The 100,317-nt window shown below is 53.1% G+C and carries 101 protein-coding genes, 2 tRNA genes, 5 pseudogenes and 1 riboswitch; of the genes and pseudogenes, 63 read left to right on the forward strand and 45 right to left on the reverse strand.

What is annotated here, in order from left to right; genetic code table 11:
* Positions 1-595: 595 nt before the first annotated feature.
* On the forward strand, positions 596-3,388 hold the full coding sequence (locus QZ280_RS14955; RefSeq protein ID WP_293445670.1) for a bifunctional aconitate hydratase 2/2-methylisocitrate dehydratase: 2,793 nt from the start codon (positions 596-598) through the stop codon (positions 3,386-3,388).
* A 2-nt stretch (positions 3,389-3,390) separates the two neighbouring features.
* Here the strand turns inward: QZ280_RS14955 and QZ280_RS14960 are convergent, their stop codons facing one another.
* Together QZ280_RS14960 and QZ280_RS14965 are read right to left on the reverse strand one after the other, a co-directional pair.
* On the reverse strand, positions 3,391-4,788 hold the full coding sequence (locus QZ280_RS14960) for an FAD-binding oxidoreductase (RefSeq protein WP_293445673.1): 1,398 nt from the start codon (positions 4,786-4,788) through the stop codon (positions 3,391-3,393).
* A gap of 63 nt (positions 4,789-4,851) precedes the next feature.
* Positions 4,852-5,112, reverse strand: coding sequence for a hypothetical protein (locus QZ280_RS14965; protein WP_293445676.1), 261 nt, complete (start codon positions 5,110-5,112; stop codon positions 4,852-4,854).
* A gap of 118 nt (positions 5,113-5,230) precedes the next feature.
* Here QZ280_RS14965 and QZ280_RS14970 point away from each other — a divergent pair, with 118 nt between their 5' ends.
* The 14 genes and pseudogenes from QZ280_RS14970 to QZ280_RS15035 all read left to right on the forward strand — a co-directional run bounded on the left by QZ280_RS14970 (position 5,231) and on the right by QZ280_RS15035 (position 16,794).
* The gene (locus tag QZ280_RS14970) at positions 5,231-5,902 is read left to right on the forward strand and encodes a TetR/AcrR family transcriptional regulator (protein ID WP_293445679.1); all 672 of its coding nucleotides are present in this window, start codon (positions 5,231-5,233) and stop codon (positions 5,900-5,902) included.
* On the forward strand, positions 5,892-7,433 hold the full coding sequence (locus QZ280_RS14975; RefSeq protein WP_293445682.1) for a trimethylamine methyltransferase family protein: 1,542 nt from the start codon (positions 5,892-5,894) through the stop codon (positions 7,431-7,433). The genes QZ280_RS14970 and QZ280_RS14975 overlap by 11 nt, the downstream gene beginning before the upstream one ends.
* 258 nt (positions 7,434-7,691) lie before the next feature.
* Positions 7,692-7,919: pseudogene (locus tag QZ280_RS14980) on the forward strand (IS1595 family transposase); the annotation flags it as partial.
* Between the two features lie 745 nt (positions 7,920-8,664).
* Positions 8,665-9,564 carry an L-threonate dehydrogenase gene (gene ltnD / locus QZ280_RS14985; RefSeq protein WP_293445685.1) on the forward strand — a complete coding sequence of 300 codons (900 nt, stop codon included), beginning with the start codon at positions 8,665-8,667 and terminating at the stop codon, positions 9,562-9,564.
* A complete protein-coding gene (gene otnK / locus QZ280_RS14990) occupies positions 9,565-10,836 on the forward strand; it encodes a 3-oxo-tetronate kinase (protein WP_293445688.1) in 1,272 nt (423 codons plus the stop codon).
* Positions 10,833-11,483 (forward strand): aldolase, encoded by a 651-nt coding sequence (locus QZ280_RS14995; RefSeq protein ID WP_293445691.1) that lies wholly within the window; start codon positions 10,833-10,835, stop codon positions 11,481-11,483. The genes otnK and QZ280_RS14995 overlap by 4 nt, the downstream gene beginning before the upstream one ends.
* Positions 11,480-12,232, forward strand: coding sequence for a TIM barrel protein (locus tag QZ280_RS15000; protein ID WP_293445694.1), 753 nt, complete (start codon positions 11,480-11,482; stop codon positions 12,230-12,232). The genes QZ280_RS14995 and QZ280_RS15000 overlap by 4 nt, the downstream gene beginning before the upstream one ends.
* Positions 12,233-12,396: 164 nt before the next feature.
* Positions 12,397-12,846: pseudogene (locus QZ280_RS15005) on the forward strand (MauE/DoxX family redox-associated membrane protein); the annotation flags it as partial.
* Positions 12,847-12,919: 73 nt separating this feature from the next.
* Positions 12,920-13,354, forward strand: coding sequence for a cytochrome c (locus tag QZ280_RS15010; RefSeq protein WP_293445934.1), 435 nt, complete (start codon positions 12,920-12,922; stop codon positions 13,352-13,354).
* Between the two features lie 27 nt (positions 13,355-13,381).
* Positions 13,382-13,723 carry a copper resistance CopC family protein gene (locus tag QZ280_RS15015; RefSeq protein WP_293445696.1) on the forward strand — a complete coding sequence of 114 codons (342 nt, stop codon included), beginning with the start codon at positions 13,382-13,384 and terminating at the stop codon, positions 13,721-13,723.
* Between the two features lie 2 nt (positions 13,724-13,725).
* A complete protein-coding gene (locus QZ280_RS15020) occupies positions 13,726-14,574 on the forward strand; it encodes a CopD family protein (protein WP_293445697.1) in 849 nt (282 codons plus the stop codon).
* 8 nt (positions 14,575-14,582) lie between these two features.
* Positions 14,583-15,881, forward strand: coding sequence for a multicopper oxidase family protein (locus QZ280_RS15025; RefSeq protein ID WP_293445698.1), 1,299 nt, complete (start codon positions 14,583-14,585; stop codon positions 15,879-15,881).
* Positions 15,878-16,303, forward strand: a pseudogene (locus QZ280_RS15030) (cytochrome c). The gene QZ280_RS15025 and the pseudogene QZ280_RS15030 overlap by 4 nt, the downstream one beginning before the upstream one ends.
* On the forward strand, positions 16,303-16,794 hold the full coding sequence (locus tag QZ280_RS15035; protein WP_293445699.1) for a hypothetical protein: 492 nt from the start codon (positions 16,303-16,305) through the stop codon (positions 16,792-16,794). The pseudogene QZ280_RS15030 and the gene QZ280_RS15035 overlap by 1 nt, the downstream one beginning before the upstream one ends.
* Positions 16,795-16,909: 115 nt before the next feature.
* Here the strand turns inward: QZ280_RS15035 and QZ280_RS15040 are convergent.
* A tRNA-Tyr gene (locus QZ280_RS15040) sits at positions 16,910-16,993 on the reverse strand.
* Between the two features lie 133 nt (positions 16,994-17,126).
* Here QZ280_RS15040 and rlmB point away from each other — a divergent pair.
* Entirely contained in the window at positions 17,127-17,906 is a 780-nt protein-coding gene (gene rlmB, locus QZ280_RS15045; protein WP_293445700.1) for a 23S rRNA (guanosine(2251)-2'-O)-methyltransferase RlmB, read from the forward strand.
* On the opposite strand, the gene QZ280_RS15050 is transcribed toward rlmB, so the two are convergent.
* Positions 17,903-18,721 carry a hypothetical protein gene (locus tag QZ280_RS15050; protein WP_293445701.1) on the reverse strand — a complete coding sequence of 273 codons (819 nt, stop codon included), beginning with the start codon at positions 18,719-18,721 and terminating at the stop codon, positions 17,903-17,905. The two genes, rlmB and QZ280_RS15050, sit on opposite strands and share 4 nt — an antisense overlap.
* A 499-nt stretch (positions 18,722-19,220) precedes the next feature.
* On the opposite strand from QZ280_RS15050, the gene ribB reads away from it, so the two are divergent.
* From ribB to QZ280_RS15070, 4 genes are all read left to right on the forward strand, one after another.
* A complete protein-coding gene (ribB, locus tag QZ280_RS15055) occupies positions 19,221-20,345 on the forward strand; it encodes a 3,4-dihydroxy-2-butanone-4-phosphate synthase (protein ID WP_293445702.1) in 1,125 nt (374 codons plus the stop codon).
* Positions 20,346-20,897: a 6,7-dimethyl-8-ribityllumazine synthase gene (locus QZ280_RS15060; RefSeq protein ID WP_293445704.1), complete on the forward strand. Its 552-nt coding sequence runs from the start codon at positions 20,346-20,348 to the stop codon at positions 20,895-20,897.
* Positions 20,894-21,376, forward strand: a complete 483-nt coding sequence (gene nusB / locus QZ280_RS15065; protein WP_293445707.1) for a transcription antitermination factor NusB — start codon at positions 20,894-20,896, stop codon at positions 21,374-21,376. Before QZ280_RS15060 ends, nusB begins: the two co-directional genes overlap by 4 nt.
* A 635-nt stretch (positions 21,377-22,011) precedes the next feature.
* Positions 22,012-22,476: an MmcB family DNA repair protein gene (locus tag QZ280_RS15070; protein ID WP_293445710.1), complete on the forward strand. Its 465-nt coding sequence runs from the start codon at positions 22,012-22,014 to the stop codon at positions 22,474-22,476.
* Between the two features lie 207 nt (positions 22,477-22,683).
* On the opposite strand, the gene QZ280_RS15075 is transcribed toward QZ280_RS15070, so the two are convergent.
* Positions 22,684-22,875, reverse strand: a complete 192-nt coding sequence (locus QZ280_RS15075; RefSeq protein WP_293445712.1) for a DUF6324 family protein — start codon at positions 22,873-22,875, stop codon at positions 22,684-22,686.
* A 208-nt stretch (positions 22,876-23,083) separates the two neighbouring features.
* Between QZ280_RS15075 and QZ280_RS15080 the strand changes: the two genes are divergently transcribed.
* From QZ280_RS15080 to QZ280_RS15090, 3 genes are all read left to right on the forward strand, one after another.
* Entirely contained in the window at positions 23,084-23,443 is a 360-nt protein-coding gene (locus QZ280_RS15080) for a GNAT family N-acetyltransferase (RefSeq protein WP_365734843.1), read from the forward strand.
* Between the two features lie 54 nt (positions 23,444-23,497).
* Positions 23,498-23,574 (forward strand) — tRNA-His (locus QZ280_RS15085).
* 81 nt (positions 23,575-23,655) lie between these two features.
* On the forward strand, positions 23,656-24,690 hold the full coding sequence (locus QZ280_RS15090) for a LacI family DNA-binding transcriptional regulator (RefSeq protein ID WP_293445714.1): 1,035 nt from the start codon (positions 23,656-23,658) through the stop codon (positions 24,688-24,690).
* Between the two features lie 9 nt (positions 24,691-24,699).
* Here the strand turns inward: QZ280_RS15090 and QZ280_RS15095 are convergent, their stop codons facing one another.
* Both QZ280_RS15095 and QZ280_RS15100 read right to left on the reverse strand, forming a co-directional pair.
* Complete coding sequence (locus tag QZ280_RS15095) at positions 24,700-24,963, reverse strand: hypothetical protein (RefSeq protein WP_293445716.1); 264 nt, start codon at positions 24,961-24,963, stop codon at positions 24,700-24,702.
* Positions 24,964-25,122: 159 nt separating this feature from the next.
* Positions 25,123-25,428 carry a DUF6476 family protein gene (locus tag QZ280_RS15100; RefSeq protein WP_293445718.1) on the reverse strand — a complete coding sequence of 102 codons (306 nt, stop codon included), beginning with the start codon at positions 25,426-25,428 and terminating at the stop codon, positions 25,123-25,125.
* On the opposite strand from QZ280_RS15100, the gene QZ280_RS15105 reads away from it, so the two are divergent.
* From QZ280_RS15105 to QZ280_RS15115, 3 genes are all read left to right on the forward strand, one after another.
* Complete coding sequence (locus tag QZ280_RS15105; RefSeq protein WP_293445720.1) at positions 25,427-26,452, forward strand: RluA family pseudouridine synthase; 1,026 nt, start codon at positions 25,427-25,429, stop codon at positions 26,450-26,452. The genes QZ280_RS15100 and QZ280_RS15105 overlap by 2 nt on opposite strands.
* A 161-nt stretch (positions 26,453-26,613) precedes the next feature.
* On the forward strand, positions 26,614-27,510 hold the full coding sequence (rpoH, locus tag QZ280_RS15110) for an RNA polymerase sigma factor RpoH (protein ID WP_293445722.1): 897 nt from the start codon (positions 26,614-26,616) through the stop codon (positions 27,508-27,510).
* A 58-nt stretch (positions 27,511-27,568) separates the two neighbouring features.
* Positions 27,569-28,525, forward strand: a complete 957-nt coding sequence (locus QZ280_RS15115) for a Gfo/Idh/MocA family oxidoreductase (RefSeq protein ID WP_293445726.1) — start codon at positions 27,569-27,571, stop codon at positions 28,523-28,525.
* A 57-nt stretch (positions 28,526-28,582) separates the two neighbouring features.
* Here QZ280_RS15115 and phaZ read toward each other — a convergent pair whose 3' ends face one another.
* Complete coding sequence (gene phaZ, locus QZ280_RS15120; RefSeq protein ID WP_293445729.1) at positions 28,583-29,866, reverse strand: polyhydroxyalkanoate depolymerase; 1,284 nt, start codon at positions 29,864-29,866, stop codon at positions 28,583-28,585.
* A gap of 129 nt (positions 29,867-29,995) precedes the next feature.
* Here phaZ and phaC point away from each other — a divergent pair, with 129 nt between their 5' ends.
* From phaC to phaR, 3 genes are all read left to right on the forward strand, one after another.
* Complete coding sequence (gene phaC, locus QZ280_RS15125; protein ID WP_293445732.1) at positions 29,996-31,789, forward strand: class I poly(R)-hydroxyalkanoic acid synthase; 1,794 nt, start codon at positions 29,996-29,998, stop codon at positions 31,787-31,789.
* Between the two features lie 128 nt (positions 31,790-31,917).
* Complete coding sequence (locus QZ280_RS15130; protein ID WP_293445735.1) at positions 31,918-32,361, forward strand: phasin, PhaP; 444 nt, start codon at positions 31,918-31,920, stop codon at positions 32,359-32,361.
* Positions 32,362-32,522: 161 nt separating this feature from the next.
* The gene (phaR, locus tag QZ280_RS15135; RefSeq protein WP_293445738.1) at positions 32,523-33,086 is read left to right on the forward strand and encodes a polyhydroxyalkanoate synthesis repressor PhaR; all 564 of its coding nucleotides are present in this window, start codon (positions 32,523-32,525) and stop codon (positions 33,084-33,086) included.
* On the opposite strand, the gene QZ280_RS15140 is transcribed toward phaR, so the two are convergent.
* From QZ280_RS15140 to QZ280_RS15200, 13 genes and pseudogenes are all read right to left on the reverse strand, one after another.
* Positions 33,087-34,391 (reverse strand): FAD-binding oxidoreductase, encoded by a 1,305-nt coding sequence (locus QZ280_RS15140; RefSeq protein ID WP_293445741.1) that lies wholly within the window; start codon positions 34,389-34,391, stop codon positions 33,087-33,089.
* Positions 34,388-35,746, reverse strand: coding sequence for a glutamine synthetase family protein (locus QZ280_RS15145; protein WP_293445744.1), 1,359 nt, complete (start codon positions 35,744-35,746; stop codon positions 34,388-34,390). The genes QZ280_RS15140 and QZ280_RS15145 overlap by 4 nt, the downstream gene beginning before the upstream one ends.
* A complete protein-coding gene (locus QZ280_RS15150; protein ID WP_293445747.1) occupies positions 35,743-36,423 on the reverse strand; it encodes a type 1 glutamine amidotransferase in 681 nt (226 codons plus the stop codon). Before QZ280_RS15150 ends, QZ280_RS15145 begins: the two co-directional genes overlap by 4 nt.
* 28 nt (positions 36,424-36,451) lie before the next feature.
* The gene (locus QZ280_RS15155; RefSeq protein ID WP_293445750.1) at positions 36,452-37,753 is read right to left on the reverse strand and encodes a glutamine synthetase family protein; all 1,302 of its coding nucleotides are present in this window, start codon (positions 37,751-37,753) and stop codon (positions 36,452-36,454) included.
* Positions 37,754-37,762: 9 nt separating this feature from the next.
* Positions 37,763-38,065: pseudogene (locus QZ280_RS15160) on the reverse strand (amino acid ABC transporter permease); the annotation flags it as partial.
* 213 nt (positions 38,066-38,278) lie between these two features.
* Positions 38,279-38,722 carry a TerB family tellurite resistance protein gene (locus QZ280_RS15165; RefSeq protein ID WP_293445754.1) on the reverse strand — a complete coding sequence of 148 codons (444 nt, stop codon included), beginning with the start codon at positions 38,720-38,722 and terminating at the stop codon, positions 38,279-38,281.
* 24 nt (positions 38,723-38,746) lie between these two features.
* Positions 38,747-39,115 (reverse strand): annotated as a pseudogene (locus tag QZ280_RS15170) (TerB family tellurite resistance protein); the annotation flags it as partial.
* A 97-nt stretch (positions 39,116-39,212) separates the two neighbouring features.
* Positions 39,213-39,509 carry a DUF1330 domain-containing protein gene (locus QZ280_RS15175; protein ID WP_293445757.1) on the reverse strand — a complete coding sequence of 99 codons (297 nt, stop codon included), beginning with the start codon at positions 39,507-39,509 and terminating at the stop codon, positions 39,213-39,215.
* Between the two features lie 130 nt (positions 39,510-39,639).
* A complete protein-coding gene (locus QZ280_RS15180; protein WP_293445760.1) occupies positions 39,640-40,062 on the reverse strand; it encodes a hypothetical protein in 423 nt (140 codons plus the stop codon).
* Positions 40,063-40,280: 218 nt separating this feature from the next.
* Positions 40,281-41,927 carry a CTP synthase gene (locus QZ280_RS15185; RefSeq protein WP_293445763.1) on the reverse strand — a complete coding sequence of 549 codons (1,647 nt, stop codon included), beginning with the start codon at positions 41,925-41,927 and terminating at the stop codon, positions 40,281-40,283.
* A gap of 198 nt (positions 41,928-42,125) precedes the next feature.
* Positions 42,126-42,497, reverse strand: coding sequence for a preprotein translocase subunit SecG (gene secG / locus QZ280_RS15190; RefSeq protein WP_293445766.1), 372 nt, complete (start codon positions 42,495-42,497; stop codon positions 42,126-42,128).
* A 72-nt stretch (positions 42,498-42,569) separates the two neighbouring features.
* Positions 42,570-43,043, reverse strand: coding sequence for an OsmC family protein (locus tag QZ280_RS15195; RefSeq protein ID WP_293445769.1), 474 nt, complete (start codon positions 43,041-43,043; stop codon positions 42,570-42,572).
* Positions 43,036-43,434: a DUF6524 family protein gene (locus tag QZ280_RS15200; protein ID WP_293445772.1), complete on the reverse strand. Its 399-nt coding sequence runs from the start codon at positions 43,432-43,434 to the stop codon at positions 43,036-43,038. Before QZ280_RS15200 ends, QZ280_RS15195 begins: the two co-directional genes overlap by 8 nt.
* A 210-nt stretch (positions 43,435-43,644) precedes the next feature.
* Between QZ280_RS15200 and QZ280_RS15205 the strand changes: the two genes are divergently transcribed.
* Together QZ280_RS15205 and QZ280_RS15210 are read left to right on the forward strand one after the other, a co-directional pair.
* On the forward strand, positions 43,645-44,940 hold the full coding sequence (locus QZ280_RS15205; RefSeq protein WP_293445775.1) for an adenylosuccinate synthase: 1,296 nt from the start codon (positions 43,645-43,647) through the stop codon (positions 44,938-44,940).
* A complete protein-coding gene (locus tag QZ280_RS15210) occupies positions 44,940-45,185 on the forward strand; it encodes a DUF2842 domain-containing protein (protein WP_293445778.1) in 246 nt (81 codons plus the stop codon). The genes QZ280_RS15205 and QZ280_RS15210 overlap by 1 nt, the downstream gene beginning before the upstream one ends.
* A gap of 60 nt (positions 45,186-45,245) precedes the next feature.
* On the opposite strand, the gene QZ280_RS15215 is transcribed toward QZ280_RS15210, so the two are convergent.
* The 3 genes from QZ280_RS15215 to QZ280_RS16520 are packed head-to-tail and all read right to left on the reverse strand — an operon-like array spanning position 45,246 to position 46,168.
* Positions 45,246-45,455 carry a hypothetical protein gene (locus QZ280_RS15215; RefSeq protein WP_293445781.1) on the reverse strand — a complete coding sequence of 70 codons (210 nt, stop codon included), beginning with the start codon at positions 45,453-45,455 and terminating at the stop codon, positions 45,246-45,248.
* Positions 45,452-45,808 carry a hypothetical protein gene (locus QZ280_RS15220; RefSeq protein WP_293445784.1) on the reverse strand — a complete coding sequence of 119 codons (357 nt, stop codon included), beginning with the start codon at positions 45,806-45,808 and terminating at the stop codon, positions 45,452-45,454. The genes QZ280_RS15215 and QZ280_RS15220 overlap by 4 nt, the downstream gene beginning before the upstream one ends.
* Positions 45,809-45,817: 9 nt before the next feature.
* Complete coding sequence (locus tag QZ280_RS16520) at positions 45,818-46,168, reverse strand: hypothetical protein (RefSeq protein WP_365734850.1); 351 nt, start codon at positions 46,166-46,168, stop codon at positions 45,818-45,820.
* Positions 46,169-46,304: 136 nt separating this feature from the next.
* Here QZ280_RS16520 and QZ280_RS15230 point away from each other — a divergent pair, with 136 nt between their 5' ends.
* On the forward strand, positions 46,305-46,973 hold the full coding sequence (locus QZ280_RS15230; RefSeq protein WP_293445787.1) for a thiamine diphosphokinase: 669 nt from the start codon (positions 46,305-46,307) through the stop codon (positions 46,971-46,973).
* Here the strand turns inward: QZ280_RS15230 and QZ280_RS15235 are convergent.
* The 3 genes from QZ280_RS15235 to QZ280_RS15245 form a co-directional block, all read right to left on the reverse strand.
* Positions 46,954-47,820 carry a DMT family transporter gene (locus QZ280_RS15235; RefSeq protein WP_293445790.1) on the reverse strand — a complete coding sequence of 289 codons (867 nt, stop codon included), beginning with the start codon at positions 47,818-47,820 and terminating at the stop codon, positions 46,954-46,956. The two genes, QZ280_RS15230 and QZ280_RS15235, sit on opposite strands and share 20 nt — an antisense overlap.
* A 97-nt stretch (positions 47,821-47,917) precedes the next feature.
* Positions 47,918-49,291: an L-serine ammonia-lyase gene (locus tag QZ280_RS15240; RefSeq protein ID WP_293445792.1), complete on the reverse strand. Its 1,374-nt coding sequence runs from the start codon at positions 49,289-49,291 to the stop codon at positions 47,918-47,920.
* Between the two features lie 41 nt (positions 49,292-49,332).
* Positions 49,333-49,992, reverse strand: coding sequence for a glutathione S-transferase family protein (locus QZ280_RS15245; protein WP_293445794.1), 660 nt, complete (start codon positions 49,990-49,992; stop codon positions 49,333-49,335).
* A 115-nt stretch (positions 49,993-50,107) separates the two neighbouring features.
* On the opposite strand from QZ280_RS15245, the gene rpiA reads away from it, so the two are divergent.
* The 6 genes from rpiA to QZ280_RS15275 all read left to right on the forward strand — a co-directional run bounded on the left by rpiA (position 50,108) and on the right by QZ280_RS15275 (position 56,235).
* Complete coding sequence (rpiA, locus tag QZ280_RS15250; protein WP_293445796.1) at positions 50,108-50,896, forward strand: ribose-5-phosphate isomerase RpiA; 789 nt, start codon at positions 50,108-50,110, stop codon at positions 50,894-50,896.
* A 31-nt stretch (positions 50,897-50,927) separates the two neighbouring features.
* On the forward strand, positions 50,928-52,286 hold the full coding sequence (gene gor, locus QZ280_RS15255; RefSeq protein ID WP_293445798.1) for a glutathione-disulfide reductase: 1,359 nt from the start codon (positions 50,928-50,930) through the stop codon (positions 52,284-52,286).
* A gap of 73 nt (positions 52,287-52,359) precedes the next feature.
* Positions 52,360-53,511 (forward strand): FtsH protease activity modulator HflK, encoded by a 1,152-nt coding sequence (hflK, locus tag QZ280_RS15260; protein WP_293445800.1) that lies wholly within the window; start codon positions 52,360-52,362, stop codon positions 53,509-53,511.
* Positions 53,511-54,383, forward strand: coding sequence for a protease modulator HflC (locus QZ280_RS15265; protein ID WP_293445802.1), 873 nt, complete (start codon positions 53,511-53,513; stop codon positions 54,381-54,383). The genes hflK and QZ280_RS15265 overlap by 1 nt, the downstream gene beginning before the upstream one ends.
* A 4-nt stretch (positions 54,384-54,387) precedes the next feature.
* Positions 54,388-54,588: a DUF2065 domain-containing protein gene (locus QZ280_RS15270; protein ID WP_293445804.1), complete on the forward strand. Its 201-nt coding sequence runs from the start codon at positions 54,388-54,390 to the stop codon at positions 54,586-54,588.
* Positions 54,589-54,831: 243 nt separating this feature from the next.
* Positions 54,832-56,235 (forward strand): Do family serine endopeptidase, encoded by a 1,404-nt coding sequence (locus QZ280_RS15275; RefSeq protein WP_293445936.1) that lies wholly within the window; start codon positions 54,832-54,834, stop codon positions 56,233-56,235.
* 51 nt (positions 56,236-56,286) lie between these two features.
* On the opposite strand, the gene QZ280_RS15280 is transcribed toward QZ280_RS15275, so the two are convergent.
* Positions 56,287-56,805 carry a peptidoglycan-binding domain-containing protein gene (locus QZ280_RS15280; protein WP_293445938.1) on the reverse strand — a complete coding sequence of 173 codons (519 nt, stop codon included), beginning with the start codon at positions 56,803-56,805 and terminating at the stop codon, positions 56,287-56,289.
* A gap of 253 nt (positions 56,806-57,058) precedes the next feature.
* Here QZ280_RS15280 and QZ280_RS15285 point away from each other — a divergent pair, with 253 nt between their 5' ends.
* Entirely contained in the window at positions 57,059-57,382 is a 324-nt protein-coding gene (locus QZ280_RS15285) for a 2Fe-2S iron-sulfur cluster-binding protein (protein WP_293445806.1), read from the forward strand.
* A gap of 702 nt (positions 57,383-58,084) precedes the next feature.
* Here QZ280_RS15285 and purD read toward each other — a convergent pair.
* Positions 58,085-59,347, reverse strand: coding sequence for a phosphoribosylamine--glycine ligase (purD, locus tag QZ280_RS15290; protein WP_293445809.1), 1,263 nt, complete (start codon positions 59,345-59,347; stop codon positions 58,085-58,087).
* 81 nt (positions 59,348-59,428) lie between these two features.
* Here purD and xseA point away from each other — a divergent pair, with 81 nt between their 5' ends.
* Positions 59,429-60,991 (forward strand): exodeoxyribonuclease VII large subunit, encoded by a 1,563-nt coding sequence (xseA, locus tag QZ280_RS15295; protein ID WP_293445812.1) that lies wholly within the window; start codon positions 59,429-59,431, stop codon positions 60,989-60,991.
* Here xseA and QZ280_RS15300 read toward each other — a convergent pair.
* A complete protein-coding gene (locus tag QZ280_RS15300; RefSeq protein WP_293445815.1) occupies positions 60,988-61,383 on the reverse strand; it encodes a hypothetical protein in 396 nt (131 codons plus the stop codon). The two genes, xseA and QZ280_RS15300, sit on opposite strands and share 4 nt — an antisense overlap.
* A gap of 118 nt (positions 61,384-61,501) precedes the next feature.
* On the opposite strand from QZ280_RS15300, the gene ftsY reads away from it, so the two are divergent.
* From ftsY to metZ, 4 genes are all read left to right on the forward strand, one after another.
* The gene (gene ftsY, locus QZ280_RS15305; RefSeq protein WP_293445817.1) at positions 61,502-62,620 is read left to right on the forward strand and encodes a signal recognition particle-docking protein FtsY; all 1,119 of its coding nucleotides are present in this window, start codon (positions 61,502-61,504) and stop codon (positions 62,618-62,620) included.
* A 61-nt stretch (positions 62,621-62,681) separates the two neighbouring features.
* Positions 62,682-63,602 (forward strand): EamA family transporter, encoded by a 921-nt coding sequence (locus QZ280_RS15310; RefSeq protein WP_293445819.1) that lies wholly within the window; start codon positions 62,682-62,684, stop codon positions 63,600-63,602.
* 20 nt (positions 63,603-63,622) lie between these two features.
* Complete coding sequence (locus QZ280_RS15315; protein WP_293445821.1) at positions 63,623-64,222, forward strand: inner membrane-spanning protein YciB; 600 nt, start codon at positions 63,623-63,625, stop codon at positions 64,220-64,222.
* A gap of 31 nt (positions 64,223-64,253) precedes the next feature.
* Positions 64,254-64,330, forward strand: a riboswitch (SAM riboswitch).
* 62 nt (positions 64,331-64,392) lie between these two features.
* Entirely contained in the window at positions 64,393-65,574 is a 1,182-nt protein-coding gene (gene metZ, locus QZ280_RS15320) for an O-succinylhomoserine sulfhydrylase (RefSeq protein WP_293445823.1), read from the forward strand.
* Between the two features lie 13 nt (positions 65,575-65,587).
* Here the strand turns inward: metZ and QZ280_RS15325 are convergent, their stop codons facing one another.
* Positions 65,588-66,376: a 2OG-Fe(II) oxygenase gene (locus QZ280_RS15325; RefSeq protein WP_293445826.1), complete on the reverse strand. Its 789-nt coding sequence runs from the start codon at positions 66,374-66,376 to the stop codon at positions 65,588-65,590.
* Between the two features lie 188 nt (positions 66,377-66,564).
* On the opposite strand from QZ280_RS15325, the gene folE2 reads away from it, so the two are divergent.
* From folE2 to QZ280_RS15345, 4 genes are all read left to right on the forward strand, one after another.
* Complete coding sequence (gene folE2, locus QZ280_RS15330) at positions 66,565-67,659, forward strand: GTP cyclohydrolase FolE2 (RefSeq protein ID WP_293445829.1); 1,095 nt, start codon at positions 66,565-66,567, stop codon at positions 67,657-67,659.
* A gap of 115 nt (positions 67,660-67,774) precedes the next feature.
* Positions 67,775-68,002 (forward strand): DUF1127 domain-containing protein, encoded by a 228-nt coding sequence (locus QZ280_RS15335; protein ID WP_293445832.1) that lies wholly within the window; start codon positions 67,775-67,777, stop codon positions 68,000-68,002.
* Between the two features lie 85 nt (positions 68,003-68,087).
* Positions 68,088-69,536, forward strand: a complete 1,449-nt coding sequence (locus QZ280_RS15340; protein ID WP_293445835.1) for a TrkH family potassium uptake protein — start codon at positions 68,088-68,090, stop codon at positions 69,534-69,536.
* Between the two features lies 1 nt (position 69,537).
* Positions 69,538-71,133: a thiamine pyrophosphate-binding protein gene (locus QZ280_RS15345; protein WP_293445837.1), complete on the forward strand. Its 1,596-nt coding sequence runs from the start codon at positions 69,538-69,540 to the stop codon at positions 71,131-71,133.
* Positions 71,134-71,135: 2 nt separating this feature from the next.
* On the opposite strand, the gene QZ280_RS15350 is transcribed toward QZ280_RS15345, so the two are convergent.
* Positions 71,136-72,890 carry a serine protease gene (locus QZ280_RS15350; RefSeq protein ID WP_293445839.1) on the reverse strand — a complete coding sequence of 585 codons (1,755 nt, stop codon included), beginning with the start codon at positions 72,888-72,890 and terminating at the stop codon, positions 71,136-71,138.
* A gap of 235 nt (positions 72,891-73,125) precedes the next feature.
* Between QZ280_RS15350 and QZ280_RS15355 the strand changes: the two genes are divergently transcribed.
* The 8 genes from QZ280_RS15355 (at position 73,126) to glmM (ending at position 83,424) form a co-directional block, all read left to right on the forward strand.
* A complete protein-coding gene (locus tag QZ280_RS15355) occupies positions 73,126-74,049 on the forward strand; it encodes a glycine--tRNA ligase subunit alpha (protein WP_293445841.1) in 924 nt (307 codons plus the stop codon).
* Positions 74,046-74,582 (forward strand): DUF6446 family protein, encoded by a 537-nt coding sequence (locus QZ280_RS15360; protein ID WP_293445844.1) that lies wholly within the window; start codon positions 74,046-74,048, stop codon positions 74,580-74,582. Before QZ280_RS15355 ends, QZ280_RS15360 begins: the two co-directional genes overlap by 4 nt.
* Entirely contained in the window at positions 74,582-76,639 is a 2,058-nt protein-coding gene (gene glyS, locus QZ280_RS15365) for a glycine--tRNA ligase subunit beta (protein ID WP_293445846.1), read from the forward strand. The genes QZ280_RS15360 and glyS overlap by 1 nt, the downstream gene beginning before the upstream one ends.
* 64 nt (positions 76,640-76,703) lie before the next feature.
* Positions 76,704-79,241, forward strand: a complete 2,538-nt coding sequence (locus QZ280_RS15370; protein WP_293445849.1) for a putative PEP-binding protein — start codon at positions 76,704-76,706, stop codon at positions 79,239-79,241.
* 149 nt (positions 79,242-79,390) lie between these two features.
* A complete protein-coding gene (locus QZ280_RS15375) occupies positions 79,391-80,023 on the forward strand; it encodes a cell wall hydrolase (RefSeq protein WP_293445940.1) in 633 nt (210 codons plus the stop codon).
* Between the two features lie 84 nt (positions 80,024-80,107).
* A complete protein-coding gene (locus QZ280_RS15380) occupies positions 80,108-81,037 on the forward strand; it encodes a dihydroneopterin aldolase (protein WP_293445885.1) in 930 nt (309 codons plus the stop codon).
* Between the two features lie 30 nt (positions 81,038-81,067).
* Positions 81,068-82,081 carry a dihydropteroate synthase gene (gene folP, locus QZ280_RS15385; RefSeq protein ID WP_293445888.1) on the forward strand — a complete coding sequence of 338 codons (1,014 nt, stop codon included), beginning with the start codon at positions 81,068-81,070 and terminating at the stop codon, positions 82,079-82,081.
* Complete coding sequence (gene glmM, locus QZ280_RS15390) at positions 82,078-83,424, forward strand: phosphoglucosamine mutase (RefSeq protein WP_293445891.1); 1,347 nt, start codon at positions 82,078-82,080, stop codon at positions 83,422-83,424. The genes folP and glmM overlap by 4 nt, the downstream gene beginning before the upstream one ends.
* Here the strand turns inward: glmM and QZ280_RS15395 are convergent.
* A complete protein-coding gene (locus QZ280_RS15395; protein WP_293445894.1) occupies positions 83,421-84,353 on the reverse strand; it encodes a DMT family transporter in 933 nt (310 codons plus the stop codon). The genes glmM and QZ280_RS15395 overlap by 4 nt on opposite strands.
* Before the next feature lie 66 nt (positions 84,354-84,419).
* On the reverse strand, positions 84,420-85,442 hold the full coding sequence (gene ilvC, locus QZ280_RS15400) for a ketol-acid reductoisomerase (RefSeq protein ID WP_293445897.1): 1,023 nt from the start codon (positions 85,440-85,442) through the stop codon (positions 84,420-84,422).
* A 137-nt stretch (positions 85,443-85,579) separates the two neighbouring features.
* Between ilvC and QZ280_RS15405 the strand changes: the two genes are divergently transcribed.
* From QZ280_RS15405 to QZ280_RS15415, 4 genes are all read left to right on the forward strand, one after another.
* On the forward strand, positions 85,580-86,035 hold the full coding sequence (locus QZ280_RS15405) for an Lrp/AsnC family transcriptional regulator (RefSeq protein ID WP_293445900.1): 456 nt from the start codon (positions 85,580-85,582) through the stop codon (positions 86,033-86,035).
* Positions 86,032-86,490 (forward strand): Lrp/AsnC family transcriptional regulator, encoded by a 459-nt coding sequence (locus QZ280_RS15410; protein ID WP_293445902.1) that lies wholly within the window; start codon positions 86,032-86,034, stop codon positions 86,488-86,490. The genes QZ280_RS15405 and QZ280_RS15410 overlap by 4 nt, the downstream gene beginning before the upstream one ends.
* 404 nt (positions 86,491-86,894) lie before the next feature.
* Positions 86,895-86,999: a diguanylate cyclase gene (locus tag QZ280_RS16525; protein WP_365734864.1), complete on the forward strand. Its 105-nt coding sequence runs from the start codon at positions 86,895-86,897 to the stop codon at positions 86,997-86,999.
* 62 nt (positions 87,000-87,061) lie between these two features.
* Positions 87,062-88,186: an aminotransferase class V-fold PLP-dependent enzyme gene (locus QZ280_RS15415; protein ID WP_293445905.1), complete on the forward strand. Its 1,125-nt coding sequence runs from the start codon at positions 87,062-87,064 to the stop codon at positions 88,184-88,186.
* 42 nt (positions 88,187-88,228) lie between these two features.
* On the opposite strand, the gene QZ280_RS15420 is transcribed toward QZ280_RS15415, so the two are convergent.
* The gene (locus QZ280_RS15420; protein ID WP_293445907.1) at positions 88,229-89,422 is read right to left on the reverse strand and encodes a UbiH/UbiF family hydroxylase; all 1,194 of its coding nucleotides are present in this window, start codon (positions 89,420-89,422) and stop codon (positions 88,229-88,231) included.
* Positions 89,423-89,491: 69 nt separating this feature from the next.
* Positions 89,492-90,136: a pyrimidine 5'-nucleotidase gene (locus QZ280_RS15425; RefSeq protein ID WP_293445909.1), complete on the reverse strand. Its 645-nt coding sequence runs from the start codon at positions 90,134-90,136 to the stop codon at positions 89,492-89,494.
* A gap of 96 nt (positions 90,137-90,232) precedes the next feature.
* On the opposite strand from QZ280_RS15425, the gene QZ280_RS15430 reads away from it, so the two are divergent.
* Entirely contained in the window at positions 90,233-90,883 is a 651-nt protein-coding gene (locus QZ280_RS15430; RefSeq protein ID WP_293445911.1) for a GntR family transcriptional regulator, read from the forward strand.
* A 111-nt stretch (positions 90,884-90,994) separates the two neighbouring features.
* Here QZ280_RS15430 and QZ280_RS15435 read toward each other — a convergent pair whose 3' ends face one another.
* The 3 genes from QZ280_RS15435 to carA all read right to left on the reverse strand — a co-directional run bounded on the left by QZ280_RS15435 (position 90,995) and on the right by carA (position 93,993).
* Positions 90,995-91,480, reverse strand: coding sequence for a glycosyltransferase (locus tag QZ280_RS15435; protein WP_293445913.1), 486 nt, complete (start codon positions 91,478-91,480; stop codon positions 90,995-90,997).
* Positions 91,481-92,164: 684 nt separating this feature from the next.
* Positions 92,165-92,605, reverse strand: coding sequence for a hypothetical protein (locus QZ280_RS15440; RefSeq protein ID WP_293445915.1), 441 nt, complete (start codon positions 92,603-92,605; stop codon positions 92,165-92,167).
* Between the two features lie 200 nt (positions 92,606-92,805).
* Entirely contained in the window at positions 92,806-93,993 is a 1,188-nt protein-coding gene (gene carA / locus QZ280_RS15445; RefSeq protein ID WP_293445918.1) for a glutamine-hydrolyzing carbamoyl-phosphate synthase small subunit, read from the reverse strand.
* Positions 93,994-94,202: 209 nt separating this feature from the next.
* Here carA and QZ280_RS15450 point away from each other — a divergent pair, with 209 nt between their 5' ends.
* On the forward strand, positions 94,203-94,661 hold the full coding sequence (locus QZ280_RS15450; RefSeq protein WP_293445920.1) for a GatB/YqeY domain-containing protein: 459 nt from the start codon (positions 94,203-94,205) through the stop codon (positions 94,659-94,661).
* An 8-nt stretch (positions 94,662-94,669) separates the two neighbouring features.
* Here QZ280_RS15450 and QZ280_RS15455 read toward each other — a convergent pair whose 3' ends face one another.
* The 6 genes from QZ280_RS15455 to QZ280_RS15475 all read right to left on the reverse strand — a co-directional run bounded on the left by QZ280_RS15455 (position 94,670) and on the right by QZ280_RS15475 (position 99,602).
* Entirely contained in the window at positions 94,670-95,581 is a 912-nt protein-coding gene (locus QZ280_RS15455; RefSeq protein WP_293445922.1) for a hypothetical protein, read from the reverse strand.
* Positions 95,582-95,602: 21 nt separating this feature from the next.
* Entirely contained in the window at positions 95,603-96,097 is a 495-nt protein-coding gene (locus tag QZ280_RS15460; protein ID WP_293445924.1) for a DUF2244 domain-containing protein, read from the reverse strand.
* Between the two features lie 110 nt (positions 96,098-96,207).
* Complete coding sequence (gene ctaD, locus QZ280_RS15465) at positions 96,208-97,881, reverse strand: cytochrome c oxidase subunit I (RefSeq protein ID WP_293445926.1); 1,674 nt, start codon at positions 97,879-97,881, stop codon at positions 96,208-96,210.
* Between the two features lie 245 nt (positions 97,882-98,126).
* Positions 98,127-98,777, reverse strand: coding sequence for a lipoyl(octanoyl) transferase LipB (lipB, locus tag QZ280_RS15470; protein WP_293445928.1), 651 nt, complete (start codon positions 98,775-98,777; stop codon positions 98,127-98,129).
* Between the two features lie 55 nt (positions 98,778-98,832).
* Entirely contained in the window at positions 98,833-99,006 is a 174-nt protein-coding gene (locus QZ280_RS16530; RefSeq protein WP_365734865.1) for a LytTR family transcriptional regulator DNA-binding domain-containing protein, read from the reverse strand.
* A 362-nt stretch (positions 99,007-99,368) separates the two neighbouring features.
* A complete protein-coding gene (locus tag QZ280_RS15475) occupies positions 99,369-99,602 on the reverse strand; it encodes a hypothetical protein (protein ID WP_293445930.1) in 234 nt (77 codons plus the stop codon).
* 318 nt (positions 99,603-99,920) lie between these two features.
* Here QZ280_RS15475 and QZ280_RS15480 point away from each other — a divergent pair, with 318 nt between their 5' ends.
* Positions 99,921-100,187, forward strand: coding sequence for a hypothetical protein (locus tag QZ280_RS15480; RefSeq protein WP_293445932.1), 267 nt, complete (start codon positions 99,921-99,923; stop codon positions 100,185-100,187).
* Positions 100,188-100,317: the final 130 nt, after the last annotated feature.

The raw sequence follows: 100,317 nt of genomic DNA on the forward strand, positions 1-100,317 counted from the left end.
CCCCATCAGAACTTCAACCTGCCGTAACTTCACGACAATCTCTTCAAGCTTGGGTCCTTAATCGCCATCTCTGATCCTCCGCTTTCCTAGCTATAGGGGCAGACCAACCCAAAGGGGGAGGCTCAGATACATTGTGAATGCCTTTATGTTAATAAATCAATTTTTTATATGGCGATGAGCGACCCTGGAATCATAATGACGAGCAAAAAGGGTTTCAGTATTTAGCATTTTTCATCAGTAATTTAAGCAGTTAGATTTTTTGAGCCTTGCCGCCTTGCTATCGAAGCATGCGCCAAAAATACCGAAGATAGTTATCGTGAGTAAAGGCCAAGGGAAACTAGGCGGTAAAGCGAATCTTAATCAAGTCGACGTTGCGTTAAGGTTCCTGAGGGAGCTTGAGTTATATCCAAATAGTTGGACAGAATCAGGCTTGGAGTTAATACAATTTTGGGCGGTGACGTTGGTATGTCGCTTGTAGCAACCTTGCAGCTTTCATTCTTTTGGTATACCGCGGCATACAAACGGACGCGGCAGCCTTACTCGATTCGAAAATTGGACGTCTTGAGCCACATCAACACTTAGTAGTGAGATTATTATGAGCCAGTATATAGCTTACCTTGAAGAGATTGAAGCACGCAAGGCGCAAGATTTGCACCCAAAGCCGATTGATGGCGCGGAGCTGACGCAAGCACTTATCAATCAAATCAAGGACAGCGGCAACGAGCACCGCGCGCAATCGCTGGACTTCCTGATCTACAACACGCTGCCCGGCACAACGGACGCAGCTGGCGTAAAGGCTGAATTCCTCAAGGAGATCATCCTTGGCGAGCCAGTTGTTGAAGAAATCTCTACGGAATTCGCATTCGAGCTACTCTCGCATATGAAAGGTGGCCCATCTGTCAAAGTGCTTCTTGATCTTGCACTGGGCGATGATGCCGCGCTCTCGGAGCAGGCGGCATCTGTTTTGAAGACGCAGGTCTTCTTGTATGAGGCGGACACGGATCGTCTGAAAGACGCGCACGGCTCAGGTAACAAGGTCGCGACTGACATTCTTGAAAGCTATGCAGAGGCGGAGTTCTTCACCAAGCTCCCTGACATCGACGAAGAGATAAAAGTCGTCACCTATATCGCTGCTGAGGGTGACATTTCCACTGATCTGCTGTCTCCAGGTAATCAGGCGCATTCGCGCTCTGACCGTGAGTTGCACGGTAAATGCATGATCTCACCAGAAGCGCAGAGCGAAGTCCAAGAGCTGCAAAAGAAGAACCCTGATGCGCGCGTGATGCTGATTGCTGAGAAGGGTACCATGGGTGTTGGTTCGTCGCGTATGTCCGGAGTAAACAACGTTGCGCTTTGGACAGGTAAGCAGGCGAGCCCTTATGTTCCATTTGTAAACTTCGCGCCTGTTGTCGCGGGTACAAACGGCATCTCCCCAATCTTTCTGACGACTGTTGGTGTGACGGGCGGCGTTGGTGTTGATTTGAAAAACTGGGTCAAGAAAATGGACAGCGACGGTCAGCCGATCCTGAACAATGATGGCAATCCAGTGCTTGAGCAGAAATACTCTGTTGAGACAGGCACGGTTCTGACGATTAACACCAAAGAGCAGAAACTCTTTGACGAAGCCGGTGACAAAGAGCTGGTGGACTTGTCGTCCTCCTTCACGCCGCAAAAAGTTGAATTCATGAAGGCGGGTGGTTCGTACGCGATTGTCTTCGGCAAGAAGCTTCAAAGCATCGCCTGTGACATTCTCGGTGTTGAGCTGAAATCAGCCTTTGCACCCTCCAAAGAGATCACAAGTGAGGGTCAAGGCCTTACAGCGGTTGAGAAGATCTTCAACGCGAACTCGCTCGGCGTTGCGCCAGGCACGGTTTTGCTGGCTGGCTCTGACGCGCGCGTTGCGGTGAACATCGTTGGCTCGCAAGACACAACAGGCCTGATGACCTCGCAAGAGCTTGAGTCTATGGCGGCGACAGTTCTGTCCCCAACCGTTGAAGGTGCCTATCAGTCAGGTTGTCACACAGCCTCTGTTTGGGATCTTAAAGCGCAAGCAAACACGCCAAAGCTGATGGCCTTCATGCAGAAATTCGGCTTGGTGACAGCGCGTGATCCTAAAGGCGTTTATCACTCCATGACGGACGTTATTCATAAGGTTTTGAATGATATTACTGTCGATGATCGCGCGATCATCATTGGTGGTGACAGCCACACGCGTATGTCTAAGGGCGTTGCCTTTGGTGCGGACTCTGGGACCGTAGCACTGGCTCTTGCGACGGGTGAGGCGACGATGCCGATCCCCGAGTCAGTCAAAGTGACCTTCAAGGGTAAAATGGCTGATCACATGGACTTTCGCGATGTCGTCCACGCAACCCAAACTCAGATGCTTCAGCAATTTGGGGACAACGTTTTCCAGGGCCGTATCATCGAAGTTCACATCGGTACGCTGCTCGCTGACCAAGCGTTCACATTCACTGACTGGACTGCCGAAATGAAGGCAAAAGCATCCATTTGTATTTCAGAAGATGAGACGCTGATCAAATCGCTCGAAATTGCGAAGTCGCGTATTCAGATCATGATCGATAAGGGTATGGACAATGACGCGCAAATGCTGGCGGGTTTGATAACTATCGCTGAAAAGCGCATCGAGGAAGTTAGGTCTGGTGCAAAACCTGCGCTCGCACCTGACGAAAATGCTAAGTACTTCGCCGAAGTCGTTGTCGATCTCGACGCAATCGTAGAGCCAATGATCGCTGATCCTGATGTTCAAAACGCAGATGTGTCCAAGCGTTATACCCACGATACGATTCGCCCGATTTCCTACTATGGTGCAAAAAAGAAGGTCGATCTCGGCTTTGTTGGTTCTTGCATGGTGCACAAAGGTGATGTGAAGATCGTGGCTCAGATGCTGCGTAACCTAGAAAAAGCCTTTGGGGAAGTGGCATTCAAAGCGCCGCTCGTTGTTGCAGCACCAACCTACAACATCATCGATGAGCTGAAGGAAGAGGGCGATTGGGCCGTCTTGCAAAAGTACTCTGGTTTTGAGTTTGATGACGCTGCACCCAAGCGAACTGCTCGTACCGAATATGAGAATATTCTCTATCTTGAACGTCCGGGCTGTAACCTTTGCATGGGTAACCAAGAAAAAGCTGCTAAGGGCGACACGGTTCTTGCGACATCTACACGCTTGTTCAAAGGCCGCGTTGTTGAGGATGCCGATAGCAAGGCAGGTGAATCCCTGCTCGCGTCAACGCCAGTTGTTGTTCTTTCTGCGATCCTTGGGCGCACGCCCACTTTGGAAGAATACAAAACAGCCGTCAAAGGCATCGACCTGACCAAGTTTGCGCCGCCGCTTGCAAAGCCAGCGGCAACAGCATCGGCTCACTTCTAAAATTATTGCTCGCCTCCCTCCCGTGCTGCTGGGTGGGGGGCGATGCTTACTAATGCACGCTCTGAAGCAAGAGTGACAGAATGCACTACTGCGCGATTTTTCCAAACTTCCCATCCGATTGTGGCTCTTGCGCCGACCTCGACCAACGGACGCGGTGGTAACGGAGTGGGCGTACCAAGAGCCTCCATGTCTTTGATCAGCGGGTTCAAGACACCACAGGCTTTGTCGGCAATAAGCATACCGCTGATTGTGCCCTTTGTTACGCCTATCCCGTTTTGGCACGTCGCCATCCAAATATTGGGGCTTACTTCGCCAAACGTTGATGCGCAGTTACGTGACATACAGACGTATCCAACCCATGAACTCTCAAAAGAAACAGCTCTTAATTTGGGGAAGCGAGCATCCATCAGGGCTTTGTGGCTGCGCCCGATGGTATCCGTTTTTTGCGACTTGAAATCCTGTCCCATCGCAACCTTGATGTCTTGTCTAATCAGTATGCGACGGTCATTTGTATAGCGCATTGTAATGCCGCCAAACCCGTTTGCAGGCGTCAAACCCCATGGCTTATCAACACCAAAATTTGCTTGTTCGTCAGGTGTTAAAGGGCGAGTTAGGCTAGCACAAAGTGCCAGGTGGACAAAGGTATTCTTACCATGGCCGAATTGTTCGCTAAACCCGTTCGCCGCCAATATCATACGCGGGGCGGTGATTGATCCACCTTGTGTGGTTGCGCACATTCCGTTCGCATAATTCATCGCCATCACGGGAGAATTCTCGTAGATCGAAATATTTTCGGGCAACGTACCCGCCAACCCACGTGTCAATGCTGCGGGGTTCATCAACACACAACCAGGCGTGCAGAGCGCACGATGAAAATGTCTTGTCCCCAACTTGGCTGTAAGGGTGTCTTTTTCCACCCACTCAAAAGGTTCATTTAAAGCCGTTAACTCTGTCGCATAGGGGTCAAGCATGGCTTGCGATCCAGCCGGTGTTACAGCTGCATGGTACTTTCCGTCCCGTGACCAATCGCACTGAATACCAAAGTCGCTGACATTCTTTTCCAGAGCTACGGTTGCGGCTCGCGCAAGGCGCAAGTAGCGATGTGACCCTTCTAGCTGATCAAGACTTGAAGACGTCGTGTGTGGTAAGTCGATGATGAAACCCGAATTGCGCCCTGAGGCGTTTTCTCCACATACACCTGCTTCGACCAACGCAATGCTATCATCAGGACGGTTGAGCGCTAACTGGCGAGCAGCCGCCAAGCCGGCGTAGCCCCCACCGATTACCAGCCAATCGGCCTTGATGTCTTTGGCCAAAGCCGTATGCGGCGTGCGCTTTGGCAGTATTGTGCTCCAGGCGTTTGTCTGGTCATTGCGCGGCAGCCGCGAGATAATCGACATGGTCTGGTTATCTTTCTGCTCTGTCTAGTTGCGCCCAATCAGCAGGTTGGATCGCATAAAAAATCAGGGCATTTTCTGCCTGAAGGTGACACGCTTGCCAGCAGGAAGCCAGATTGTGTCCTTTGGACCAGCCTTCAAGGTTTCCGCTTGTGTGATTGCGGTGACTTCCCCTTCGAGAACAAGAATGATCTCGTCATACTGCACCGTCCATTCGAACGATGCATTGGTCAGGCGGCCAAATCCTGCACCCAGTTTGCTGCCATCATCGGTGCCGCATAGAGGGGCGGCTTGGGCCTGATCTCCATGTTCAAAGCGGGGTTGCAATGATGAATTGGTCTATTCAATGACCCTTGGCTGTGACGTTTCATAGTAGCTCTCCTCAAATGAACAAGGCTAACTATACAATATTGATTATTACCAAACAACATTGTATGGTAATGAAATGCATGCCTTAAAAATCCACACCGAAGCTGCCCCAAAACCGCGATTAGGCCGTGTCGACTGGCTGCGTGCCGCTGTGCTTTGTTTGATGGAAGACGGCATAGATGCAGTTCAAATCACGCGGCTGGCCACATCTATCGGCGTAAGTCGCGGCAGCTTTTACTGGCATTTCAAGTCACGGAAAGAATTGCTGGATGGTTTGCTGGACGAATGGTTTGCTGTGAACGGAACGCGTCTCAAGCAGGTTTTGGACAAAGCAGACAGCTTAGATCGCGGCGTGCTGTCGTTCTTTGCTGTCTGGACAAATCTGGACACTTTCAACGCACCGCTCGAACAGTCCGTGCGGGACTGGGCGCGCCTAGATAGGCACGTGCTAAAGGTGGTGAGGGGCGAGGATGCTAGCCGTATCGCTGTCATTGCTGCCCTGTTCGAGCGATACGGTTTCTTGCCGCGAGAGGCCGAGGTGCGCGCGCGTGTGCTCTATTTTGCACAAGTGGGATATCTAGCGATGAACCCAGAAGAAGCCATCGAAGAACGCATGTCGATGTTGGACGATTACTACTTTGCCTTCACGGGCAAAACCCTTGGCGCAGAGGTTGGATCATCGTTTCGCCGTGACTGGGTCGGCTTCGGTAAAATCAGCCCATCCAAGGGAGGAACAGATGTCTCGTGAAATCAAACCACGCCGATCAGGTGGCCGTCGTCGTGCGCAATCAGATGCGGCAAAGCCCGTGCGCGCCACGAATTATGTGAACCTACATCATCCGTTTCAGCCTCAAACCATGTTCTCTGACGATGAAATCGCAAACATCCACCACACCGCCCTGCGGGTGACTGAAGAATTGGGAATCAAAATTCTGTTGCCCGAGGCACGTCGTATCTTTCGGCAGGCAGGCGCACGGGTTGAAGATGACATGGTGTTCATAGGACGCGACATCGTTACCGCAGCTTTGCAAACAGCGCCTGCGTCCATTCGTTTGCGCGCCGCTAATCCCAAGCGCGAACTGACATATGAGAACGGTGCCATGTTATTCATGGCGGGTGCAGGTTGCCCCAATGCGACCGACCTCAAACGGGGTCGCAGACCGGGTGATCTGGAGGCCTTTGTCGAGACATTGAAGCTGGCTCAAACCTATGATGTGATCCACATGCTTGGCCCCTGTGTTGAACCGCAAGACGTCCCAATACAGTTTCGCCATTACGAGATGATGCGTGCGCAACTTACCCATTGTGACAAACCAATGTTTGTCTACTCTCGAGGATCGGAACAGGTAAACGATAGTTTCGAGATGATCCGCTTGGCGCTAAACTTGTCAGACGATGAGTTTACAGATGGGGTTTGGGGCACGACCGTTATCAACTCCAACTCGCCGCGCATGCTAGACATTCCAATGGCCCAAGGGTTGATTGACTTTGCCCGAGCCGGCCAGATGACCATTATCACACCGTTTTGCTTGGCGGGCGCAATGGCCCCGATCACCGTGGCCGGAGCACTGACCTTGCAGCACGCCGAAGCGCTTGCAGGCATCACATTGGCCCAACTGACCTGTGCAGGCGCCCCGATCAGCTACGGCGGGTTCAGCTCGAACGTGGATATGAAATCTGGTTCTCCAGCGTTTGGAACACCCGAACATGTGAAAATGCAAATTGGTGCCGGCCAATTGGCACGCCACATCGGCTTGCCTTGGCGTTCTGCGACGGGGGCGGCTTCCAACACACCTGACATGCAGGCCGCAAACGAGACGAACATGGCGATTTGGGGCGGGGCGATGGCCAATGCCACGCTAACGGTTCACGCAGCGGGCTGGCTGGAGGGAGGATTGAGTTTCGGTTACGAGAAATTTATCAACGATGTCGAGGCCTTGCAAACAATGGCTGAACTGTGTGTGAAACCCGTGGGCAATGATGCTGAGATTGGGTTTGACGCCTTGGCCGCAGTTGATCCCGGGGGGCATTTCTTTGCCACGCAGCACACGATGGATCGGTATCAATCGGCGTTTTACGCGCCTCTTGTCTCTGACCTGACTAATTTTGGCGCGTGGACGGAAGCCGGTGCCAAAACGTCGACGCAACGAGCAACCGATATTTGGACTCGGAACCTCACCGATTTCAAAGACCCTGAACATGGTGCTTTGGCTGCCAGCAACATCGTGACGTTCGTTGAAGCCCGTAAACAACAAGGCGGAGCCTTCCCGCAGGAATAATGAGATGTGACTGCCGCTTGTTAATAACCGATCGATGATCCTTTTTTCACCACTCAGACTGCAGCAACCCAACTTTATGTCGTGAAAATGGAAAGCGCAGCGGTCTTGAAAACACGGTAGGTTACGATCCAGATGATGATCTTCAAGGGAGTGTGGTATTGTGCATAGCGCGGTTGGTTTTTCGCGACGCCAAACCAACTTTTTCATGAAGCAAGTCCCTCATCGACAGGGTGGCATTCCTGACGTTTCGATTGCCAGTCTATGGTGCAGCTTTCCCGCGATCTGGACTGCCAGTACAAGACGGCCTTCGTTCTTGCGCACAAGCTGTTCGAAGCAATAGCGCAAGAAATCCACACTGGCGAAGTTCTTGAGGGTCACATTGGAATCGACGGCGCATGCTTTAGCGGTCACATTCGCCCAGAGAATGCCAAGAAAGAACGCAAGCATCGTCGCTTGTCTATTCACCAGACAGGTATGGGCAGGCTTCGACCTATTGGCTGTCGTCATCGGCGTTTTTGCCTTATCCGAGGTGTTGGTCTGCGCGAGCGCCCCAATCAGAAAAGTGTCAGAGCTTATCGACTTTTGCGGCGTGAAATTGCCGAGTTTCGCGATGTGGAAAGGGCGAATTCGCAACCTAAGAAAATCGGTCCTCGTCGGAATTGTTTTTGCGAAAGCTTTGGTGGTATGACTGCGCTGCATGTGGCACTATTGGCACCAAATCGCGTGCGTAGCCTTACCGTGTCATCAGTTACGGCTGGTGGTAAAAAAACGCTTCACATGACATCTCGCAGTTCTTGAAACTGCTACGTTATGAAGCGGCAAAACAGGCAATGACCTTGCAAGATACGCGCAATGCAACGTTGCAGGAGGCCGGTCCTCAGGCGGTTAATGCAGCATTGAAGTAGCGCCAAGCGTTCGCGCGCAAGTTTGCAGACCCATCCATTTCCAGCGGCGGCTATGCGCGATTGCTGTCAATGCGAGCAGCACATGATTACGTTGCAAACCTTGATCGAATTGACGTCTCTGTTACGGTTATTTTTGGGCAGTACGATCTGCAAGCTCGGCCATAGTTTTAGCAGGCGCTGGTTGACGCCCTACCTATTGCGCGTATTGAGATGTTCGAGGTAGGGCACGGCGTTTTGTTTGCGCAACTGGAAGCGACCGACTGTGCCGTAGGCTCAGCGCTTGCGGCAGAAGAAATGTTTGGACGAATTGACGAGAAGGTCATCTGATGGGAAATATTGCGGTTTTTGGCTTAGGGGCGATGGGATACGGCGTCGCGAGTTCTGTGTTAAGAGCGGGTCACACGACCTATGGCTTTGACGTTGTGCCTGCGCAGATGGAGCGGTTTCGAGCGGATGGCGGGGCAAATGGTGCGATTGATGATGTTGCGAGTACGTTAGAGGCCGTTATTGTTGTCGTCCTGAATGCGGCCCAAACTGAAAGCGTTTTGTTTGGTGAAGCGGGTATTGTGCCAAAGCTACGAAAAGGGGCGGTTGTTATGGCTTGCGCAACTGTTCCACCAGAGTTTGCGCGCGCGGTGGGAGCGCGTTGCGCCGAACATGGCGTGCTCTATCTAGACGCGCCGATTTCTGGCGGCGCTGGTAAAGCGGCATCGGGTCAACTCTCGGTCATGGCATCCGGCACGCCCGAAGCGTTCACCGCTGCGAAATCTGCATTGGACGCTGCCGCTGAGACCGTGTTCACTCTTGGTGACAGCGCAGGAGCAGGGTCTGCGATGAAGGCCGTCAATCAGCTGCTGGCTGGCGTTCACATTGCAACGATGGCAGAAGCTCTGACCTTTGGCATGACCCAAGGTGTTGCGCCTGATAAGTTCGTCGAAGTCATCTCGAAATGCGCAGGCACCAGTTGGATGCTGGAAAACCGTGCGCCGCATATCGTTGACGGGGATTACACCCCGCTCAGTTCTGTGAACATCTGGCCAAAAGACCTTGGCATCGTGCTCGACATCGCCAAAGCTGCGCAGTTCAGTGCACCAATTACAGCCGCTGCTTTGCAGCAGTTCATCGCCGCGGCAGGTATGGGCCTTGGTGGCGAAGACGATGCAGCCGTTGCCAAAGTATACGCGCGCAACGCGCAATTAACGCTACCAAGCAAGAAAGAGGCGTAGATGACGACCTTACTGGGCTGCATTGCTGATGATTTCACAGGCGCGACGGACCTCGCGGGATTGCTTGCGCGAAGCGGTGTGAAAGTGTCATTGCGCATCGGTGTTCCGGACACACCGCCTTTGGATACTGCCGCGTTTGAGGTCATTGCACTAAAATGCAGAACCGCTCCTGTGGCAGAGGCGGTCGCTGAGACACGCGCGGCACTCGATTGGCTTAAGGCAGCAGGAGCGCGTCGGTTTTTCTGGAAATATTGCTCCACGTTTGACAGTACTGCACAGGGTAACATCGGTGCTGTCGCTGAAGGCCTGATGGCGGCACTTGGCACAGCGCAGACGATCTATTGCCCAGCTTTCCCCGAAAATGGGCGCTCTATCTTTATGGGAAACCTGTTTGTTGGCGAACAGCCGCTTGCGGAAAGCCCGATGAAGGATCATCCACTGACGCCGATGCGTGATAGCAACCTTATGCGTCTGCTCGCGCCCCAAGTGAGCAAACAGGTTGGATTGATCAATCGCTTATGCGTTGCGCGGGGTGTAGATGCGGTAAAGTCCGAATTGGCGGCTCTCACAGCTAAGGATATCGCCCATGTGGTTGTCGATGCGGTTGCCAATAGTGATCTTAGCACGATTGCTCATGCGTGCCGCGATATGCCTTTGCTGACTGGGGGATCTGCCCTCGCGATGCCTTTGCCGCAGCTCTACAGCGATGATGGGTTGCTTGATTTGAAAGCAGAGCAAGCTCACCATGTTGCCCCTGATGCGAAGACATTAGTCCTGTCTGGTAGTTGCTCAGCGATGACCAACAAGCAAGTCGCTTCGTATCTTGAAATGGGTGTTCCGTCTTATCAATTAGACCCACTCACCTTGGCGAAAAATGGCGTCAATCCCGTTCTGGAATGGCTGGCTGAACAGGACCTCACACACGCGCCTTTGATTTACGCTACTACAGATCCGAGCAACGTGAAGGCCGCGCAAGTTCGCCTTGGCGTGGCGCAAGCGGGCGAAATCGTGGAAGCTGCGCTGGCAGCATGCGCTGTTGCAGCACGAAATTCTGGTGCGCGCCGATTTGTGGTCGCTGGAGGTGAAAGCTCGGGCGCTGTTACGCAAGGTTTGAGCGTTGACGCGCTAGAGATTGGTCCCGAAATCGCGCCCGGTGTGCCTTGGACGTTCTGTGAAAGCGATGGAAAGCGCCTTGCGCTCACCTTGAAGTCAGGCAATTTTGGAGCAGAAAGTTTCTTCACAGATGCTTCAACAGTTTTGGATTCCTTATGAGCCTTGAGAACGCACTACGTGAACAGATCTGCATGTTGGCGAAATCCATGTTTGATAGGGGATTAACTGGTGGCAGCACTGGGAACATTTCTGCGCGAACCGAGGATGGTGGGTTATTGGTCAGCCCGACTGGAACCAGCTTTGGCCGCCTTGATCCTGCGCGTCTTAGTCGTTTTGATGCAACGGGAACGCTTATCAGCGGCGACCAACCAACCAAAGAAATGCCACTACACAGCGCCTTTTACGACACCCGATCTACGGCTGGCGCGGTTGTTCATTTGCACAGTTGCCACTCAGTCGCTCTGTCGATGATGCCTGACGTCGATCAGGATAATTTCCTGCCACCGCTGACGCCATATGGATTGATGAAGCTTGGCCGGGTCAAGTTGCTTCCGTTCTTTATGCCGGGCGATCCTGAAATGGGCATCGCTGTGCGCGGGCTGGCAGGAAAACGCGCGGCAGTGATGCTTGCCAACCATGGCCCCGTTGTTGCAGGTAAGGATATCGAAGCCGCGTGCAACGCTGTTGAAGAACTGGAAGACACCGCACGATTAGCGATGATGACTCGCGGCCTCGGTGCGCGCGCACTGTCGGATAATCAAGTGCAAAGCCTCGTTGCGAAATTTGATATTGAGTGGGACGGATGACAACATTTTCCGCAAACCTTGGTTTCCTATGGGCAGATCGCCCGTTACCCGATGCCATTCGCGCAGCAAAAGCAGCAGGCTTTGTCGCAGTGGAATGCCATTGGCCCTATGCAACGCCTGCGCAAGACATTAAAGCGGCGCTGGATGAGACGGGTCTGCCAATGCTCGGCCTCAACACTGATCGTGGCGATGTCAGTGCAGGCGACAACGGCTTGTCGGCCATTGTAGGTCGCGAAATAGAAGCACGCAAAGTAATCGAGCAAGCCATTACCTATGCGCGCGCTATTGATGCTGGGGCCATCCATGTGATGGCTGGCTTTGCACATGGGTCTGAGGCGGAAGCCTGCTTTGTCGCCAATCTCATCTACGCCTGCGAGCAAGCGCCCGAATTGACGATACTCATTGAGCCTTTGAATCGTCACGACGCACCCGGATACTTTTTGGAAACGACAGAGCATGCGCGAGTGATTATCAAAAAGGTGGGCGCACCGAACCTGAAATTGATGTTTGACTGCTATCATGTCGCGCGCACCGAGGGCGACTTACTCACGCGGCTAAAGGACTTGGGCGACCTTGTCGGGCACATTCAATTCGCTTCGGTTCCTGATCGGGGCGCGCCGGATCATGGCGAGATCAACTACCCTTGGCTGTTTGAACAAATTGACAAGTTGGAATGGCAGACGCCACTTGGCGCTGAATACAAACCTGGTGCTCGGGCGACGAAGGATACCTTAGATTGGCTCTCGTGAGAAGTTTTTCCGGAGGTTTGTACGACGACATGCTCCTTCCAATGCAGCGTTTGGCTGTAGCATAGTTATATTCTGGCAGTGTATATTTGATACTTCTAATCCGGTATCGAGCTCCGTTTCAGCTTGTTCTCAAGTTTAGCCATCGGTTTCAACTCGGCTTCAAGTTCGCGGTTGCTTTGTTGATGGCCATCGCTGTGACTTGGGTGGCGTTGGGTACCGTATTCACGGGGCGGACAGTGGAATGGTTCATCTCGATATCGATGGTGCTGTTGGGTCTGCAAAAACTGCAATACGTTGAACGGTTCGCCACTATGTTCTTGAATTATGACCTGCTGGCTCAGCGCTGGGTTCGATATGGATATATCTATCCGTTTGTTGAGACAGGTGCGGGGCTGCTCATGATGGCGGGTGTTCTCACATGGATTTCAGCACCAGCAGCATTGTTCGTGGCAAGCATTGGCGCGATCAGTGTGTTCAAGGCGGTCTACATCGACAAACGCGAACTCAAGTGCGCTTGCGTTGGCGGAGACAGCAAAGTTCCACTGGGGTTCGTGTCGCTTACCGAGAACCTGATGATGATCGGCATGGCGATCTGGATGCTCTCGAAGCTGTGATCATTTAACATTTGACCCTCCACCTACTGGAAGGCTTAGCTGTAGCAAAAAGACATGGGGATCAATGTCTTCAATGAAATCGATTATCGCAATTGCTGCTATTGTTGTTGCAGGTGGCGTGGGCTACGCGATGTGGCCCAGACTATCAAAGACAACCATGACTGAAACTGCTATCAATGCGGAGAACGCGGTCCTCGCCAATGTGCTGTTGCCTGAAACACTGTCGCAGAATGCGCAAATCGGACAACTTGGATTTGAAGCCAAGTGTGCGGTTTGCCATGGGCTGAACGCAGCGGGCCAAGATGGTGTCGCACCGCCACTGGTCCACATCATCTATGAACCGGGCCATCATAGCGACGAAGCGTTCCAACGGGCTGCTGCTTTGGGCGTTCGGGCGCATCATTGGCGGTTTGGTGATATGCCTCCCGTTGAGGGGGTAACACGGGGCGATTTGACGATGATCATCGCTTACATTCGAGAACTGCAACGTGCCAACGGGATCAATTGATCTCCAACAACAAGACTGGAAAAAACGATGAAAGCTATACTACTTGCGGGCATGATCGGGATTTGGGCCACTGGAGCGATGGCGCACTCGCCTCTTGATGCAACAACACCAGCTAACGAGGCCACTGTCACGGAGATGCCGACCGAAGTCTTGATGGGCTTCAAAGGTGACATACGCCTGACGCGGGTAGTGATCACACATGCCGACACACACAGCATGGACATGGACCTTGGCGAACAAACGGCTTTCACGCAGGAGTTTGCCTTACCAATGCACGATATGGGAGCGGGAACCTATGTGATCGAATGGCGTGGGCTTGGTTTGGATGGCCATGCTCTGAACGGTAGCTTTAGCTTCAGTGTAGAATAACGATGCCTGATACGCTCGGACTGGCGGCCATCGTCACGAAATTTGCCCTTTACCTTGGCGTGATGACTGCGGCTGGCACTGTCATGGCGACGCTGATGTTTCGGCTGGACCGCACACGTGTTCTGGCCGCAGCATTCGCCGTTCTTGGGTTGACGGCAACCATCCTCGCTTTCTCACTACGTGGAGCCAGCCTGACGGGTGATGTCAGCGGTATGATTGATCCAGAGATGTTGGGTCTACTTTGGACCACATCTGTTGGCACTGCTTTGCTGTTGCGTTTGGTAGGTCTTAGTCTGTTGATCGCTGGCCTGTTCATGGGCCGTTTTGGGACTTGGGTCTCTGTGTTAGGTGGTGTGATTGCGCTCTGGTCATTCGATCACGTCGGACACGTCTCCAGCCGTGGCACAACGCTGCTCGACATTGCTCTGACGTTGCACTTGCTGGCTGTTGCCCTGTGGATCGGTGTTCTCACACCATTGAAACGTCTGTCATCGTCACCCGACACTTATAATTTGGCTGCGGATGTGGGGCATCGATTTGGCGTTGTTGCGACCGTCTCGGTCCCCGCGCTGATCATCGTTGGTGGTTACATGGGCTACCAGCTTGTCGGGACCTTCACTGCTCTTGTCGGAACTGGATACGGGCAGGCATTGATCATCAAGGTTCTTCTCGTAGGCGGTCTGCTGGGGTTGGCTGCGGCCAATAAGCTTCGGTTCATTCCCGCGCTCCGAGCAGGTGATCCAGCCGCTGCGAGCCATCTTTCCAAATCTATATCGGTTGAATGGATTGTCATCCTTACTGTGCTTGGCACGACCGCTCTTTTGACAACATACCTGACTCTGCCAACATGAGGCACCACATGAATAGACGACACTTCTTGGCCTCCGTTTCGGCCACCGCGATTTTACCTATGCCCACATTTGCAGCCGAAGATACGTTGCGATTGAAGGCAGAAGCGGTGACGCAACAAATCCTACCAGATGGAAATGGCGTGACATCTATGCTCGGCTTCAATGGATCAATGCCAGGTCCAGAACTACGGGTGCGTCGGGGGGAGCGTGTGAACATCGATGTCGAGAATGGCCTTGATGAAGGCACAGCGGTGCATTGGCACGGCATCAGGTTGAAAAACCAAATGGATGGTGTCCCGATGTTGACGCAGGACCTGATCAATCCTTCTGACACTAAAACCTACAGCTTTGTCCCACCTGACGAAGGTACCTATTGGTATCATTCGCATTACATTTCTCATGAACAAGTCGCACGCGGCATGATGGGCGCGTTGATTGTTGAGGATGAAACACCCCCAGATATCGATCACGACATCGCTGTGTTGATGGCAGATTGGCAGATTCAGGCAGATGGTAACCTGTCCGAAGAGTTCACTGACATGCACAGTGTCGCCCATGGCGGTCACATGGGTAACTTCGCCCGTGCATTCCTGTCCCAAGATCAAGTGAGGATGGGGGATCGGGTTAGGTTTAGGCTGATCAATGCAGCGACGAACCGCATTTTTCCTGTAGCGGTAAGCGGCGTCAGAGGATCGGTCGTAGCTTTGGATGGTATGGCCCTACCTGAACCACGTCCGATGACAGAACTCACTCTCGCACCTGCACAACGGGCAGACCTGATCGTAGATATCAGTGGCCCTGTTGGATTTGACATGTTGACCCGTCAGGGACCATATCGATTGGCTGACCTGGCTGTGAGTGGCACAAATACGGATAGGAAGGCTGGAACGATCCTAGCACTGTTACCACCTGACCTACCAACACCGGCTGAACCTTCGCAACATCTGACGTTGATGATGATGGGTGGTGCAATGGGCGGTCGCCATGATGGTGATAACATCTGGGCCTTCAACAACGTCTCGGACCTGCAAGCCGACCCATTCGGATCATTCCAGAATGGCGAAACGGTGCGGATCACATTCGTAAACGACACATCGTTCCCGCATGGCATCCATCTGCACGGTCACCACTTCTATGAAGTCGATGAGAACGGAGCCTTGGGTGATCTGCGGGACACCACTCTGGTGAACGCTGGTGAAAGCCGTGATGTCATATGTGTCTTCGACAACCCTGGTCGCTGGCTGCTGCACTGCCACATGCTCAGCCATGCTGTTGGCGGAATGCGCACGTGGGTGAACGTCGCATGAGGTGGGTGATCCCAATCTTGCTGTCGCTGGCCTCCACAGCCAGTGCTGATCACAACGGGGATCACCGCGACATTGTTGCAGGGCAAAGTCTGTATGCGGACAACTGTGCGTCGTGCCACGGTGCCAACCTTGAGGGACAGCCGAACTGGCAATCCCTGAACGCCGATGGTGTGCTTCCAGCCCCGCCGCATGACGGGACAGGTCACACGTAGCACCATGATGATGAACTGCTGTTCGAATACACCAAGCTCGGTGGCGCTGCTGCATTGGAGATCAGGGGTGTAACTGGGTTCAATAGCGGGATGCCAGGTTCTGGCGAAACACTCACCGATGACGAGATATGGGATATCCTCGCCTACATCAGGTCAACTTGGTCTAAGCGGGAACGCGAAGTCCAAGCCAGCAGGAACCCACCGCACTGATGGCACAACATGCGCACATGTCGGGGTCACCTAATGAAACGGGTCAGTCACAGTTCGCAGCGATTGCGGAGATCGTCACCCTGCTGCGTGATGATCCAAACACGGATTGGGCGCAGGTAGATATCAAAGCTCTGCGTGATCACCTTGTGGATATGGACAATGTGACGACCAAGGCGTCGGTTGAACGAACGGTCGATGGAACGAGTGTGATGTTCATAGTCACGGGAGATGATGTGGTGGCATCGTCCATCAGACGCATGATGTTAGCACACAGTCTGATGTTGCAGGGGGCATCGGATTGGGCCGTCATCGCTGGGGAAGTTGAAGGTGGTGCTTCAATGCTAGTTCAGGTCGGATCAGATGAAGAGCTAAACCAAGTGCTGGGACTGGGATTCTTTGGATTGATGACAATCGGCGCGCATCACCAACAACACCATCTCATGATCGCGACGGGGCGGTCGCCGCATTATCGTTGGATCGGTGTGTTTTAGTTGTGATTCCGCCATCTGCCATATGACTGTTAACGGCGTGAAAATTCATCTAGCTTTGGGACGTTTCGATATATTGGGAATATATTTTATATAAATAAATCAATTTCTTATATAATGGTGGGCGACCCTGGAATCGAACCAGGCGTGCGTCTCCGCGAGGGAGTTACAGTCCCCTGCCACACCTTGCGGCCTGTCGCCCACTGCTGCGAGAAAACTCGAAGCGTGAGCGGGTGATTACTAGCGGCCCTTATGTGCGTCAAGCCGAAAAACTCTTGCGATGTCAGGTCTTTTCGATAGAGCAGGGGTGAAGCCGCGCCAAAAGGATGAAGACGATGAAAAAACCAAAGTGGGTCGTTAAAAAAGAACAAGATAAAAAGGCGGCTGATGCGGAGACGGTTTGGCTCTTCGGGTTGCACGCGGTGCGCGATGCTTTGATGAATCCGGAGCGCACTAAGCTGAAACTTGTTGTCACGCGAAACGCTATGGATAAGCTGAGCGAAGCGATTGCATTTTCGGGTATGGAGCCGGAGATGTGCGAGCCGCGCAAGTTCAACGCGCCCCTAGATCCGCAATCCGTGCATCAGGGGGCTGCATTGGAAGTGAAGCCGCTGACTTGGGGACGTCTTGAGGACGTTTGCATTGGCGGTACTGCGGCCGTTCCGCGCGCGGTGCTTTTGGATCGTGTCACAGACCCGCATAATGTAGGCGCAATCCTGCGGTCCGCGGAGGTGTTCGGCGCGTCCGCTGTGATCGGAACGCATCGCGGCTCTGCGCCAGAAACGGGTGCGTTGGCTAAAACCGCAAGTGGTGCGCTGGAGCGTCAACCTTATCTGCGCATTCGCAATTTGGCCGAAAGCATCGAAAGCTTGCAGAAAATGGGCTACCTCGTGATCGGCCTTGACGGCGAGGCAGAGCAAACGATTGACTCATATCTTGAGGGCAAACGCGATCGCCCCATTGCGCTGGTCATGGGCGCAGAGGGACCTGGCTTGCGCGAGAAGACCAAAGACACCGTAGATGCGCTCGTGAAGGTCGAATTCGCGGGGGCCTTTGGGTCTCTCAATGTGTCAAACGCCGCCGCTGTGGCCCTGTACGCCAGCCTGCCACGTTAGTCGTTTAAAGACGTAAAATATCGCCCTTTGATAAGCCACGCAAAGCCGAAGGCTAGCAATGCGAAGGCCTCAAGTGCGAATGTTGCGTTGTAATGATCCCATGTCCCTAGTGAGATCACGAGGCCAAAGACACCAATGATAAGGCCAACGGTGGAAAGCGCGATGACAATGCCGAAAAAACGATAGTAGCGATTGCGCTTTAGTTTTTGCGGGGTGAGTTCATCGGCTTTCAGTCTCGACGCATCCATCTGGACGCGCGTGAAGACGCAGTAGGTGAAATAAGCGAGGATCGCGAACATCACACCAGCGAAAATTTTTTGCCAATAGAGATCCAGTAGCCAATGTAGGTTTTGAAAATCGAACGCAGGCGTGGCTGCTGCGATCGATCCACCGACCTCATCAGGATACTTAGTGAGCTGGGAAAAGACGCGAATTAACTCTGATTTTGAATAGCTGTCGCTTGGGCCACCCGTGGGAAACAACGCGATCATGATCGAAGAGACACCGGCAAAACGCATCATCAGGCTCTCGCGGCTGCTTAAGTTTTGCCAGCCCGGAACGGGGACGCCATTCGTGTGGAACGTGAACAATAGCAAAATGCCGTTGAAAATCAGACATCCCACGAAGAAGTCGCCCAAAAACGGGATGTAGTAAAAGTGGAAGATCGAGTTTTGCAAATCGTTGGGAGGGATGACGCGGATTACGCCTGCGATCACACAGACCAAAGGCAAGACGATGGCAACAAACCCGATGGTGCGTGAGACCTTTTCAAACGTATGCGCGCGCATGTCGGGTGACGCGTCAGAAACGGGCAAGTGGAGATATCATTTTGTATCCTCTTAAAGTTCTTAATCAATGCTCTACCTCAAGAGCGAAAGAGACTGAGACCCTAAGCAACGGTGAGCGCACCTCGCGTGTTTCACGCTTTAATCACGAAAGAGCATCCTGTGAGCTATCCAGCGAAGATCACGACCTGTTGTTATTGTGGCACGCGGGCGGCCTTAGTGCTGCGCGGCAAGGTAAGTCATTAACTCAGCTGCGGGTCTTGTGGTGCGCCTATTCACGTGATGAAGCGGTTGCTGTTAGAGCCAAAGCCACAACGGCAGCCGCAAAAGGAACGAAAGCCTGCAATCTCTCATAAGGCTGCGTCCAAAAGCTTCAAAAAACCGAAAAAGAAGAAGCGCCGCAACGTTGAAGTGGTTGTTTGAAGAAGCCAAGGACGTGGTTGAGGATATCTTCGGTTGACGCTTTGTTATACTGGCCTTGCAGCGGTGCATCGGCTATTTGCGAAGGGATAGAATGAAAGGCACGCCCATGAGCTTTGAAAAACCTGGACCCGTTGAAGAAAACTGGCGCGACGCGATCTCTGCGGCGCAAGAGATTATCGAGGATGCGCGCAACGGTCGTATGTTTATCCTTGTTGATCACGAGGATCGCGAGAATGAAGGCGATTTGGTGATCCCTGCACAAATGGCCACGCCCGAAGCGATCAATTTCATGGCCACGCATGGTCGCGGCTTGATCTGCCTCGCGCTGCCCGCTGAACGGATTGAAGCGCTTGGGCTTGAGTTGATGAGCACGAACAATTCCTCGCGCCATGAAACTGCCTTCACGATTTCTATCGAAGCGCGTGAAGGCGTCACCACAGGCATTTCTGCCCATGACCGCGCGCGCACGGTCGCGGTTGCAATTGATGCGGGCAAGGGGGCTGCAGATATCGCAACGCCGGGCCACGTATTTCCTTTGAAAGCCCGCAATGGTGGTGTTCTGGTCCGCGCGGGCCACACCGAAGCGGCTGTTGATGTATCCCGTCTTGCCGGCTTGAACGCATCTGGCGTGATCTGCGAAATCATGAGTGAAGACGGCACCATGTCTCGTCTGCCCGAACTGGTGATTTTTGCGCAGAAGCATAGTCTCAAAATCGGCACGATTAGCGATCTCATCGCATACCGAAGACGGCACGACAATCTTGTGAAAGTCCGCGCTGAAGAGACGATCACGTCAGAATTTGGTGGCGAATGGCAAATGCGCATTTACGCGGATGAAACCCAAGGAGCAGAGCATATCGTGATAATCAAGGGTGACATTTCCGGTGATGCACCCGTGCTGACCCGCATGCACGCAATGGATCCGATGCAGGACGTGATCGGCACTGGCCCACAGGGTCGTGCCGCTGAGTTTGGTCACGCGATGGAGGCAGTTGCTGCCGAAGGGCGCGGTGTTGTTGTCTTGCTACGCGACACGGCTATGAAACTTGATGCGGATCACGATGCGTCGCCGCAAACCCTGCGTCAGTACGGACTTGGCGCGCAAATCTTAAGCTCTTTGGGGTTGAGCAAGCTTGAATTGCTAACCAACTCCCCAACGCCAAAGGTTGTGGGTCTTGAGGCGTATGGGTTGGAAATCACTGGAACCCGTAAAATTTCGGAGCTTGGATAAATGGCTGGACACGAACAACACTACATCCTGCCACGCGCGGAGTTTGACAAACCCGTCAAGCTGCTGATCGTTGTCTCGCCCTATTACAAGGACATCGCGGACCATATGCTCGCGGGCGCTGTCACTGAAATTGAGGCGGCTAGCGGCACATATGAGGTGATTGAAGTGCCAGGTGCGTTGGAAATTCCAACCGCCGTTGGCATCGCGGAACGATTGAGTAACTATGATGGCTATGTCGCACTGGGCTGCGTTATTCGCGGTGAAACCACTCATTACGACACGGTCTGCAACGACAGTTCTCGCGCTTTACAGTTGCTCGGCCTGCAAGGCCTGTGCATCGGCAATGGCATCCTGACTGTTGAGAGCCGCACCCAAGCAGAGGTGCGTGCCGACCCTGCGGATCAAAACAAAGGGGGCGGCGCGGCGGCTGCGGCCTTGCATCTGATTGCGCTCGCTCGTAAGTGGGGCGGTCAGCGTAAGGGCGTCGGGTTCAAACCTGCCGCAGATGAGCATCAGATCGCTGGGTTTGGCAAAGGAAACGACCTCGCATGAGCACTGAAACATCTGGCCTCTCTGGCAACGCCAAACGCAAAATGAAGTCCGCCGCGCGTTTTTACGCGGTGCAGGCGCTCTATCAAATGGAAGTGTCTGGTCAGACAACGGACAACATTATCCACGAATTTCTCGATCACCGCTTTGGCGCGATCTATGAGGATATGGAATTTGTCGATGGCGATGTGGATGTGTTCAGCGCGCTGGTGAACGATGCCGTGAACCATCAAGCGCAGATTGACCAAATGACAGACCGTGCCTTGGTCGCCAAATGGCCCATTGCGCGTATCGATCCGACTTTGCGCGGTTTGTTCCGTGCGGCTGGTGCAGAGTTAGTGGCCAGTGACACACCGCCAAAAGTTGTGATCAAAGAATTCGTTGATATCGCGGCGGCCTTTTTCCCTGAAGGTAAAGAAAGCCGCTTTGTGAACGCGGTTCTGGATCACGTGGCACGTGAGGCGAAACCAGAGGCGTTTTAGCCCGCTTTTCTTCGGGCTATTTGGAAACGAACGTCAAAATTTTCCATTGTTTTTAATGGACTAGTATTTTCGCGCCTTCGTTTTTGCGATCCTGAAGCACACCGTGCACATACTTGGGGCAAGCGATAAAAAAGCTTCCATTGTCAGCTGGCTCACAAATTGCATCATTCTCGCGAATGACTTGGCAAACGTAGTCAAGGTTTGGATAGGGACGGACCGCTGAAAGCCCCGCCAGGCTGGTTTCAGTGTAGTTTGCAGTCGTGGGTGTCGACGCTTAGTCCGTTCTTGGCTCAACGTAGCCAGCCAAACCGATTGCAGCGAGCGAACAAAATAACCCGACCTGTTTAATCTAACGCCCGATTTTTAGTTTTAGCGCAAATGTGGCGGAACCGCACGCAACCGTTCTGGTTTTGATTCCCGAGGACCTGTATGTACAGGTGGGCGCCAGGTAAGTGGACCAGGGTCCAAACAGAGCCAGCTCCCTAGGAAATGCTTAAGGCCACTGGAATGCTACCGTAAAACAAGAAGGGCAGAAACCGCCACTGTCCAGCTTAGGGGCTTGCGACGGCTTCGGCAAGGGCGCGCGAGAAAACAGATGGCTTGCGTTTGTTCTTACTTTGTTCGATGTTTGCGGAATGGATGACGTCACTGATAATCAAATGATCGACCTGACGCCCGGCCAGCTTCTGGCGCGTGGCGTGTGTCGTCATATGTCCAGCATGGGATTTGTGTGCCTTGAGGAATTCGTGCCCGCCAAAGGTTTGCGGGTGGATGTTCTGGCCCTTGGCCCAAAGGGGGAGTTGTGGGTCATCGAATGCAAGTCCTCCAAAGCGGATTTCCAAACAGACAAGAAATGGGAAGGCTATCTTGCTTGGTGTGACCGCTATTTCTGGGCGGTGGATATGGATTTCCCGACGGACCTATTGCCGGAGGACACGGGGTTACTGGTCGGGGACAGTTATGATGCGGAGATCATTCGCATAGGACCCGAGGAAAAGCTCGGGCCTGCACGCCGGAAGGTGATCATTCAGAAATTTGCAATGAGCGCGGCGCGCCGCTTGCAAAGCTTGCGCGATCCGATGGGGCGCGTTTGGGGATAGGGAGAGACGACAATGATGGTGAAATTTTAATATCCGGACGCCGACTGGTGCTACCGTGCGATCCAAACGGTGCATGCAATTTTTCACAATTCCGAAGGCAAACTTATTGCGTGGGCCGAAAAAGGGGATCGCAATGGATATTATGAATTCGAAATTACCGATTTCGAAATGATCGGCCCGGGTGAGCGTCACAAATAGCGATCACACTTAGGAATTGCCCGTATTGCGCGCGCGTGACGCAGCCGCGCGAATTTCTTCAGCAATTTCTTCGGCTTCCTCAGGATCAAAATCCATCGGGATCTCAATGCCGTCGCCTTCAATGAAGATACGGACCATGCCTGCGTCGGTCGGGCCGATCTGCATGTTCGCTTCAATATCGCGCTCGGTATTAATGCCCATGATGTGTATCCTTTGAAGTTACCCTGTCTCCGCTACTGAAAAACCCCTTGCTCTGCAAGGTGATCTACCTTTGACTTGCTGCATGAACGAGATTGAACTGACCCATTACACACCTGCGGATCACACTTGGTTGGTTGAACGCCATTAGACGCTTTACCGTCGCAACGACGGATTTGACGATAGTTTTGGCCCTCTCGTTAACGACATCTTGAAGGATTTCGAAGCGAACAGTGATCCGAGCTGCGAAATGGGATGGATCGCACGCGAAAAAGATGGGCTGCGATTGGGTAGCATTTTTTGCGTTAAGCTTGATGATCAAACGGCAAAACTACGCCTGTTTCTGTGCATGCCAGAGGTACGTGGCTTTGGACTTGGTAAACGTTTACTCGCGCATTGCATGGCATTTGCGAAAGCCCGAAGATTTCAACGCATGTCGCTGTGGACCCATGAAAGCCACGAATCAGCTTGCGCGCTATACACCCGAACCGGTTGGGCTTGCTTGTCCTCCAAGCCCGTTCACTCCTTCGGTGTTCCCCTGATCGAGCAACAATGGGAAATCACGCTCTAGACCTCGAAAAGGGTCTTGCAATCGAACAATGCTAAAGCTACATCGCGGATGTGTGCCGCCTTAGCTCAGTTGGTTAGAGCGCTGGTTTGTGGAACCAGAGGTCCCCCGTTCAAGCCGGGGAGGCGGTACCAAACTCTCCTTCCTTTTCACTTCGCTTTCTTTGGCATACCTTTGCCGCAAAACTAATGTGCAATGCGTAGGCTCAACGACTGATGAACAGCGAACACTCAACGCCGACACTTGAAGACGTGGCCAAGGTGGCGGGCGTGTCTACCGCCACGGTTTCGCGGTGTTTGAATAGTCCTGATCTTGTGATTGAGCGCACGCGTCGCCGCGTCATGGATGCAGTTGACGCCTTGGGATACACGCCCAACTTTGGTGCCCGTGTTATGGCCGCGAAGCGCACGTTTACGATTGGTGCGATCATTCCGACAATGGAAAATGCAATCTTTGCCAGAGGGTTACAAGCCTTTCAAGAAGAGCTGCACGCACGTGGATATACTCTTTTAGTTTCAAGCTCTGCATATAAGCCCGAGGTCGAAGAGGAGCAGATCAAAGCGCTGGTTGCGCGCGGCGCAGATGGGTTGTTGTTGATCGGTTATGACCGCGACCCGTCGGTATATGAATATTTGAAACGTCAGAATGTGCCGGCTTTGACGGCTTGGGCCTATTCGCCGGATTATGAGCATCCCGCAATCGGTTTTGATAACCGTGCTGCGATGAAACTGTTGACCCAAGAGGTGCTAGCGCGAGGACACCGTAAGATAGGTGTGATTTCTGCGATTACCAAAGGCAATGACCGCGCGGGCGAGCGATTGCATGGCATCAAAGAGGCTGTCGCAGAAGCAGGGATTGATCCTCTTTCGCTCGAAGTAATTGAAACGCCCTATGAAATTGAAAATGGCGGTGATGCTTTGGAAGCCTTGCTTCAGCGCAGGCCAGAGATGACGGCGGTGATGTGCAGCAATGATGTGCTTGGCGTTGGTGCACTAATGCGCGCCAAGCGGATTGGTATCGAGGTACCGCGCGATCTGTCGATCACAGGTTTCGACGATATCGAACTCGCGCGCATTGTCTCGCCTGAACTGACCACGGTTCATGTGCCGCACCGCAAAATGGGCCAACACGCTGCGATTGAATTGGCGGCGATGGTTGAAAAAACCAGTACTGGAAAATCTGAAAAGCTGGACAGCCATTTGCAGATAAGAGAGTCTCTTGGCCGTGCAAAGGATCCCAAGCACGGCTAAACGGCGCTTTCAAAAGCGGACTGTGCAAGCACACCCAACGCTCGTTGCAATTGCATCATAAGCTTCAACCGCGCCGCCGAATTTGCTATCATAGACCTCTTTCGCGATCCCAGTGGTCAGGGCGGCGGCGCACCCACTGATGGGGCTTTGGGTCTGATGGGTCACGTATTTCGACGCGGCCGCACCTGCCACGAAATGCAAGGTTTTGTCGTTTGCGCAAGCTGACAATGCAGCCATACAAAGCAAAGGTAAAATAAAAAGGGGAACTCTCACGCATGTCTCCAAGACTGAAATAGAAGATTTGGAAGGCGGTGAGAGGAAGCGACTTCTGCCGCAAGCCTTAAAGGATGGGTTAATTTATTCGCGCAAATGCAATCAGTTCAATGATTTATTAAATGATTGGTTAACGCGAAAACTCTAGACCACGCGCAGTTAGTCTTTGATATCAATCAGCACACGCTGGTGAAGTTTGCCGCTGAGGCGTTCGAATATTAGAATTTCGTCGCCTTGCGTGACGATCGCATACCATGTCTCGCCTATAGTCACGGCTTTTGCTTTGACGCCAGCTGGTAAGACAACGGTTTCCGGAAAAATCGTAGGTTTATCATTCAAGCGGATGACAAGCAATGCTATTATCAATACAACGCCGCCAATCATCACCGCCGTCAGCACAGTCACCAGACGGCGCAGGAAACGCAATTGCGCGGGTTCCTCAATTTCTTGCTCAGGGGGCAACATGGGCGTGTCCATTATATCTTTTGCGGTTCAAGACGATCCGCCTGCGCGCCTTGATAAAGCGCTTTCGCGTGATGTGCCAGAGAGCGCGTCGCTGTCCCGCACCCGTATCGCCAAGCTACTAGAGGCAGGATCGATTACAATCAATGGTGCTGTGCAGACTGACCCAAAGGCGAAGATCAAAGCAGGCGCGCGGGTCGACATAACTGTTGAAGAGGCGGTTGATAGCCATATTGAGCCTGAGGATATTCCTCTCGAAATTATATATGAAGATGACGATCTGATTGTGGTTAATAAACCTGCGGGCATGGTAGTGCATCCGGCACCCGGCACGCCGTCTGGCACGCTCGTCAACGCACTTTTGCATCACTTTGCAGGTAAACTCTCGGGAGTTGGCGGCTCCAAGCGTCCGGGCGTGGTGCACCGGATAGATAAGGAAACCACAGGCCTTTTGGTTGTGGCTAAATCTGACGCTGCCCATCATGGTCTTGCTGCTCAGTTCGCAGCCCACACGGCAGAACGGGCGTACTTGGCGGTGACGCAAGGCGCGCCAGAGGCTTCTGATCCACGTATTCGCGGCGTGCGCGGGGTTAGCTTTGAAACAGGTGGTGTGTTGAAAGTCACCACGCAACTCGCGCGTCATAAACATGACCGCCAACGCCAAGCGGTTCTGTTCGAGAATGGTCGGCACGCCGTCACACGCGCACGCACGATTGAACGTTTTGGCAATCCGCATTGTCTCGCACTCGTGGAATGTCGCCTTGAGACCGGTCGCACTCATCAGATCCGTGTGCATATGGCGCATGTGGGGCACGGCTTGCTTGGGGATCCGACCTATGGGGGACGCCGAAAACTGCCTGCTAAAGCGCTTAGCGAAGTGAGCTTAGAGGCCGCGAAAACCTTCAATCGTCAAGCTTTGCATGCGGCGGTTCTTGGGTTTGAGCATCCGATCAGTGGTGAAATGTTGCGCTTTGAAGCGGATTTGCCCGATGATATCGCAGGTTTGTTACAGAAATTGCGTACATAACACTTCGCAAAGCACATGCGCGTGAACGCGCGGACAAAAAACTGGAAACTCCGTCGCACAAAGCCCACTTCCATTTCAACACCGCAAAACTGCGGAGGTCTTGAAACATCGCAGTGCACTGAATAACTCATTTTAACGCACTAAACATAAGGGGCAGGGACATGGCCAATTACGCAAATCTACCCGCACCAACGCCTGAAGGTGGCTTAAACCGTTACATGCAGGAAATCCGCAAGTTTCCGATGTTGGAGCCGGAAGAAGAATACATGCTCGCCAAAAGCTGGGTCGAAAAGCAGGACACGGCTGCGGCGCATAAGATGGTAACGTCTCACCTACGTCTCGCCGCGAAAATCGCGATGGGTTATCGTGGCTATGGCCTGCCACAGGCTGAAGTCGTTTCCGAGGCGAATGTTGGTCTGATGCAGGCGGTGAAACGCTTTGATCCCGAAAAGGGCTTCCGTCTCAGCACATATGCGATGTGGTGGATCCGCGCGGCTATTCAAGAATACATACTGCGCAGTTGGTCTCTGGTGAAACTTGGCACGACGTCGGCCCAAAAAAAGCTATTCTTCAACCTGCGCAAAGCGAAAAATCGCATTGGTGCGTTGGAAGAAGGCGATATGCATCCCGAAAACGTGGCACGTATTGCGCATGATCTTGGGGTGACGGAGACCGAAGTTATCTCCATGAACCGCCGTATGTCGGGTGGCGATGCATCTTTGAATGCGCAAGTTGGCTCTGACGGCGAAGGCACCATGCAGTGGCAAGATTGGCTCGAGGACGAAGATGCCGATCAGGCGGGTGATTATGAAGCACGCGACGAATTGGAAGCGCGTCGTGAAATGCTTGCTGATGCGATAGACGTGCTCAATGATCGTGAGAAAGATATCCTTGTGCAGCGTCGTTTGTCCGACAAACCTGTGACGCTTGAAGATCTCAGTGGTCAGTACGACGTTAGCCGCGAACGCATTCGCCAAATTGAGGTGCGCGCGTTTGAGAAGCTGCAAGAGCGCATGCGCAGCTTGGCGGAAGAAAAAGGCATGCTTGTTAGCGCGTAAACGTTGATAAATGCTATGTAAATGATAGCCTCCTCTCAAGTCTGAGAGGGGGCTTTTCATGAGCACGACACGTTGGGGGATTTTAGGTGCTGCGAAGTTTGCGCGAGAACATATGGGGCCTGCGATTACGGCCGCGGCGGGTGCAGAACTAGCGGCGCTGGCGACAAGTGCTCCTGAAAAAGAATTTATTTTTCAGAATTTTGCGCCGAATTTAAAGATTTATGACAATTATGACGCGCTGCTTGCAGATCCAACGATTGATGCAATCTACATCCCTTTGCCAAATGACATGCATCAGCCTTGGGCACTGAAATGCCTTGCCGCTGGCAAAGCGGTTCTCGTTGAAAAACCTGTCGGAATGAACGTGGCTGAAATCGATGAGTTGATCGCAGCACGCGATGCGACCGGTTTGCTTGCGGCAGAGGCTTATATGATCGTGCATCATCCCCAATGGCAAAAAATGCGGGACTTGGTGCAAAGCGGTGCGCTTGGCGATTTGCGTCGCGTGTCGAGCACCTTCAGCTACGACAATCGCGCTGATGTTGACAATATTCGGCAACAAGCGGCGCGCGGGGGCGGAGGTTTGCGCGACATCGGCGTATATACGTTTGGCAGCGTGCGCTTTGTGACGGGGCAGGAGCCCGCGCGCATTATTTCCAAGCAACTGACGTTGGAAAATGGTGTCGATGTGCATGCACAAGTGACGGCAGAGTTTGGTGGCTTCACTTATGACACCACGACGTCTATGCGCATGACCCCGTGGCAATGCGTTGAATTTCATGGAGAAACTTCAATTGCGCGTCTCACGGCCCCGTTTAATCCGCTGGTCTTTGGTGAAGCGCGTCTTGAGCTTGTTCAAAGTGATGGCTCAAGCGAAGTGTTTCGCTGGCCCCGCGAAAATCACTATGTCTTGCAGGTCGAAGCGTTTCAGCGTGCAATGCAAGGTGAGGCTTATGCCTGCCCGTTAGAATTTTCGCGTGGGACGCAAGCGATGATAGATGAGGTTTTGGGATAGAAAAAGGCGGGCATCGAACACGACACCCGCCTATTTAAAACTTGGAACGATCACGCGCTATTTTGCGGCGGCCTTTTTCTTTGTTGCCTTATTCGCTTTTGGTTTAGCAGCGGCGCTATTGGCGTCGATAAATTCTAAAACTAAGGGGCGAATATTGTCACGCCAGCTGCGGCCCGCGAAAATACCGTAGTGACCAGCACCCGCTTCAATATGGCTGGCCTTCTTCGCATCAGACAGGCCTGTGCATAGATCCAATGCCGCAACACATTGACCGGGCGCGGAAATATCGTCTTTCTCTCCTTCGACAGTCTTCACGGCAACTGTTGTGATGTTGCCAATATCGATCTTGTGTCCGTCAACCACGAATTCATTATTAGCGATTTCGCCGTTCTTAAAGATGCGCTCAACCGTAGAGAGATAAAATTCTGCAGGCATGTCCATGACCGCGAGATATTCATCATAAAATTTGTTGTGCTTGTCGTTCTCTGACGCTTCACCCTGCGCAGCGCGCATGATTTGGTCCGTAAAGGCTTTGGAGTGGGTTTCGCTGTTCATCGACATGAACGAAGCCAATTGTAGAAGGCCGGGGTAGACTTTGCGTCCCACGCCTTTGTGCTTGAAGCCAACACGTTGGATCGCGGTTTCCTGCAATTGCCCCATCGTTACGCGGTGGCCGAAGTCGGTCACATCTGTTGCATTCGCATTGGGGTCAATTGGACCACCGATAAGCGTCAGCGATTTTGGCTGCGCGTTAGGGTCTTGTTCCGCCAGATAGGCAGTCGCGGCTAGCGTCAAAGGCGCTGGCTGGCACACCGCAATGACATGCGTGTCAGGGCCGAGTTCACGCATGAAATCAACAAGATACAATGTGTAGTCTTCCACATCGAACTTACCCTCAGACACTGGAATGTCGCGGGCATTGTGCCAATCGGTGACGTAAACTTCCGCATCGCGGATCAAAGATTTCACGGTTGATCGTAAAAGGGTCGCGTAGTGGCCTGACATTGGCGCAACCAGAAGTATCTTGCGCGGCTGCGTCTCGCGACCTGTGACGTCGAAGTGAATCAAATCGCCAAAAGGACGTTTTAAGACAGTGTTTATATCGATCAAATGATCGCGGCCATCGGCGCATGTGAAGCTATCGAGGCCCCAGTCGGGCTTTGCAATCATACGCTCGAAAGAGCGTTCTGTGACGTCTCCCCACGCCCCGAGCCACTGTAAAGCAGGGTTCGGTACCAAGGAAAACATCGGGTAAGCCGCCATTGATTTCGCTGTCGCACCAAGCCATTGGTTGGTGTTTCTCATCGTCTCCATCATGTCGTAAGTAGCCATGTATTTCATTGTTTTTCCTTACTGACACCAGCCTGTTTGGGGGGCGGTTCAATTCGTCGCTTTGCCCCTCGGTAAGTTCGACGCTACAATCGTCAAAAATATGCTGCGCTGCAGCTAAGGTAGTCGGGATTTATTAAGATGACAACAAATGACGATGTTGCAGGGCAAAATTCCCCTCAAATGACGGCGAACTTGGAGAAAATCGAAGCTTTGTCCGAGCGTTTGGTGAAAGCTGTGTCCAGCAAAGCCAAGTCAAATCCCGCACTGAGTGGCCCGAATCAAGAGCTGTTTTCGAATGCGATGACCTCCTACATGCAAGGAATGATGGAGAATCCAGCGAAAGTGTTCGAACATCATGCGGCCTATTGGGGTAAGTCGATGAAGCACTATGTTGAGGCTCAGCGGGTTTTGGCAAAGGGCAAATTAGAAGCGCCGACGGATTCGTATCAAAATGATCGCCGCTTTTCTAACCCTCTTTGGAACACACATCCGTATTTTAACTTTGTTAAACAGCAATATCTGATCAATTCGAACGCGGTGAAGCAAGCGGTGGAAGATGCCGTAGATCTTGATCCTAAGGAAAAGCAGCGGCTTACTTATTTCTCGCAACAGATCATCGACATGATGGCTCCGACGAACTTCTTGGGCACTAACCCCGATGCGCTTGAAAAAGCGGTCGCGACCGAGGGTCAAAGCCTTTTGGATGGTCTGGAGAACCTTGTTTTGGACCTGGAGGCGAATGAAGGCGAGTTGGTCGTCAAACTCGCCGATGAGAAAGCGTTTGAGCTTGGTCAAAACATCGCCACGACCCCGGGCAAGGTCATTTATCGCAACAAGATGATCGAGCTTATTCAATATATACCCGTGACGGAAACTGTGCATGAGACGCCGATCATTATGTTTCCGCCATGGATCAACAAATTCTACATACTTGATCTCAAAAAACAGAATAGCCTGATAAAATGGATCACTGAGCAGGGCTATAGTTTGTTTGTTGTGTCCTGGATTAATCCTGACAACAGCTATGCGGATGTTGGCTTGGAAGACTATATTGACGATGGTTTTCTGACTGCAATCCGAGAAGTGAAGGCGATCACAGGCCAGAAACAGGTCAACTGCATCGGCTATTGCATCGCGGGGACGACCTTGTGTTTGACCCTGAGTTTGCTGAAAAAGCGCGGTGACAATAGCATTAAGTCAGCGACATTGTTTACCGCTTTGACGGATTTCTCTGACCAAGGAGAATTCACGCCTTTCCTGCAAAACGATTTCATTGATGGGATCGAAGAAGAAGTGAACGACAAAGGCATGTTGCCATCACATATCATGGGGCGCACGTTCAGCTTTTTGCGCTCTAACGATCTGGTCTACACTCCCGCTATCAAGAGCTACATGATGGGGGAGGCACCGCCTGCCTTTGATCTTCTCTATTGGAATGGGGATGGCGCAAACCTGCCCGGTAAAATGGCAGTCCAGTATTTGCGTGGACTGTGCCAATCAAACGATTTTGCAGAGGGCGGATTTGAGTTGATGGGCGAAACGCTCAGCTTAAAGGATGTTGATATCCCGTTGTGCTCCATAGCGTGTGAGACGGACCATATCGCAGCTTGGAAGGATTGCTATCGTGGCGTGCAGCAAATGGGGAGTAAATCGAAAACCTTTATCGTTTCGCAGTCTGGGCATATCGCGGGCATCGTGAACCCACCGAGCAAAGATAAATACGGTCACTACACAAACGCCGATATGTTGCTTGCCCCCAACGCGTGGTTCGAAGGTGCGGAATTCACTAGAGGATCTTGGTGGCCACGGTGGGAATCATGGATCAAAGAACGATCTGGCAAGCAAATTGCTGCGCTGCAGCCAGGTAATTCTGAGCATCCAGTGTTGGGCGATGCGCCCGGAACCTACGTTATGCTTAATGCAAAGCGCTGATTTACCTTTGGGAAAATGATTTTGCTGCAACGCAGCAATAAAGCTTGCAATGCTGCGTTGCAGCGCGTATACCGATTTTGTCGAACACCGCGGGGTGGGCCCGCGAGATAGGCAAAAGGATTTATATCATGGCTAAGACACAAGATTACTCCGCGATCATGAAAGACATGATGGGCGCATTCCCAGTAGATACAAAAGCAATGGACGAAGCTTTCAAAACAACAGCGGCATTGAACGAGAAGTTTTCTGCAGTTTCCGTTGATGCGGCTGAAAAGTCTGCTGAGCTGTCCGCCGTTTGGGCGAAAGACACATTGGCGAAGATCGCTGACTTTGCAAAAGTTAAGGCAGAGCCTGCTGATTATGCAAAAGCGATGACAGACATGGTGTCTTCTTCCGCTGAAGCAGCTGCTGAGCACGTTGCATCTTTCGCAGAAATCGCGAAAAAAGTTCAACTCGAGACAGTTGAATTGATGATGGCTGCAGGCAAGAACGCTTCCGAAGAAGCATCTGCTGTAGTTAAAAAAGCGACAACTGAAGCAACTGCTGCTGTTAAGAAAGCTGCTGCAAAGTAAGCTTGGCTTTTAAGTCGAAGAATTTTTGCGTTAGTGTCCTCCCGCACGGGCGTTAAATAAAGGCGCTGATCGAAAGATTGGCCCTTTTCTTTTTTTGTTCCCTTTCTTGCTGCGCTCGCATAGGCTTTTCTGCACTGCTGCATTTTGGGAGGGAGCCTGAAGTGACCGACGCCACGAATCCACTTTTGATCAAACGCTATGCGAGCCGTCGTCTCTATAATACTGAGACCAGCGACTATGTTACCCTAGAAGATATCTCTGGCTTTATCAGCGAGGGCCGCGATGTCAAAATCGTTGATCTCAAATCTGGTGATGATCTGACGCGACAATATTTGTTGCAAATAGTAGCAGAGCGCGAAAGCAAGGGCGAAAGCGTCTTGCCTGTCGCTGTTCTAACCGATCTTGTGCGCAGCTATACCAGCCAAGCGAGTAGCGTCGTGCCGCAGTTCCTATCGATGTCATTCGACATGCTGCGCGACAGCCAAAGCAAGGTCGTGGATAATATTGCCAAAGCCAACCCGATGACGCAAATGCCGGGAATGGAAGCGTTTCGCGCGCAGCAAGAAGCGTTCTTTAAGGCGGTGACAGGCGGGCAATGGACACCACCTACAGGTGAAAAGCCTGAAAATTCTGTTGTTGAAGCCTCTGAATCTAAAGAAGATTTAGATGCGATCAAAACGCAATTGGCAGATCTTCAGCAGAAGCTTTCCAAGCTTAGCAAGTAATCAAACGCCAAGGCGATCACGCAGCGCGTACCAACTCATCGCGAGCGTCAAAAGCGGTGTGCGTAACGCGCCCGCGCCGGGGAAACTTGGCGTTGGGATCGTGGCTAGTGTGTTAAAGCCTGTGTCCTGTCCGTGGATCGCATCGGCCATTAACTTGCCCGCTTGAACCGCGTTGCCCACACCGTGCCCCGAATAGCCCGATGCGCTTAGAATGTTCGGCGCAACGCGAGCAAGGTAGGGCATGCGTTTCATTGTGATGCCCAACGTTCCGCCCCAAGCATAGTCGATTTTTACATCTCGTAAATGCGGGAAGATCTCAGTCATCGGTTTGCGCACTTTTGCCGCGATATCGCTTGGAAAGCGATAGCCATAGCTTTCACCACCGCCAAAAAGCAGGCGTTTATCGTGACTTAGGCGAAAATAATTTACCACGAATTTGGTATCCGCAACGGCAATATCTTGTGCAAGAACTTGTGCGGTAGCGTCACCCAAAGGCTCTGTCGCAGCGATGAAATTATTGATTGGCATGACGCGCGCGGCGACTTTGCGATTGAGATTCCCGAGATAGCCGTTGCCCGCAAGAATCACATGATCTGCTTTGACACGGCCCTGATCGGTTTGCACGATGTCCGTTGCGCCTTCATTTATGTGATGCACATGGCTCATCTCAAAGATCTGCACGCCGGCGTTTGAGGCAGCTTTCGCAAGGCCCAAAGCAAACGAAAGCGGTTGGAGATGAGCGGCACCGTGATCCATCAAGCCGCCTTTATAGGCTGGTGAGGGGCAGAGTACATGTGCTTGTTCAGCGCTCAAAGGCTCGATGTCAGAATAGCCGTAGTTATCTTGGAGCTTGCGCGCATGGTCTTGCAATTCGGTGACGTCTTTCTTGCCAAATCCGAAATCTGCAATGCCTGGCTTCAGATGACACTCGATGCCGTGTTTTTCAATCAGACCTTTGACGAGCACCTTGGCATCTTGCGCCAAATCCCAAAGCTGATGCGCCACGTCTTGCCCCATCAGATCTTCCAGCCCGTCCTGATCCATGCGTTGCCCAGATCCAAGCTGACCCCCATTGCGGCCAGATGCGCCGAAACCGACGCGATGTGCTTCGAGCAAGGCGACATCATAGCCCATCTCGCGCAGATGCAACGCTGCTGAAAGTCCTGTGTATCCACCGCCCACAATGCAAACATCCGCGCGTGTTTCTCCACGAAGAGGTGCAAAAGAGGGCAGAGCCGTGGCATCAGCTGCATACCAACTCTCAGGATAAATACCACGTTTATCGTTTGAAAACAGAAGGTTCATACGTTTAGCAACAGGTGTTCACGCTCCCATGGAGAAATGACCTGAAGAAATTCTTCATACTCGGCACGTTTCACGATGCTATAGACTCGTGCAAATTCGGGATGCAAAATATCGTGTAAATCTGTGGCTTCGTCGAAGATGTTCAACGCCTCGCCCAGCGTGCGCGGGATGTCTTCTTCGCCGTCATAGGCATCGCCCTTGAACTGCTTGTCGGGGCGTTCTTCTTCGATAAGGCCTAACAATCCGCAAGCGAGCGACGCCGCAATCCCGAGGTAGGGGTTACAATCCATCCCTGCGAGGCGGTTTTCGACGCGACGGGCTTCAGGATCGGAAAGAGGTATCCGAATACCCGTTGTGCGATTGTCGCGCGCCCATTCCAGATTAATGGGTGCGGCGTGATCCTTAACGTAGCGACGATAACTGTTCACATAGGGCGCAAGCACTGCGATGGTTGACGGTAAGTGGTTCTGAAGGCCAGCGATGTAGTGAAAAAAGGCATCAGTCTCGCCGCCTTGAGGGCCGGAAAAGATGTTCGCGCCTGTCTCTATATCAAGAATGGAGTGATGGATGTGCATCGCGCTGCCGGGCTCATGTTCGATCGGTTTTGCCATGAAGGTGGCGAAACAATCGTGGCGCAAGGCAGCTTCGCGGATGAGACGCTTAAAGAAGAAGACCTCGTCTGCAAGTTTAACCGGATCGCCGTGTTGCAGGTTGATTTCCAACTGACCTGCGCCGCCCTCTTGGGTGATGCCGTCAATTTCAAACCCTTGCGCTTCGGCAAAATCGTAGATGTCGTCGATCACTGGGCCGAACTCATCCACAGCGGTCATCGAATAGGCCTGACGTGCCGCTGCGGGACGGCCCGAGCGGCCCATCATCGGCTCAATCGCTTTGGCAGGATCAACATTGCGGGCAACGAGGAAAAATTCCATCTCGGGCGCGACTACAGGAATTAACCCGCGATCACGATACTGCTGCACAACATGTTTCAAAACATTGCGCGGCGAGAACATGACGGGCTGCTCTTTGCGATCATAGGCGTCGTGAATGACCTGCAACGTCCAATCTCCCGTCCATGGTGCGGCGGTGGCGGTGTCCATGTCTGGCTTGAGGATCATATCCTTCTCAATGAATCCTTCATTCCCGGCGGCTTCACCCCAACCTCCTGTAATTGTTTGGTAAAAAATTGAATCAGGTAGAAAGAATTGATTCTGCTTGGCAAATTTGCTTGCAGGCACGGCCTTGCCACGGGCGATGCCAGGCAGGTCGGAAATGATGCATTCCACTTCATCGAGCTTGCGTCCTTCAATATAGGTTGCAGCAGTTTCGGGCAGGTTGTCTTTCCAATCATTCATGTGAAGCTCTTTGTTTTGAAGAAATACGCTAGGCGATCTCCCATTTTCTGATTGTCATCCGGCTCTTGCAATGCATCGCGTGCGTGGGTTTGCAGGTCTTGTGGCACCGTGTCTGCACGCGTTTCAAGCAGGCCAGCAACCGCGCGCGCATCAAATTCGGGATGTGGCTGGATGGTCAGCGCTTTGCCCTCATAATAGAGCATCGCGTTTTCACAAAACGCACTGGTCCCGACCCGCGTTGCACTTTCGGGGAGGCGCGTCACCTGATCCTGGTGCCATGCATTGAGCTGATATTCATCACCGTCAATCTTATAGGTTTGACGTCCAACCGCCCATCCCGCATTGAATTTTTCAACTTTTCCACCAAAGGCTTGTGCAATGATTTGATGGCCAAAACACACCCCTACCAAGGGCAAACCTTGATCGGCAATCGTGCGGATCAAATCTTCCAATAGGGGGATGAACGCGTGATCTTCATATGCGCCGTGTTTGGAACCTGAGATCAACCAACCATCCGCATTTGACGCGCCATTTGGGAATTCCATGTCCACGACGCTATAGGTTTGAAAGGTGAAGTCATGGGCTGAAAACATGCTGGAATACATAAAATGGTAATCGCCCACCGCCTCTTGGACCGCAGGGGCGGCGTGGCCGCATTGTAGAATGCCGATTTTCATAGATTACCTGTTGGGGTTTTATCGGACGCTAGAGGAACTGAAGGTAGAGCGCAATCCGCTCTTCTTCTGAGAGGACGGCGAGCGTCTTCATCTCTTGGCGTTTGGTTAAACACATATTTTCAATGAGCGTTTTAGGGAAAATCTGCGTCAAAGCTGTATCCGTTTCAAAGCGATCAAGCGCATCTTCCCAGGTCTTGGGAAGCGCAGCGACATCGAGCGCATAGGCGTTGCCGCGTACCGGGGGTGGCGGCGTCATATCTTGTTCTATCCCATCGAGAGCTGCACCAAGAACGGCACTCAGTAGGAGGTAGGGGTTCACGTCCCCACCTGCGACGCGATGCTCGATTCTACGTGCTTTGTGAGAGCCGCCGGGGACCCGGATCGCAACGGTGCGGTTTTCGTAGGCCCAGCAAATCTTCGTCGGCGCATGGGCACCTGGAACAAGGCGGTTGTAGCTATTTGCGTGCGGCGCTAGCACCAGCATTGAGGCAGGCATCGCGTTAAGACAACCGGCGATCGCGCTCAAGAGCCGCTCCGATCCTGCTGAACCACCATCGTCAAAAATGTTGTCGCCCTGCGCATCAAGTACCGAGAAATGCACGTGCATCCCGTTGCCCGACTGATCCGCGTGGGGCTTTGCCATAAAGCTCGCTGTGACCCCGTGCTTTTGTGCAACACCACGCACCAGTAGCTTGAACAGCCAAGCATCATCCGCCGCTTTCAACATATCATCGACGTGCATCAGATTGATCTCAAACTGTCCTGCACCTGCTTCAGAGATGGCGGCATCCGCGGGGATATCCATTGCGTCGCATGCATCATAGAGATCGTTAAAGAAGCCATCAAACGCATCGAGGGAGCGTAGGCCAAGCGTGTCTACACCTGTGTTTAGCGTTGGGTTTTTGGGGTCGATCAGGTAAAATTCAAGTTCGGTCGCGACAACGGCGGTAAAGCCCATCTTGGTGTAGCGCTCTTTAATGCGTGCAAGTGCGTGGCGTGGATCGCCTTGAAAGGGGCGATCATCCTCGTAAAACATCCATACAGGCAGCAACGCTGATCCGCTCCCAAGCCATGGCATCGGTAAAAATCCACGCTCTGTCGGGCGCACAACAGCATCCGCGTCACCGGTTTCGAACACCAGAGGGCTATGAGCGATGTCTTCGCCGTAAATATCGAGATTGAGCACGGAAAATGGAAAGCGCGCACCGTCTTTTGTCAATTTTCCTGCGAACTTGCTCGGGATGCGTTTGCCACGGGCTTGACCGTTGAGATCACTGGCCGCAATGCGGACGGAACGGATGTCGGGGTTCTCAGAAAGCCAGCTCTCCATATGCAGCCCTTAACGTATTATGTTTGCGCGCAGCTTGAGCTTGCTCCGGCGCTTTTGTGGAAGATGGCGGTTGAGGCTGCGATTAACAAATCCAAAACTTGATATGACGATCAGTGTGATAATGATAAAAAAGGCCGCTAACATCGGATAGGGCACTAAAGGGTTGAACGTCTTATCCGCGAAGTAATTCGCGTAATAAAGCGCATCACCACGTTGTTGCCATGCGGGAAAACCAGTGAAGAAAACCAGCGTTGTGGCGTGAAAGAGAAAGATCGCCTCATTCGCGTAGGCGGGCCATGCAAGCGAGACGACATCACTGCGCTTGGCAGAAATGGACATACCTTTGATCACCTCAAGATTGCCGTAGGCTTTGTGGAGATCGCGTAGCTCAATAACTGTATCGGTGTCGCTCAAGTTTTGTCTCGCTCCACTATCCAAGGCGCACTTGGCAGAAAAAAGGCGGGTTTTGCAATTGCAAAAGATTGAAGTGTGCGCCGAATGCAGCTCGCCTTACGAAGCGTAAGCTTAGGCTTTCGCAGCCGCCACACGCTGACGCGCCTGCGCGCTGTCCATGTCGTTCACGCCCAATAGCCTCGCGATTAAACGCAACAATGCGTCTTCTTCCTGCTCGCGAACGCCATCTGCAAGAACGACTGACCATAGCGCTTCGATCACGCCAAGGCGTTCCTCGTACGGCACTGCATCTTTGATCGCACGGGTGAAGCGCACTGTGTCAGGCGCTTCCTGTTCTAGCGTTTCGGCGTCCTTCAGTAAATCATGAACGCTTTTCTTATCAAGCGCATAGCGCGTGGTAGCAACACTTTCGATTTGATGCCGTTCAGAGGCTGCATAGTCCCCGTCAGAGCGCGCAACGCGCACCAACAAAGCGGTCAGAGCAAGACGGGCATCGCCATCGTCAAATGGATCGGGCTCAGGCTGGGTCAGCCTCTTGAGGAAATCAGCAAACATGGGAGTGATATAGGGCTCTTGTTGTTAAGTGGAAAGGTGTGCGGCCTCTTGCGCACGGGTTTGTGCAGCGGCCCAATCCTCTGGGCGTATGCCAAGGTGGTTTTGCGTGACGTCCATAACATGGGCCTCAACGTCCTTCAAAGTGCCGTCCGCATAGACGACATCCCAAAGCGCGTGCACCATGTTCAAGCGATTCTCATAGCTGACACTTTTGCATAAAAGATATGCGAATTCAGGGGTTTTGGGCGTGAAGGCTTCAAGGCGATCGCTTTCTGCGCGCAATTGGGCTGCTTTAATCGGCCCGATACCCTGAAATTTTGCGAGAATGCGGTCAATCTGGCTTATCTCTTGGATTGCGTACTTTCTATCTGATAGGATAACACCCACCAAAAGTGCGCCAAGCGCGTGGGTACATCAGCAGGTGGCAAAGGCTTTGGCGCAGTCTCCGTACGCGGCGCTTTGAAGAGAGCTGTGACGCGATCGATGACGCTCATGACGGATCATAACCTTCTACGATGGCTATGTCGCCTGCGCTGACCGCGTCGCGAATGGCCTTGGCCTTTTGATAGGCGTCGCTTTCGTAACAGGCGTAAGCGGCTTCAATCGTTGGGAACTCCAGTACGACACTTCGGCCGCGCATGTCGCCTTCGCGCACCTGTTGTGGCCCGCCACGCACTAAGAATTTTGCGCCAAACTCTTTAAAAGGTGCGGCATTTGCTTGTTGGTAGAGTTTGTATGTCTCCATGTCGTCAATCGTGACATGGCCGATCCAATAGCCTTTTGGCATGAGCGTGCTCCCCTTGATCAGGGGTAGGTTAGCCCAACAGATCGCAGCCTTCAAAGCGCAAATTATCGACAGAGATTCCTTGCGGATCAGTATTGAGGAGGATGAAGCCTGCGATATCGGGCTGCATGCCTTAGCGCACGAAGGCGTAGCTGGTTTCATCAAGGGGGCCGTAGGTGACGGAGTCGATTTGTTCGCCTTGACCATTGATGAATTGGATCGTGGTATAGCCTTGCTCGCCGCCCGCGATATCAAACGCCAGTGTGGGTTGGTCGCTTTCAAAAAGAACCGCGATTGCGCCTTCACCGACTGCTTCTACCTCGGGATAAACGTGGGTCTCTTGGCCATGCAACACGATCGACCCGCGCACATGTAGAGCGCCTAAAGTTTGACCTTCGCCGCCATCAATCACGGTGAGTGGTCGAAAAGGGTGCCCGGTTATCAAATCGAAATCACCATTGGCTTGGTCCGTTTGACCTGCGAAGTGTTCACCGAACGTGGTGCCGTCGCGTACAAGGACCTCATCAAGGCGCGAGCCAAGGCCGAGTGCTGCCATCACGTCATCAAAATCGATTAGTTTTGAGAATGCGAGAGATTGGGGTTTTCAAGACAGACCGGACGATCACGGGCGGTGTGTGCAGCGAGAGGGGCCGTCAAAAGCACCGCAAGGCTGGCGAATAAATTGCGCATGTGTGCACGCTAGCATAGAAACCACATTCGCCAAAAAGTTGTGTGACGCGCAAGACGCGGCGCTTCAGTTGAACCTATAGCAGGTTAAACGAGGCGCGAGTTTTCTTTGGCGGCGCGCACGAAATCTTTGAACAAAGGATGCGGATCAAACGGCTTTGACTTCAATTCAGGATGGAACTGCACACCGATGAACCATGGGTGATCTTCCCATTCTACGATCTCTGGCAGTTTGCCGTCAGGTGACATGCCTGAAAAGATCAGGCCGAGCTTTTCAAGTTTCCCTTTATAGGCCGTGTCGACTTCATAACGATGGCGATGGCGCTCTTCGATGGCGGCGTTGCCGTAGATTTCTGCAACTTTTGAGCCTTTGGTCAACGTTGCGTCGTAAGCTCCCAATCGCATTGTGCCGCCTTTGTCGTCATCGGCTTTGCGGTTCACTTTGGCGTTGCCCTGCACCCATTCTTTAAGGTGATACACGACAGGCTCGAAGCGTTTCTTGCCAGAGGATTCATGATCGAATTCTTCAGAGCCGGCTGAGGCGACACCAGCCACATTGCGCGCGGCTTCGATCACGGCCATTTGCATTCCGAGACAGATGCCAAAATAGGGGATTTTGTTCTCACGCGCATATTGCGCCGCGCGAATTTTGCCTTCCGTGCCGCGTTCGCCAAAACCGCCGGGCACGAGGATAGCGTGATAGCCTTCCAAATAGGGCGCTGCGTCCTCGCTATCGAAGACTTCAGCATCGACCCAAGACACATTAACTCTGACGCGATTGGCCATGCCGCCATGCGTCAGCGCCTCTTTGAACGACTTATAGGCGTCCTCAAGTTGAGTGTATTTTCCAACGATCGCGACGTTAACTTCGCCGTCGGTGTTGTGAATGCGATCTGCCACATCTTCCCAAACGCGCAGGTCGGGTTTCGGGGCAGGGTTGATGTTGAAAGCGTCCAGAACCGCCTGATCGAGACCCTGCGCGTGATAGGCGAGCGGGGCTTCGTAGATCGATTTCAAATCATAGGCCGCCACGACGCTCTCTTTTCGCACATTACAGAACAGCGCAATCTTCTCACGTTCTTTTTCAGGGATAGGATGCTCTGAGCGGCAGACAAGGATGTCCGGCGCAAGGCCAATGCTTTGCATTTCCTTAACGGAGTGTTGGGTTGGTTTCGTCTTCAACTCACCCGATGCCGCGAGGTAGGGCAGCAGTGTGAGGTGCATGTAGATACACTGACCGCGTGGGCGATCATGGCTGAACTGACGGATTGCTTCAAAGAAGGGCAGACCTTCGATATCGCCCACAGTGCCGCCAATTTCGCAGAGCATGAAATCAACTTCGTCTTCACCAATTGCGATAAAGTCTTTGATCTCATTGGTGACATGAGGAATGACTTGGATGGTTTTGCCTAAGTAATCGCCACGTCGCTCTTTTTCCAAAACGTTGGTGTAAATGCGTCCCGATGAAATGGAATCAGTTTTACGCGCAGGCACGCCTGTAAAGCGCTCGTAATGACCAAGGTCGAGATCGGTTTCAGCGCCATCGTCGGTGACGAACACTTCGCCATGTTCAAACGGGCTCATCGTGCCGGGATCGACGTTCAGATATGGATCAAGCTTGCGTAGGCGCACCGAAAAGCCGCGGGCTTGCAAAAGGGAACCAAGTGCCGCTGACGCAAGACCTTTGCCGAGGGAGGACACAACACCGCCCGTAATAAAGATAAATCTCGCCATGCTCTGCGTGCTCCCGTGAGGACCAAAATGCGCTATTAAGTGGAGCGTAGTGGTCAAATTCCAAGTGATTTGCATCGAAAAAATACCGATACTCACGGGATTAGAGCGATACAGCAGTCTCGTGAGATTCGCAAGCCAACCGCTACATGATGTTGCGATTAGGCACGTATGCTCAAAAGATGGTGGTCGAAGAGGTGTTTAGTCTGCGCGTGGTACCAAAGGTGCGTTGTCATCCGCACTCGGTGGAAGCAGATCACTGCCTTCGCCCAAACCTGCTGGTGCTGCTTCTTCAGCTGCTGCTGGTGCGTCGCCCAAACGATCTAGAACCGAGCTGCCCGCAGATTTCTGCGCCGCAATAATCGTTAGTGTGATGGATGTAATGATGAACGCAATCGCAAGAATCCATGTGACTTTGCCGAGTGCTGTCGCAGCCGCGCGGCCCGACATTGCGCCGCCACCACCGCCACCGCCGCCCATGCCAAGGCCGCCCCCTTCGGAGCGTTGCATCAAAACGACGCCAATCAAAGCCAAAGCCAAGAGAAGGTGAATGATCAAAACGACGTTTTCCATAGGTGCCTGCGCGTTAGTTGTACAGCGAGCTATCTAGGCAATCATGCGCGCCCGTGCAACCCGTCAAAGCGGCTAAGTCACGTCAAAGTATGTGACGTTGATCGAGATCGGGAAATTGACAGAGCGCGCGATGAAGCAATGGTTGTGAATGCGACTATGGACTTCGTCAGCAAGTGCGGTGTCGCTGTTTGGCGCAAGGCCTATGTTTGGGCGCAGTTCCGCAGATATGAAACGACCTGTGCCGTCAGGCAGGCTTTCGCCCCTGCCGATTGGGGTATCTTCGTAAGAATGCACCACGATGCCCGCATCTGAAGCAAGGTGCAGGAACCAAAGCATATGGCATGAACTTAAGGCAGCGATAAGCATATCCTCAGGGTTATAAAGGCCTGCGTTGCCGCCTAGGAGGGGGTCGTTGGAGCACGCAATCGCTGGTTTTCCTTCGCTTTGCAGTGTCCAATCACGTGTGTAGGCGCGATAACTTGAAGTGCCCGTACCTTGGTTTCCAGTCCATTTCAGTGTGGCGGTGAGGTCATGTTCTTTACTCATCGACGTCATCCATATCTGCTTGACCAGCAGTTGCGCGGCGTATGTGTGACCAGCTGAGACTGATGCTGAGCACGAGACTAAGTGCCACGATGCCCAACCATAGATTGGCCGCTAGGTTTTCTAAGGAAAGCCAGCCGAAATCATAGAGGACCCAGAGCAGGGCTGCGACCAAAGCAAGCACCAGTGCCATGCTAAACGTTCCGATCGAGCGAAGGGTGGTGCGCATGAAAATAATATAAACGATCAGCAGGATGAGGCCGGATAACACGATCAAGGGCAATTGTTTTGAGAGGTTTGTCAGCGACCAACGAACCCAATTATATTGTGTAGGGTTATATGTGGCGGCAATCAAAACGAAGGGGATGAGCCAGCGAATGGCGATGCGGATCATGAATGGCTCCTATCAGTTGGTACTAGTTTTTGTTGATGTCAGCGCGCATGTCTAGGGGAGGCGCTGTTTGTGGGTGTGGATGAGTTTAGAGGCAGGATGAAGCGGGGCGGTTGTGCATTTCGCGTTGGCTGCGGCGAAATAGGTGTTTCGCTTAGGATAAGTGCGCACTATACGGGCGCGGGTTTGACGTAATGAAAAAGGTCTATTGGCATGGCGAATGTAGTTGTTGTTGGCGCTCAGTGGGGCGACGAAGGTAAAGGCAAGATTGTCGATTGGCTGAGCGAGCGCGCCGATATCGTTGCGCGGTTCCAAGGTGGGCATAATGCAGGCCACACGTTGGTTGTTGATGGCGAAGTCTATAAATTACACGCGCTTCCGTCTGGTGTTGTGCGCGGCGGCAAGCTCTCGGTGATCGGCAATGGCGTCGTTCTAGATCCTTGGCATTTGATGAAAGAGATTGAAACGATTGGTGCGCAGGGTGTTTCGATTACACCAGAGACTTTGATGATCGCAGAGAACACACCACTGATTCTGCCAATCCACGGCGAATTAGATCGCGCGCGCGAAGAAGCGTCTTCTAAGGGGACCAAGATTGGCACGACGGGGCGCGGCATCGGGCCCGCCTATGAGGATAAAGTCGGTCGTCGCTCCGTGCGTGTCGCTGATTTGGCGGATGAGGCAACGCTTGAAGCGCGTGTTGATCGTGCATTGCAGCACCATGATCCATTGCGCAAAGGGCTTGGTATTGAGGCGGTTGATCGCGATGGTTTGATTGCGATGCTAAAAGAGATTGCACCCAAGGTTTTGGAATATGCAGCCCCGGTTTGGAAAGAGCTCAATGAACGCAAGAAAAAGGGTCAGCGCATTTTGTTTGAAGGTGCGCAGGGCGCGCTTTTGGACATCGACTTTGGCACATATCCGTTTGTGACCTCGTCCAATGTGATTGCAGGGCAGGCGGCGACGGGTGTCGGCGTTGGTCCCGGCTCCATTGATTATGTGCTGGGCATTGTGAAAGCCTACACAACACGTGTCGGCGAAGGGCCGTTCCCGGCAGAACTTGAAGACGCGGATGGTCAACGTCTTGGTGAGCGCGGGCATGAGTTTGGAACGACAACAGGGCGTAAGCGTCGCTGTGGTTGGTTTGATGCGGCTTTGGTGCGTCAAACCTGTGCGACGTCGGGTGTGACAGGGATATCCTTGACGAAATTGGACGTCTTGGATGGGTTTGAGACGCTCAAAATTTGCACGGGCTATATGCTCGATGGTGAGCGGATCGATTATTTGCCGACAGCAGCAGATCATCAAGCGCGCTGCACGCCAATCTATGAGGAAATACCTGGCTGGTCCGAGAGCACGGAAGGCGCACGGTCTTGGGCGGATCTGCCTGCAAATGCGATCAAATATGTGCGTCGCATTGAAGAGTTGATTGATTGCCCCGCTGCCCTAGTCTCTACATCACCGGAACGCGAAGACACGATCCTTATCACTGACCCGTTTGAGGACTGATGGCACTTTCATATAAAGCACGCAGGCGCTGGGCGCTGATCATTTTGTTGATTGGCATGCCGCTATACATCATCTTTGCGATCGCGGGCGTAGCTTTGTTGTTCAGCTACACGGGACGTCCGTCGATTGTGATTGAATTCGCTATCTATGTAATTTTAGGCGTTTCTTGGGTGGTTCCATTCAAGAAAGTTTTCATGGGTGTCGGTCAGGCTGACCCGGATGCAGCTCCAAGCAATCCCAAATAAAAGAGCGGCGGCTCCGAGCGGAAAGCCGCCGCTTGTTCACACACTTCTGGCTTGGGAAGCTTAGCCGACAGCGTGTGTATCCAGTTTAAAACTGATACGATCAGACACGGTTAAGCGTCCACCGCTGATCTTTTCGATCTTGCCCTGACGCAAAAGCTGGCCGAAAGAACGCAATTCATCCTCACGAGAGAAATTGTCTTCCTGCACAATGCGTACTTTGGTCATGAGTTGCGGGCGCGAGAATTGTTCCTTGCCCTCAATAAATGTCAAATAAGCAGTAGCTTCGAGAAGGTCTGGAAGCTCTGTCGCGCCCATTTTTCTGCGAATTCGTTGAAGTTGTCCCCCTCAGGCGCGAGATCTGCGTTTTTGGGAGCCGCGCCTGCCGGTGTCATGTTTGTTCTGATTCTGTGCGGGCGCACGGACGTTAGAGTAGGTGCATCAGGTGCCGTAGTCACAGGGGCTTCTGCTGTACTATCCACACGTTGCTCTGCGACAAGTTTCAAAGGTGGGCGTGCAGTGCTTGCCGCGGCTTTAGCTTTAGCTGCGGCTTCTGAATGACGTTGTGCCTCGGCTTCAGCTTTTGCCGCCGCCTCTGCTTGCTTGGCATCTTCTTCAGCGCGCAAACGCTCAGCCTATGCTATCTCTGCCAAGCGTGCTTGTTCAAGCACTTCAGTCTCAGCATCCGCATCATCAAGATTCGTGTTGGCAACAAGAACATCCGCAGCCGGGAGGGCAGTGCGCAGCATGATATTACCACCGTTTTGATGCGCCTCTACACGGCGGGACAACTCACGTTCTGCGATACGTGCCAACATATCTGCGTCGGGGGGTAGGGGTTCGGCACCAAAATATCGGTCATCCGCCGCCAGATCTCTGAAATACTCGGCGATGGCTTTCATCGTGTAGAACGAATCGTCAAAACCCTCCAATGTGCAGTAGAATGTTCCGTAGGACACCGTGAGGACTTTGCTCGAATTAACCATGATCTACTCGCTTTACTTAAACTCTTCGTCTTTACTAACTACCCTGTGTCGACCAAAGCGGCCCGAATCCGTGATTAAGAGCGTATCATTTCGTTGTCCAAGTGTGATCTGTTTCGCTGAAAGGTGTTAATCCATCGTGATTTCTAAGATTGTTCATAAATCAGAGCCAATCACTTTGGTTGGGGGAGGGGATGTTGATACAGCCCTTCTCAAACGGGTTATATATTATGCGCCAACGTTGGTCGCTGCGGATGGTGGTGCGGTTCATATACGCGATGCAGGCCTGATGCCCGAGGCTGTTATTGGAGATATGGATTCACTTTCTGGCAATTTAAAGGCAGAGTTGCCAAAAACTATTCTGTATCCGATAGCCGAACAGGACAGCACGGATTTCGAGAAATGCCTGATGCGGATTGAAGCACCTGCCATCGTTGGGCTTGGCTTTTTGGGTGGGCGTTTGGATCATCAACTGGCCGCGTTTCACGGCTTGGTTCGGTTTCCTAAGCAAAGATGCATTTTGCTTGGACCTGACGAGTTAGTGTTTTTATGCCCGCCAGCACTAGACATACCGCTTAACGTTGGCACGCCAGTGTCGTTGTTTCCCTTGGGGGCTGTGACCGGGCGTTTGCAAGGTCTCATTTGGTCCTTTGAGGTGTTAGATTTTGCACCGGGTCAGCGCATTGGCACGTCTAATGAGGCGGCAGGTGCAATCCACCTGGAAATGAGCGCACCATATATGTTGTGCATTTTGCCATCGTCTTGTTTCGAAATCGTGCTCGCAGCGCTTACGGCACAATCCGGCTAAGGCTGCGTTCGCGCATCACAATGTAGAGCCCTGCAGAGATCGTAATCGTAATGCCAATCGAGGCAAGCGTGTTGGGTAGCTCCATAAAGATCAGCCATCCAATAAAGGTCGCGAAAGGGATCTCGAGGTATTGCATTGGTGCAAGTGTCGCAGAAGGGGCGAAGCGCAATGACCATGTCATCAACAAATGGGCTAACGTGCCGATGATCCCGAGCGATACCAGCATGAGCCATTCGTTTGGTGCGGGTACGCGAAGGTCGAGTTGTGGGATGCCGTTATTGCTGAACACCAACATAACGGGAAGCATGATCGCAACAGCCATAAACCCATTCACGCATTGTAAGCTAATTGGATCGGTCTCTTTCGCAATCTGACGGGTCACAAGGATAAAGAGCGAGAACACAACGGCCACAACAAAGGGCAAAAGCGCAGGCCAGCCAACATCGTCAAACGCGGGTTGAATGACAAGCAAAGTTCCAATGAAACCGACGGTGCTGGCGGCAATACGGCGAATGCCAATTTCTTCGCCCAACACATAATGACCCAGCATGAGCATAATGAAGGGCATTACAAAGGCGATCGCTACAGCATCGGCGAGGGGCAAAAATTGCAAAGCAGTAAACATCGCACTAATCCCGATGATATGAAGAACCGTGCGCAGCCATGCCAGTTGTCGAATACGCGGCTGCATCTGAAATGTGCGCGTGGTGGAGAAGATCACGGGAGCCAGCAAAAGCGCCTGGATGGCAAAGCGCGCAAAGAGCAGAATGCCCAAAGGCATTGTTTGCCCTAGGGTTTTCGCCAACGCATCACCCACAGGGGCTAACATGCAAAATCCTAGCATCATTAGGATACCTAAAAGGGGGCGATCACTTTTCACTGTGCAATCATAGGTTGAAGTGCTTCGAAAGGCAATTGAAAGGATTAAGGTTTTTGTTCGTGTGCTAACAATTTGGAATGTTGACCGCCAAACCACCAAGCGAGGTTTCTTTATACTTATCGCTCATATCAACGCCGGTTTGGCGCATGGTTTCGATACACGCATCAAGCGGCACCAGATGTTGCCCGTCACCGCGCAGCGCAAGGGAGGCCGCGCTCACCGCCTTGATTGCGCCGAGGCCATTGCGCTCAATACAAGGGACTTGCACCAAACCCTTAACCGGATCGCAGGTCATGCCCAAATGATGCTCAAGTGCGATTTCTGCAGCGTTTTCCACTTGCTTGGGTGTACCGCCCATAACGGCGCATAAGCCCGCGGAAGCCATCGCAGCGGCGCTGCCCACTTCGGCCTGACATCCGGCTTCCGCGCCAGAGATCGAAGCGTTGAACTTCACCAAACCACCAATCGCCGCAGCGGTCAGTAAGAATGCTTCGACCTTGCTCTCTTTCGCGCCCGGCACGTGATCAAGGTAATATCGGATGGTAGCAGGCACGACCCCTGCCGCGCCGTTGGTCGGTGCTGTCACGACTTGCCCGCCTGCGGCGTTCTCCTCATTCACGGCCATCGCATAGACGCTCATCCAGTCGTTGATCGTATGTGGCGCGCTTAAGTTCATTCCGCGCTCCGCCAGCAATGCGTCATGAATGCCTTTAGCTCGACGACGCACGTTCAAACCACCGGGTAGAATACCGCCATGAGACAAACCTTTGTTTATGCATTCATTCATTACCTGCCAAATGCGCGCAGTTCCGCTGCGCAGGCTTTCGGTGCACCCGCGCGCGATTTCATTGGCGCGCTTCATTTCTGCGATGCTTTTGTTTGCGATATTCGCCATCTCCAACATCTCGGCGGCAGATTTGAACGGGTAGGGCACAGGATCGCCTTCGTCCGTATCTTTACCCTCGGCTAATTCTTCCTCTGTCATGACAAAGCCGCCACCGATGGAATAATAAGTCTGTTGGTATGTGACGTCGCCTTGCGCGTCGGTTGCCATCAAGATCATGCCGTTCGCATGTCCGGGCAGGTTCGGACCGAAGTCAAATTTCAGATCGTTTTTGGGATCGAAGGCGAGCGCGCCAAACCCTTTAGGCGTCACGGTCTTCGTGCGCACAATCTCTGCCATTGCGGCGTCCGCTTTCGCGCTATCATAGGTCTCGGGTATAAATCCGGCTAAGCCCAGCACTGTCGCGCGATCCGTCGCATGGCCGATGCCTGTAAATGCGAGCGAGCCATGCAAGGACGCGCGCAGCCCGTGAAATTTAAACGGAGAATTGCGCAGTTCATCCAAGAAGCGCGCAGCTGCGACCATCGGGCCCATCGTGTGAGACGACGACGGGCCAATTCCCACTTTGAACATATCGAAAACGGAGAGAAACATCAGGTAGCACTTCCTATTGTGGGATTGGAGTAAATGGGATTCTAAAAGGGCGTTGGGCGGAGGCCTTCCGAAGGTTGCACCGCTCGGACGCTTGGCAAGAGCTCTGTCCTTTGGGCTAGGGCACGCAGGGCCGGAAAGGTCTCTATTTCGACCCAATTATCCGTGTACGTGGCAGGATAAAGCTGCGCCCACCGCAGGCACGAGCAGGCATAAATATCGAGGGTCGTAGGCTTGGCGCCCCCCAAGAGCGTCTGTGGATCGACGATCAAATGTTCAATTTGCGCAAAGTCACTTTGGATGCGCTGTGCGATCCCGCCGCGCAACTTTGCGGCATGCTCGGCTACGATGATTTTTTCAAGATAAAACATCTGCCGCAAACCAGCGTGCAAGGAATTGGAGATGAAGAAGAGCCACTTCAAACTTTCCCACCTTGCAGCATTATCAGGTGCGGAAAAAATCCCCGCGTGGCGATCCGCAAGCCAAAGCAGGATCGCACCTTTTTCAAAGATCATACCGTTCGGCGTTTCCAGTGCTGGGATCATGCCCAATGGGTTCAGCGAGAGATAGGCAGGTGATTGCTGCGCGGTGACGCTGCGATCCACAAGCACGGCCTCATAAGGCGTGCCCAATATTCCCAGCGCAATTCGGATAATCAAAGAGGCGTTATCGGGCGCGTAATGATGGATATATGGTTTGTTCATACGATTTGTTTACGCGCTATTGGCAAGCCGGCAACGCTGAAAAGCGACATTCCGCTCTCGCACCCCGCCCCTGCTGTGTTTATAAGGTTGCAACTTGTTAAGGAGTCGCGTGCCCATGTCTGGAGAATTGTCCCCCATCGACAAAGCGAAATTTGTGGCTGCGAAGCGGGCCGCTGCCTTCGTGGAAGACGGTATGCGCGTGGGCCTGGGAACTGGATCGACTGCCACTTGGCTGGTGCGGTGCCTTGGTGAAATGGTTCGAGACGATAGATTGCGTATCCGTGGCGTTCCGACATCCACACGAACGGCTGTGCTTGCGCGCGAAGCCGGGATCGAGGTTATCTCGCTAGACGAAGCGCGTTGGCTCGACATTACCATTGACGGAGCAGATGAATTTGACGGGGATTTGAACCTGATCAAAGGCGGTGGCGGTGCCTTGTTGCAAGAAAAGATCGTCGCAACTGCGTCTGATCAGATGATCGTTATCGCGGACGCTGGTAAGGAAGTTGAAAACCTTGGCGCATTCCCGTTGCCTATCGAGGTTGTGCCCTTCGGCTGGCAAACCACCCGCGCATTGGTCGAGGAAACACTGGTTTCCATGGATGTGCTTGGACGACAGATTAGCCTACGCATGAACGGTGGCTCGCCCTTTATAACGAACGAGGGAAATTATATTTTGGACCTCAATCTCAAGCGGATTGGCAATGCACGCCAATTGGCGATGGTGGTCAATCAAATGCCTGGTGTTGTTGAAAATGGATTGTACATCGACATTTGTGACGCGGTTGTGATCGGTCATGGGGATGGCAAGGTTGAAGTGCGCAACATAAATACCGGAACAGTAGAACATGAGCGGCTTGATTTTGTGGAAAATGATAATCTTTTTACCGATCTGGCCGGCTAAGCGCGGCAGCGCATGACTTAAGGACTTTGGAATGGCATTTGACTACGATTTGTTTGTGATTGGTGGCGGCTCTGGCGGAGTGCGTGCGGCGCGCGTAGCAGCGCAGGATGCGGGTGCGAAGGTCGCGTTGGCCGAGGAAGATCGCTACGGCGGCACTTGCGTCATTCGTGGCTGTGTTCCCAAAAAATTGATGGTGTTCGCATCTGGTTATGCAGGTCTGGCAGAAGAAGCGCAGGCTTATGGCTGGGATGTGTCGAACAAAGGGTTCGATTGGACTGCCTTTCAGAAAAAGATGCAAGCTGAGCTGGATCGCCTTGAGGGGATCTACCGTAATTTGCTCAAGAACGCAGGTGTCGAAACCTTTGATAGTCGTGCACGCATCGCGGATGCGCATACGATTGAATTGGCGGACGGTACGCGCAAAACTGCGAAGCATATTCTGATTGCTGTCGGTGGTCGCCCCGTGAAGCCCATGATTGTTGGCGCAGAGCACGCAATCACCTCGAACGAGATTTTCCATCTTGAACAGCTATCAAAATCCATGCTGATTGTTGGTGGTGGCTATATAGCGTCCGAATTTGCGGGTGTGATGAATGGAATGGGCGTCCAAACCACGCAATTCTATCGCGGCGATCAGATCCTGCGTGGCTTCGATGATGAAGCGCGCACAGTGGTTGCTGAAGAAATGATCGTTAAAGGCGTGAATCTTGAGTTGAAAACCAATGTCGCAGAAATGCGCCGCGCAGGTGCTGGTATTTGGGTGAAGGACACCAACGGCGTAGAGCGTACTTTCGATCAAGTGATGTTCGCTACAGGTCGTGTGCCCAACTCTGATGATTTGGGCCTTGAAGAGGTCGGCGTTAAACTCGGTCGCAAGGGCGAGATTGTTGTGGATGAGTATAGCCAAACGGGCGTGCCCTCGATCTATGCGGTGGGCGATGTGACAGACCGTGCGAACCTAACACCTGTTGCGATCCGCGAAGGCATGGCCTTTGTCGAAACGGTATTCAAAGGCAACCCGACGAAACCTGATCATGATGTGATCCCAACTGCGATTTTCACGCAGCCTGAAATGGGCACCGTCGGCCTGTCCGAGGAAGAGGCAAAGGCGCAAGGCGCGATTGAAGTTTATAGCGCATCGTTCAAGCCCATGCAGCAAAGCTTCGCGGGTCGCGCGGAAAAAGTTTTGATGAAACTCATCGTGTCACAGGAAGATCGCAAGGTTCTGGGCTGTCACATTGTCGCCCCGGGGGCAGGTGAATTGATCCAACTCGCAGGCATCGCAGTGAAAATGGGCGCAACCAAAGAAGACTTTGATCGCACGGTTGCAGTGCATCCTACAATGTCGGAAGAATTGGTAACGATGAAAACACCGACACGCATGGCTTGAAATTTTGGGAAACCTGACCAGTTAGACGGGTAGGGTGGTTCAAACAGATTTAACTAAGAGGAAATAGCTAAAAATGGCTGGTAACAACGGCGGCCCATGGGGTGGCGGTGGAAATAACGGATCAGGCGATGATAATCGCGGGTCTGGCAATAACGGCGGTGGTCGTCGTCCCGAAGGGGACGGACCGCAGATTCCCGAAATCGACGAGCTGATGAAAAAAGGTCAGGAGCAATTGCGTGTTCTGATGGGTGGTCGCGGTGGCGGTAATGGCACCAACGGCTCTGGCGGCGGCGATTCTGGTGGGCCGATGTTGACGCGCGGGACTATTGGTCTTGGTGTTGTCGCTGCAGTTGTTCTTTGGGGCATGGCCAGCTTTTACACTGTGAAACCGGAAGAGCAGTCTGTTGAACTGTTGCTTGGCGCATATTCCTCTACTGGTAATCCTGGCTTGAACTTCGCGCCATGGCCGATTGTTACCAAAGAGGTAATTGCTGTCACGCGAGAGCAAACAGAGGATATTGGCGTTGGAGCTCGTGGCTCCGAAGCGGGTCTGATGCTGACGGGTGATGAAAACATTGTAGACATCGATTTTCAAGTGGTTTGGAACATCACCGATCCTGCGAAGTTCTTGTTCAACCTGCGTGATCCACAAATGACGATCCGTGCGGTGTCTGAATCTGCGATGCGTGAGATTATTGCGCAATCTGAATTGGCCCCGATCCTCAACAGAGACCGTGCAAGCATTGGTGATCGTCTTAAGGATTTGATCCAAAGCACGCTGGATAGCTACGATTCTGGTATGAATGTCGTACGTGTGAACTTCGACAAAGCGGATCCTCCTCAACAGGTGATCGATTCATTCCGTGAGGTCCAAGCTGCCGAGCAAGAACGTGACCGCCTTGAGAAGCAAGCGGACGCCTATGCGAACCGTATTGTTGCGGAAGCACGGGGTGAAGCGGCGCAGGTTTTGGAAGAAGCTGAAGGCTACCGCGCACGTGTCGTGAATGAAGCGACAGGTGAAGCGTCCCGTTTCACAGCCGTTCTGGCCGAGTACGAGAAATCACCGGAAGTCACGCGCAAGCGCCTCTACCTCGAGACGATGGAGGAAGTACTAGGGCGTGTTGACAAAATCATCCTTGACGAGAATGGCGGAGGCGGCCAAGGCGTCGTTCCCTACCTTCCGCTCAACGAGCTTCGTAAATCTACTACAGGAGGGAGCAACTAATGCGTAAAACTACATATTTGTTGCCGATTGCGGTGATTGCGATTGCCGGAATTCTGTCATCTATGTTCATCGTGGACGAACGCGAGAAAGCGCTCGTGCTTCAGTTTGGCCGGGTTGTCGATATCAAAGAAAATCCAGGTCTAGCATTTAAAATTCCGTTGATTCAGGATGTTGTCCGATATGACGACCGTATTCTTAGCCGTGACATCGACCCACTCGAAGTGACGCCTCTGGATGACCGTCGTCTTGTGGTTGACGCGTTTGCGCGTTACCGGATCGCTGATGTGAACCAGTTCCGTCAAGCGGTTGGTGGGGGTGGTATTCCTGCAGCGGAAAGCCGTTTGGACAGTATCTTGCGCTCTGAAACGCGTGAAATTTTGGGTTCCGTATCCTCCAATGACATCCTCAGCACGGATCGTGCGGCGCTGATGCTTCGTATCCGAAATGGTGCGATTTCTGAAGCTCGGGGTCTCGGTATTGAAGTCATCGACGTGCGTTTGAAGCGGACTGACTTGCCCTCTGAGAACCTCGAATCTACCTTTGCGCGTATGCGTGCGGAGCGTGAACGTGAAGCGGCGGACGAGATTGCCCGTGGTAACGAAGCGGCGCAACGTGTGCGTGCTTTGGCGGATCGTACGCAGGTCGAAATCGTTTCCGATGCACGTCGCGATAGCGAAATTACTCGAGGTGAAGCAGACGCGGAACGTAATGCGATCTTCGCAAGTGCTTACGGCGAGGATCAGGAGTTTTTTGAATTCTACCGCTCGCTTGAGGCCTACCGCGGGGCGTTGCAGGGCAACAACTCGACAATGGTTCTGTCACCTGACAGCGACTTCTTCAATTACCTGAAGTCGGATACAAAATCGGAGTAACCTAATGTTTGCCAACATCTTTTTGGCAACTGGTTTGGTCTTGATCGTCGAGGGGCTGGTGTACGCACTGGCCCCTTCGCTTGTTGAAGACCTGCTCGAAGCCTTGAAAAACCTCTCATTAGAGATGCGCCGCACGTTCGGATTTTTGGTGCTCGTTCTCGGCGTTTGCTTCTTACTCGCTGCGCGAACAATGGGGGCTGGTTGAAACATTTCTGCTCATGGGAGCGGTTTTGTTCACTTAATCTTCACATACGCTTGAAACACTGAAACGAGATTTGCGTTGCGCCTGCGGACACCTAGATAGAGGATGAGTATAAGAGCCGGTATCAACGATTGATCCGGCATAGGCTCGGACCAAATAAGGAGGTCTACTACAATGTCTAATGCAATTGCTCTCTCTCAAGACAAACAAGATGAAACGCGCAAAGTTCTGCCATGGGCTCTGGCCATGGGGCTTAGCGTTGCCTTGCTATTGCTTCAAACGCTGAGTGCAGCGGCGCGCGGTGCCCCTGAAAGTTTTGCGGATCTTGCTGAAAAGATCAGCCCTGCGGTGGTTAATATCACCACTTCGACAACAGTTGCGCGCAATACTGCGCCACGCGGAGTCGCGCCCGAAGGCTCGCCCTTCGAAGAGTTCTTTCGCGAATTCCAAGACCGCAATCGTGGCGGCAATGGCGATCGACCGCGCCGGTCCTCCGCGCTCGGCTCTGGCTTTGTGATTTCCGAAGACGGATTTGTGGTCACCAACAACCACGTCATTGAGGGTGCGGATGAGATCCTCATTGAATTCTTTGAAGGCGGCGAACTACCTGCAAAAGTGATCGGTACAGACCCGAACACGGATATTGCATTGCTTAAAGTGGAAACAGACAAGTCGCTTTCCTTCGTCAGCTTTGGTGATAGCGACATCTCGCGCGTGGGCGATTGGGTCATGGCGATGGGTAACCCGCTTGGCCAGGGATTTTCTGTCTCCGCAGGCATTGTTTCTGCACGCAATCGTGCGCTCAGCGGATCCTACGATGACTACATCCAGACGGACGCGGCGATTAACCGTGGCAATTCTGGTGGTCCCTTGTTCAACATGGACGGCGACGTGATTGGCGTGAACACTGCTATTTTGTCCCCTAACGGTGGTTCAATCGGGATCGGTTTTTCGATGGCATCCAATGTTGTTGTGAAAGTTGTCGATCAACTGAAAGAGTTCGGCGAAACACGTCGCGGTTGGCTTGGTGTGCGTATTCAGGACGTGACGGACGACGTGGCTGAAGCAATTGGTCTCGAAAATGCAGCTGGTGCCCTGGTAACGGATGTGCCTGACGGCCCTTCCATGGAAGCGGGCATCAAAGCTGGCGACGTCATCATGAGCTTTGATGGTAAAGACGTTAGCGATACGCGTTCTTTGGTCAAAACTGTAGGCAACACGCAAGTGGGTAAGGCCGTTCGTGTTGTTGTGTTCCGCGACGGTAAGACTGAAACGCTGAAAGTGACGCTTGGCCGTCGCGAAGAAGCGGAAGGAGCGGTGCCTGCTTCACAACCTGCGGCACCGTCCAAGACCGAAGTGCTTGGCTTGACGATTTCTGAGATCACGGATGAGTTGCGTGAGCAGCTTGATCTCACGGATAGCGCAAGCGGTTTGGTTATTCAGGACGTGGTCGAAACCAGTAAAGCTTACGAAAAAGGTCTGCGTGCGGGTGATTTGATCACTGAAGCAGGGCAGCAAAAGCTTGCGAGTGTGGTGGATCTGACCAAACAGATTGAAGCTGCGCGTGAGGCTGGCCGCAAGTCGCTCTTGCTATTAGTGCGTCGTGCTGGCGATCCACGCTTTGTTGCATTGGCACTTGAAGAGGGCTAAATCGCCACAGGTATCAAATAGAAGGCCCTGCACATGCGGGGCCTTTTTCGTTTAACCATCGTCTTCGAAATCGTAAGCGACCAAGCCAAGTCTGCGTGCCGCTGCCACGAACAAGATTGAACTATCAAGCCCTTGCGACGCTTGGTATTTGCGAATTGCGCTGCGTGTGCGGGCATTGATGTAACCATAAACACTCCCATGGAAACGCCCACGCGCTTTCAAGGCACGTTGCAAGCTTTCTACAAATTCTGGGGTTAGCGCTAGAGCGCATGGGGTCTCAAACGACAATTCACGACGTTCTTTCGTAATCCGTTGCGATGTTTCGGTTTTATAAACTGCAGGTGCACTTACTGTGCTATCAGTTCGAAATTCAGCAGGTTGCAGCTGAATTTGATGCGTGAAGGTTTCAAGTTCTGCAGGTGTCACATGCTTGCCCCAACAACTGCCTTCTTTCGCGCCGGGCGGAGGTGTGGAGCGCGTGTAGACCAATTCGTGCTCATCATTGAACGCAGCTTGGGCCACTGTTTCTAAAGGGGCTGCGCAAGAAGCCACAAAATACAGCGAAGCCATGTCGGTCACGCACCGGATCACCGCAAATCGCGGAAATGCGAAATAGCTGTGCTGCATAACGCTTGTTTCACTGCTTACCGCCTTGATGGCGATCTAATTTTTTGCTGAGCGGTTTTTTTAGCAAAGGCATAGTTACAAGATGAAAGCTGCGCCGGGATGCGGCTTTAAAGATATGCGTGATGACGCAAATGGCACTGGAAGGCGCAGGCTTGTGCCGTTAGACAAAGAAAACAGATAGATTAGGGATACTGAAATGGCGAAAATCACATATATTGAGCACGGTGGAAAAGAACATGTTGTGGATGTTGCCAATGGCATGACTGTCATGGAAGGCGCGCGCGACAATAACATTCCGGGTATTGAGGCGGATTGCGGCGGCGCATGTGCTTGCTCTACGTGCCATGTTTATGTGGATGCGAGCTGGGTCGAAAAGCTGCCTGTGAAAGATGATATGGAAGTTGATATGCTCGATTTTGCGTTTGAGCCGGATGAAACGCGGTCGCGTTTGACGTGCCAGTTGAAGGTAACGGACGCTCTGGAAGGCCTGATCGTTCAGATGCCTGAAAAGCAAATCTAAAGCGCCTTTTCGCTGTTGCGCTGTTATTTTATGACCCACCACTTCTGCCAGCGCGGGCGTGGCTGAGGCCCATTATTCAGAGCCAACAAACGGTATGCCCATGGCATATTGGGCGACGCTATCGAATTTGGTGCGCTTGAAATTGTGACTGATACAGGTGAGGCGATAACCATGCGCCTGCCTGAAACACGCGTGTTCGAGAATCTTAAGCCGTGCTTGTATGATATGGGTTTTGATAGCATTGTAGAGTTCGTTGTTATTGAATCCAGCATGAATCAAGGCGCTCGTCTGGCGATTTACGACCGAGACAGGTCTCGTCTCTGCGACGCCTTATATTGATCGATCAAACCGTTGGCTCGCACCACTTGGGTTAGGTGATCTGGACGATGATAGTAATATCGAGCTGGTTTAAATCGACCGTCTGCATCTTGTGAAAACGCTATGGATTTGGCGGTTTGAAGATGGTGCGTTGCGCCATGTCTTTGATCAGCAGGTCTTACAAATCATCGTTTTGGTGAAGATTTCATCTCAGGCGGGATCCTGAGCTGCGGTGATGACGCTCCGCGAACTGCAACCGCAAATGCAAATTGGTCGCGCATCATGATTTCGCAGCTTGAGGGTCGCAAAATCGCAACGAAAGACACGGGGCCATTCTCCAAAGCAGGTCTTAGGCAGCGCGCGATGATCTGTCTTTAAAGCGTTTCAAAGCGCGCGCCAACCGATATCACGGCGAAAGAAGCCTTCGGGCCACTCGATCGCATCAACTGTCGCATAAGCGTGTTGATGGGCGGCTGCCAAACTTTCGCCACGGGCTGTGACATTCAAGACCCGACCACCTGTTGCGATTGTATGCCCGTCTTTCTCAGCGGTGCCCGCATGAAAGACTACGTTGAAACTGTCATCGCTGAACGCATCTAGCCCATTGATAACAGAACCTTTTTCATAAATACCAGGATATCCGTTTGCGGCCATGACCACGGTCATTGCGTGATCGTTCGCCCAATTCACTTGCGCGTCAGCGAGGGATTTTTCCGCTGTTGCCAGAAGCAGATCCAAGATTTGTCCCCCCAGTCGCATCATCAAAACCTGACACTCAGGATCGCCAAAGCGTGCGTTATACTCCACCAAGCGCGCTGCGCCGTCTTTGATCATCAACCCTGCATAAAGGACGCCTTGATAGGGCGTGCCTCGTCGCGCCATCTCCGCCATGCAAGGCTTCACGATTTCGTCCAACGCGCGTTCTGCAATCGCATCCGTGAGGACGGGTGCGGGAGAATAGGCCCCCATGCCGCCCGTGTTCGGGCCGGTATCACCTTCGCCGACGCGCTTGTGATCTTGCGCCGTGCCGATGGGCAGAACGTTTTCCCCGTCGCAGAGCACAAAAAATGAGGCTTCTTCGCCTTCCATGAACTCTTCGATCACCACTTCCGCGCCTGCACCGCCAAATGCGCCACCAAACATGTCATCGACCGCCGCAAGTGCCTCGTCGAGGTCCATCGCGACGACAACGCCTTTGCCGGCTGCCAATCCGTCGGCCTTCACCACAATCGGTGCGCCATTTTCGAGGATATACGCCTTGGCGCTCTCGGCATCGGTGAAATGTCCATAGCCCGCAGTCGCGGCATTGGCCGCATCACAAATTTCCTTGGTAAAGGCCTTGGACGCCTCTAGCTGCGCCGCTTCTTTTGAGGGGCCAAACACTAAGAAACCCGCATTAATCAGATCGTCGGATACGCCTGCGGCCAATGGTGCTTCTGGTCCGATAATCACGAAATCAATCGACTCATTTTGCGCGAATTCTATGACTGCTGCGCTGTCTTCAATGTCGAACGCGGCGCAGGTCGCAATCTTGGCAATGCCCGCATTTCCTGGGGCTACAATCAACTTATCACACTTCGGATTTTGCATCACAGCCCAGGCCAGCGAATGTTCGCGCCCGCCGCTACCCAAGATAAGAATATTCATTGCGCGCTCCTGTCTGCGACGTATTGGCCTTCTGTCGCTCGCGTTCTAGTCTGGGCGCACCCGATGCACAAGCGAGGCCCTATGTCTGATATGATCGATGATCCCCGCGAAGGGGCGAATGAGCCGGAATTTACTGTTTCAGAGATTTCGAACGCGGTTAAACGCACGATTGAAGGCACGTTTGATCATGTACGCATTCGTGGTGAGGTGGGGCGTGTCGTTCATGCGCGCTCGGGGCATTTGTATTTCGACATTAAGGATGATCGCTCTGTTTTGGGCTGTACGGCTTGGAAAGGGCAGGTCGCCAAGTTGACGGTGATGCCTGAAGAGGGAATGGAAATCATCGCGACTGGGCGTTTGACTACATTTCCGGGGCAATCCAAGTATCAGATGAATGTTCAGGATGTGGCCGTCGCAGGTGAAGGCGCGTTGATGGCGATGCTAGAAAAGCGCAAGAAAAAGCTGGCGGCCGAAGGGATTTTTGATCCCGAACGCAAGCAAGATATTCCGTTTCTTCCGGAAGTGATCGGAGTTGTGACATCGCCTACCGGTGCGGTTATTCGCGATATTTTGCATCGTTTGCGGGATCGTTTTCCCCGCAAGGTTCTGATCTGGCCCGTTGCAGTGCAAGGCGAGCGTTGTGCGCCAGAAGTGACCCGTGCCATTGACGGTTTCAACGCTTTTACACCCGGTGGGGCTTTACCGCGACCTGATTTGATTATCGTCGCACGCGGTGGTGGCTCGATCGAGGATCTATGGGGGTTCAACGAAGAGATCGTCGCGTGCGCGGCGGCTGGCTCGGACATTCCTTTGATCTCTGCGGTTGGGCACGAAACCGATACGACATTGATCGATTTTGCGTCCGATCACCGCGCACCGACCCCAACAGCGGCGGCCGAACGCGCGGTGCCTGTGCGCGCAGAATTGCTCGCGCGATTGGAAGAATCCGAAGGGCGTCGTATTTCTGCGATGCGGGCAGCGTTGAATTATCGCGGCGAAAAATTGCGTGATCTATCGCGCGCACTTCCACGCCGAGAAGCGTTGCTGGCGCACTCCCAACAGCGCCTTGATCTCGCCTCCGCGCGTTTGCCAAATGCGCTTACAGCGCGCATCAATTTGGGACGCACGGGGCTTAGCCAAGCCTCCGGCGCGCTGCGGCCTTCGCTTTTATCGCGCAGTTTGGAGGCATCGTCTGAGCGCGTGAAAGACCGTGCTGCACGTCTTGCCCCTGCCTTGGAACGTAAACGTACTACGGCAGCGACTGATCTTCAGAACCTGAGCAAGCGCTTTGATGCCATTAGGGTCGATGCACAAATTGAACTGCGTTGTCAGAATCTTAGAGACGTGCTCCATCGTTTCAAACAAGCCGCATATGGACAACAAGATCAACAAACGCGCAAGTTGGATGCCCTAGATCGTCTAAGGCTAACGCTTGGGTACAAAGCAACCTTGGATCGCGGCTATGCGGTTGTGCGCAGCGCTGATGGCGATGTGCTGACCACCCAAAAAGCGGCGAAATCCCACGTAGCGCTCGATATCGAGTTTGCTGATGGCACGCTGAATATCGGCACAGGTCGACCAGCCAAACCTGCTAAAACCGCAACACTCAAACCTGATCCCAAAGACCAAGGGTCGCTCTTTTAAACGCCCACTTCTGGTCCTTTACAATACATCGGTTCGCTCGATTGTTCGGCCTCATAAAGCTCTGTGGTTTCGCCTGTGCCCAAAAACGTCGCACGCAGTCCTTTTGCGGTTGCTTCAAAATCCCAACATTGTGGGTCTGGGCGATCCTCGTAGACAAAACAAATGCCTTGCCCCAACGCATACCAATGGCCTGATTTGCAGTTGCCATCTAGGAAGGACCATTCGACACGCCTGCCGGGCAAGTACCGTTCGGCCCCATAGGCTTCGCCGCCTTTGCTAAAATAAAGTGTCTTGCCCTTTGTGTAGGCGTCAAACGCATCGCTCGACAAAGGGGCTGCCCAAAGCGGTGCGGCGCAAAGGCCTAAAATGAGGGTCACGTGGCTCAATCGCATGCTGTGTCCTTTCGCTCTTCCTCAAAGCGTGCCGCAAAGCGCCGATAGTTTCAATCGCACTGCCCTTTCAAATCGCGCAATTCGTCTTTAGGTGAAGGACACTAGCGGAGTTCTGCCCATGGCGTTTTTTAAGAAACTGAAAGATCGGTTGTTCAATTCATCCTCCAAACTTGAAAAGGGTTTGGATGCTATTGTCGACGATGGCGGCGAAGTGGATGAAAAAACGCCGATAATTGAGGACGCCCAAGTTACAGTTGTGGCTGCCGCCCCTGATGTTATGCCAGAGCCAGAGCCAGAGCCAGAGCCTGAACCAAAACCTGAAGTCATCCCGTCGCCTGAACCTGCCCCAAAAACCGGTCTCTTGGGCCGGATCATTGGACGCGCGGCCACCAAGCAGGTGACGCGCCGTGTACTTGATGATGATATGTTGGAGCAGTTGGAAGAATTGCTCATCAGTTCCGACATGGGCGTCGATACGGCCCTTAGGGTCAGCGCGAACATGGCCGAGGGGCGCATGGGGCGTAAACTCTCAACTGAAGAAATCAAAGATCTACTCGCGGCTGAGATTGCCCGCATTATGGAACCCGTGGCAAAACCTCTGCCAATTTATCCGAAAAAACCACAGGTCGTCTTGGTGGTTGGCGTTAACGGGTCTGGAAAGACAACCACAATTGGCAAACTCGCCAGCCAGTTTAAAGCGTCGGGCAAAAACGTGGTTATCGCGGCAGGCGATACGTTTCGCGCGGCTGCTGTGGAGCAGCTTCAAGTCTGGGGAACCCGCGCTGGCGTGCCGGTGTTGACCGCACCCGAAGGCTCTGATCCTGCCAGCCTCGCATTTGATTCGATGACAAAAGCAGAAGCAGACGGCGCGGACCTTTTGATGATCGACACCGCAGGCCGCTTGCAAAACCGGGCTGATCTGATGGAAGAACTCTCCAAGATCGTGCGCGTGATCCAGAAAAAAGACCCAAGCGCGCCGCACAACACCCTCCTCGTGCTAGACGCTACCACAGGTCAAAACGCGTTGAACCAAGTGGAAACCTTCCAGAAACTCGCGGATGTGTCGGGCCTTGTGATGACCAAACTCGATGGCACTGCGAAAGGCGGTGTTCTTGTTGCGCTCGCGGACAAATTTGGCCTGCCCATTCACGCGATTGGTGTGGGTGAACAAATTGATGACCTTAATGGGTTCGATCCCGAAGACTTTGCAAACGCACTCACGGGGCGCACTCTTTGAACTTCATCTTGCCAAGTGAACTCTGGGGGAGACGCGCAAAGCGCGGCGCTGGCAGGCCCCCATGCCTGCTTCAATGACGCTCTCTGACTGGCTGATTTCGCTCGAAGGGACAGAGCAGGGCCATACCGTCGCGCTTATACTCGCGCTGTCAGCCGCTTTCCTGCATGCCGTCTTTGGCGCTTTACAAAAAGGCCGCCACGATCCTTGGCTCAGCCGCGGTGCGATTGATGCAAGCTATGGATTAATGGCCATGCCCATCGCGCTTTTCGTGGTGCCTTGGCCAGAACCTCATATGTGGCCGGTCTTCGCGGGGGCCTTCATCATCCACCTTGGATACAAACTCTTGCAGGCCTTCGCTTACACAAAAGGGGCTTATACGGTTGTTTATCCGGTGGTGCGCGGGACTGGCCCTTTGTTTGCAGTCTTCGGCGCGTATCTGATCTTTGGTGAGACGTTCAATGGTGTCCAATGGTTCGGAGTTCTGATCTTGCTCTGTGGTATCTTCGGATTGGCGGCTTATAACTATTTCTTCCTCGTTACAGATCGCACGACGCTGGTTTCCGCGCTTTGTCTTGCCTTTGCAACTGGCCTGTTCGTGGCCCTTTACACAACCTATGACGCCTACGGAATTCGCGCAACCGCCGATCCGTTTACCTTCCTTGCGTGGTTCTTCTTTATCGATGGCATCGCGATCCCGCCGATCGCTTACACGCATTACAAGCGCATGCAAAATCCGCCAAGTCTGCCGCCTCTCGCGCTGCGTGGTTTCATTGGCGGGCTTATCGCATTTGCGTCATTTGGGTCTATCATGCTGGCCACACGCCTTGACAAGGTGGGTGAAGCGGCCATTTTACGGGAAACTTCAACGGTCTTTGCTGCGCTGATCGGGTGGCTGGTGCTGAAAGAAACTGTTGGCCCACGCCGTATTGCCCTTATGGCACTTATTGCGCTTGGCGCGGTGATCGTAGAATTTGCAGGTTAAACGCCAAGAAGGGGCCTAAAATGGCTGAAGAAAAAGACATCAATCCAATTCTGAAACAGGTTCTCGAACTTGGGCCAACGCTGGCGTTTTTCCTGCTGTATCTTCGGATGCGCGACAACACATATACTTGGGCGGGCACAGAATATTCGGGCTTTATTGTCGCCACCGTGGCCTTTGTGCCTGTTTTGCTGATCGCGATGGGCGCGCTTTGGTATTTTACCGGAAAACTTAGTCGCATGCAGATCTTTACGGCCTTCATGGTGATCTTTTTTGGCGGTCTTACGGCCTATTTCAACGATGAACGCTTCTTCAAAATGAAGACCACGCTGGTCTACGGTTTTTTCGCGGTGATCCTTGGCATTGGCTTGGTGCAGGGCAAGAGCTATTTGGCCTATGTGCTCTCGGATGCGCTTCCGATGGCGCATGAGGGCTGGATGATCCTGACACGGCGTTTGACTATGATGTTTGGCGCTTTGGCCGTGGGCAACGAAATCATTTGGCGCACCATGTCGACGGATGCTTGGGTCAAGATCGAAACCTTTGGCTTCCCGATCCTTTTGTTCGGATTCTTATGGCTTCAGTTCGTAGCGCTCCAAAAATATATTGAAATCGAAGATTAGGGCCTGTTGACGCTGCACCGCAGCGCGCGTTAGAAAGACCTGTGGCGATTTGATACCGGATTGTGGGCCACGTTAAATATGCCGCTAAAAGGTCAATGCTCGGGAACCCCGTTTGTTTGACCGCATCGGGGTTTTTTCGTGGAGCAAAGCCTTCGCGTATGGAGAACAATATGAGCAACGGGTGGAAGACACGGACGAAACTGGTCCATGCTGGATCTAAGCGCAGCCAGTGGAACGAAGTCAGCGAAGCGATCTTTCTAACCCAAGGGTTCGTATATGACACGGCTGAACAGGCCGAGGCGCGCTTTATTAAAGCAGAGCCGGATGAATATATTTACGCACGCTACGGTAACCCCACGGTCGCAATGTTCGAGGAACGCATGGCCGCGATTGAGGGCTGTGAAGACGGGTTTGCAACAGCCTCTGGCATGGCGGCGGTCAATGGTGCGTTGATGGCTTGCGTAAGCGCTGGCGATCACGTCGTCGGTTCGCGCGCGCTGTTTGGATCGTGTCTCTACATCCTTGATGAAATTCTGCCGCGCATGGGCGTTGAAGTGACTTTGGTCGATGGCCGCGATTTGGACGCGTGGGAAGCGGCGATCAGAGCAGACACAAAGCTTGTCTTCTTCGAGACGATCTCGAACCCGACGTTGGAAGTTGTCGACATCAAATCCGTCAGCGCAATGGCGCATGAGGTGGGGGCGATCGTTGTTGCAGACAATGTGTTTGCCACGCCGGTCTATTCCAAAGCCATAGAGCTGGGCGTTGATATTGTTGTCTATTCCGCCACAAAACACATTGATGGACAGGGGCGTGCGCTGGGGGGGATTATCCTTGGATCGCATGAATTGATCCGTGGCAAAGTTGAACCCTATATGAAGCACACAGGCGGCGCGATGAGCCCGTTTGCAGCGTGGATCATGCTCAAAGGGCTTGAGACAATGGACCTACGCGTGCGTGCGCAATCGGCGACCGCGGCCAAGCTAGCAGAGGCATTGGAAGGGCATCCTAAATTAGCGCGTTTGATCTATCCGGGCCATGCCAGCCATCCGCAAAACGACCTTGTGACGCGTCAGATGGGCAACGGCGGCACGATGTTGTCGATTGACGTGAAGGGCGGCAAAGAGGCTGCGTTTCGCACGCTTAATGCGTTGAAGATCGCGCTGATCTCGAACAACCTTGGTGATGCGAAAACCATCGCAACACCCCCAGCACAAACAACGCATCAACGCTTACCCGAAGATCAGAAACAGACGCTTGGCATTACCCCAGGTTTGATCCGTCTAAGCCTTGGGATCGAGGACAGTGACGATCTGGTTGCTGATATTTTGCAGGCGCTTGAGCAGGCTTAACGGCTCACCAACTTCACAAGGTGCGCCCGTAAAACCCTAGACGTTCTTCGTCGGTGAACATCGCGCCGGGCGTTTCGTAATATGTGAGAACCGTCACCACACGCGGGCGTTCGCCTTGTGCGGGGGTGACGCAGTGCGGGGTGTTCACGCCGCGAAACACGTTCAAGGTTCCTGCTGTGACATCAAGGGCTCGTACGTCTGGATCTTCGCCGCGCACCAGTTTGTTGACCCCTTCATAATTGGGATCTTCAGGGCTGCGCAGGTCAGTACGATACAAAAATGTGCTGCCCTTGATCGGCGCTTGCAACAGCAGTGTCGTGGTGAACTCAGAGCGATCAAAGTGCCAGTTCAGCCCCTGTCCATCGTGGTAGGCCATGACGTTCAAACATGCGAGCGGGTCGGCCATTGGATAAAGGGCAGGGCGCTGCATTACATCGGATAGAAAGTCGATGAAGGGCTGCCATTGATAAAGTTGGCTGACCGGTGTGTCCGCCACCTGATCTCCGCAAAGGGTTAAGTTAGAGGTCGAAAATTCCGAATAAAGAGGCGAGTCGTCGGGCACATCTGGGATCGACTTCTTGAAGTAGATGTTATGTTTACGCTCGTGGTGAAACGCCTCGGTGTCGAACTTGGGCAATGCAAAGTCCAAAGTCTGCGCAATCGGCGCCGAACGCATGAAACCCTCAAGATTGAACATGCCATCTGCGTCCAGATCCGCTTGGCAGCGTTTCGCAAGGGCTACGTAGGCGGCGCTATTCGGCTGATCAAGCGGGTAGAGATCAAGGTCGAGTATATCGTGCATCGGGTAAGTTCCTAGAATTATTTCATTATTTCGAGGTTGTCGTCTTTTGGCAAGGTCGAAATCCGCGCAAACCTGTCGCATTTGGTCACAATGCCTTCGTCTTTTCACGGGGTCGATCAACTTAAACCATAGGAAACTAAGCGCGTTCACATATATAGTTCCGTGACTCTGCTCTCGGGGGGCAAAAGATGAATATCCAGTCCGACGTAAATGGCGATGCAAAGACAGACGCAAAGGATGCGAAAGCGGCTTTGGAGGTATTGATAGATTGGGCCAGTCGGGCAAGCGCCGAAGACATCACGGCGCTTGATCCTAGGGTGCGTGAGCTGCTTGGAAAAAACACAACCCCAAGCCTGAGCAATGTCTACCCTGAGGATTTCAAAAGTGATCCAGCTTACAAAGCAATGCTGCCTGATCTGCAAAACGGTCCCAGCTCGCTTATTCGTGGCTCAAAGCAGCTTATCCAACACGTGGGGATCTCAAATTTTCGCCTGCCGATCCGCTTTCACACCAAACACGGTGGCGATTTGACGCTTGAAACATCTGTAACCGGCACAGTCAGCTTGGAGGCGGACAAGAAGGGCATTAACATGTCTCGCATCATGCGCACGTTCTATCGTCATGCGGAGCAAACCTTTAGCTTTGACGTTATCGAGGATGCGCTGGATGACTATAAATCCGATCTGGAAAGCTTTGATGCGCGACTTCAGATGCTGTTCTCGTTCCCTGTCAAAATCGAAAGCCTGCGTTCTGCTCTGACGGGCTATCAATATTACAAGATCGCTTTGGAATTGGCGGAACAAAATGGTGTGCGCCAGAAATTCATGCATGTGGATTATGTGTATTCGTCAACCTGTCCTTGTTCGCTTGAGCTCAGTGAACATGCGCGTCGTGAGCGTGGGCAACTCGCAACACCGCATTCGCAACGCTCGGTCGCACGCATTTCGGTAGAACTGATCGGCAAGCAAATCCTATGGTTTGAGGACCTGATTGAGCACTGCCGCAAAGCCGTTCCAACGGAAACGCAAGTCATGGTAAAACGCGAGGACGAGCAAGCCTTCGCCGAGCTGAACGCCGCCAATCCGATTTTCGTGGAAGACGCCGCGCGTTTGTTTTGCGAGCAACTATTACAAGATAACCGTATCGGGGATTTCCGTGTTGTCGCGTCGCATCAAGAAAGTTTGCATAGCCACGATGCTGTCAGCGTGTTGACCGAAGGGCCGAGTTTTGCGGCGACCAGCCTTGATCCCAAACTGTTCAGTACGCTGTTTCACGTTGGGTAAGCTTTGCTGCGCGTGCATTGCTGCATTGCAGTATTAACAAAGATACCACACTACCAATGGCTTAGATCACATCCTATATAGCCCTGAACAGAGCTTATAATGATTGAGGTTTCACATGGCTGTTCTCGACTTTGGTGCAACAAGCGCATCTTATCCCGCTTCCGCGTCTTTCTTTAAGCGCATCGGCGCACACATTATGGACGCGCTCACAAGTTTTGCTCATGCACGTGCGCGTACTGCTGAATTGCAGTATTACATGGACATGAGCGACGAACAGCTTGCGGCAAAAGGCTTGCGCCGTGATGAAATCGCGCGACATGTTTTCCGCGACCTGTTCATTTAAAAAAGTAACCACTTAAGCAATCCGCGGGGCCATGGTGCGCGCGGGTGCTTGACAGGGCAGGGGTGCTCGGCCAAGCCTTCGCGTTATGTTGGACCTGCGCCCAGTTGGATATGTGATCGGCCTTTTGGTCATGATGCTTGGGATGGCGATGCTGCTCCCTTTGCTCGTAGATCTGGCCGAAGCACGCGGGCACTGGCCTGCGTTTCTTCAAAGCGCTCTGATCACTTGTCTTGTCGGTGTGCTTGTCGCACTTTCCTGCTCAAACGGTGTCAAAGAAGGTCTGAACATTCAGCAAACCTTCTTGCTGACAACGGGCGTATGGCTTGCTTTGCCTGTGTTTGGCGCTTTGCCATTCATGTTTGGCGAAACAGAACTGCGCTTTGTGGATGCATTTTTCGAGGCAATGTCGGGCCTTACCACAACCGGCTCTACAGTTATTTCTGATCTTGATGAATTGCCCAAGGGCCTCCTTCTTTGGCGCGGTTTGATGCAGTGGCTAGGCGGAGTTGGTATCATTGTTGTAGCGATGGTGTTCCTGCCCGAGTTACGCGTCGGTGGTATGCAAATCTTCCGTGTGGAAGGCTTTGATACTATGGGAAAAATCCTGCCGCGCGCGACAGCGATTGCTTCGCAAATTTCCTATATTTACGTCGGTATTTCCCTCGTTTGTGCGGTGGTCTACATGCTGCTTGGCATGAATGCGTTTGATGCCAGCGTTCATGCGATGACCACGGTCGCGACTGGAGGATTCGCAAATTATGATGCCTCTTTCGGGGCGTTTTCGGGATCCATCGAATATGCGGCGGCGCTGTTTATGGTGCTCGCAGCACTGCCGTTCGTGCGGTATGTACAATTGCTCAACGGCAATCAAACAGCCGTTTTCAAAGACGCCCAAGTGCGTGGTTTCATGATGACCATCGCTTTCTTAGTGGTGCTCTGCGCGGCGGTGCTCGCCATTGGTCAAGATCGCGCGTTCGAGCCTGCATTCAGGCGCGCGTTGTTTAACATCGTCTCTATCGTGTCGGGCACAGGCTACGCGAGCGCGGATTACATGCTTTGGGGACCGTTCCTGGTCGCGCTCTTCTTTTTCGCTGGCCTCATTGGCGGTTGCGCTGGATCGACGGCCTGTTCGGTGAAAATCTTTCGCTACCAGCTCTTGTTTGCATCAATCCGCACACAAATGCGCCGAATCCACTCGCCAAACGGCGTGTTCTCGCCCCGTTATGAGGGCCGCACGGTCAGTGAAGACGTGCTAAGCTCCGTCATGTCGTTTTTTGTTTTCTTTGTGGTGACGCTTGGACTTTTAGCTGTCGCCCTAAGCATGACAGGCCTTGATTTGATCACTGCCTTGTCTGGCGCGTCAGCGGCTTTGGCGAACATTGGCCCCGGTTTAGGGTCAGAAATTGGACCTGCGGGCAACTACGGTGGCCTGAACGACATTGCTAAATGGCTTTTGGCGTTTGGCATGTTGATCGGACGTTTGGAATTGCTGGCGGTCTACGCCATCCTCACAGTTGGATTTTGGAGAGGTTGATATGCCACAAGCACCCCTAGGCGCGCAGATTTCGCACATGTTAAAAGCGCGCGGCGTGGATGTAATTTTCGGCATTCCCGGTGTGCATAATGTCGAAATGTATCGCGGTATCGAAGAGGCGGGCATCACCCATATACTTGCGCGACATGAGCAGGGTGCGGGTTTTATGGCCGATGGTTATGCGCGTGCGACCGGCAAGGCGGGTGTGGCTTACGTGATCACAGGGCCGGGTCTGTGCAACACGATGACGCCACTGGGGCAGGCCTATTCGGATAGCGTGCCTGTGCTGGCGATTTCGTCTTGTTTGGATGAAACATCCGCGACACGCGGGCAATTGCACCAGATGTTCGATCAAGCAGGGGCCGCGCGCACGGTCTGTGAATGGTCCGAGGAGGCGCGCTCCGCCTCCGCCGCGTATCACCTGATTGATCGTGCGTTCACAGAGTTTGCGACAGCGCGCCCGCGTTCCAAACACATTCAGGTGCCGATTGCTTTGGCGGGCAGCCTCACGGATGACGCGCCTGCGATATTACCGAGACCTGCAAAACCGCAGACCCCTCAGGCGCAATTGACGCAAGCGATAGCGATGATCCTAGCGGCGCAAAAACCGATCTTCGTGTTTGGCGGTGGTGCAGTCGCAGGCGCGGATGTGGTGGGCAAATTGCTGCGTATGACGGGTGCTTCGAGTTTCACGACATATGCGGGGCGCGGGGTCGTGCCAGTTGGAACCCCGCTGGATTTTGGCAGCACCTTAGCGCGTTCAGATAGCACTGCGGTTTTCGCGCAAGCGGATCTCGTGATTGCCGTCGGCACAGAGCTTGCGCAAGTGGATCTATGGCGCAGTGATCTTGGACATAATTGCCCGATGATCCGCGTTGATCTGGATCCGAGCGTTTTGGCGCAAGGCAAGACAGATGACCTGTTGATACAAGGCGACGCAGAAGCATTTTTACGCGCATTGGCAATTGCAATCCCTGCACGTGTGGATGATCGCGATCCGTGTTGGGACGCGGATGTGGTGACTTCTGCCCGTGCGCGTTGGCGTGCGGAAACTGATGCAGAGCGGCCGGGCATAGTGCCAATCTGCGATGCACTTGAAGTCGTGCTGCCAGAAGAAACGATGTTCTTTTCAGATATGACCCAATTTGCCTATGTGGCCAAAGAAATATGGGACATGCCAAAGCCTGCGCATTGGCATCATCCCTTTGGATTCGGCACGCTTGGCTATGCATTGCCCGCTGCGATTGGCGGCAAGATTGGCGTGGGCGATCAGCCGGTTGTGGCAATCGCAGGGGACTATGGGTTCCAGTACACGTTGCAAGAATTGGGTGTCGCGGTCGAGCTTGGGCTGAGTTTGCCGATCATTTTGTGGGACAATGGCAAGCTGAAAGAGATCGAGGATAGTATGGTGCGCAGTCAGATTGCTCCCAACGCGGTCGTCGCGCGCAATCCTGACTTTTGCAAATTGGCGGAAGCCTACGGAGCTGCAAGCGCGCGCCCTGCAAATCTAGCCGCTTTGGCAGAGGTCATGAAAAAAGCGCTGGCCCAACGCGGACCAACGCTTATTCATGTGACGCCAGAAATTTTGGATGGCTGAAGCTACTCCCAGCAGCTGACCAAGACGGTCATGTCTGCCGCAAGGCTCGCCAGATCTTCAGTGGGCAGAGCAGCACTTTGGGTGGCTTCAGCCGTCTCAACGCCTGCATCTGACAGCATTGCGGCGATCACGCTGTTGGGGACAGAAAAACCAACGCCCGCTGGCAATGCACGGCCCTTCATTTCCTTAGGGGCCAACATGCCAATGATCGCGCCTGCGGTATCCAGCACTGGACCGCCAACATCACCTGACATCGCTTCCATTTCGAGGCGGTTGAGGGTGGTTTCCCCGCCGAGTCCACGTAGATCTGCCAGCTTTCCGAAAGTTAGCGTGGGTGCATTCAAAGCGCCCTCAAACGGGTAGCCTGCAACCGCGATCTCTGTTTTCAAGCGTGGTTGGCCATTTCGGAAATTTGCGATCCCTGCTGGCGCAAGCGTTTCGTCGGGGCGTAATAGGGCCAAGCCATTAGTGTTGTCCGTTGCGCTGATTTGCGCGTCATAGTCGCCATCTATGGTGATCCGGCTGCATGATTGCACTGCATCCAAGGTGGTCAAAGTAGCTCCGTTGGAGGACACGTAAAAGCCGCTGCGTGACAGCTTGGGTGTGCGTATTTTCAAACCTGAAACCAGATCAATCGCTTGCAATTCATCCGTGCCCGCGGTCGGGTTCAGAACGCCCTCAAGACGGGTGAAGTTGGTCTGCATTTCCCCCAAAAGACGTGTGCGTCGCTCTTCATCACCAGTGGGCCAGATCAGCATGAAGCCTTTGACGTGACCGTCTTTCAAGCTCGCCTCTGTGTGGGAGATAAAGCTGTCGTTCTCGCCAGTCAGCACAAAGTCGTTTTTGTTGCGTTTGCGTTCGCCATCAAGCGGCACGGTTTCGAGTGTTTGTAGGATGTCGTAAAGACCGAATAGCGTGTTTTGATCGCCTGCTTGGCTGATTAGGATGACTTTCGCACCTTTCACAAAGCCAGTGCCCTCATAATGGGAAAAGGGCGACTCATAACGATCAAACGTGACCGCGCTCGTGGGCAAGGCAATTTCGATACCCGCATCCGTGTCCTCGACAAGTCGTAAATCCAAACCATCCAACACCGCATTATACTGCTGGAACAATACAGCCCTTTGTTTCGTGGTCAGAACACCGGTTTTTTCAAAGTTATTCGCTTCTTGCCACGCGGCCATGGAATTTCGCGTGCCACGCCCGAAAGATCCGTCAATTGCCGCGTTGTAAAACCCAGCCCATTGCAAAGCGATCTGGAGGTTTTTCTTCGCATCACGCGACAAAGCTGCTTCGCTCGCACGGGCCTCGCGGGGTGTTTCGTCTGGCACTTCTGGTTCTGCTGCAGGTTCCGGCGCGGCGGCAGGGGCTTCCGCAACTGTTTCAGCCTCGCTGGAAAGGGCTGGTGCCAAAGGCGTGACATTCAAAAGGTTGGCACCCACTGGCCAGAATTGTTGGCGAAATGCAGCGGAGAAAGCGATGAAACTATCACGTGGAATGCGGCCTTCATTGCGGTAATTGCGCAAAACCGTTGCCGCATCTTCTGGTGAATACGGCCCAAGCGCGACTGCGTACCATCCACCGCCGAGCGAGAAACCGTTCACATCAGGCAGTGCTGCTGCATAAGAGCGCGCACGGCTTTCCGCGGCATTCAAGCTCGGTCGTGCTTCAATTTGCACCCAAGCGGCGTCTTGCGCATAGGCGGGGCGCAGGGCTGCGAAAAAGATCAAAACGAAAGAAAGAAAGATGCGCTTCATGGGAATAGCCTCGTAAAACGAAGTGCTGGACATGGTTTTTGAATTCACGTGTGTATCGTTCTGCATTAGGGGCAGATTAGGCGTGATTTTCGGCAATTTTTAGGCAATAGTCCACAGGATATGCACAACATTCTCGTGAAAAACACTGTATGTTGATTGATTGACCCTCGAGGATGCAGAGGCTAATCAACCCCAAAGGCGCGCGGTGCGTGCGATCTATCTGGCGGCTACTGTAATGAATTCAGAAAAATCTAAATCATTTCAAGAGATTATCTTGCGTTTGCAGTCCTATTGGGCCTCACAAGGCTGTGCTGTGATGCAGCCCTATGATATGGAAGTTGGTGCAGGAACCTTTCATCCGGCCACAACGCTACGCTCGCTTGGCTCGAAACCCTGGGCAGCGGCATATGTGCAACCCTCGCGCCGCCCCACGGATGGGCGCTACGGCGAGAACCCGAACCGCTTGCAGCATTACTATCAGTATCAGGTCGTGATCAAACCTAGCCCACCCGACCTTCAGGCGCTTTATCTTGGCTCGCTTGAGGCAATTGGCGTCGATATGGAGATGCATGACATCCGATTTGTGGAGGACGATTGGGAAAGCCCGACGCTTGGCGCGTGGGGGCTTGGCTGGGAAGTCTGGTGTGATGGTATGGAAGTCAGCCAGTTCACCTATTTTCAACAGGTCGGCGGGCATGATTGCGCGCCTGTCGCAGGGGAATTGACATACGGTCTAGAGCGCCTGGCTATGTATATTTTGAACTGCGATCACGTGATGGACATGCCTTACAACGATCCGCAGTCACCTATTCCGCTCAGCTATGGCGATGTGTTCAAGCAAACCGAAGAAGAATTCGCGCGTTGGAATTTTGACGTGGCCAACACCGATGTGTTGTTGCGCCATTTTGAAGAAGCCGAGGCCGAATGCGCCAATATTCTGGATCAAACGCATGACGATCCGAAGACCGGCAAACGTATTATCATGGCGCATCCCGCCTATGATCAATGCATCAAGGCGAGCCATATTTTTAACTTGCTCGACGCGCGCGGGGTCATTTCTGTCACTGAACGCCAAGCCTATATCGGACGCGTGCGCACATTGGCGAAAGCCTGTGCCGATGCCTTTGTGCAAACCACTGCGGGTGGTCACGTTCAATGAGACTGGGCCAATTTCTAGCGGGGTTCACCGTGTTTTCAGCGCTTTTGGCCGGTGGGGCCATGTACTATTTGCAGGTCTACGCTTTTTACGAAGAGGTCTCTGCACAAGGCGACGACGTACAACTCGTGTCGCTGATGTCGGGCGAGCCTGAGCCGATTTTGTTTGAAAATTTCCAAGCGATTGACGGCAGCAGCTCGCCCATTCGCTATCGCGCGTGCTTTACTACAGAGATGAGCCACGCATTGCTCAGCGTAACCTATGTCGCGTTCGAGAACGCGGAACCGCGCAATGCGCCGGGTTGGTTTGACTGCTTTGACGCGGAAGCGATTGGCGCAGAATTAGAAGTGGGGACAGCGCTTACGTTCCTGTCGCAAAAGAACTTTGCTTACGGCGTCGACCGCGTTGTCGCCATCACCGAAGACGGTCGCGGCTACGTCTGGCACGAACTCAATGATTGCGGTGCGAAAGCCTATGATGGCTCGCCCACGGGGGAAGCCTGCCCACCTCGTGAAGACGTCGAAGGACAAAACTAATGCCTGATCTCTTGATTGAACTGTTCTCCGAAGAAATCCCCGCACGCATGCAAGGCCGCGCTGCGGATGATCTGAAAAAACTGATGACGGATGGCATGGTTGAGGCGGGTTTGACCTATGCCTCTGCCGCTGCATTTTCGACGCCGCGGCGTTTGTGCCTGACGGTTGAGGGTCTGCTCGCAGAAAGTCCAACCGTGCGTGAAGAGCGCAAAGGTCCCAAAGTCGGCGCACCTGACAAAGCGATTGAAGGGTTCTTGCGTGGCGCAGGTCTTACCCGTGATCAATTGGAAGAGCGCGACACGCCCAAAGGTGCGGTCTACTTTGCGAGCTTCGAAAAGCAGGGCCGCCCCGCGCCTGAGATCATCGCCGAGGTGCTGGAACAGACGATCCGCACTTTCCCATGGCCTAAATCCATGCGCTGGGGTGCTGGATCATTGCGTTGGGTGCGTCCTTTGCATTCGATCCTTTGCGTGCTTAGTGACAAAGCGGGCAGCGAGGTCGTGCCTTTGGATGTAGACGGGATTACCTCTAGCAAGGTGACATATGGCCATCGTTTCATGGCCCCAAAGCAGATAACTGTGAACGGCTTCGAGGATTATGAGGCGCAGCTTAAGCGTGCTTTCGTCGTTCTGAACGCTGGTGAGCGCGCGGATGCAATTTGGGAAGACGCGAAAAACCAAGCCTTCGCCAATGGCTTGGAAGTTGTTGAAGATGCAGGGCTTTTGCGCGAAGTCGCAGGGCTGGTGGAATGGCCTGTTGTACTGATGGGCGAGATTGCCGAAGATTTCCTAGGCTTGCCGCCAGAAGTGTTGCAGACCTCCATGAAGGAACATCAGAAGTTTTTCTCTGTAAAGAATGCCAAAACGGACCAGATTGAACGCTTTATCACCGTCGCCAACCGCGAAACCGTCGATAATGGCGCAACGATCCTTGCGGGTAACCAAAAGGTCCTGTTCGCGCGTTTGTCTGACGCGAAGTTCTTCTGGGAAAACGATTTGCGGGTGGCGACATCCGACATGGCGTCATGGACCGCTGCGCTCTCCAACGTGACCTTCCACAACAAGCTTGGTACGCAGGCAGAACGAATTGAACGTATCGCCGCTTTGGCGCGTGAGTTGGCCCCCGTCGTGGGTGCGGACGCGGATGAAGCTGAGCGCGCGGCGAAGCTTGCCAAGGCTGACTTGAGCTCTGAAATGGTTTATGAATTCCCTGAATTGCAGGGCTTGATGGGTCGTTATTACGCTGAATCCGCTGGTGAAACTGCGGCAGTGGCGGCCGCGGCTGAAGAGCATTACGCGCCTTTGGGCCCATCCGATGCGGTGCCGACAGCGCCTGTGTCAGTGGCTGTGTCCTTGGCGGATAAGATCGACACGCTTACGGGTTTCTGGGCGATTGATGAAAAGCCAACGGGATCTAAGGATCCGTTCGCTTTGAGACGGTCTGCTTTGGGCGTTATTCGGTTGGTGTTGGAGAATGATCTGACAATCAGAAGTAAGCCTTTGTTCACAAAGGCAGATATGCGTGTCGATTCTGACGATCTTCTCTCTTTCTTCCATGACCGTCTCAAAGTTTATTTGCGCGACCAAGGTGTGCGACATGATGTGATCGATGCGTGCGTCGCGATGGAGGGCAATGACAATCTCGCTTTGCTCGTCAAACGCGCGGTTGCTTTGGAAGCATTCTTGAAAACCGAAGACGGCACCAACTTGCTGCAAGGATTTAAACGCGCCAACAACATTCTGTCTAAAGAAGAAGACAAGGACGGCGTCGAGTATTCTTACGGTGGCGATGTGAAATTCGCTGAAACCGAAGAAGAAAAAGCGCTGTTCGTGGCTTTGTCGAGTGAAGGTCCCGTGATTGAAGCGGCGTTGAAGACCGAGGATTTCGCCGCTGCCATGAGCGGCATGGCCGGTCTGCGCGCCCCGATTGATGCGTTCTTTGAAGCGGTGCAGGTGAACAGCGACAATCAGACTGTGCGTCGTAATCGTTTGAACTTGCTCAGTGATATTCGCAAACTTGTCGGCTCTGTCGCCGATTTGACGCGGGTTGAGGGATAAAGGCAGCGCTTGCGTGAACTGAATTGAGGTCTATGCTGCGCGCAACCGTTAAGAGGATGCCGCAGTGCAGAATAATCCGCATACGACGCTGATCACCGCAACAGCGCCCGTGTCACCCGACACGCACGGCGGGCGCACGAAGTGTTTGCAGCGTTTGGTGCGTTTGGATCTGCCTGTGCCGCGCACGGTGGGTTTGTCGTTTGAGGCGGTCCACAATATCGCGCGCGGCGACATGCCGGATATGCAGCTGCTTTTGTCACCTTTTGAAGTGGGCGAACTGCTTTGTGTGCGACCGTCGTCAGAAGATCCCGATTGGGGTGGTCCAAGCGCCATTTTGAACATCGGTATGAACGAAGCGCGCTTTGATGATTTCGCGAAACGTTTGGGGAAAGATGTGGCCGCGTCGCTTTATGCACGATTTGTTCATTCTTACTCAATACAGGTGGCGCGTCTTGATCCAGATGTATTTGACGAGATTGGCGCAGAGGGCGAAGCGTCGTTGAGCGCGGCGTTGCGCGCCTATGAAGAGGAAACCGATGAACCTTTCCCGCAGGATCCTGCGGTGCAATTGGCGGAAGTTCTACGCTCTATGGCGCGCGCGTGGGACGGCACATCTGCGCGCTTGTTGCGTCAGGCGAAGGGTGCGCCTGCGGATGCGGGGCTTGGGCTTGTAGTGCAATCCATGGCGCTTGGGTTTGGTAAGGGCGAATGTGGGTCGGGTGTCTTACAACTGATTGATCCCGAGACTGGCTTGGAGCAGTTGACGGGACGCTACTTAAGCCAGAGCCAAGGGCGTGATGCGCTAGAGAGCGGTACAAAAGCGCTGTTTTTAGAGCGAGACGCGCGTGGGCCTTCCTTGGAAGAGCTTGCGCCAGAGGCCTTTGCGAGTTTGGTCGAGTATGCGCGTTTGATGCGCCAGAAGTTGCGTGAAGAAATGCAGGTCGAATTCGTGATCGAAGACGGGCGGGTGTATCTATTAGACGGCGTTCGGGTTTCTCGGACCAGCCGCGCCGCTGTCAGAAGTGCGGTGCGTTTGGCCCAAGACGGTATTATCTCGCGGCAAGAATCCTTGATGCGCGTGCCGCCATCCGCGCTGAATGAATTGTTGCACCGCCAAGTGGATCGCAGTGTTGCCTGTGATGTCATGGGGCGCGGCGTTGCGGCAAGTCCTGGCGCGGCCACAGGGCGGATCGTATTTTCCGCAGCGGATGCGCAGGCTTGTGCGGCGCGGGGCGAGGCTTGTGTCTTGGTGCGGCGCGAAACATCGCCCGAAGATATTCGCGGCATGCACGCGGCCAATGCGATTTTGACGGAGCGTGGCGGCATGACCTCGCATGCGGCCGTTATCGGGCGTGGTATCGGGTTGCCTTGCGTCGTAGGCGCGACCGAGTTGAGATTCCAATTAAGAAAGAAATTGCTGACCTCTCCCGATGGTCGTGTGTTCAAAGAGGGCGATATCATCACGATCGATGGCACACACGGCGAGGTTTTGGCTGGTCCCGTCTCCATGCTGGAAGCAACGTTGGATGATGCGTTTCAAACCTTGCTCACATGGTCAGATGCGGAGCGTGATATCGGTATTCGCGCGAATGCAGACACGCCTGCCGACGCGCAAACCGCGAAAATGTTCCAAGCGCAGGGCATCGGCCTGTGCCGCACCGAGCATATGTTTTTTGAAGATGATCGCCTTACGGTCATGCGCGAAATGATTTTTGCAGAGAACAGCGAAGATCGACGCGCCGCATTGGAGCGCTTGTTGCCGGTCCAACGCGCCGATTTCACTGAACTATTCCGCACTATGGCGGGCATGCCCGTGTGCATTCGCCTGCTTGATCCACCTTTGCACGAATTTCTGCCCTCCGATCATGCCGGCCATCGCGCTTTGGCCGAAGCGCTTGATATTCCGCTCGCAGATGTCACGCGGCGGGTCGAAGCGATGGGGGAATACAACCCTATGCTGGGCCTGCGCGGCGTGCGTCTAGGCATTACGGTGCCCGAAATTTACGACATGCAAGTGCGTGCGATCTTTGAGGCGGCGATTGATGTCTCTAAGGAGGGCGTGGCGATTGTCCCCGAAATTATGATCCCCTTGGTGTCGGCCAAACGTGAAGTCGAACTCGTGAAGATGCGCGTTGATATTGTTGCGGCGGCCGTGAAGGCAGAAACAGGGGCGGAGTTCGAATACCAGTTGGGAGTCATGGTCGAAACCCCGCGTGCAGCTTTGCGTGCGGAAGATATTGCTGAAAACGTCTCGTTCTTGAGCTTTGGCACCAACGATTTGACCCAAATGACATACGGTTTGTCACGTGATGATGCGGGCAGGTTTATGACCGAGTACGTACGCCAAGGCGTGTTTGAGGAAGATCCGTTCCACACATTGGATGTGGATGGCGTCGGCGAATTGCTTATTCTAGGGGCCAAACGTGGACGCGCGGCGCGCCCCGGTTTGACATTATCCATGTGCGGCGAGCACGGGGGCAATACCGAATCGATTGCCTTCTGTCGGGCTGCCGGATTTGACTATGTGTCTTGCTCACCGTTTAGGGTGCCTGTTGCAAGATTAGCAGCAGCGCAACTGGCGATTTTGGACCACTTACAGTAGTGTGCTAAAGCTTTCCCACAAGATGTTGAAAAAATCGCGATTCTTTTTTCCGGTGTTCTGAGCGACGCTACGTCGTGATTTGGCCTGGGGTAGATTTTTTACCTTTTGGTGATATCTAGCAAGGGATTGAAATAACACCTGTGAGCCTGATGCGTACGACCTCGATCGCTTGTCTTTTGACCCTTTTCGCACTGCCTGCCTCAGCAGAAGCGGTGTCGGGTGAATTGTCTTCAATGATCAAACGCGATGAAACAGCGCTCGCGCGTTTGACGCAATCGCGCGTTGATGCCTTATTTCGACGTGTGAGCACGGGCAGCATCGGCTCTGTCGAATATACACGCAGCTTTCTGGACGCCTTGCCCGCCGCTAAAGGGGGCAAACACCTGACGTGCCTGTCCGAAGCACTATATTTTGAGGCGCGTGGTGAGTCGGTAAAGGGGCAATTTGCGGTTGCCGAAGTCATAATGAACCGCGTTGATGATCGTCGTTATCCAGGCACGGTATGCGGCGTGATCAACCAAGGCACGGGCCGTAAGTTTGCGTGCCAATTTACTTATACCTGCGATGGTCGCGCAGAGAACATCACGGAAAAAGCCACTTACGCGCGTTTGCGTAAAATTGCGAAACTCATGCTGTCTGATATGCCCAAGTCGCTGACCAAAGGCGCCACGCACTATCACACCAAAGCGGTGCGCCCGAAGTGGAGCCGCGTTTTCCCACGGACCGCAACGATAGGGGTTCATCATTTCTATCGTGAACCATCGCGCGTGAGCCGCAACTAGCACTTTAATTTGAGAAAAACGTTTAAGCGCATGAGAGTGCGGCTAGGTCGGAACTCTTGTGGTCAATGAAACGGGGCGTCTCAAATGAACGATGAGATTAAACAGGCTTTTGCACATCCAAGCGCGCGCTCACTCGCCAGCCAAACGGATCCTATGTTTGATCGCATCTCACTGCGAGATCACATCGTTTCTGTCGAAATCGGCGCTTTTCAGGCAGAACGCAATATAACGCAGCGGCTTAGCTTTAATGTTGTGGTTGAAGTGCGCCATGTAACCCAAGACCTTGGCGACGACGTGGACCTTATACTGTCTTATGACAGTGTCACAGAAGCGATTAACATCGAACTCGCAGCAGAGCGTTTGAATTTACTCGAAACGCTGGCCGAACGGATTGCGGATCGCATCTTAAAGGAGCCCCAAGCACAACGCGTGTTCCTGCGCATTGAAAAGCTGGATCGTGGAGGTGGCGCGCTTGGTGTTGAGATTGTCCGCGAGTTGTCAGGTGTGGCGCAATCTACGATCCTAGGCCATGCGCCTGATCCTGCACGGATTGTCTATCTGAGCGCGGTTGCTTTGGAAAGTGCGCATTTGGATCATTGGGTGGATCAATTAAGCGCGATGGACGCCCCTTTGATTTTTACGGTGGCTGGGGATGACAAGATTGCGGATGTAGGGTCCGAAACGGGACAAGCTCATGTTGATTTGTTAGCGATTGAGCAGAAAGCGTGGACCTTCGCGGCGCGAGAACCACGCTGCGCCGTTGTTGAAACCCGAACAGAGCTGGATTGGGCGATGAAAAACGACCAAATCTGCGTTTGGGCTCCACGAAAGTTCGTGATGGATGCGGTGGAAAGCCCGATTTCACTGATCAACAGCCCAATAGCTTTGGCGGATTGGTTGGCCACTCAGATTGGTGCGCTGGAAGTGTTGGTGATTGGCGAAGACCTGCCGAACGGTATCAAAACCGCTTGTCGGAGCATCCCTATTGAGCGCATAGATATCAGCGCGGCCTAAAGCTGTCCAATTCAGAATACGGATCCTAATATGATCGACTATTTTAGGCCACTCGCCCAAATGGGGGACGCGCGTCCAAGTGATGCGCTAACTTTGGCTGGCACCCGCAGTTGGTTTACACATGTTGAGCGTTTGAGCCGCACCGACGCGGCCCAAATTATTCCCGTTTCAGAGACCTCCCAGGAGTGGCGTGATCTTGTGGGCAACCTAAGACACTCAATTGCGGGCCTCGATTTCGCCAATCCCGTGATCATGGGCATCCTGAACGTGACGCCGGATAGTTTTTCGGATGGTGGCGCGCATAATGCGCCGGCGAAAGCGGTGCGCGTGGCACTCAAGATGCAAAACGAAGGCGCGCATTTGATCGATATAGGCGGTGAAAGTACACGGCCCGGTGCTTTGGAAGTACCTTATGAGGCAGAAATTGCACGCACGGTTCCCGTTATTGAAGCGATCCGCAAAACGCTTGGTATGCCGATGTCGATTGATACGCGCAAAGCCCGTGTTGCCGATGCAGCGCTGGCTGCAGGTGTAAATATCGTGAACGATGTCTCGGGCTTCAAGTTTGATCCTGGCCTTGGACCCTTGTGCGCCAAGCACGCCGCACCTGTGTGTTTGATGCATGCGCAAGGCCTGCCGGAAACCATGCAAGATGCACCGCACTATGATGATGTGCTTTTGGATGTGTTTGATGTTTTGGCGGAGCAAATCGAAGTTGCGATGGGTTTTGGTTTATCGCGCAATCAGATCATTGTGGATCCGGGCCTTGGGTTTGGGAAAACCCAAAGTCACAACCTTGCGCTTATTCGTGGATTATCGCTGTTTCATGGCTTAGGCTGTGCAGTGATGCTTGGCGCGTCGCGCAAAGGATTTATTCGCGACATCGGACAAGCGCCTAAAGCAGAAGATCGCGCGCCTGGCTCGATTGCAGTTGGTTTGGCTGCGGTCCAACAAGGTGTTCACATTTTGAGAGTGCACGATGTTTCGCAAACTCGACAAGCACTGGCCTTATTTCAGGCCGCGACGACAGGACTAGATTCATGAGCAGAAAACTATTTGGCACAGACGGCGTACGCGGCAAAGCCAATACCTATCCCATGACCGCAGAAATGGCACTGCGTATTGGCGCAGCGGCGGGCATTTACTTTCGCCGCAACCATTCTAGTGTGCACCGTGTCGTTATCGGCAAAGACACCCGCCGCTCTGGTTATATGCTCGAAAGTGCGCTGACGGCGGGCCTGACCTCGACGGGGATGAGCGTGTTTTTGATGGGCCCAATCCCGACCCCAGCGGTTGGCATGTTGACGCCCTCAATGCGTGCGGATTTGGGAATCATGATTTCGGCCAGCCACAATCCGCATGAAGACAACGGTATCAAGTTTTTTGGCCCAGATGGTTTTAAACTTTCGGACGAGGCAGAGATGGAGATTGAAGAGCTCGTCGCCTCTGGCGTAGACTTGGTTGAGCCAATGAAAATTGGCCGTACGCGTCATATTTATGATGGCCGCTCTCGCTATAATGAGCGCGTCAAAGCGGCTTTCCCGAGCAATCTTTCGCTGGGTGGTATGAAAGTTGTCATCGATTGCGCGAATGGTGCAGCCTACCGCGCAGCGCCCGAAGTGCTGTGGGAACTTGGCGCAGAGGTGATCCCGGTTGGCGTGTCACCAAACGGTTATAATATCAACGACAATTGTGGCTCGACCAAGCCGATGACCGCCTCTGAGACCGTGATCGCGCATGGTGCCCATGTTGGGATATGTCTGGATGGTGATGCTGATCGTTGCATCATTCTGGACGAGACCGGAAAAGTCGCGGACGGCGATCAATTTATGGGACTTATTGCAGGTCGCTGGGCTGAAGAAGGCCGTCTTAAGGGCAATACTTTGGTAGCGACTGTGATGTCCAATCTCGGACTAGAACGGCATCTTGAAAACAATGGTTTAACCCTCGCACGTACAGGCGTGGGCGATCGTTATGTCGTTGAAGAGATGCGAAAAAAGGGTTTTAATCTAGGCGGCGAACAGTCGGGTCACATCGTGATGACGGATTACGCCACGACAGGTGACGGGCTTATGGCGGGCTTGCAGTTCTTGGGTGATTTGGCCCGCACGGGGCGCAAAGCGTCCGAGCTTATTTCTGTTTTTGAACCGGTGCCCCAGATGCTTCAAAATGTGCGATATGCAGTGGGTCAGACCCCCTTGGAGGACAGCAAAGTGCAGTCTGTCATTGCGGGGGCTGAAAAAGATCTTAGCGGTAAGGGGCGCTTGCTTATTCGTAAATCAGGAACTGAGCCGCTGATCCGTGTGATGGCGGAATCCGAGGACCCTGATTTGCTGAAGGATGTAGTCGAGCGGATCGTCGACGAAGTGGCGCGTGCGACGGCCTAGCGTCTCAGCGCAGCCAGAATCGCACGACTTTGACTGATGAAAATGCCTAGAAGGACCAGTGCCAGAGCCGTGTAGAGCTGCGCTGGTAGGTCCTCACCCATCAACGTGATCCCGAAGATGACAGACCAGATTGGCACCATATAGCTGGTGATATTCATGAAAAGTGACCCCGCCGTGGTGATCACTCGCACGCGGATGATCGCGCCAAGTGCCGTTGGTAGGAGGGCTGCGTAGATCAATGCGGAAGTTGGTGTAAATGGAAGCGTGCTCGGCAAAGGCTCCGTAAGCAATCCAAAAGACACGGTGATCGCTGCGGCTACGGTCATCGTTCCCGCAGCAAATGCAATCGGTGGCATCTTTGGCGCGCGACGTGTCAGAACCGAGCCGATCGCATACCCGCAGGCGCAGACGATACAAGCGATGCGACCCCACAAAACGAGATCGCTTTGGCTTGATGAAAAAGCTCCGGGTCCGACGAGGACGATTAACCCGATAAAGCCGATGATCATGCCAATCACACGGCGGGGTCCGATGCCTTCTTCGGGTGAAAAGATATAGACAAGAGGGAGTACTAAGATCGGCACCGTGCTCATCGCGACGCCAGCAAAGGCGGAAGGCACATGTTGTTGGCCCCATGACAGCATGGATAGCGGCATCGCCAAAGCGATTGTTCCAATCAAGCTTATGAACAGCCATCCACGTTTTCCCGCAGTTTTGTGAATTGCTGTAATGGGTTGCCCGATAAATACGCCAAGAATATTCAGCACAATTGCTGCGCCCGCGAGCCTACTCGCCGTGAAAAGCCGTGGCCCATATCCCTCTAATGCGGTGCTAATCGCCATAAACGCAGCACCCCAAATCACACCAAGAAAGATGATCAAAAACCAGTTCAAAAGGCCTGGATTGTCGGGGGTTGGCGCGTCGCTCATATGCAAAAGAGGTGACCCCAGCCGAGGCTGGGGTCAATCACTATTTTGTACCGGTTTTGAAAGCGCTTAGTTCTTCGCTTTGTCGACCATCTTGCCTGCGGAAATCCAAGGCATCATGTCACGCAGCTTGCCGCCGACGACTTCGATCTCGTGCTCGTCGTTAGCGCGGCGCGAAGACTTGATTGTTGGCTGACCAACAGCGTTCTCAAGCATAAAGTCGCGTACGAACTTGCCAGACTGAATGTCGCTCAGAACTGCTTTCATGCGGGCCTTTGTCTCGTCGTATGGCAAGATGCGTGGGCCAGAGACGTACTGACCGTATTCAGCGGTGTTGGAGATGGAGTAATCCATGTTCGCGATGCCGCCTTCATAGATCAGGTCCACGATCAACTTTGTCTCGTGCAAGCATTCGAAATACGCCATCTCAGGCTCGTAGCCTGCTTCAACAAGTGTCTCGAAGCCCATGCGAATGAGTTCAACGATACCACCGCAAAGAACAGCCTGCTCACCGAAGAGGTCTGTTTCGCACTCTTCACGGAAGTCCGTTTCGATAATGCCGGAACGACCGCCGCCGATTGCGGAGCAATAGGACAAGCCGATTTCCAGCGCTTTGCCGGATGCGTTTTTGTCTACAGCAACGAGGCATGGCACACCGCCGCCCTTGGTGTATTCGCCGCGCACTGTGTGGCCTGGGCCTTTTGGCGCCATCATGATGACGTCGATGCCTTCTTTTGGCTCGATCAAGCCGAAGTGTACGTTGAGACCGTGGGCGAACGCGATTGCTGCGCCTTCACGGATGTTGTCGTGTACGTACTTTTTGTATGTGTCTGCCTGAAGTTCGTCGGGCATTGTGAACATGATCACGTCCGCCCAAGCCGCAGCTTCAGCGATTTCCATAACTTTGAGGCCTTCGCCTTCAGCTTTTGCTTTGGACGGGGAGCCCTCGCGCAAAGCCACAACGACGTTCTTCGCGCCGCTGTCACGCAGGTTCAACGCATGTGCGTGACCTTGGGAGCCATAGCCGAGAATCGCTACTTTGGCTTCTTTGATGAGGTTAACGTCGCAGTCACGATCATAATAAACGCGCATGTTATTCGTCCTTTTTGATTGGAATCAGATATTGGGTGCAAACTACAGGGTTTGTGGCGTTGAACTTTCATAGTTGGTGATATAATTAATGTTTATCGAATTTTTCATTCTTCAAATTAAGGTAACTCAAGAAATTCATGCTTGATGACGTGGACCGGCGCATATTGCGACAAATGCAGGCAGCGCCAGAACTGCCAAACGCCGAACTCGCCGTGCGTTGCGATCTGACCAGCGCCACTTGCTATCGCCGGATTGAAAAGATGCAGGCGAGCGGGGTCTTGAAGGGCCAACAAGCCGTCATTGACTGGCAGGCGTTGGGGTATGCGGTAGAGGTCAGCTTGCGCATCACGCTCGATAAGACGCAAACTCGCGCTTTTGATGATTTCATCGAAGCAGCTCGCGAAGTACGCCATGTGATCGAGATCCAAACGTTCCTTGGCCGTGTTGACGTGCGTCTTTCCGTTATTTCGCGGGACATGGGCCACTATCAGCAAATCTACCGCGAACAAATTTTAGGCCTGCCGCATATCGCCGACATCGAAGCACTGATGCATGTGGCGCGGATCAAGCAATCAGAAGGTCTTCCCCTATGATCGAGCTTGACGCAATCGACCGCAAGATCCTACGTGCCTTGGCTGAAGATGCGACACTTGGGGCGGGCGCATTAGGCCGGCGGTTCGACATGTCGCAACCCGCAATGTGGCGTCGTGTTAAGCGCTTGCAAGACGCGGGCGCGTTTCGGGCACGGCGCTTGGTTTTGGATGCGGAAAAACTCGGGTTTGGGGTGACGGGTTTCTTGGGGGTGAAGCTTGCCACCAAAGGTCGCGTCAGCCTTGAGGACTTCGAGCGCGCGGTGAGCGCGATCCCCGAAGTGCAAACAATTGAACATGTGCTTGGGATGTATGACTACCGCTTGCGTGTTGTGGCCCGCGACATTCCCGATTTCGAGCGGGTTTTGCGCCGTCGCATCATGACCTTGCCAGGGGCAGGGGATGTGGAGGCGAATGTCTTGCTCAGCGAAGAGCGCAGGCCTGGTCCATTAGGGTGAAATTTCATGAAAACATATATCTAAGTCACTTTTCAACCACAGCCAAAGCGCAGAAAAGCTCCGACCATAGCGCATCTTAGCTCCTATGCTTGAGGGGCTAACAGATGTTTTCGATTGCCACACCAAAGGATGTTTGGCTCATCACAATCGTTCTAGCGCTTTTGATCATGGCGTTATATCCGCGCTCTGAATGGATGTAGGAGTTAACGTTTCTGTGGCTGATGACGATTTCCATCTCATCGCTCACAGTGAGCCAATTTTCCAAACAAGTTCTCAAGGTGCACCCGCTCAACGAAGAACTCAGCTGTTCGGTGGCGCGAGATCGTTTGACCGACGTCTCAACGCGCGATCATTTTTTCGAATGTTGAAGCGATGAGCCGGACGCCTAAGGGGAGTCCTTGATGATGGACATCAATTTTCTCAAGAAAATGAATGACACACACGGGCATCTTATGGGAGATCCGGTGATCAAGCATGCCGCGCAGATTTTGCAGTGTATGCGAAAGTAAACTTTGCCTTTCCCCGCATGGTTTTTTATCTAGGATGAAAGTCAAATTTGGAGGCGCATGCTATGGCATTGCTTGAAAACGTGGACCCGACGGGTCTGGAAGAATTCAGCGTAGTATTTACAGATCGATCCCTGAACTCGATGTCACAGTCGTTCCAAACTGTGATGACCGATATCTCGTCAATGTTGAAAGACGTGTATCAAGCAGAGGCGGTTGTGCTGATCCCTGGTGGCGGATCCTACGGGATGGAAGCGGTGGCACGTCAGTTTGCGCGCGGTGCGGATGTGCTGGTCGTGCGCAACGGCTGGTTTTCTTATCGGTGGAGTCAGATCATTGAAACTGGTGGTTTGACGCAAAAGTGCACGGTAATGAAAGCGCGCCAAACGGGCAACGATACACGCGCACCTTTCGCTCCGGCCCCCATTGATGAGGTTGTGGCAGCGATTCACGCGGAGAAACCTGCGATCGTTTTCGCGCCACACGTAGAAACTTCGGCGGGGGTGATCTTGCCCGATGACTACGTCACAGCACTAGCCACAGCCGCGCATGACGTAGGTGCGTTGATGGTTTTGGATTGCATCGCCTCGGGTTGTGCGTGGATCGATATGAAAGCGACGGGCGTAGACGTATTGATCTCCGCGCCGCAAAAAGGCTGGTCAGCTTCGCCCTCTGCGGGGCTTGTGATGTTGTCAGAACGCGCGGTTGCGCGGTTGGAAGAGACCACATCTGACAGTTTCGCGATTGATTTGAAGAAATGGCATCAGATCATGCAAGCCTATGAAAACGGCGGCCATGCCTATCACGCGACAATGCCAACGGATGCCTTGCGTGCGTTCCGCGATACGATGTTGGAAACGAAAGACTACGGATTTGATAAGTTGCACGATGCGCAATGGCAACTTGGCAACGAAGTACGCGCGTATCTAAAGGGAAAGGGGATTACATCCGTTGCGGCAGATGGATTTGGTGCGCCGGGGGTTGTGGTCAGCTACACGGATGATCCTGCGGTTCAGAATGGCAGCAAGTTTTCCGCCCTTGGTATGCAAATTGCGGCGGGCGTTCCTTTGCAGTGTGATGAGCCGGATGATTTTCGTACGTTCCGTTTGGGTCTGTTCGGTCTCGACAAGCTTTATGATGTGGACGGCACGATGGGACGTCTGCGAAAAGTACTTGATCAAGTTCTTTAACCAAGCACCTTTGCCTTACGTGCTTAGCACGTAAGGCTAGTTTTACCCGCGCGCACCAAGGCCAAGTTGCATGATCGATTTCCTAAGGGGCGCAAAGCTATAGAGTGCGTTCAGTCCTGCTGCGCGCGCATCTCTTAACGGTGGCGCACTTAGCATCGATGTGCGGTTAAGCAATGTAATCCCCGCAATGCGCGTGCGAATATCTGTGATGCGCGCGCTGTGATACGCCGCAAGCATTTCCGCATCACCCAGACGCTCAGGTCGCGCCAGCGCCAAATCTCGCAGCGTTCGAATATCACCGAGCGACATGTTCAAGCCTTGAGCGCCAATTGGCGGCAACACATGCGCAGCTTCCGCGATCAAGGCGATGCGCTCGCCGCTCAAACGCTCTGCGTGTTGACTGATGATCGGCCAAATCGTTCGTTCAGAATTTAGGGTGAGCTGACCCAGAACACCGCAAGATCGCACATTCATAGTCTCTTCAAAGCGGGCCACGTCCAGTTCGGCGAGCGCTTTCGCTTTCGCGCCGTCCTCCATCCACACAATTGCGGAGCTGTGTTTGCCTTCAAAATCAGGCAATGGAACCAAGGTGAAAGGACCGCCTGTGCGGTGAATCTCAGTTGAGACATTCTCATGCGGCTCTGTGTGAGTAACGGAGAAGGCTAGCGCCTTCTGGCCATATCGTGTCGTTTTCACGTCTATTCCAGCGGTCTCACGCATAGGCGATCCGCGCCCGTCTGCAGCGATCACAAGCCGCGTACGAACGCGCGTTCCATCGCTTAGACCAACACGCGCTTCGCCGGTGCGTGTGAACAGGGTTTTCGCACCGACACCCGTTCTGTAAGTCACATTCGACAACGTTTTCAGATGCGTAGCCATTTCGCGACGCAACAGCCAGTTGGGCAGGTTCCACCCGAAAGGCAGCTCTGAAATATCTGCGGCGTTGAATTCCTTAGACATACGCGGCTCAGACACCGGCCCGCCTGCATCAATAATGCGCATGATTTGCAAAGGGGTGGCATGGGCAGATAGGCGATCCCAAAGGCCGATATCATCAAGAAGCTGACGCGCAGGCTGTAAAAACGCTGTGCTGCGCAGGTCTGCACCCGTCGCATTGCGCTCAGTGACCGGCGGCGTGGAGTCTACACAAAGCACGTCAAAGCCAGCTCTCGCCAATGCAGCGGTTGCGGTCAGGCCCGCGATGCCGCCGCCGGAAATGATGATATCGTAATCCATTCTCGCCTCCGCTTATGTCCTAGAGATAGGCGTTTGCGCGTAGTTTTCCACGGGCAAATCGCCGCAATTTCACACCAGAGCGCGCAAGAATGTTGCCAAATCTGCCGTGTGATATTGAATATGGTCCTGTGATACGGCCTCTGGTGCCACATGGACCGTCCGCATTCCGAGCGCATGTGGCACGGTCAGATTGCGTGGATCATCTTCGAACATCGCGGCTGTTTTTGTCAAAACTCCGTCCTTGGTAAAGACCGTTTCAAAGGCTGCACTGTCCGGCTTGGGATGAAAATCCGCGTGCTCTACCCCATAGACAGCATCGAATACACCGCTTAAGCCGCGCGCTTTGAGCACGTTTTCAGCGTAGGGCGCGCATCCATTGGTGTAAACGATCTTGCGATTTGGCAACGCTTTGATTGCGTCGCGCAGTGAGAAATCCGGCGAAAGCACTGTAAAGTCAATGTCATGCACATCTGTCAGGTAGGGCGCCGGATCAACGTTGTGTTCGCGCATCAACCCGGCAAGCGTAGTGCCATGGGTGCGCCAATAGTGTTCGCGCAAGTAATCCGCGCGCGCGCGGTCCACATTCAATTCTTCCATCACATAAGCGGTCATACGCACTTCGATCTGATCAAGCAGGCGCATGTGCGGCGGATAGAGCGTATTATCAAGGTCAAAGACCCATGTGGTCACATCGGAAAAATGGGATTTTGTCATGTGTTGAAACTAACTGGAAACCCAAAGCGCGACAACAGGTTGATCAAAACCAAGGCTGCGCATAGGCTTTGCCAAAGTCGGACAGAGGGAAGTGGTATGAACCAAACGCGCACAGGGCAAACTGATGCTTATTCTCTCATTCTGGAAGCCATTGATATCGGCGTATTCAAGCCCGGTGATCGCTTGGTGGAGAGCGATTTAGCAGACCGATTTGGTGTTTCCCGCACGCCAATTCGTGAGTCTTTACAACGGCTTGAGACGCAAAACCTGTTAGTGCGAGATGGGCGCAGTCTGATTGTTGCCTCACTCTCTCACAATCAAATGTCAGAGCTTTATGTTGTGCGATCAGAGTTGGAAGGCCTCGCTGCGCGTCTTGCGGCGCAGCATGCGAGCGCAGAGGAAATATTGGTTCTGCGTGAAATGGTTGAGGCGGATCGCAAGCTTACGGATGATCCTGCGGCACTTTCGCGTGCGAACCGACGGTTTCACAAACAGATCCATCTTGCTTCGCACAATAGATTTCTTGTGCGTCAACTCGATCTTGTGCACCGCTCAATGGCGCTGATGGCAACCACGTCGCTTGCTGCGGAGGGGCGAGGTGAAGTTGCGATGGAGGAACATCATTCAATCGTCGAAGCCATCGCGAAAGGCGATCAAGAAGCCGCTGGAAAAGCTCTACGGGATCATATTTCGGTAGCCTTTGTCACAAGGCTCAAACTGGATTCCGCTTCCTCTGAATTTGAGTGAACGATTTCAACATCTCTGTGCCCATGCGCGATTTTTCCCAATAGAACGGCTTGGTGATGAGTTCCCACGCGCCCTTGTAAATTGCGAGTGTACCTAGGGCCATATAAGCGCTCATGAAGGGGTCCACGGGATCAAATAGTGATGTAATTCCCCTGAGGCGACAACGATATAGACCGTCGTACTTGTGAACCACATCACGATGAAAGCCACCATTATGGTGTTCAGAAATTCCGCTGGCAGTGCCGCATCCACCCACTGTGGTGCGCCAAAATACAATGCCATGAAGGACCAGATCAGTAGCGCTAACATGTACTGGCTGATGGACGACAGGAAAAATGCCTGAAAGCCCAAGATTTTCCATGCGCCAAGTTCGAACAGGAGGCGAAATGGGCGGCGCATTTGGGTGAAATAGGTGATGAGGTAGCCCTTCAACCAGCGTGAGCGTTGCTTGATCCATGGCCACGCTGTGTTGTTGGCTTCTTCCAACGTCACCGACGAGATGAGCGTGGTCTGATAGCGCGCGCGCGCCAAGTGGATACCAAGATCCGCGTCTTCTGTGACGTTATGCGCGTCCCATCCGTTTAATTTCCCAAACACGTTACGGCAAAAAATGCGCTGGTTTCGCCAAGTGGAATTGCAAACCCCATGCGTGCGATACTAGGTAGGATCAACCGAAACCACGTTGCATATTGCGATAGCAAAGAAACGCGAGAGCGCGTTGGAACGCGCATTATAAAGATCCAAAAATTCTTGAATACATGCGGTTTTTCAGATGTTCGCGCGAATAGCTCGACAACGTCTAAGAGTTGCACAGGATTGGGCGCATCTTTTGCGTCATAGATCCCGATGATATCGCCGCGACAAAACTGCAGCGCATAGTTCATTGCGCGTGGATTTGTGGTGATCCTCCCAGGAGACACAACCAAAATGGGCATCCAATTGGGCAGATTTGTGGTCTCATGATGTGAACGGGTCGGTGTGTCGTTTGCTTCTACGATCAAGATCAGGTCGAGTAGGGTCTTCGGGTAGGTCAGCATGCCAAGGTGGCGAAGGAGGGCTTCTATGATTTCCGTTTCATTGTGAAGTGGGATGAGAAAACTGACCCTTGGAAGTTTTGTCGTCGGTGCCGCTCGGCTTTGTTTTTTGGTTCTTTTACAAAGAGCTGAATGAACGCCGCTGCACTCTTGATTACGATATCTGTGAAGACCATGACCACTGCAAAGCCAAAGATCACTCGATATAGCCCGGCGAAAGTGAGCCATTGCAATGGTAGCGCAAAAATCAACATGGGTAGTGCCAAACGAGGCAAGTTTTGATTTCGGCGGGCAAACTACGACAGCTTAGATCTTCTGGCACACGTGTCTCGGCCTTCATCGCCATGATCGTGCTTGCGCCCACGCGAGTGGTTTCGGTGATATGGCTGCGTGTCGCTATCGCCATTTTCACCGGATGTAGATGAGCGGGCAGGGTTGCCTTGGAATTTTTAAATTGCTCAAGGGAACTTGTGGCAAGGATCGTGGCTTCACCTTCCCTGCGCCGCAGTACGCATTGCAAGCGTAGGCATTGGTGCGGATCCATGTCAGCTTGCGGTGTCAAATCAGGTAAATCCGATTGCATGTCTATGAAAGGGAGCACGTTCTGAATCGCAAGTGTTTCGTATAGACTCTCTTCGCTAATTTGGCCTTGCGAGACGAGCATATGGCCAACTTTGACATCATTCATACATTGATGTCCGAACGCGAGCAGCAAGTCTGACGTTTTGATCAGGCCACGGTCGATAAATAAACGTCCGAGCGGCTGCTTGGTGTGAGGCCGCTGAGCGCGTCCACTAGAGTCAACCAGACGGATTTGGGAAGTGTTCATATGAACGCCAAGTTTCTTAACATAACATGACGTTTATGATGCTGCGTTGGTTAATGGCCTTAGGCGGATTTCTTGTCTGCCATGAACTGCGCGAAGCGTTCGAACAGATAGAAACTGTCCTGTGGACCCGGGCTTGCCTCTGGATGATGTTGTACAGAATAGACGGGCCGATCCGCGAGGCGGATACCGCAATTAGAACCGTCAAATAGCGAAATGTGGCTTTCAATGACGCCGTCCGGCAGCGTTTGACTGTCTACCGCAAATCCATGGTTCATCGACGTGATTTCAACCTTGCCCGTATCATGATCTTTAACAGGGTGGTTCGCACCGTGGTGGCCATGGCCCATCTTGATTGTTTTTGCGCCAACTGCGAGGGCAAGCATCTGATGTCCGAGGCAAATTCCAAACACTGGTAGATCCTTTTGCTCCAATATCTCTTGGATCATAGGCACCGCATAGGTACCCGTTGCGGCGGGATCACCCGGACCGTTGGACAGGAAAACACCATCTGGATTATGTGCCAAAACGTCTTCTGCCGTAGCTGTCGCTGGCAAAACGGTCACATCGCAACCCACAGACGCGAGGCACCGCAGGATATTGCGTTTGGCACCGAAATCGATAGCCACTACCTTATGCTGTGGCGCGGTTTGCGTCGGATACCCATCCGGCCACGCCCACCGCATTTCATTCCAGCGATAGCTTTGCGCACAAGTGACTTCTTTAGCGAGATCCAAGCCCTCAAGCCCGCTAAACGATTTTGCCTGCGCGACCAAAGCCTCAACATCAAAACTACCGTCGGGATCATGCGCAATTGCCGCGTGGGGAGCACCCTGTTGACGGATCATCCGCGTCAAGCGGCGTGTATCGACACCACCAATCGCGATGCGGCCTCGCGCGGCAAGCCAGCCGCCTAATTCTTGCGTGTTGCGCCAGTTTGAAGCTTCGGTCGGGTTCCACTTCACCACCATGCCCGCAGCAACGGGATCTGCTGTTTCGTCGTCCTCAACGTTGGTGCCCGTGTTGCCGATGTGGGGGAAGGTGAAAGTCACGATTTGCCCCGCATAGGAGGGATCGGTCATGATTTCTTGGTAGCCGGTCATCGCCGTGTTGAAGCAAAGTTCCGCGACAGTCGTTCCCGTTGCGCCAAATCCGTGGCCGTAAAACACCGTACCATCAGCAAGTGCTATACAAGCGGTTGGTTTCAAGTTGAAATTTGGTGCAGTCAGTGTTTGAGCAGATGTGGGCATGTGGCAGTTCCCCAAGGTCTGAACGCGCTAAAACGCGAGATAAATCTGCGCGAAACTATGTTCCTGCAAGCATGAGGTCAAGGGAAAGTCTAAAAAACGAAATCCTTTTATATCAGTACTTTAAATAAAAATGCTTCTCTTGCACGAAGACGCGGCATTCACTATGGTCCAGGGCTCTCACCAACCAGGGGATGGGTTCGGAGCACGCTATGCGAGACAAAATTAACAAGTCACTCAAACAAGCCATGCGCGACAAGGCGGCCGATAGGCTCTCGACGCTGCGTTTGATTAATGCTGCAATCAAAGATCGTGATATCGCAGCACGTTCCGAGGGCCAAGATGAAGGCGTAGCCGAGGGTGAAGTCCTAGCCATCCTTGGGAAAATGGCGAAGCAACGGCTTGAGAGCGCGCGTGCATACGAAGAGGGAGGGCGCATAGACCTCGCTGAACGAGAGCGTGCCGAGATTACGGTGATCGAAGAATTCTTGCCGCGTCAACTAAGTGATGAAGAATCTACAGAGGCTGTGAACAGCGCGATCGCTGAGGTCGGTGCAGAATCAATTCGTGATATGGGCAAGGTGATGGGGATTCTTAAATCGCGTTACACCGGTCAGATGGATTTTGGCGCGGTTGGACCTGTGGTCAAAGATCGGCTTTGTGCGGGCTAAAGGTCAGTTCATTTCGCTAAGTTGAAATGCGAGCGGATCACTTTCAGTTTCGTCTCGTCCATGATCTCAAATCTATCAACAAAACGCGTCTTAAAATTCACGCGCCCCCTGCGCGCGCCAAAATTCTCACCATGGTTCAGCAGATAGAGCACAAGAGACTGTTTTTGCTTTTTCAATGAATGTCCACCAAGCGCTGCGAGATACGGAACCATCCTATGTTCGTGTTGGCAGAGATGAGACATAAATTTCATTTGAAGCGCGAACGTATCTTGGTCTACATCATACGGCAGGGCTGCACAGGATCCGCAAAGTTTCCAAAATGCTTTAGCACCAGGCTGGAAAAGCGTTTGCGGGCTGGCTTGCGCAAGTCGATCCCTTTGAACGTCATGCACAATGCCATGGGTCATGAGTGATCCTGTTGGGTTCGTTAAAAGCGTCTCCACCAATTCGGGATGCGCAATGTCGTCCGCGTCAAATGTCATGCAAAGACCCGCGCCCTTCGCTGAACCAGAGAGATGTTTATACAGCTCTGACAGCTTTGACCACTTATCATTTCCAACGACGTCGCGATCAAATTGGAGGTAGCTCACGCGCGCATCATCAGGAAGATCAGGGGCGACCTGACAGCAGACTACAGCGCGCCAATTGTGGTTGGTCTGCGTGGCGAAGCTTGAGAGTGTGGTGTTTAACAACCGCTCAACGACGGACCAGTCTTGAACCATGTCCGGCCCGACGAGGGGAATAAGAAACGTAACATGTTCAGGCGCGTTCCAAGTCTCGCCCTGTTTTTCAGAGCACAGCGTCATTGCCGTCGTTTCAACAGGGTTGTTTGTGCCAAGCTGCAACGGCCTGCCCAAAAGCTTGATCGCCAGAAGTTGCAAAAATCTAGTTTTCTTAGGAATTGCGGGGGTTTGGGACATGACGGCGTTTCCAAAGGGGCGTTATCGTGTGTGACTGCTAAGCATTTCGCACAAATTTGCATAAAGCGCGAGCCGTTCCTCTTCGCTTAGAAAAGCACCGATTTCAACCTCGCGGCCATTGCCAAGCATTGTGACATAGTTTGGCATTGGACCATCGCTTCGGTGCAAGGTCGGTCTGACCCAATAGGTGTTGCAAATCCAATCTTGCACATTGGTCCGTGGATTGTGCCGCACAAGCCGTGTTTCATCGGGTGAAATTGTCAGAACTTCTAGAATGCTACGATCTTTTTGAGACCGGCTTAGCGCGTACCAAATCCCTAGCACGGCGATCATAAGAAAGGGGAGCAGGCCCCAAAGCAGTGTCGTTCCTAACAGCCCGAACAATGGCAAAGTGATCATTGTAAATGTTGCCAGAACAAAAGCAGCCAGGCCCTTTGGTTGCAAAGATTGGTGCGGCCAGAGGGTCAAGGTTTGAACTTTATCAAGCTGTGAAGTTTCAGACCACTGATAGGGCATGGGCGTTTCCGGTTATTTTCTTTGATGCTTCAGACTTAGCGGTGCTTTACCAAAAAGAAAGCCCCAGCGGGATACGCTGGGGCTTTGTAAATCTTCAAATTAACTTGACTTTAGTGCGCCGGTGTTTTGTCCCATTCTTCCTGCTTTGGAAGGATCTCGAACGTATGCTCTGGGGGTGGGCAAGGCAGTGTCCATTCCAGCGTGTCCGCATATTCATTCCATGGGTTGTTCTGTGTGACGCGTGCGCCCCAGCGGATTGCATAGAACATAACGCCAAAGAAGAAGACGAAGGATGCGAAGGAGAGGAACGCGCCCCATGAGGAGACGTAGTTCCAATAAGCAAACGCTTCAGGGTAATCGATATAGCGACGTGGCATGCCCTGACGACCCAAGAAATGCTGTGGGAAGAATGTCACGTTCGCACCGATAAACATCGCCCAGAAGTGCAACTTGCCTGCCCATTCAGGGTACATACGACCTGTCATCTTGGGGAAGTAGAAATAGATGCCCGCGAAGATGGCAAAGACTGCGCCAAGGCTCATCACATAGTGGAAGTGCGCAACAACGTAGTATGTGTCGTGATACGCACGATCCACCGCCGCTTGCGACAGCACGATGCCCGTAACGCCGCCAACTGTGAAGAGGAACAAGAAGCCAAATGCCCAAAGCATGGGTGTTTTGAACTCGATCGAGCCACCCCACATTGTGGCAATCCAGCTGAAGACCTTAACACCAGTCGGCACCGCGATCACCATCGTTGCCAGCATGAAGTAGGACTGCTGTGTCAACGACATACCAACTGTGTACATGTGGTGCGCCCAAACGACGAAGCCCAATGCACCAATCGCGATGATCGCCCAAACCATTGGGAGGTAGCCAAAGACCGGTTTGCGGGAAAACGTTGCGATGACGTGGCTGATAATACCGAAGCCTGGCAAAATGATGATGTAAACTTCAGGGTGACCAAAGAACCAAAGAATATGCTGGTAGAGGATCGGATCACCACCACCTGCTGGATCAAAGAAGGTCGTACCAAAGTTACGATCTGTCAAAAGCATCGTGATCGCGCCCGCAAGCACTGGAAGCGCCAAAAGGATCAACCAAGCTGTGACGAATATCGACCATGAGAACAATGGCACTTTGAACAATGTCATGCCTGGTGCGCGCATGTTCAAGAACGTCGTGATCATGTTGATCGCACCAAGGATCGAGCTGGCACCAGAGACGTGCACTGCGAAGATCGCGAGATCCATCGACATGCCGCCTTCGTTTACTGACAATGGCGGATACAGAACCCAGCCAACGCCCGAGCCAAGCTGGTCATTGCCACCTGGCGCAAGAACGGAACAAACCGCCAGAGCCGTACCCGCAACATACATCCAGTAAGACAGGTTGTTCAAACGCGGGAACGCCATATCCGGCGCGCCAAGCTGCAATGGCATGAAATAGTTGCCGAAGCCGCCAAAAAGCGCGGGAATCACCACGAAGAACATCATCAAGATGCCGTGCCCCGTGATCAAAACGTTCCAGAGGTGGCCGTTGGGCGTACACTCGCTTGCAGCATCTGCGAACATACGCGCGCCTTCAAGACACATGTACTGAACACCTGGCTCCATAAGCTCAAGGCGCATGTAGACGGTGAAAGCGACTGAAATAAAGCCAACAAGCGCTGACGTGATAAGGTATAGGATACCGATGTCTTTGTGGTTCGTAGACATGAACCAGCGGGTAAAGAAACCGCGCTGATCTTCGTGTTCATGGCCTTGAATGGCTGCGTCTGCCATGCGTGCCTCCTGCTGATTTGTACAATAAGCGCGTAAATGTCCCTTCGCGCGCTTGGTATTCCCGACAGGTTTTAGTTTGCTTCAGCCTCGCGTTCAATGTCTGAGTGCGCCTTTAATGGACATTAATTGTCGCACGTACGAGCCGTAAATAGGACCTGCGCGTTGTCGCGCACTCAAAAGCACGCGAAGTGCAAATTTCTAGTTAAGATTGGCGCGTGAAAAAAGATTTTTTACCCAAGAGGCGATTAAGAGGGAAATGTCAGCTCAAAATTGCGCCTCAGGGCGACATCTAAATCGTCCATCGTCACGGGAAGGCCCACATCCACGAGACTGGTCACACCATGCTCCGTGATTCCACAAGGAACGATTCCACTGAAATGGTCTAGATCTGGCTCCACGTTGATGGAAATGCCGTGAAAACTCACCCATTTACGCAAGCGAATCCCAATCGCGGCAATCTTATCTTCGGCCAGTTCACCATTCGCCTGCAAAGGTTTCTCTGGCCTTTGCACCCAAACCCCAACGCGGCCACAGCGCATTTCGCCGACCACATTGAAATCGGCGAGAGTCGCAATCACCCAAGCCTCAAGGTTTTGAACAAAGTCACGCACATCGCGGCCACGTTTGCCCACATCAAGCATGACATAGATTACGCGCTGGCCGGGGCCGTGATAGGTATATTGACCGCCACGCTTAGCGGTATGCACGGGAAAACGATCAGGATCGGTCAGATCGCTCAACTTCGCAGAGGTGCCTGCTGTATATAAGGGCGGATGCTCTAGCAGCCAGATCAGCTCATCCGCGGTACCGTCAGTAATCTGTGCCACGCGCGTTTCCATGCGCGCCACTGCTTCGCTGTAGTCGACTAAACCTTTGGATATTTTCCACTCTACCATGGACCTGCTCTACAATGGCTGGCGGGCAGGCGCAATTCTTTGAAGCTGCACGCGCTCACACCGGTAAGATCCCCGCGTCCTTCAAATCTTTGATACAAGAGCGGCTCGCCGGCAAAACGCGCCCATCCGACAGCGTCCGTAAGGCCTTGTCGCCATAGCACTCCGCTTTGACGATATGCTGCATTGCAGTCCAGTGAGAGCGGTGTATCTGCAGCCCCCCCCCCAACATCGCCAGTTTCACGCATGGCGTCGTCCAAGCGCATCAGGATCAGGGATGCGCCCTTGCTTGTTGTGACCTCACATAGTGATCCTTCACAGACATGGAAATAAACTCACCGCGTTTATGAAGATCTAGACGCTGCAATACGGCGGGTGGCTCAGGGGTGTTGATTTGAGCGTGCGTTGGCTGGCTGGAGATATTGTTAAATACAAATGCAATCACCGCGGCGGTCAAGACAACGGGCCCCATGTGCATCGGTTGCAGCGGTACCCCGAATGCGAGCCAATTGATCATGCTAACCATTAGGCCCACCAAGATCGCGGTGGCAAGTGGGGCCGCAATCCGCGCGGGCCACGGGGAGTTTTGCCCCCTCAAAAGCTCAACAATGCATGGCGAGCTGAGGTGATAACACCAACTGCAAAAGTCAGCGGCACAGTAACCGCCCAATAGGCCAGCCTTGGTCCAAAGGGAATCGCATCCAACGTGCCAAAAGGACCAGAGACAGCCAGCAAAAGAACGACCGCACAGAGGATCATTTGCGCGATCGATTGGCTGAAAATTTCTCGCACTTCACGAAGCGCGTTTTGTATGGGGCTGTGGGTCACGAAGAACCTCCGCATCTGGGCGCATAGACTGATGACGCGCTGGCACCCGTCGCGCACTGCAGTGTCATACTGCGAGTTTATTCAACAGGAAAAGAATTTTAAACATGGATATTACGCCGCTCATGAATGCGCCCCTTATCGTACAAGCACATGTGATTTGCGCAGTGATCGCGCTTGGCATTGTGCCTGTGATGTTGCTTCGACGCAAAGGGGATCGCCTTCACAAGATCATTGGCCGAGTTTGGGTCTCGGCGATGGGGCTGACGGCAATCAGGTCATTCGGCATTATGGATATCCGGCTGATAGGCCCGTTTAGCTATGATCCATGGTCTGTCGTTACTGACGCTTTATTCCTTCATAGGCGCAGTGCTGCAGGCGCATGCAGGGAAAATCGACGCACATAAGAGTCATATCTTGGGTGCGATGGGCGGTCTTGTCGGGTCAGTGGTGTTCACCGTGCTGCCGGATAGAATGATGTCGCAGATCCTGTTTTCAAGCTTTGAGCTTGCAGGTTTCGTCGCGATTCTTACCCTGGGGATCGTGGCGCTCGTGATCTGGCGCAATAGATTGCGTCAGACGATCTAGGCTTTTGTTGGAAGTTTTGCGACATTCACGGCGTTTTGCTCTTGGCATGCGAAATACGCTCCACTATACGGCCCAAACTTGCTGGTTTTGCGGTCGTGGCGGAATTGGTAGACGCGCAGCGTTGAGGTCG

It is taken from the genome of Planktotalea sp. (assembly GCF_018607995.1).
Taxonomy (GTDB): domain Bacteria; phylum Pseudomonadota; class Alphaproteobacteria; order Rhodobacterales; family Rhodobacteraceae; genus Planktotalea.

What these genes read in the sequence shown, in the direction of transcription:
- rlmB (WP_293445700.1), top strand. Translation starts at nt 17,127, where the DNA reads ATGAAAAAACCAAAGTGGGTCGTTAAAAAAGAACAAGATAAAAAGGCG.
- QZ280_RS15025 (WP_293445698.1), top strand. Translation starts at nt 14,583, where the DNA reads ATGAATAGACGACACTTCTTGGCCTCCGTTTCGGCCACCGCGATTTTA.
- secG (WP_293445766.1), bottom strand. Translation starts at nt 42,497, where the DNA reads ATGGAAAACGTCGTTTTGATCATTCACCTTCTCTTGGCTTTGGCTTTG.
- glmM (WP_293445891.1), top strand. Translation starts at nt 82,078, where the DNA reads ATGAGCAGAAAACTATTTGGCACAGACGGCGTACGCGGCAAAGCCAAT.
- QZ280_RS15480 (WP_293445932.1), top strand. Translation starts at nt 99,921, where the DNA reads ATGATCCATGGTCTGTCGTTACTGACGCTTTATTCCTTCATAGGCGCA.
- QZ280_RS15440 (WP_293445915.1), bottom strand. Translation starts at nt 92,605, where the DNA reads ATGAATGATGTCAAAGTTGGCCATATGCTCGTCTCGCAAGGCCAAATT.
- QZ280_RS15075 (WP_293445712.1), bottom strand. Translation starts at nt 22,875, where the DNA reads ATGGGCATTAATACCGAGCGCGATATTGAAGCGAACATGCAGATCGGC.
- QZ280_RS15015 (WP_293445696.1), top strand. Translation starts at nt 13,382, where the DNA reads ATGAAAGCTATACTACTTGCGGGCATGATCGGGATTTGGGCCACTGGA.
- QZ280_RS15270 (WP_293445804.1), top strand. Translation starts at nt 54,388, where the DNA reads ATGTTTGCCAACATCTTTTTGGCAACTGGTTTGGTCTTGATCGTCGAG.
- folE2 (WP_293445829.1), top strand. Translation starts at nt 66,565, where the DNA reads ATGAATATCCAGTCCGACGTAAATGGCGATGCAAAGACAGACGCAAAG.
- QZ280_RS15140 (WP_293445741.1), bottom strand. Translation starts at nt 34,391, where the DNA reads ATGAACCTTCTGTTTTCAAACGATAAACGTGGTATTTATCCTGAGAGT.
- QZ280_RS15130 (WP_293445735.1), top strand. Translation starts at nt 31,918, where the DNA reads ATGGCTAAGACACAAGATTACTCCGCGATCATGAAAGACATGATGGGC.
- QZ280_RS15265 (WP_293445802.1), top strand. Translation starts at nt 53,511, where the DNA reads ATGCGTAAAACTACATATTTGTTGCCGATTGCGGTGATTGCGATTGCC.
- QZ280_RS15420 (WP_293445907.1), bottom strand. Translation starts at nt 89,422, where the DNA reads ATGGATTACGATATCATCATTTCCGGCGGCGGCATCGCGGGCCTGACC.
- QZ280_RS15150 (WP_293445747.1), bottom strand. Translation starts at nt 36,423, where the DNA reads ATGAAAATCGGCATTCTACAATGCGGCCACGCCGCCCCTGCGGTCCAA.
- QZ280_RS15000 (WP_293445694.1), top strand. Translation starts at nt 11,480, where the DNA reads ATGACAACATTTTCCGCAAACCTTGGTTTCCTATGGGCAGATCGCCCG.
- QZ280_RS15100 (WP_293445718.1), bottom strand. Translation starts at nt 25,428, where the DNA reads ATGTTGCCCCCTGAGCAAGAAATTGAGGAACCCGCGCAATTGCGTTTC.
- QZ280_RS15235 (WP_293445790.1), bottom strand. Translation starts at nt 47,820, where the DNA reads ATGATGCTAGGATTTTGCATGTTAGCCCCTGTGGGTGATGCGTTGGCG.
- nusB (WP_293445707.1), top strand. Translation starts at nt 20,894, where the DNA reads ATGAGCACTGAAACATCTGGCCTCTCTGGCAACGCCAAACGCAAAATG.
- QZ280_RS15105 (WP_293445720.1), top strand. Translation starts at nt 25,427, where the DNA reads ATGGGCGTGTCCATTATATCTTTTGCGGTTCAAGACGATCCGCCTGCG.
- QZ280_RS14995 (WP_293445691.1), top strand. Translation starts at nt 10,833, where the DNA reads ATGAGCCTTGAGAACGCACTACGTGAACAGATCTGCATGTTGGCGAAA.
- QZ280_RS15070 (WP_293445710.1), top strand. Translation starts at nt 22,012, where the DNA reads ATGGATGACGTCACTGATAATCAAATGATCGACCTGACGCCCGGCCAG.
- carA (WP_293445918.1), bottom strand. Translation starts at nt 93,993, where the DNA reads ATGCCCACATCTGCTCAAACACTGACTGCACCAAATTTCAACTTGAAA.
- QZ280_RS15180 (WP_293445760.1), bottom strand. Translation starts at nt 40,062, where the DNA reads ATGGCAGCACTCGGCCTTGGCTCGCGCCTTGATGAGGTCCTTGTACGC.
- QZ280_RS15415 (WP_293445905.1), top strand. Translation starts at nt 87,062, where the DNA reads ATGGCATTGCTTGAAAACGTGGACCCGACGGGTCTGGAAGAATTCAGC.
- phaC (WP_293445732.1), top strand. Translation starts at nt 29,996, where the DNA reads ATGACAACAAATGACGATGTTGCAGGGCAAAATTCCCCTCAAATGACG.
- glyS (WP_293445846.1), top strand. Translation starts at nt 74,582, where the DNA reads ATGCCTGATCTCTTGATTGAACTGTTCTCCGAAGAAATCCCCGCACGC.
- QZ280_RS15175 (WP_293445757.1), bottom strand. Translation starts at nt 39,509, where the DNA reads ATGCCAAAAGGCTATTGGATCGGCCATGTCACGATTGACGACATGGAG.
- xseA (WP_293445812.1), top strand. Translation starts at nt 59,429, where the DNA reads ATGTCTGATATGATCGATGATCCCCGCGAAGGGGCGAATGAGCCGGAA.
- QZ280_RS15350 (WP_293445839.1), bottom strand. Translation starts at nt 72,890, where the DNA reads ATGAAGCGCATCTTTCTTTCTTTCGTTTTGATCTTTTTCGCAGCCCTG.
- QZ280_RS15300 (WP_293445815.1), bottom strand. Translation starts at nt 61,383, where the DNA reads ATGCGATTGAGCCACGTGACCCTCATTTTAGGCCTTTGCGCCGCACCG.
- rpoH (WP_293445722.1), top strand. Translation starts at nt 26,614, where the DNA reads ATGGCCAATTACGCAAATCTACCCGCACCAACGCCTGAAGGTGGCTTA.
- QZ280_RS14960 (WP_293445673.1), bottom strand. Translation starts at nt 4,788, where the DNA reads ATGTCGATTATCTCGCGGCTGCCGCGCAATGACCAGACAAACGCCTGG.
- phaZ (WP_293445729.1), bottom strand. Translation starts at nt 29,866, where the DNA reads ATGAAATACATGGCTACTTACGACATGATGGAGACGATGAGAAACACC.
- gor (WP_293445798.1), top strand. Translation starts at nt 50,928, where the DNA reads ATGGCATTTGACTACGATTTGTTTGTGATTGGTGGCGGCTCTGGCGGA.
- QZ280_RS15335 (WP_293445832.1), top strand. Translation starts at nt 67,775, where the DNA reads ATGGCTGTTCTCGACTTTGGTGCAACAAGCGCATCTTATCCCGCTTCC.
- QZ280_RS15145 (WP_293445744.1), bottom strand. Translation starts at nt 35,746, where the DNA reads ATGAATGATTGGAAAGACAACCTGCCCGAAACTGCTGCAACCTATATT.
- hflK (WP_293445800.1), top strand. Translation starts at nt 52,360, where the DNA reads ATGGCTGGTAACAACGGCGGCCCATGGGGTGGCGGTGGAAATAACGGA.
- folP (WP_293445888.1), top strand. Translation starts at nt 81,068, where the DNA reads ATGATCGACTATTTTAGGCCACTCGCCCAAATGGGGGACGCGCGTCCA.
- QZ280_RS16530 (WP_365734865.1), bottom strand. Translation starts at nt 99,006, where the DNA reads ATGTTGGGGGGGGGGCTGCAGATACACCGCTCTCACTGGACTGCAATG.
- ilvC (WP_293445897.1), bottom strand. Translation starts at nt 85,442, where the DNA reads ATGCGCGTTTATTATGATCGTGACTGCGACGTTAACCTCATCAAAGAA.
- QZ280_RS15360 (WP_293445844.1), top strand. Translation starts at nt 74,046, where the DNA reads ATGAGACTGGGCCAATTTCTAGCGGGGTTCACCGTGTTTTCAGCGCTT.
- QZ280_RS14955 (WP_293445670.1), top strand. Translation starts at nt 596, where the DNA reads ATGAGCCAGTATATAGCTTACCTTGAAGAGATTGAAGCACGCAAGGCG.
- QZ280_RS15280 (WP_293445938.1), bottom strand. Translation starts at nt 56,805, where the DNA reads ATGGCTTCGCTGTATTTTGTGGCTTCTTGCGCAGCCCCTTTAGAAACA.
- QZ280_RS15325 (WP_293445826.1), bottom strand. Translation starts at nt 66,376, where the DNA reads ATGCACGATATACTCGACCTTGATCTCTACCCGCTTGATCAGCCGAAT.
- lipB (WP_293445928.1), bottom strand. Translation starts at nt 98,777, where the DNA reads ATGGTAGAGTGGAAAATATCCAAAGGTTTAGTCGACTACAGCGAAGCA.
- QZ280_RS15205 (WP_293445775.1), top strand. Translation starts at nt 43,645, where the DNA reads ATGGCGAATGTAGTTGTTGTTGGCGCTCAGTGGGGCGACGAAGGTAAA.
- QZ280_RS15410 (WP_293445902.1), top strand. Translation starts at nt 86,032, where the DNA reads ATGATCGAGCTTGACGCAATCGACCGCAAGATCCTACGTGCCTTGGCT.
- QZ280_RS15285 (WP_293445806.1), top strand. Translation starts at nt 57,059, where the DNA reads ATGGCGAAAATCACATATATTGAGCACGGTGGAAAAGAACATGTTGTG.
- purD (WP_293445809.1), bottom strand. Translation starts at nt 59,347, where the DNA reads ATGAATATTCTTATCTTGGGTAGCGGCGGGCGCGAACATTCGCTGGCC.
- ltnD (WP_293445685.1), top strand. Translation starts at nt 8,665, where the DNA reads ATGGGAAATATTGCGGTTTTTGGCTTAGGGGCGATGGGATACGGCGTC.
- QZ280_RS15455 (WP_293445922.1), bottom strand. Translation starts at nt 95,581, where the DNA reads ATGTCCCAAACCCCCGCAATTCCTAAGAAAACTAGATTTTTGCAACTT.
- QZ280_RS16525 (WP_365734864.1), top strand. Translation starts at nt 86,895, where the DNA reads ATGGACATCAATTTTCTCAAGAAAATGAATGACACACACGGGCATCTT.
- QZ280_RS15185 (WP_293445763.1), bottom strand. Translation starts at nt 41,927, where the DNA reads ATGGCGAGATTTATCTTTATTACGGGCGGTGTTGTGTCCTCCCTCGGC.
- QZ280_RS15060 (WP_293445704.1), top strand. Translation starts at nt 20,346, where the DNA reads ATGGCTGGACACGAACAACACTACATCCTGCCACGCGCGGAGTTTGAC.
- metZ (WP_293445823.1), top strand. Translation starts at nt 64,393, where the DNA reads ATGAGCAACGGGTGGAAGACACGGACGAAACTGGTCCATGCTGGATCT.
- QZ280_RS15405 (WP_293445900.1), top strand. Translation starts at nt 85,580, where the DNA reads ATGCTTGATGACGTGGACCGGCGCATATTGCGACAAATGCAGGCAGCG.
- QZ280_RS15315 (WP_293445821.1), top strand. Translation starts at nt 63,623, where the DNA reads ATGGCTGAAGAAAAAGACATCAATCCAATTCTGAAACAGGTTCTCGAA.
- QZ280_RS15430 (WP_293445911.1), top strand. Translation starts at nt 90,233, where the DNA reads ATGAACCAAACGCGCACAGGGCAAACTGATGCTTATTCTCTCATTCTG.
- QZ280_RS15355 (WP_293445841.1), top strand. Translation starts at nt 73,126, where the DNA reads ATGAATTCAGAAAAATCTAAATCATTTCAAGAGATTATCTTGCGTTTG.
- QZ280_RS14970 (WP_293445679.1), top strand. Translation starts at nt 5,231, where the DNA reads ATGCATGCCTTAAAAATCCACACCGAAGCTGCCCCAAAACCGCGATTA.
- ribB (WP_293445702.1), top strand. Translation starts at nt 19,221, where the DNA reads ATGAGCTTTGAAAAACCTGGACCCGTTGAAGAAAACTGGCGCGACGCG.
- QZ280_RS15460 (WP_293445924.1), bottom strand. Translation starts at nt 96,097, where the DNA reads ATGCCCTATCAGTGGTCTGAAACTTCACAGCTTGATAAAGTTCAAACC.
- QZ280_RS15450 (WP_293445920.1), top strand. Translation starts at nt 94,203, where the DNA reads ATGCGAGACAAAATTAACAAGTCACTCAAACAAGCCATGCGCGACAAG.
- QZ280_RS15155 (WP_293445750.1), bottom strand. Translation starts at nt 37,753, where the DNA reads ATGGAGAGCTGGCTTTCTGAGAACCCCGACATCCGTTCCGTCCGCATT.
- QZ280_RS15275 (WP_293445936.1), top strand. Translation starts at nt 54,832, where the DNA reads ATGGGGCTTAGCGTTGCCTTGCTATTGCTTCAAACGCTGAGTGCAGCG.
- QZ280_RS15345 (WP_293445837.1), top strand. Translation starts at nt 69,538, where the DNA reads ATGCCACAAGCACCCCTAGGCGCGCAGATTTCGCACATGTTAAAAGCG.
- QZ280_RS15165 (WP_293445754.1), bottom strand. Translation starts at nt 38,722, where the DNA reads ATGTTTGCTGATTTCCTCAAGAGGCTGACCCAGCCTGAGCCCGATCCA.
- QZ280_RS15340 (WP_293445835.1), top strand. Translation starts at nt 68,088, where the DNA reads ATGTTGGACCTGCGCCCAGTTGGATATGTGATCGGCCTTTTGGTCATG.
- QZ280_RS14975 (WP_293445682.1), top strand. Translation starts at nt 5,892, where the DNA reads ATGTCTCGTGAAATCAAACCACGCCGATCAGGTGGCCGTCGTCGTGCG.
- QZ280_RS15115 (WP_293445726.1), top strand. Translation starts at nt 27,569, where the DNA reads ATGAGCACGACACGTTGGGGGATTTTAGGTGCTGCGAAGTTTGCGCGA.
- QZ280_RS15010 (WP_293445934.1), top strand. Translation starts at nt 12,920, where the DNA reads ATGAAATCGATTATCGCAATTGCTGCTATTGTTGTTGCAGGTGGCGTG.
- QZ280_RS15375 (WP_293445940.1), top strand. Translation starts at nt 79,391, where the DNA reads ATGCGTACGACCTCGATCGCTTGTCTTTTGACCCTTTTCGCACTGCCT.
- QZ280_RS15195 (WP_293445769.1), bottom strand. Translation starts at nt 43,043, where the DNA reads ATGAGTAAAGAACATGACCTCACCGCCACACTGAAATGGACTGGAAAC.
- QZ280_RS15395 (WP_293445894.1), bottom strand. Translation starts at nt 84,353, where the DNA reads ATGAGCGACGCGCCAACCCCCGACAATCCAGGCCTTTTGAACTGGTTT.
- QZ280_RS15210 (WP_293445778.1), top strand. Translation starts at nt 44,940, where the DNA reads ATGGCACTTTCATATAAAGCACGCAGGCGCTGGGCGCTGATCATTTTG.
- rpiA (WP_293445796.1), top strand. Translation starts at nt 50,108, where the DNA reads ATGTCTGGAGAATTGTCCCCCATCGACAAAGCGAAATTTGTGGCTGCG.
- QZ280_RS15200 (WP_293445772.1), bottom strand. Translation starts at nt 43,434, where the DNA reads ATGATCCGCATCGCCATTCGCTGGCTCATCCCCTTCGTTTTGATTGCC.
- QZ280_RS15380 (WP_293445885.1), top strand. Translation starts at nt 80,108, where the DNA reads ATGAACGATGAGATTAAACAGGCTTTTGCACATCCAAGCGCGCGCTCA.
- QZ280_RS16520 (WP_365734850.1), bottom strand. Translation starts at nt 46,168, where the DNA reads ATGGTTAATTCGAGCAAAGTCCTCACGGTGTCCTACGGAACATTCTAC.
- ctaD (WP_293445926.1), bottom strand. Translation starts at nt 97,881, where the DNA reads ATGGCAGACGCAGCCATTCAAGGCCATGAACACGAAGATCAGCGCGGT.
- QZ280_RS15035 (WP_293445699.1), top strand. Translation starts at nt 16,303, where the DNA reads ATGGCACAACATGCGCACATGTCGGGGTCACCTAATGAAACGGGTCAG.
- QZ280_RS15310 (WP_293445819.1), top strand. Translation starts at nt 62,682, where the DNA reads ATGCCTGCTTCAATGACGCTCTCTGACTGGCTGATTTCGCTCGAAGGG.
- QZ280_RS15090 (WP_293445714.1), top strand. Translation starts at nt 23,656, where the DNA reads ATGAACAGCGAACACTCAACGCCGACACTTGAAGACGTGGCCAAGGTG.
- QZ280_RS15020 (WP_293445697.1), top strand. Translation starts at nt 13,726, where the DNA reads ATGCCTGATACGCTCGGACTGGCGGCCATCGTCACGAAATTTGCCCTT.
- otnK (WP_293445688.1), top strand. Translation starts at nt 9,565, where the DNA reads ATGACGACCTTACTGGGCTGCATTGCTGATGATTTCACAGGCGCGACG.
- QZ280_RS15240 (WP_293445792.1), bottom strand. Translation starts at nt 49,291, where the DNA reads ATGTTTCTCTCCGTTTTCGATATGTTCAAAGTGGGAATTGGCCCGTCG.
- QZ280_RS15425 (WP_293445909.1), bottom strand. Translation starts at nt 90,136, where the DNA reads ATGACAAAATCCCATTTTTCCGATGTGACCACATGGGTCTTTGACCTT.
- ftsY (WP_293445817.1), top strand. Translation starts at nt 61,502, where the DNA reads ATGGCGTTTTTTAAGAAACTGAAAGATCGGTTGTTCAATTCATCCTCC.
- QZ280_RS15245 (WP_293445794.1), bottom strand. Translation starts at nt 49,992, where the DNA reads ATGAACAAACCATATATCCATCATTACGCGCCCGATAACGCCTCTTTG.